Source organism: Fusibacter sp. 3D3, from assembly GCF_001748365.1.
Lineage (GTDB): Bacteria > Bacillota > Clostridia > Peptostreptococcales > Acidaminobacteraceae > Fusibacter_A.
Genome location: NZ_BDHH01000014.1, coordinates 1 through 115,343, shown reverse-complemented (window position 1 = coordinate 115,343; position 115,343 = coordinate 1). Strand labels below are relative to the sequence as shown.

General features: G+C 37.0%; 95 protein-coding genes, 1 tRNA gene, 4 pseudogenes, 1 CRISPR repeat array, 5 riboswitches and 1 other annotated feature (1 of these 107 running past the window's edge). Of the genes and pseudogenes, 14 read left to right on the top strand and 86 right to left on the bottom strand.

The window, feature by feature from the left end; genetic code table 11:
- Positions 1-811: a CRISPR direct-repeat array (repeat unit 37 nt; unit sequence GTAGAAATGATTGCCTCGACTTAAAGAGGATTGTTAC) (it extends 753 nt beyond the left edge of the window).
- A 363-nt stretch (positions 812-1,174) separates the two neighbouring features.
- The 4 genes from F3D3_RS15855 (at position 1,175) to F3D3_RS15840 (ending at position 6,515) form a co-directional block, all read left to right on the top strand.
- Positions 1,175-2,545, top strand: coding sequence for an APC family permease (locus tag F3D3_RS15855; protein ID WP_069875431.1), 1,371 nt, complete (start codon positions 1,175-1,177; stop codon positions 2,543-2,545).
- A 103-nt stretch (positions 2,546-2,648) separates the two neighbouring features.
- Positions 2,649-3,359 (top strand): Crp/Fnr family transcriptional regulator, encoded by a 711-nt coding sequence (locus F3D3_RS15850; protein WP_069875430.1) that lies wholly within the window; start codon positions 2,649-2,651, stop codon positions 3,357-3,359.
- 127 nt (positions 3,360-3,486) lie between these two features.
- Positions 3,487-5,328, top strand: a complete 1,842-nt coding sequence (locus F3D3_RS15845; RefSeq protein ID WP_069875429.1) for a CocE/NonD family hydrolase — start codon at positions 3,487-3,489, stop codon at positions 5,326-5,328.
- A gap of 44 nt (positions 5,329-5,372) precedes the next feature.
- A complete protein-coding gene (locus F3D3_RS15840; protein WP_207645391.1) occupies positions 5,373-6,515 on the top strand; it encodes a hypothetical protein in 1,143 nt (380 codons plus the stop codon).
- A 244-nt stretch (positions 6,516-6,759) separates the two neighbouring features.
- Here F3D3_RS15840 and F3D3_RS15835 read toward each other — a convergent pair.
- Together F3D3_RS15835 and glnA are read right to left on the bottom strand one after the other, a co-directional pair.
- Positions 6,760-6,833, bottom strand: a tRNA-Gly gene (locus F3D3_RS15835).
- A 123-nt stretch (positions 6,834-6,956) separates the two neighbouring features.
- Complete coding sequence (gene glnA, locus F3D3_RS15830; RefSeq protein ID WP_069875427.1) at positions 6,957-8,381, bottom strand: type I glutamate--ammonia ligase; 1,425 nt, start codon at positions 8,379-8,381, stop codon at positions 6,957-6,959.
- A gap of 262 nt (positions 8,382-8,643) precedes the next feature.
- Between glnA and F3D3_RS15825 the strand changes: the two genes are divergently transcribed.
- Complete coding sequence (locus tag F3D3_RS15825) at positions 8,644-10,623, top strand: sigma-54-dependent Fis family transcriptional regulator (protein WP_069875426.1); 1,980 nt, start codon at positions 8,644-8,646, stop codon at positions 10,621-10,623.
- 37 nt (positions 10,624-10,660) lie between these two features.
- Here the strand turns inward: F3D3_RS15825 and F3D3_RS15820 are convergent, their stop codons facing one another.
- From F3D3_RS15820 to F3D3_RS15800, 5 genes are all read right to left on the bottom strand, one after another.
- On the bottom strand, positions 10,661-12,316 hold the full coding sequence (locus F3D3_RS15820) for a transposase (protein WP_069875425.1): 1,656 nt from the start codon (positions 12,314-12,316) through the stop codon (positions 10,661-10,663).
- 886 nt (positions 12,317-13,202) lie between these two features.
- Positions 13,203-14,075 (bottom strand): Rossmann-like domain-containing protein, encoded by an 873-nt coding sequence (locus F3D3_RS15815; protein WP_069875424.1) that lies wholly within the window; start codon positions 14,073-14,075, stop codon positions 13,203-13,205.
- Between the two features lie 24 nt (positions 14,076-14,099).
- Positions 14,100-14,873 (bottom strand): ABC transporter ATP-binding protein, encoded by a 774-nt coding sequence (locus tag F3D3_RS15810; protein WP_069875423.1) that lies wholly within the window; start codon positions 14,871-14,873, stop codon positions 14,100-14,102.
- Between the two features lies 1 nt (position 14,874).
- Positions 14,875-15,879, bottom strand: coding sequence for an iron ABC transporter permease (locus F3D3_RS15805; protein ID WP_069875422.1), 1,005 nt, complete (start codon positions 15,877-15,879; stop codon positions 14,875-14,877).
- A complete protein-coding gene (locus F3D3_RS15800; RefSeq protein WP_084389099.1) occupies positions 15,876-16,961 on the bottom strand; it encodes an ABC transporter substrate-binding protein in 1,086 nt (361 codons plus the stop codon). Before F3D3_RS15800 ends, F3D3_RS15805 begins: the two co-directional genes overlap by 4 nt.
- 194 nt (positions 16,962-17,155) lie before the next feature.
- Between F3D3_RS15800 and F3D3_RS15795 the strand changes: the two genes are divergently transcribed.
- Positions 17,156-18,541 (top strand): transposase, encoded by a 1,386-nt coding sequence (locus F3D3_RS15795; RefSeq protein WP_374700082.1) that lies wholly within the window; start codon positions 17,156-17,158, stop codon positions 18,539-18,541.
- 397 nt (positions 18,542-18,938) lie between these two features.
- A riboswitch (cobalamin riboswitch) is annotated at positions 18,939-19,117 on the bottom strand.
- Positions 19,118-19,847: 730 nt separating this feature from the next.
- Here the strand turns inward: F3D3_RS15795 and F3D3_RS15790 are convergent.
- The 7 genes from F3D3_RS15790 to F3D3_RS15760 all read right to left on the bottom strand — a co-directional run bounded on the left by F3D3_RS15790 (position 19,848) and on the right by F3D3_RS15760 (position 24,788).
- Positions 19,848-20,075, bottom strand: a complete 228-nt coding sequence (locus tag F3D3_RS15790) for a thioredoxin family protein (RefSeq protein ID WP_069875419.1) — start codon at positions 20,073-20,075, stop codon at positions 19,848-19,850.
- A 15-nt stretch (positions 20,076-20,090) separates the two neighbouring features.
- Positions 20,091-21,125, bottom strand: a complete 1,035-nt coding sequence (locus tag F3D3_RS15785; RefSeq protein WP_069875418.1) for a permease — start codon at positions 21,123-21,125, stop codon at positions 20,091-20,093.
- Positions 21,126-21,249: 124 nt separating this feature from the next.
- Complete coding sequence (locus tag F3D3_RS15780; protein WP_069875417.1) at positions 21,250-21,489, bottom strand: ATP-binding protein; 240 nt, start codon at positions 21,487-21,489, stop codon at positions 21,250-21,252.
- 19 nt (positions 21,490-21,508) lie between these two features.
- The gene (locus F3D3_RS15775; protein ID WP_242877153.1) at positions 21,509-21,781 is read right to left on the bottom strand and encodes a helix-turn-helix transcriptional regulator; all 273 of its coding nucleotides are present in this window, start codon (positions 21,779-21,781) and stop codon (positions 21,509-21,511) included.
- A 349-nt stretch (positions 21,782-22,130) separates the two neighbouring features.
- Positions 22,131-22,490 carry a hypothetical protein gene (locus F3D3_RS24700; protein ID WP_069875416.1) on the bottom strand — a complete coding sequence of 120 codons (360 nt, stop codon included), beginning with the start codon at positions 22,488-22,490 and terminating at the stop codon, positions 22,131-22,133.
- A 211-nt stretch (positions 22,491-22,701) separates the two neighbouring features.
- On the bottom strand, positions 22,702-23,217 hold the full coding sequence (locus F3D3_RS15765) for a nitroreductase family protein (protein WP_069875415.1): 516 nt from the start codon (positions 23,215-23,217) through the stop codon (positions 22,702-22,704).
- Between the two features lie 32 nt (positions 23,218-23,249).
- A complete protein-coding gene (locus F3D3_RS15760; RefSeq protein ID WP_242877152.1) occupies positions 23,250-24,788 on the bottom strand; it encodes a YjjI family glycine radical enzyme in 1,539 nt (512 codons plus the stop codon).
- A 167-nt stretch (positions 24,789-24,955) separates the two neighbouring features.
- Here F3D3_RS15760 and F3D3_RS15755 point away from each other — a divergent pair, with 167 nt between their 5' ends.
- Positions 24,956-26,416 (top strand): DUF3887 domain-containing protein, encoded by a 1,461-nt coding sequence (locus F3D3_RS15755; protein ID WP_069875414.1) that lies wholly within the window; start codon positions 24,956-24,958, stop codon positions 26,414-26,416.
- A 116-nt stretch (positions 26,417-26,532) separates the two neighbouring features.
- On the opposite strand, the gene F3D3_RS15750 is transcribed toward F3D3_RS15755, so the two are convergent.
- The 37 genes and pseudogenes from F3D3_RS15750 to F3D3_RS15565 all read right to left on the bottom strand — a co-directional run bounded on the left by F3D3_RS15750 (position 26,533) and on the right by F3D3_RS15565 (position 73,635).
- Positions 26,533-29,478, bottom strand: coding sequence for a stalk domain-containing protein (locus F3D3_RS15750; RefSeq protein ID WP_069875413.1), 2,946 nt, complete (start codon positions 29,476-29,478; stop codon positions 26,533-26,535).
- Between the two features lie 121 nt (positions 29,479-29,599).
- The gene (locus F3D3_RS15745; RefSeq protein WP_069875412.1) at positions 29,600-29,848 is read right to left on the bottom strand and encodes a PspC domain-containing protein; all 249 of its coding nucleotides are present in this window, start codon (positions 29,846-29,848) and stop codon (positions 29,600-29,602) included.
- A 109-nt stretch (positions 29,849-29,957) separates the two neighbouring features.
- Positions 29,958-32,387, bottom strand: coding sequence for a homocysteine S-methyltransferase family protein (locus F3D3_RS15740; protein WP_069875411.1), 2,430 nt, complete (start codon positions 32,385-32,387; stop codon positions 29,958-29,960).
- Positions 32,371-33,120, bottom strand: a complete 750-nt coding sequence (locus F3D3_RS15735; protein ID WP_069875410.1) for a vitamin B12 dependent-methionine synthase activation domain-containing protein — start codon at positions 33,118-33,120, stop codon at positions 32,371-32,373. The genes F3D3_RS15740 and F3D3_RS15735 overlap by 17 nt, the downstream gene beginning before the upstream one ends.
- Positions 33,121-33,152: 32 nt before the next feature.
- The gene (gene metF / locus F3D3_RS15730) at positions 33,153-34,040 is read right to left on the bottom strand and encodes a methylenetetrahydrofolate reductase [NAD(P)H] (protein ID WP_069875409.1); all 888 of its coding nucleotides are present in this window, start codon (positions 34,038-34,040) and stop codon (positions 33,153-33,155) included.
- A gap of 19 nt (positions 34,041-34,059) precedes the next feature.
- The gene (locus F3D3_RS15725; protein WP_069875408.1) at positions 34,060-34,779 is read right to left on the bottom strand and encodes a UPF0280 family protein; all 720 of its coding nucleotides are present in this window, start codon (positions 34,777-34,779) and stop codon (positions 34,060-34,062) included.
- A 47-nt stretch (positions 34,780-34,826) separates the two neighbouring features.
- A complete protein-coding gene (locus F3D3_RS23785) occupies positions 34,827-34,997 on the bottom strand; it encodes a 4Fe-4S binding protein (protein ID WP_139132120.1) in 171 nt (56 codons plus the stop codon).
- 39 nt (positions 34,998-35,036) lie between these two features.
- Entirely contained in the window at positions 35,037-36,188 is a 1,152-nt protein-coding gene (locus tag F3D3_RS15720; protein ID WP_069875407.1) for a homocysteine biosynthesis protein, read from the bottom strand.
- A 97-nt stretch (positions 36,189-36,285) separates the two neighbouring features.
- A riboswitch (SAM riboswitch) is annotated at positions 36,286-36,393 on the bottom strand.
- 125 nt (positions 36,394-36,518) lie between these two features.
- Entirely contained in the window at positions 36,519-37,727 is a 1,209-nt protein-coding gene (locus tag F3D3_RS15715; protein ID WP_069875406.1) for an aspartate kinase, read from the bottom strand.
- A 121-nt stretch (positions 37,728-37,848) separates the two neighbouring features.
- Positions 37,849-37,958, bottom strand: a riboswitch (SAM riboswitch).
- Between the two features lie 385 nt (positions 37,959-38,343).
- A complete protein-coding gene (locus tag F3D3_RS15705; protein ID WP_069875404.1) occupies positions 38,344-40,221 on the bottom strand; it encodes an ABC transporter ATP-binding protein in 1,878 nt (625 codons plus the stop codon).
- Positions 40,222-40,238: 17 nt separating this feature from the next.
- On the bottom strand, positions 40,239-41,981 hold the full coding sequence (locus tag F3D3_RS15700) for an ABC transporter ATP-binding protein (protein ID WP_069875403.1): 1,743 nt from the start codon (positions 41,979-41,981) through the stop codon (positions 40,239-40,241).
- Positions 41,982-42,626: 645 nt separating this feature from the next.
- Positions 42,627-43,280, bottom strand: coding sequence for a class II aldolase/adducin family protein (locus F3D3_RS15695; RefSeq protein ID WP_084389097.1), 654 nt, complete (start codon positions 43,278-43,280; stop codon positions 42,627-42,629).
- Positions 43,281-43,411: 131 nt separating this feature from the next.
- Positions 43,412-44,434, bottom strand: a complete 1,023-nt coding sequence (locus F3D3_RS15690; RefSeq protein ID WP_069875402.1) for a chemotaxis response regulator protein-glutamate methylesterase — start codon at positions 44,432-44,434, stop codon at positions 43,412-43,414.
- A gap of 3 nt (positions 44,435-44,437) precedes the next feature.
- Positions 44,438-45,250 carry a protein-glutamate O-methyltransferase CheR gene (locus F3D3_RS15685; RefSeq protein ID WP_069875401.1) on the bottom strand — a complete coding sequence of 271 codons (813 nt, stop codon included), beginning with the start codon at positions 45,248-45,250 and terminating at the stop codon, positions 44,438-44,440.
- 109 nt (positions 45,251-45,359) lie between these two features.
- The gene (locus tag F3D3_RS15680) at positions 45,360-48,182 is read right to left on the bottom strand and encodes a methyl-accepting chemotaxis protein (RefSeq protein ID WP_069875400.1); all 2,823 of its coding nucleotides are present in this window, start codon (positions 48,180-48,182) and stop codon (positions 45,360-45,362) included.
- Positions 48,183-48,196: 14 nt separating this feature from the next.
- The gene (locus F3D3_RS15675; protein WP_069875399.1) at positions 48,197-48,661 is read right to left on the bottom strand and encodes a chemotaxis protein CheW; all 465 of its coding nucleotides are present in this window, start codon (positions 48,659-48,661) and stop codon (positions 48,197-48,199) included.
- Positions 48,662-48,677: 16 nt separating this feature from the next.
- Positions 48,678-50,852, bottom strand: coding sequence for a chemotaxis protein CheA (locus F3D3_RS15670; protein WP_069875398.1), 2,175 nt, complete (start codon positions 50,850-50,852; stop codon positions 48,678-48,680).
- A gap of 171 nt (positions 50,853-51,023) precedes the next feature.
- Complete coding sequence (locus F3D3_RS15665) at positions 51,024-51,692, bottom strand: M48 family metallopeptidase (protein ID WP_069875397.1); 669 nt, start codon at positions 51,690-51,692, stop codon at positions 51,024-51,026.
- Positions 51,693-51,726: 34 nt separating this feature from the next.
- Positions 51,727-52,428, bottom strand: coding sequence for a 1-acyl-sn-glycerol-3-phosphate acyltransferase (locus tag F3D3_RS15660; RefSeq protein ID WP_069875396.1), 702 nt, complete (start codon positions 52,426-52,428; stop codon positions 51,727-51,729).
- A gap of 54 nt (positions 52,429-52,482) precedes the next feature.
- Positions 52,483-53,352 carry an aldose 1-epimerase family protein gene (locus tag F3D3_RS15655; RefSeq protein ID WP_069875395.1) on the bottom strand — a complete coding sequence of 290 codons (870 nt, stop codon included), beginning with the start codon at positions 53,350-53,352 and terminating at the stop codon, positions 52,483-52,485.
- Between the two features lie 42 nt (positions 53,353-53,394).
- Positions 53,395-53,580: riboswitch (cyclic di-GMP riboswitch) on the top strand.
- Between the two features lie 9 nt (positions 53,581-53,589).
- Positions 53,590-53,729: riboswitch (cyclic di-GMP riboswitch) on the top strand.
- Positions 53,730-53,780: 51 nt separating this feature from the next.
- A complete protein-coding gene (locus F3D3_RS15650; RefSeq protein WP_069875394.1) occupies positions 53,781-55,070 on the bottom strand; it encodes a response regulator in 1,290 nt (429 codons plus the stop codon).
- A gap of 117 nt (positions 55,071-55,187) precedes the next feature.
- Positions 55,188-56,279, bottom strand: coding sequence for an ABC transporter permease (locus F3D3_RS15645; protein WP_069875393.1), 1,092 nt, complete (start codon positions 56,277-56,279; stop codon positions 55,188-55,190).
- On the bottom strand, positions 56,266-57,069 hold the full coding sequence (locus F3D3_RS15640) for an ABC transporter ATP-binding protein (RefSeq protein ID WP_069875392.1): 804 nt from the start codon (positions 57,067-57,069) through the stop codon (positions 56,266-56,268). The genes F3D3_RS15645 and F3D3_RS15640 overlap by 14 nt, the downstream gene beginning before the upstream one ends.
- A complete protein-coding gene (locus tag F3D3_RS15635) occupies positions 57,066-58,085 on the bottom strand; it encodes an HlyD family secretion protein (protein ID WP_069875391.1) in 1,020 nt (339 codons plus the stop codon). Before F3D3_RS15635 ends, F3D3_RS15640 begins: the two co-directional genes overlap by 4 nt.
- 36 nt (positions 58,086-58,121) lie before the next feature.
- On the bottom strand, positions 58,122-58,745 hold the full coding sequence (locus tag F3D3_RS15630) for a TetR/AcrR family transcriptional regulator (RefSeq protein ID WP_069875390.1): 624 nt from the start codon (positions 58,743-58,745) through the stop codon (positions 58,122-58,124).
- 173 nt (positions 58,746-58,918) lie between these two features.
- Complete coding sequence (locus F3D3_RS15625; protein WP_069875389.1) at positions 58,919-59,404, bottom strand: PTS glucose transporter subunit IIA; 486 nt, start codon at positions 59,402-59,404, stop codon at positions 58,919-58,921.
- Positions 59,405-59,510: 106 nt separating this feature from the next.
- Positions 59,511-60,881, bottom strand: a complete 1,371-nt coding sequence (nagE, locus tag F3D3_RS15620; RefSeq protein ID WP_069875388.1) for an N-acetylglucosamine-specific PTS transporter subunit IIBC — start codon at positions 60,879-60,881, stop codon at positions 59,511-59,513.
- Positions 60,882-61,033: 152 nt separating this feature from the next.
- Positions 61,034-61,867 carry a PRD domain-containing protein gene (locus F3D3_RS15615; protein WP_139132119.1) on the bottom strand — a complete coding sequence of 278 codons (834 nt, stop codon included), beginning with the start codon at positions 61,865-61,867 and terminating at the stop codon, positions 61,034-61,036.
- A gap of 266 nt (positions 61,868-62,133) precedes the next feature.
- Entirely contained in the window at positions 62,134-62,349 is a 216-nt protein-coding gene (locus F3D3_RS15610) for a hypothetical protein (RefSeq protein WP_069875387.1), read from the bottom strand.
- Between the two features lie 60 nt (positions 62,350-62,409).
- The gene (locus F3D3_RS15605) at positions 62,410-63,168 is read right to left on the bottom strand and encodes a TSUP family transporter (RefSeq protein WP_242877151.1); all 759 of its coding nucleotides are present in this window, start codon (positions 63,166-63,168) and stop codon (positions 62,410-62,412) included.
- 49 nt (positions 63,169-63,217) lie between these two features.
- Entirely contained in the window at positions 63,218-64,396 is a 1,179-nt protein-coding gene (gene fliB / locus F3D3_RS15600; protein ID WP_069875386.1) for a flagellin lysine-N-methylase, read from the bottom strand.
- Positions 64,396-65,535: a metallophosphoesterase gene (locus tag F3D3_RS15595; RefSeq protein ID WP_175438404.1), complete on the bottom strand. Its 1,140-nt coding sequence runs from the start codon at positions 65,533-65,535 to the stop codon at positions 64,396-64,398. The genes fliB and F3D3_RS15595 overlap by 1 nt, the downstream gene beginning before the upstream one ends.
- Positions 65,536-65,617: 82 nt before the next feature.
- Positions 65,618-67,270, bottom strand: a complete 1,653-nt coding sequence (locus F3D3_RS15590) for a glutamine--tRNA ligase/YqeY domain fusion protein (RefSeq protein ID WP_069875384.1) — start codon at positions 67,268-67,270, stop codon at positions 65,618-65,620.
- Positions 67,271-67,398: 128 nt separating this feature from the next.
- Positions 67,399-67,673, bottom strand: a binding site (T-box leader).
- A gap of 274 nt (positions 67,674-67,947) precedes the next feature.
- Positions 67,948-69,072, bottom strand: a pseudogene (locus F3D3_RS24695) (ISAs1 family transposase).
- Positions 69,073-69,389: 317 nt separating this feature from the next.
- A complete protein-coding gene (locus F3D3_RS15575; protein WP_069875381.1) occupies positions 69,390-70,880 on the bottom strand; it encodes a sodium:alanine symporter family protein in 1,491 nt (496 codons plus the stop codon).
- 30 nt (positions 70,881-70,910) lie between these two features.
- Positions 70,911-71,681: a dimethylarginine dimethylaminohydrolase family protein gene (locus tag F3D3_RS15570; protein ID WP_084389093.1), complete on the bottom strand. Its 771-nt coding sequence runs from the start codon at positions 71,679-71,681 to the stop codon at positions 70,911-70,913.
- A 277-nt stretch (positions 71,682-71,958) separates the two neighbouring features.
- Positions 71,959-73,635, bottom strand: a complete 1,677-nt coding sequence (locus tag F3D3_RS15565) for a hypothetical protein (RefSeq protein ID WP_175438403.1) — start codon at positions 73,633-73,635, stop codon at positions 71,959-71,961.
- 270 nt (positions 73,636-73,905) lie between these two features.
- Between F3D3_RS15565 and F3D3_RS15560 the strand changes: the two genes are divergently transcribed.
- On the top strand, positions 73,906-75,027 hold the full coding sequence (locus tag F3D3_RS15560) for a DEAD/DEAH box helicase (RefSeq protein ID WP_069875378.1): 1,122 nt from the start codon (positions 73,906-73,908) through the stop codon (positions 75,025-75,027).
- A 37-nt stretch (positions 75,028-75,064) separates the two neighbouring features.
- Here the strand turns inward: F3D3_RS15560 and F3D3_RS15555 are convergent, their stop codons facing one another.
- From F3D3_RS15555 to F3D3_RS15480, 16 genes are all read right to left on the bottom strand, one after another.
- Positions 75,065-76,018: a phosphotransferase family protein gene (locus F3D3_RS15555; RefSeq protein ID WP_139132117.1), complete on the bottom strand. Its 954-nt coding sequence runs from the start codon at positions 76,016-76,018 to the stop codon at positions 75,065-75,067.
- A gap of 18 nt (positions 76,019-76,036) precedes the next feature.
- Entirely contained in the window at positions 76,037-76,759 is a 723-nt protein-coding gene (locus tag F3D3_RS15550; RefSeq protein ID WP_069875376.1) for a YHYH domain-containing protein, read from the bottom strand.
- Positions 76,760-76,966: 207 nt separating this feature from the next.
- Positions 76,967-77,947, bottom strand: coding sequence for a phosphotransferase enzyme family protein (locus F3D3_RS15545; protein ID WP_069875375.1), 981 nt, complete (start codon positions 77,945-77,947; stop codon positions 76,967-76,969).
- 156 nt (positions 77,948-78,103) lie between these two features.
- Positions 78,104-78,871, bottom strand: a complete 768-nt coding sequence (locus F3D3_RS15540; protein ID WP_069875374.1) for an FRG domain-containing protein — start codon at positions 78,869-78,871, stop codon at positions 78,104-78,106.
- A 442-nt stretch (positions 78,872-79,313) separates the two neighbouring features.
- Entirely contained in the window at positions 79,314-80,027 is a 714-nt protein-coding gene (locus tag F3D3_RS15535; RefSeq protein WP_069875373.1) for a YkvA family protein, read from the bottom strand.
- Positions 80,028-80,355: 328 nt separating this feature from the next.
- The gene (yajC, locus tag F3D3_RS15530) at positions 80,356-80,661 is read right to left on the bottom strand and encodes a preprotein translocase subunit YajC (protein WP_069875372.1); all 306 of its coding nucleotides are present in this window, start codon (positions 80,659-80,661) and stop codon (positions 80,356-80,358) included.
- Between the two features lie 74 nt (positions 80,662-80,735).
- Positions 80,736-81,866, bottom strand: a complete 1,131-nt coding sequence (gene tgt, locus F3D3_RS15525) for a tRNA guanosine(34) transglycosylase Tgt (protein ID WP_069875371.1) — start codon at positions 81,864-81,866, stop codon at positions 80,736-80,738.
- 111 nt (positions 81,867-81,977) lie between these two features.
- Positions 81,978-83,000: a tRNA preQ1(34) S-adenosylmethionine ribosyltransferase-isomerase QueA gene (queA, locus tag F3D3_RS15520; protein WP_069875370.1), complete on the bottom strand. Its 1,023-nt coding sequence runs from the start codon at positions 82,998-83,000 to the stop codon at positions 81,978-81,980.
- 143 nt (positions 83,001-83,143) lie between these two features.
- Positions 83,144-84,958 carry a SpoIID/LytB domain-containing protein gene (locus tag F3D3_RS15515; RefSeq protein ID WP_069875369.1) on the bottom strand — a complete coding sequence of 605 codons (1,815 nt, stop codon included), beginning with the start codon at positions 84,956-84,958 and terminating at the stop codon, positions 83,144-83,146.
- A 24-nt stretch (positions 84,959-84,982) separates the two neighbouring features.
- Entirely contained in the window at positions 84,983-86,014 is a 1,032-nt protein-coding gene (gene ruvB / locus F3D3_RS15510; protein WP_374700081.1) for a Holliday junction branch migration DNA helicase RuvB, read from the bottom strand.
- 19 nt (positions 86,015-86,033) lie between these two features.
- On the bottom strand, positions 86,034-86,633 hold the full coding sequence (gene ruvA, locus F3D3_RS15505; RefSeq protein ID WP_069875368.1) for a Holliday junction branch migration protein RuvA: 600 nt from the start codon (positions 86,631-86,633) through the stop codon (positions 86,034-86,036).
- 173 nt (positions 86,634-86,806) lie between these two features.
- Positions 86,807-87,523, bottom strand: a complete 717-nt coding sequence (locus F3D3_RS15500; RefSeq protein WP_069875367.1) for a radical SAM protein — start codon at positions 87,521-87,523, stop codon at positions 86,807-86,809.
- Positions 87,524-87,683: 160 nt separating this feature from the next.
- Positions 87,684-88,610 carry an MBL fold metallo-hydrolase gene (locus F3D3_RS15495; protein ID WP_069875366.1) on the bottom strand — a complete coding sequence of 309 codons (927 nt, stop codon included), beginning with the start codon at positions 88,608-88,610 and terminating at the stop codon, positions 87,684-87,686.
- A gap of 368 nt (positions 88,611-88,978) precedes the next feature.
- Entirely contained in the window at positions 88,979-89,290 is a 312-nt protein-coding gene (locus tag F3D3_RS15490; RefSeq protein ID WP_175438401.1) for an S-layer homology domain-containing protein, read from the bottom strand.
- Positions 89,259-89,705, bottom strand: coding sequence for a hypothetical protein (locus F3D3_RS15485; RefSeq protein WP_069875364.1), 447 nt, complete (start codon positions 89,703-89,705; stop codon positions 89,259-89,261). The genes F3D3_RS15490 and F3D3_RS15485 overlap by 32 nt, the downstream gene beginning before the upstream one ends.
- Positions 89,706-89,729: 24 nt before the next feature.
- Positions 89,730-89,984, bottom strand: coding sequence for a DUF2442 domain-containing protein (locus tag F3D3_RS15480; RefSeq protein ID WP_069875363.1), 255 nt, complete (start codon positions 89,982-89,984; stop codon positions 89,730-89,732).
- A 321-nt stretch (positions 89,985-90,305) separates the two neighbouring features.
- Here F3D3_RS15480 and F3D3_RS15475 point away from each other — a divergent pair, with 321 nt between their 5' ends.
- Positions 90,306-92,777 carry a LuxR C-terminal-related transcriptional regulator gene (locus F3D3_RS15475; RefSeq protein ID WP_069875362.1) on the top strand — a complete coding sequence of 824 codons (2,472 nt, stop codon included), beginning with the start codon at positions 90,306-90,308 and terminating at the stop codon, positions 92,775-92,777.
- Between the two features lie 397 nt (positions 92,778-93,174).
- On the opposite strand, the gene F3D3_RS15470 is transcribed toward F3D3_RS15475, so the two are convergent.
- From F3D3_RS15470 to F3D3_RS24915, 7 genes and pseudogenes are all read right to left on the bottom strand, one after another.
- On the bottom strand, positions 93,175-94,203 hold the full coding sequence (locus F3D3_RS15470) for a glycoside hydrolase family 5 protein (RefSeq protein WP_069875361.1): 1,029 nt from the start codon (positions 94,201-94,203) through the stop codon (positions 93,175-93,177).
- Positions 94,204-94,329: 126 nt separating this feature from the next.
- Positions 94,330-95,424 carry a VanZ family protein gene (locus F3D3_RS15465; RefSeq protein ID WP_069875360.1) on the bottom strand — a complete coding sequence of 365 codons (1,095 nt, stop codon included), beginning with the start codon at positions 95,422-95,424 and terminating at the stop codon, positions 94,330-94,332.
- Complete coding sequence (locus tag F3D3_RS15460; protein WP_069875359.1) at positions 95,385-95,996, bottom strand: helicase-related protein; 612 nt, start codon at positions 95,994-95,996, stop codon at positions 95,385-95,387. Before F3D3_RS15460 ends, F3D3_RS15465 begins: the two co-directional genes overlap by 40 nt.
- A gap of 31 nt (positions 95,997-96,027) precedes the next feature.
- A pseudogene (gene rhuM, locus F3D3_RS15455) lies at positions 96,028-96,621 on the bottom strand (RhuM family protein); the annotation flags it as partial.
- A 436-nt stretch (positions 96,622-97,057) separates the two neighbouring features.
- Complete coding sequence (locus F3D3_RS15450) at positions 97,058-98,089, bottom strand: hypothetical protein (protein WP_069875358.1); 1,032 nt, start codon at positions 98,087-98,089, stop codon at positions 97,058-97,060.
- 344 nt (positions 98,090-98,433) lie between these two features.
- Positions 98,434-100,059, bottom strand: a complete 1,626-nt coding sequence (locus F3D3_RS15445) for a transposase (RefSeq protein ID WP_069875357.1) — start codon at positions 100,057-100,059, stop codon at positions 98,434-98,436.
- Between the two features lie 139 nt (positions 100,060-100,198).
- Positions 100,199-100,657 carry a transposase gene (locus tag F3D3_RS24915; RefSeq protein WP_084389090.1) on the bottom strand — a complete coding sequence of 153 codons (459 nt, stop codon included), beginning with the start codon at positions 100,655-100,657 and terminating at the stop codon, positions 100,199-100,201.
- Between the two features lie 87 nt (positions 100,658-100,744).
- Here F3D3_RS24915 and F3D3_RS23430 point away from each other — a divergent pair.
- Positions 100,745-101,793 (top strand): annotated as a pseudogene (locus tag F3D3_RS23430) (IS630 family transposase).
- 503 nt (positions 101,794-102,296) lie between these two features.
- Here F3D3_RS23430 and F3D3_RS15425 read toward each other — a convergent pair.
- On the bottom strand, positions 102,297-102,566 hold the full coding sequence (locus F3D3_RS15425; RefSeq protein WP_069875354.1) for a hypothetical protein: 270 nt from the start codon (positions 102,564-102,566) through the stop codon (positions 102,297-102,299).
- Positions 102,567-102,856: 290 nt separating this feature from the next.
- Here F3D3_RS15425 and F3D3_RS15420 point away from each other — a divergent pair, with 290 nt between their 5' ends.
- Together F3D3_RS15420 and F3D3_RS15415 are read left to right on the top strand one after the other, a co-directional pair.
- Entirely contained in the window at positions 102,857-103,222 is a 366-nt protein-coding gene (locus tag F3D3_RS15420; RefSeq protein ID WP_069875353.1) for a type II toxin-antitoxin system RelE/ParE family toxin, read from the top strand.
- Complete coding sequence (locus F3D3_RS15415) at positions 103,219-103,488, top strand: helix-turn-helix domain-containing protein (protein WP_069875352.1); 270 nt, start codon at positions 103,219-103,221, stop codon at positions 103,486-103,488. The genes F3D3_RS15420 and F3D3_RS15415 overlap by 4 nt, the downstream gene beginning before the upstream one ends.
- A gap of 203 nt (positions 103,489-103,691) precedes the next feature.
- Here the strand turns inward: F3D3_RS15415 and F3D3_RS15410 are convergent, their stop codons facing one another.
- The 5 genes and pseudogenes from F3D3_RS15410 to F3D3_RS15390 all read right to left on the bottom strand — a co-directional run bounded on the left by F3D3_RS15410 (position 103,692) and on the right by F3D3_RS15390 (position 107,545).
- Positions 103,692-103,991: a helix-turn-helix domain-containing protein gene (locus F3D3_RS15410; RefSeq protein ID WP_069875351.1), complete on the bottom strand. Its 300-nt coding sequence runs from the start codon at positions 103,989-103,991 to the stop codon at positions 103,692-103,694.
- A 12-nt stretch (positions 103,992-104,003) separates the two neighbouring features.
- Positions 104,004-104,327 (bottom strand): type II toxin-antitoxin system RelE/ParE family toxin, encoded by a 324-nt coding sequence (locus tag F3D3_RS15405; RefSeq protein WP_069875350.1) that lies wholly within the window; start codon positions 104,325-104,327, stop codon positions 104,004-104,006.
- A gap of 639 nt (positions 104,328-104,966) precedes the next feature.
- Positions 104,967-105,476 (bottom strand): annotated as a pseudogene (locus F3D3_RS25235) (radical SAM protein); the annotation flags it as partial.
- Positions 105,469-105,822: a MazG nucleotide pyrophosphohydrolase domain-containing protein gene (locus tag F3D3_RS15395; protein ID WP_069875348.1), complete on the bottom strand. Its 354-nt coding sequence runs from the start codon at positions 105,820-105,822 to the stop codon at positions 105,469-105,471. The pseudogene F3D3_RS25235 and the gene F3D3_RS15395, both read right to left, overlap by 8 nt.
- A gap of 1 nt (position 105,823) precedes the next feature.
- Positions 105,824-107,545 carry a metallophosphoesterase gene (locus F3D3_RS15390; RefSeq protein WP_069875347.1) on the bottom strand — a complete coding sequence of 574 codons (1,722 nt, stop codon included), beginning with the start codon at positions 107,543-107,545 and terminating at the stop codon, positions 105,824-105,826.
- A 253-nt stretch (positions 107,546-107,798) separates the two neighbouring features.
- On the opposite strand from F3D3_RS15390, the gene F3D3_RS15385 reads away from it, so the two are divergent.
- Together F3D3_RS15385 and F3D3_RS15380 are read left to right on the top strand one after the other, a co-directional pair.
- Positions 107,799-108,644 (top strand): site-specific integrase, encoded by an 846-nt coding sequence (locus F3D3_RS15385; protein WP_069875346.1) that lies wholly within the window; start codon positions 107,799-107,801, stop codon positions 108,642-108,644.
- Positions 108,637-109,428 carry a transposase gene (locus F3D3_RS15380; protein WP_069875345.1) on the top strand — a complete coding sequence of 264 codons (792 nt, stop codon included), beginning with the start codon at positions 108,637-108,639 and terminating at the stop codon, positions 109,426-109,428. Before F3D3_RS15385 ends, F3D3_RS15380 begins: the two co-directional genes overlap by 8 nt.
- 319 nt (positions 109,429-109,747) lie before the next feature.
- On the opposite strand, the gene F3D3_RS15375 is transcribed toward F3D3_RS15380, so the two are convergent.
- The 6 genes from F3D3_RS15375 to F3D3_RS24220 all read right to left on the bottom strand — a co-directional run.
- A complete protein-coding gene (locus F3D3_RS15375) occupies positions 109,748-110,488 on the bottom strand; it encodes a hypothetical protein (RefSeq protein WP_069875344.1) in 741 nt (246 codons plus the stop codon).
- Positions 110,489-112,685: 2,197 nt separating this feature from the next.
- On the bottom strand, positions 112,686-112,904 hold the full coding sequence (locus F3D3_RS23425; protein ID WP_255364396.1) for a potassium channel family protein: 219 nt from the start codon (positions 112,902-112,904) through the stop codon (positions 112,686-112,688).
- A gap of 132 nt (positions 112,905-113,036) precedes the next feature.
- A complete protein-coding gene (locus tag F3D3_RS23420; protein WP_084389087.1) occupies positions 113,037-113,510 on the bottom strand; it encodes an ion transporter in 474 nt (157 codons plus the stop codon).
- Positions 113,511-114,478: 968 nt separating this feature from the next.
- Positions 114,479-114,616 carry a rubredoxin-like protein gene (locus F3D3_RS15365; protein WP_069875343.1) on the bottom strand — a complete coding sequence of 46 codons (138 nt, stop codon included), beginning with the start codon at positions 114,614-114,616 and terminating at the stop codon, positions 114,479-114,481.
- Positions 114,617-114,627: 11 nt separating this feature from the next.
- Positions 114,628-114,918 (bottom strand): hypothetical protein, encoded by a 291-nt coding sequence (locus F3D3_RS15360; protein ID WP_069875342.1) that lies wholly within the window; start codon positions 114,916-114,918, stop codon positions 114,628-114,630.
- 173 nt (positions 114,919-115,091) lie between these two features.
- Positions 115,092-115,343 (bottom strand): hypothetical protein (locus F3D3_RS24220; protein WP_374700079.1); only part of this gene is annotated, 252 nt, incomplete at its 5' end.

The window sequence follows — 115,343 nt, the reverse complement described above, 5'->3', positions numbered from 1 at the left end:
ATTGTTACGATTCAGCCTTAGCCCAAGGTACAAGTATATCCAAGTAGAAATGATTGCCTCGACTTAAAGAGGATTGTTACTTTCACTCTCCTTTAAATCTATTCATTTTAATATCGTAGAAATGATTGCCTCGACTTAAAGAGGATTGTTACGAAGCTCAGATTCCCGTAAGAAAGCAGTTATGTGGTAGAAATGATTGCCTTGACTTAAAGAGGATTGTTACATCTTTACGATTGAGTTCAACTCAATAACAGGTACAAAGTAGAAATGATTGCCTCGACTTAAAGAGGATTGTTACAGAACCAGATGTTCAATTCTATCTTTTCTTACTTCGTAGAAATGATTGCCTCGACTTAAAGAGGATTGTTACGCCACTGTGTCCTGAATCTCTTTAACTGTTGTTTCTGTAGAAATGATTGCCTCGACTTAAAGAGGATTGTTACAATAGCAGATCAGAGCCGTTTGATATTCCGTTATTTGTAGAAATGATTGCCTCGACTTAAAGAGGATTGTTACCCAAGTATTAGTGCTCTCTTTATGAAAGCTTTTTTATGTAGAAATGATTGCCTCGACTTAAAGAGGATTGTTACGCTTTCGATTCTTTGAGTATATTTAATGTTACTAATGTAGAAATGATTGCCTCGACTTAAAGAGGATTGTTACTCCATTGTTAATGCAGCTACTTCATTTTCTAGTTTAGTAGAAATGATTGCCTCGACTTAAAGAGGATTGTTACTGCTCCGGTTATTTCATTTTGCATATACTTGTAATAAGGTAGAAATGATTGCCTTAACTCTATGAGAAATGTGAGGAAATTGATGTAAATAGAATATTTTAGAAAGGCAATATTTCTGTGGGTTGTTTTTTACAAAGGATAATTCTAAACTATTATACATATTTAATATCCCCCCTCACCCTACACACACCAGAAGGGCTATCCGCAGCGCAAGCGAGGACTCTAGCCCGAAGGGTGTGTGTAGGGTGAGGGGGGATTTTTTTTTATAAATTGGGGTAGGATTTTAAACAACTCAAATAATTTAAATATTCTTAATATTCTTTTTCTTGTGTCAACTTTATGACAGAATAATCATGTCGAGGTTGCTATAATAGACACTATGAAACCTATAAGTTTGATAGGTTATTGTGGGGAATCTAGAGAAAGAGGTGTTTGGAAATGAAGAAGATGTCATTTTGGATGAGCCTTTTCATGGCGATTGGAAGCATCATTGGGGCGGGGATTTTCGCAAGAACCCCTTTGGTGATTCGACTTGTTGGAAATGGTTTGGTGTGGGGCTTTTTTTTAGCAGCGATTTTTGTTGTGATTAAAACAATTCCGGAAGTTGTTTTAAGTTCAGCATTGCCTGCAAATGGTGCAAGTTATATGCATTTAACACGGCTTTTGCATCCGAGTTTTGGTGCCGTATTTGCATTTAATCAATTGGTTCTTGGCACTATGAATGTGGCGATCATGTCGTTGGTGTTTGCTGAGTATTTTAAAATTTTGGTACCTTCCATACCTGTTCAACTGGTGGCTGTATCTGTGGCGATATTATTTACGATTATTTCCACATTTGGCGTTAAAGTGAGTGGGTGGGTACAAAATGTGTGTGTTGTGATTTTACTCAGTGCATTGGGCATTTATATTTTCGGGGGATTGCCACATGTTCAAATATCTGTGATGGATGTTTTAGCACCTGCTATTCAGGTTACAAGACTTTGGGCGGCAATGGGCCTTTTACATGGAAGTTTAATTGGTGCAAATGTATTGATGTTTGCAGCGGATGAAATCGATAAGCCAGAAAGAACCATACCCATTGTATTTTTAATCAGTACATTGATCTGTTCGGTATTATTTGCATTGGTGGGTTTCGTAGCACTTGGCGGTATTCCGCTTGAGCAGTGGGCAGATAGAGCGGTTAATTTAGCAACTGTTGCAAGTCAATTTTTAAGCCCGACAATGCTGACGTTTTTTATAGTAGCAGGTCCTTTACTTGCAGTTGCAACAAGTTTAAACGCCATGATACTCATGTTTTCAAGATCACATTTTGCAGCTGCAAGAGATGGTTTGTTCCCGATTGGAATCAGTAAAGTCAATCGCTTTGGAGCACCAGCGGTTTCGATTTGGTTTAATTCGATTATTGGTATTGGCGCGATTATAGCGGGATTTAACTTAGATGATGTGGTTTTAATGGTATCTGTGCCGGGACTTTTAATTTCGCCGATTGTTTATTTAGGGGTGTTTTGGTTGCCAAAGAAGTTTCCGAATTCTTATAAGCATTCATTTCTAAAGATTCCACATCGAGTGAATCAAGCCATCGTTATTGTAGCAGCAGCACTTTGTTATCTGCTGGGTGCTTCGGTTATATCGAGAATGCAACCTAAAAACTGGATTGCAATGATTGGGTTCTATGTGATCGCATTAATTTATACGATAATACGTTGGCAATACCTTAAGCGATCTCAAAATATTGATATTTTCCAAACCATGAGAATCCCATATGCGCCGTGGACTGAACGTGAAAAGGCACTATCGGAAACGGTATAATGGGCTTATAATGAATTTAATAGCATTAAAATCAAAGACTTATTGCATGGCAATAGGTTTTTTGATGATTGTAAATGGGTTATAGAATATGTGGAGGTGCAAGGTGAGCAAATTACTAAAAGAGGATAGATCTGGTGAACTCAGATCCTTTTATAAGCAAATTCCGATGTTCTCACATCTTGATGACACTCAACTGAATTATTTGGTTGATAATTCTAAAGAATATGTCTATGAAAAAGGCGATATGATTTGTAAGAAAAATCGTTTCGCACAGGCAATCTATATTGTTAGAAGTGGCACTGTATCTGAATTTGCAATGGATTGGAATGATTTCAACATCATTGTTAAGACGGGGAGTAAAACGGATTGTTTTGGAGACTTGGGCGTTTTACTTGGAGAGAACTACTTTACAACGGTGGTCGCTGAGACGCAATCCAAAATCATAAGGATTCCAGATCGTGTTTTTTCAAAGGTGATCTGGGAGAACCAAAGTGCGATCAAAGAGATATTGGCGATGCTTTTAATAAGATTGCAGAAATCTGCTCAGAAATCCATATCCTATACCATGTTTAATTCGGAAGGGCGTCTCGCTTATATTTTAGCCATTATGCATAATGAAAAGGAACATGCTAAATATATTGAAGTCACTCAAGAAGCACTTTCTCAAAAATGTGGTATAGCGAGGCAGACTGTATCTACAACTTTGAGTTATTGGAAAAAAAGAGGCATTGTTGAGCTTACAAGGGGGAAAATCGCTGTAATAGACATGGATGCTTTAATGGATATTGCGATTAACTGTGCAAAAACATTTTGAAGATCTTACATTGAATGTAGGCTCTTTTTTTATAGTTTGATTAAAAGTTAGGCTATGTCTTATATGTGACAGACATCACCTCTGATAACCTTTAAAATTAAGGTATAGAAATCAAGGAGGTCATATTATGAATAGTGAAGATTTTAAGGCATTAACGGGGCTTGACAAAATTCCAGTATACTGGGATCGTCGATACACTAAAAATTTAGAACAATTGTCAAAACCCATATATACCATGACTTTAGAAGAAAATGTAGAAATCGTCATGAGAGATGGGGTTCGTATTTATGCAGATATTTATAGACCCAAAGAGCTTGACCGTGCACCTGCATTGTTGGCTTGGTCAGCATATGGTAAAACCATGCAGGCTTTAAAGAGAGGCTCTCTCCCAGGGTCGTCAAATTATTTTGATCATAGTCTGGAAGCGGGAGATATCGAGTTTTTTGTTCAGAGAGGGTACTGTTTTGTTATTCCAGATCCTAGAGGCATAGGAATATCTGAGGGGGAATTCCTTGGCATCTATAATCCACAAGAGCAGTTAGACTGCTATGATACAATTGAATGGCTTGGAACGGCGTATGAACATTGTAATTGCAAAGTATCGATGATTGGCTATTCTTACTTTGGCATTATTCAAATGCTCGTTGCGGCACTCCAACCACCACATTTGACTTGTATTATGCCGCTTTCATTTACGGATGATTATTATCAACATGGTTATTATGGCGGTGTGGGCAATACTTACATGAGTATGTATTGGGAACTCTGTCCTTCAAATAACCCATTGCCGTGGTCATCCAAAATGTATTCAGAAGCAGAATTGAAACAACGCATGGTTGATGTACAAAAAGATCCTGATATTGCGATTATTTCTTATTTCAATAAGATATTCAACACATGGCCACCTCGATATCACACTTTTTTATTAGACTATTTGATTCATCCAGAAGATGGTCTGTTTTGGGATCAACGTTCGGCTAAAACCATTTACGATCAAGTTAAAGTGCCCACTTATCTCAAATGTGGATGGGCGCCTACAGGGCGATGGAGTGCACCCGTGTTTAATGCAATGAATTCGAAAGCGTTAACGGCTTTTAAACGCTGTGGTGTTATGGAGTCCTATGGTGGGATGGAATTGCCTTATCGTTTTATGAACGAAGAATGTCTCAGGTGGTATGATCAGCACATGAAAGGTGTTGACACGGGTATTCTTGAAGAGCCACTCTTTAAGTTGAACATCATCGGTAGAGGGTATCGCTATGAAAATGAGTATCCACTTGCGCGTACAAACTGGAAAAAATTATATTTAAGAACTTTTAACCAATTGAGATGGGAAGAAGATCCAGAAGGCAATCTACCACCAGATAGCTTTACACACAGACCGCCAAACATTACAAATGAAGTGGAAACTTTGGTCTATAGGACAGATCGATTCAGTAAACCCACAGAATTTACAGGACCGATTGAACTGCATTTATTTGCTTCAATTGACGCAGAAGATGCTAATATTATCGTAAAGCTTTGGCAGATAACTCAAGGTGGAACACGTATGCCACTTTGTAGAACGGGTTCTTTAAAAGCATCTCACAAACATTTACCTGATGAAAGTCAAATGGGAAGACCTGTTCACGATCATACGCAAAGGGTCGCTATAAAGCCGCATGAAATCAATGAGTATGTCATAGAAATTAATCCTATTGGCATGGCGTTTGATCCGGGGACCAGTCTTGAGCTTGAAATCAAGGCAATGGATAATTTTGAACATCAAGATAAAGCATGGCAGGGCAAATTGGGACATTTAGGCCCAATACCAAGTGCGACGACAATTAACTATAAAATCTATAGAGATCACGATTATCCCTCTTATATTTTATTGCCAATGATTCCGGCTTCTCCAAGTGAGCTGTGGCTCCAATCTTTTAGCGATGAAGGACAGTTTGGCGGTAGTGGAAAAGGCAGTACACACTGATGCCTTGGGGATTTGAAACGAGTTTAACCTGCTTATTAGTGATAATGGCGATTTCTGGTGTTGTCAGTCTGAAATCAAGGCAAGTGCTCTCGTTACAGCTGGTGATGGGTTTGATACTCATCATCGGCTTCACAATGAAGTGGTTGCCAACTGAAATGGTGCCAATGTCCAAGCTTGTTGGCATTGGCGTCATTGCCTTTAATGTCCTTTTAATTCATACGGGGACCATGATCGATCTAAAACTGTTTATCAATCAAAAAACACTGATCACTTTTATAGGACTATCGCTACTCATAAAGGGGATAATCAATTTATGTGTCATGTCCCTTCTTGGGCTCAAATCATTTGCACTCATTGGGATGGGACCACTCATGGGAGGTGGCGCTACTGCAGCGATTGCCTCTAATATGTTGATAAAGGTTAATCCGGAATGGAGCTTATTTCCTTGGCTGGTTTTTATGGTTCAAAGCCTTATAAGTGTGCCTTTTTTTATCTGGTCCTTGAAAAGGGATGTGAGGCAAAAAAAAGATAGTGAATCCCTAAATCAACTCTTAAATCAACCCTTAAATCAGTCCTTAGGTTCAAAGTCTTTTATTCAAGCAGATAGGGGATTGCTAAATTCTGAATACAGGTCAACAGCCTACTATTTGGGCTTGTTGATGATGCTTTCCCTTGCCAATCAATTTGTATTTGGAGGCTTAACCGGTAAACTGGGCATTCACATTGGCGTAACGGCACTACTGGTAGGATTTATAGCTCAAAAAATAGGGGTGATAGAAAAGAACCCCTTATTAAAATCAGATGCCATGGGGCTTTTGATGATCGGACTCATGTCCCTCATGGCGATGACAATCTCGATGACAAATTTATCGGGTCTAATGGCTTTGATGTATCCATTGGTAATACTCAGTGTAACTAGTGTTGGTGGCACTTTCCTAGTTGTAAGATTATTGCACTCAAAATTTAACTATTCATTTGAATACAGTCTTATGGTTCTAACGAGTTGCTATATAGGGATGCCCATCGTCAACCAAATTATGATGAAAACGTTAGATCAGATGGCTCTTAAAGAACTGGATAAAGAACAGTACAAGGGGACGCAGCGCATGTTGTTCATTAGAACGAATCTGTTAGTGTATAGTGTGGGTTCGATCCTAGTTATGAATATTTTGATGTTTTTTCTTTAAGTTTAGCATTGCTCCCCAACTTCATACACACACCCTTCGGGCTAGAGTCCTCGCTGACGCTGCGGATAGCCCGAAGGGTGTGTGTAATAAGGATACGGGGAAAGTTTGCAATTTCCTACCTCTAAGCTGGATGAAAACTAATGATCTTAATAAAAAAATCCGCTTATAGGCAATTTAATAAGCGGTTTTTTGGGTTTTTAGATAATGAATGATGATTATAATATGTAATAGACTGATAATATTTTGGAGCGGGTGAAGGGAATCGAACCCTCGTAGCCAGCTTGGGAAGCTGGAGCTCTGCCATTGAGCTACACCCGCAGAAACTACCTTTTTATTATACTAGAAAAAGGTACACTTGAACAGTCATACATTGATTTTGGGCTAAAAAAAAGCACCGCCTATAAGGTTTTGAGATATAACCTATAGATGGTGCTTTGCTTTTTATAAATTGTAATACATTTTAAATTCTTCAGGATGTGGTAATTGTGCTACTTTCATATGGTCTGCTTTTATCTTTTTAATTTGATTTTTTATTATATTTTCTGTAAATACACCTGATTTGAGCAAGAATTCATGATCGTTTTCAAGTGCCTCAGCGGCTTCTAAAAGGTCAGTCGGGAGGCCTTTGACAAGCGTTTGTTCTGGGTCAAGAGTATAAAGATTGATATCATAAGGGCCATAGCCTTCTGCTGTTGGGTCTATTTTATTTTCAATGCCATCGATTACGGCCATCAGTATCGCAGAGTATGCAAAGTACGGATTACAGGTCGCATCTGGTGATCTGATTTCAAATCTTTTTTCACTAGGCTCTGTTGCATAGCCCGGAATTCTTATGACTGCACTTCTGTTCGAAGTACCAAAGCAAATACTTACAGGTGCTTCAAAACCTGGAATAAGTCTTTTGTATGAATTGGTACTTGGATTGGTAAAAGGCATTATGGCCGGTGCGTGTTTTAGAAGGCCACCAATTGCATATAGTGCCGTTTGGCTAAGTCCTGAGTATCCGTTTACATCATAAAAAAGAGGTTGCCCTTCTTTAAATAAATGGATATGGACATGTAATCCACTGCCACATTCACCGCTAAAGGGTTTTGGCATGAAGGTTACCGTTTTGCCATAATGATGTGCATAGGCTCTTAGGATGGATTTTAATTTTAAGGATCTATCTGCCATATCTACAATATCGCCGTGGCTTACTTCGATTTCAACTTGACCTGGGCCACCGTTTTCGCCGTGATGGTACTTTACAGGGATGCCGTTTTCTTCAAGGCACAGGGTGACAAGGTCTCTGAAATCTGAATTGATATCAAAAGGTTTATCAAGGTGATAGCCGTTGTGGTCGCGAATGGATAGCCCTTTGTTATCTGCTTTACTGGATGAATTCCATACGCCTTGTGTGGAGTCGATCTTAACTTCCATATGATTGACTTCGCTTGTTACGGAGACCTCATCTAAAATATAAAATTCAAATTCAGGTCCAAGAAGGGCAGTATCTGCAATGCCTGAATCGATTAAAAGTTTTTTTGCTTTTTCGACGACATATCTCGGATCATCTTCAAAGCGCACTCTACCCTTGTGTAGAGCATAAATATCACCGATCATCGTCAATGTCGGCACCACTTGAAACGGGGCAACAAAGGCACTTGTTATGTCTGGAATAAATACCATATCCGATTTTTCAACGGTCAAAAATCCATAACTGGAACCGTCGAAACCGATGCCGTTTTTTAATAGGGTCTCATCAAATCGAGATGCAGGAATGGATAAATGATGCCATCTTCCAAACATATCTGTGATTTTAAAATCAAGAATTTTGATTTCGTTTTCTTCAATATAATGTTTGACCTCTGAATAATTTTTGAACATATGTGCCTCCAATTTTTATTGTTTTTTGGCCCCGTTATCGTTTAATGGCTCAGAGATTACTTCATGTGCCTACTCTAAGCGAGACGAAAACGAATGATATATAATACTATAAACGCAAATGCCGTGCCAAAGATTACCTTGCTCTTTTTCAACGTTTGTGTTACTTTAAAAATGAAAACAATGGGAAGAAATAATGTTTAAATGGGAAACTTCCCAATTGTGCGTTTGCCTATTGATATTTGAGCGGGAGGCCCTTTTAATAATGAAAAAGAAAATTGCAGTTTTAGCGATTGATGATCCCATTGGAAATTACTTTTTAGAAGAACTGAGAAATATATTTGAAAATACAATTGATGTGGATTATTTCACTCCAGATATGGTAAACAAACCTTATATTTCAAATGTAGATCTTATCCTTTATACAGATCCGAGCATCTTGATAGAAATTATTGACAATATAAAATGCAATGCGCCTATACTTATGATGAAGAGAACGATTTCTAAGGAGGTCATTGATACGCTAAGAGTGATTGAAAGCGGTAAAAGCGCCTATGTGGCCAATATTAACAGCTTTATGGCAAATGAAACATTGGCCACGCTTTATAGACTGGGCATTAAAAATTTAAAGCTTTATCCTTACTATGACGGCATAGTAGACCCTAAAGAAGTCGATTATATTATTACGCCAAACGAATTTGGCTGTATAAAAAACTTAAAAGGTGAAATCATTAATATTGGAAATCGATTATTTGATGCGTCGACAGTGCTTGATATTATTGCTTACCTTAATATTGAGAGAAAGTTTGCGGAAAGGGTGATTAAAAAGTATGCTTCGAGGGTGCCGACTTATTGGCGAGGCCTTAAAAATACCTTGTATGATAAGAAAATGTTACTGGGTCAGCTTGAGATTCTGCTCAATGAATTTGATAGTGGCATCATCCTTTGTGATGAAAAGGGGCTAATACAACTCTCTAATTCTAAGGCTTCTGAAATTTTTGGAATTGAAAAGGAGTATCTTGAAGAAGAAAGGCTCAGTCAATTGATCGTTAGAAATAAAGAACTGTCTATTCTGGAAAGTTCGGATGAAATCAATGGTGAAATGGTCCAATTTAGAAACAAAAATTTAATTATAAGTGTCAAAAAAGTGATCTATGATGAGGTTTATTTTGGGAGACTCATTATTTTAAAATACTACAATGAATTGCTTAGGGAACAAAATCAGTTACACAAGAAGTTGGTTGGAAAAGGGTACTATTCAAAATATAGTTTTGAAGATATTTTGGGGCAACACAGTAAATTAGTGGAAGCGATTAATGTGAGTAAAAAGATTTCAAATTCAGCTTCTTCAGTGCTTTTGATCGGTGAAAGTGGCACGGGTAAAGAACTTTTCGCTGGGGCGATCCACAATTATTCTGAAAGAAAGAACAAACCTTTTATTGCCATTAATTGTGCGACGCTGCCAAGTAATCTCCTTGAATCTGAACTCTTTGGTTACGAAGAGGGGTCTTTTACTGGAGCTTTAAAGGGCGGTAAAATGGGTGTTTTTGAAAAAGCCAGTGGTGGCACTCTTTTTCTCGATGAAATTGGCGAGATCCCCCTTGAACTACAAGCAAGACTTTTAAGAGCTTTAGAAGAAAAAGAGGTGATGAAGGTCGGTGGAGACTCCATTATAAGTGTCAATGTCAGGATCATTGCAGCATCCAATAGGGACCTTGAAGTCATGGTTAATGAAAGAACCTTTAGAGATGATTTGTATTACAGATTAAATGTGTTTCAGATCAATTTGCCACCACTTAGGGCACATAAAAGTGATATTAATGTGCTTATAGAGAATTTTTTTAAAATATTCAACGATCATAGAACGCTTGATGATCCGTTTATGGCATTTTGTCAAAACTATGATTGGCCTGGAAATGTTAGAGAGCTTAGAAATGTGATTGAGTACATGCTGAAAATTGATGAAGGCATGTTTAAAGTTGAAAATCTGCCAGCCTCTCAGAAAAAAAGAGTGGGTTTAAAGTTTCAGTCCAAGGATGATAAAGAAAAATTTGTAATAGAAATTTTAAAGGATTTATTAAAGAAGGGTCTTGGAACAGGTAGAAGATCCATCCATGAAGCCTATTGTAAAAAATATTATAAAATCTCAGAAACTGAAATTAGGGAGATCCTAAAAAAATTAGCCGATGATGGGGTGATTGAAATATACCCTGGCAGGAAGGGGTGTCAGTTGAAAAAAATATGAGCGTAAAATTTGATTAAGGTGCCAATAATCCACTTTTTCAACTCACAAATTCAAAATTAAAAAGGCAATTATAAAAATGGGTTAATTTTAAACGCGTTTTCACGAAAAAGCACGTCAAAATTTGAAGGATAAGTGCTGCTTTTAGCACACTCTTCACATTTATGGCACCTATTTTGAAAGTAAACCACATTTTTGAGCGCAGTAAACCACGAACCGGAATTCGGTCCACATGATATCGACGTCTTAAAATGGATGGAATTCCCTCAACACCATTTCTTTTCTTAGATAATTCGCGATAATCTTCTGCTGAAATTTTTTCCAGATAAGTTGCTCGCTTTATCATTTTTTCAGAAATCATTACAACAGCTGATTTCTTTTGCATTTTAATACCACAATGCTCTTTAAGTGGACAATTTAGACATGCTGCTTTGTTAAACGACACACGGAACTGCTCGGTACTTTCATAATATCTTGTTTTATATGGGGTTTGACCAATGGGACATTTGAGTACTTCTTTGTTTTCAACATCAATTTCAAATTTTGATTGTACAACATCAGGTGCTTTTCCAAGTAAGGCGGTTGTAATGAGTTCTATATTATTTTCTGTGGCAAGCTCTGTGTTCTCAATACTAGTATAAGCGCCATCAGCTAATAAAGTAGTCGGTTCAGCTTGTGGTCCAAGTTTTTCAATGGTTTCTTTACAAAACTGACTGTCGCTGTGGCTGTTGGTTGCATAATCAAAAGCTGTAATAATGGACCCTTTTTTATCAAATGTCTCAACTACATTTCCAACATAGCCCTTATGACTTTTTCCTGCTTTGGTACGATAAGTTGCATCTGGATCAGATGGATTTTGTAAACTTGAGGGTGTGATCTTTGTTTTATGTTTGGGGATACATGAACCTTTTTCATCTAAAGTGCTCTGTTCTTCAAGCACACGTTTTAAAAGTTGATACGCTTTAAATTCCGAATAAGCCTGTGGTAGAATCGCAATTAAGTGATTCGCATCATCAATAACTTGTTGCAACCGACTTGATTGTTCTTCACTTTTTCTGTGATAAATCATGGTGTTGCGATCTTCAGCATCCAAATAATGCTCAAGAGATTTTATATATTGAATCTCTCCTGTTTGATGAATCAGTTTAACCATGTTGAAAACACAAGTATAAACAATTTCTAGACGAGACATTTTCTTAGCACTTGATGATATCATAAGGCTATCCATACGCTTAAGTGTCGTCTCCATACCTAAATATTTTACGAAATAATCGGCAAGAGAGATCATTTCTTCTTGAAGCAAGTCTATGCCTGTCTCCATTTCATAGTCATATAACCTTTCTCTAAAGCGGCTGAAAGTGCGATCACTAAAGGGTTGTTCTTCAAAACTTGTGGTATGCAGTGCAAACTGAAAGCGCACATCACAAAGGATACTGGCTAATAGATCATCATCTGTCAAACCAAAAAGTTCTTTTAGAATAAGCGATCCAATAACAGCATTTACAGGTGTATTGGGTCGTCCTGAGGGTGTATCACTATATAAAATTGCAAAGCGATCTTCATTAATTGCCGGAAATACAATCTCTGAAAATCCCTTAGCCCATGAATTAAGAACAAACTTCTGTGTACGTGAACTTGATGCTAAAAAATGATCTTCTAAAGTTAACTGTTGTGTTTGATTTGATTTAAATGACATTTCGATCTACCTTTCCAATGTGTGAAGTATCATACGATTATAACCTTATTGCCACTATAAATCCATTTTTGAAAATGACTTAGATTGATTTTATGATAATGACTAAGAAATATTGAAAAAGTCGGTTTTTATATGAGTATCTAATTTTGACACCTTAATCATAAATATTATTATATTAATTCTACTTTCTGCGCAATCTTTTTTATAGATATTTTTCCGTCGCCCTCTCCAAATTCCACATTTACGTTGATATTTGTGTCTGCATTTTTGTGGGAAAGAAGTACAACCGTCTCAACGTAGCTCGAGTTGATGGTATTGATGTCATAGGAACCGTTCGTTCGTGGGAACATATCTACGGCGTTTTTTACTTTTTTTGAGAAACCGTCGTATTGGGAAACATATCAATCGCTTCTATTGAAAATATTTCTACAACCAAATGCATATGTGGTAAATCAATTGGGGCACAAAGAGTTTACTATAAGTGATTATCTTAGTAGTACTTTTCAAGCTGCCGATACGCGCTTAAATATTATAATTCTGTTTGTTGTAAGATAACGGATAAAAGTAATTCGTAATTTGCAAAACATCTCTAGTTTTTTAGAACTTCAGATTTTTCAAACTTAATATGATATGATGAAAACTACAATCCTCGAGATCCATAACCGTCTTAATTATCAAGCAACCTTATCTAGATGTCTGAAAGTATTTCATTCTACACAATATAGCCAAGGTTTTAATTAGATTGACCTGATAAAGTCCTTATGTCTCTGAATTGCTCCGATTTTCAAAAACGAAATTAGCTATATTACTGTTTTTTAGTGATTTCAATTTTCAAAAATGAACATGATTTATTCCTAAAACCGAGTTTATCAGGTCAATCTAATTATTAAACTAATTTCTTGTTTGAAATATAATAAGGTTTCGAGTTGTTCTTTAAAAAATATCTTATTTCATCTGGATTCATGGGAGCTTCAGCCATTTTAAAATCAAATAGTTTTATTGAAGAAATATAATTAAATCCTTGTTGAAAGAGGAACTCTGGCATAATTTGGGCACTGGGTCCATAACACCCTATAACTCTTGCATTTCTTGATTTTTTAATAATGTCCAAGTATGTCTGATTAACAATAGTAGCTCCGGTAATTAAGACAACATCTGCTTTTTCATATGGTTTACTACTTTGTTCTGAGTAAATATTAATACTTTCATTTCCATAATTAATACTATCTTTATTAATCGTAACTCCTGACAATGCCCATTTGGGTCTTAGGTCAGTCACGTTAATCTCTTTACATTTACCCATTATTTTATCAATAATTCCACCATAACCAACGACGGTAACAACATCTTCCTTATTTAAAAAATCAAATTCATTTTCCTCTATAAAAAAACCTTTTTTAGGAATGTTCTCTGAGTCTAATAAGCAGTTTGAAAGTGCATTTAAAGATGCTAACAAAAATGATCTTAACATTACTGAGTCGCTATTGCTGAGTATTAGTTTATTAAAAAAATGTAAGATCGACAGACCAATACATTCTTGAATGATTTTATATAATTCTTCCATGCTTTCTTCATCTAAATGACAAGACATTTCGGGAAAATTATAAGCCATTCCTTTTTTATTATTATCTAGGCAAATATAATTAAAATGGTTTCCAATAAGAAATTTTTCTAAGTTTGGAATAGTTATCTTCTGTTCTACATATCTATCTTTTATAAGATCTAAAGCACCTATTAGATCCGAATAATCTTTGCTCATCGTATACCTCCTTTTTATGAAAATCTATTCTCCAACAACAGCAAAAGAATGGATAAGTTTACCTGGTAAATGATGGGGATATATTTTTACTGATACATCAAAAAAATCTTTCATGTTTTCTTCTGTAATTACTTTCTGGCTGTCACCAAAAATATAATTTTCATTTCCTAAAATCAGTGTTTTATCTGATATATTTAAAGCATTATCGGGATAATGAGTATTAATAATACATGAAATACCACGCTGATCTCTAAATTCTTTTATTTTATTTAATACCATATGTTGATTCGAGAAGTCTAAATGAGATTCTGGCTCATCTAAAATTAAAATTTTAGGGTCATTTACTAAAGCCCTTGCAATATATACTAACTGTAATTGCCCGCCACTAATTTCCGAGCATAGCTTATGCTTTAAATGCGAAATACCAATACTATCTAAGGCTTCCTTAACTTTATCTTTATCAAATTTTGAAGGGAGTCCAAAAAGAGAAACATGACGCGCTCTACCCATCGTAACCATTTCTTCTACTGTAAAAGCAAAAACTGTGTTATGAGCTTGTGGAACATACCCTACTTTGTCAAAATCCATTAAAGAAGTAAATACTTGAGAATCTATTAACGTTTTCCCCTTTTTCCATTTTAATAACCCGATCATACACTTTAATAACGTTGTTTTTCCTACTCCATTTTTGCCTAAAATGGTCATTATTGTTTGTTCTTTAAGTTCAAAATTGATATTCCTTAGAACGAGCTGTTCTGGATGATAAAAAAAAGATCCTTCTATTACTTCTATTCTCATATTATATTCCTTTTGTTTTAGAATACACAATTGCAAAAAAAGGCGCTCCTATCAATGCAGACAAAACACCTATAGGTATTTCAGCAGGAGTAATCACTCTAGCAATAATATCAATCGACATCATAAATAAGGCTCCTAAAATACACGCTAAAGGCATTAAATATTTGTAATCAGATCCGATAATCATTCTGCATAAGTTGGGTATGATCAGTCCAACCCAACCAATAATTCCCGTCATCATGACAGCAGATGCCGTAATCATTGTTGATGCTAAAATAATAATAATTCTAATCTTTTCCGGCTTTACACCTAAAGTTTTGGCTTCTTCATCCCCTAACGTCAATATATTAATATGCCAACGTAGAGAAAATAAAATAAAAATTCCTACTGAAATAGGTAGGACAGCAAAAATTACATTGTCCCATGAAGTATTAGCAAAACTACCCATTAACCAATAGGTAATTGCGGGCAATTGAGAATCTGTGTCAGCAACAAATTTTATTAAAGATATTAAAGAATGAAATACTGAAGATATAATAATTCCGGATAAAATTAAAGACAGTATTGTTGAGTTTTTCTTTATTCGGGATAATAACCAACTGGCACTCACAGCCAAAACACCAAAACCAAAAGATAACAAAGGTGTAATCCCAAAGACATCAGAGGTGTATAAAATTCCTAATGCTGCTCCAAAACCTGCTCCTGCACTAACACCCAGTAAATCAGGACTCACAAGTGGGTTATGAAAACATCCTTGAAAAGCAGCCCCTGCTACCGATAATCCCGCCCCTACCATCATGGTCAAAAAAATTCTTGGTAACCTGATATCCCATACAATCGTGTTTTGTACCGTATCCAGAGCATTCCCAGTCATATTACTGTAGAGTATCTGAACGACTTTAAACGGATTAATCATATATCTTCCCAGAAACATTGAAATGAAGCCAACGAGGATTATCATAGTAATCCCGCTGGCTATTGCTATTATAAATCGATTTTGTTTCATTTTTTATTTGGATATAATATCGAATCCATTAGTTCTTGAGTCAATTCAATATTATAGTTCTCCTTATAGTATCTTTTCATGTTTTTTTGAAACTCATCTTCCGGAAATTGATCTGGGAAATTCTTAGTTAACATCCAATGCAAGGCTAAAGGTGTATCTGGGTTTGGAGATCCCCAATGCATCATCCCCTTTGGAGTATCATAGATTCTCTTACTTTCAAAAGCCTGAACTTTTGACCAGTCTTGGTTTTCTATTTGATTAGAAAGATATTTTCCAGCTGGAATTCCTTTAAAAAGATAAATAATTTCTGGATTCCAAGCATAAATTTGTTCCATGCTCGCATTTGCAACCGGAACACCTAATTCTTCGCTAACATCACTTAACAAAGTCAGTTTGAGCAACTCATGTGCAAAAGCACCTGGTCCTCTGATTGAAATATCTTTACCAGAGTTCACACCAATAATTAAAGCCTTTTGGCCATTTACATTTTCCTGAGTGCCTTTTGCTTCAGTTATCATTTTATTGATAGCATCTAACTCTTTTTCTATAAAACCTTCTTCACTAATTTCAAAAATATCACGAATTAATTTATCTTGTTTTTTTAGCCAAGTTTGCCCATCTAATTTACTATTAAAATCAACTATAGGCACATTAATATTACTTAATGCTTCCTTATGACCTTGTCCATAAACAAAAATAATATCTGGATTTAGTTTTAAAATCTCTTCAATATTTGGTTCTTTTTCCTCTAAAAATGTAGAATTCATGTTTTTCCACTCTGGGAAGATAATATCCAACAATAAAGGATTGGCTTCTTTAAAAGAATTTGGGTGCACTCCAACAAGTTTGCTAGTATCTTTAACGATATTTATGTAACTAGCAAACAAAGGAGGGCCCATCAATAGTACGCGATTTATTTCACTTGCTGGAGGAATAATAACAGTATTGCCTGCTAAATCCTCTATGCTTCTTTCGATATTTGTTTCCACATTACTTTGTTCTTCATTACTGTTGCTTTGACACCCAACCACTAGACTTGCAAAAAGACTGACTACTAAAAGAAACACAACTATTTTTTTCAATTTTCTCTCTCCTTTTATGCTATTTTTTTTAGTTTCTTGCGAAACTCTGCAAGCATTGAAAATGCTTGATTTTATTTATAGAAATAGCATATTACCCTCCATTTTGGGTATAAATAAGGTGTGTTCCTATTGATAACTCATACTCAAAAGAAAGGAAGGTAATAATGCTAATTTCTGCTTCTAATTAGGTTTCCCTGTTTGATCTGGATGCTGAGTTTGATGAACTCACTTCACACAAATCAGATCAACTTTTTTCTCTTTTTAACCAGTTTATTGACACAGATGATGTTACTCCAAAATCTTTCTACAGTGCTTACTACTCTAATGTTGGTAAAAACAGAGATTTTCCACTTGAAGGTATGCTCAAAGCATTTATCTTTTACAACTTGCTCGGTCTACCTACCATTTCCACTCTCATTTTTATCATCAACATTTCAAGTGATTTTAGAAATTTTCCAGGCTTTTCCAGAGCACCTCATCCCTCTCAGTTTTCTAGGTTCAAGACTCTCTTTTATGACCAAATCCTCGAAATGTTTCATCATCTTGTTGATTTTACCTCTGATTTTGCAATAGATGCAGATGATCGCCTCGCCAAAATACTCATTACCGATACAACYGGTTTCGAGTTATACGTTAAGGAAAATAACCCYAAATTCTATCAATCTATTCTTAAAACCGTTAAAACTTACGCTAAATCTCATAAGTACGACAAGACCTTTGATGTAGAAAAATATGCCCAATCAAAGATGCCAAAACAAAGTTCTTCTAACCCTGAAGCTAAACTGACTTATCTTAATGGGCATTTCGGATAYTATCAAAAGGTCATCCTCGCTACCAACGGGTTTGGATTAATTCGAGATATTAATTTTTATAATGCCGACAATACGCTACAGCTTAACCTTACGCCTCAAGAAATCAAAGATGAATATGATGCTAAATCTCTTATTCCTTCACTTGAAACGTTTTTCGATTTACACCCAGATTCTAAATTCAACTACTTTCTTGGGGATTCAGGCTTTGATGCAGTTGATAATTATGCGTATCTTTACAAAAGAGGCATCATACCCATCATCAACCTTAATCCTCGAAATAATTCTACACTGCCTCAACCCCTGTTTAATGAAGACGGTATCCCTACTTGTCCCAATGATCCTGAGTTACCAATGACCTATGCCGGGGTGATTAAAGGAGCCAATAGAGCAGATCGTATTCAGTTTATTTGCCCTAAAAGATCTCTTACAATGTCTGATTCAGTAAAATCCGTTATTCTTGATTGTGATAATCCTTGTACCAATTCACCATATGGAAGAATTAAAAACATCACTGTTCACCATAATTTCAGATTCAATGCTGCTATGCCTCGAAATCGTAATGAATGGATAAATCTTTACAAAATAAGAACGGTTTGTGAAAGAACACTTAAATCCTTTATGCAAATCAATATTTCCAAAGTCAATAAAACCTTAACCCTGAAATCAAACATCTTTTTAGCTGGCATCACACAATTGATTGCTTTCATTATCATTCATAAAAGTAAATTAACCACTGGTCATTTGTCTATAAAAACTATGGTTGCATAGAATAACTTACTGCGAAATTAAGTAAGTCTTTATTCTGTTGCGCTTTTTTTTGAACTTTTTTAGATATTTCAATTTTGCTTGTGGATAACTTTGGTTTTTATTTCGCAACGATCTATGTTATTTTTTTAAACAACTTTCGCCTTCACTTATCTCAGTCGAACCGCCCTCCTTTACGAATTTGCGCATTGAACCATCGCAGAAATTTTCTTTTGAGGAAGGCTAGTTGTCCCAATCAGAAGGAGGTGCTTTTTTTGACTCAAAGCTAAAGCTCTTTAGAACCACCAGTAGAACCGGTGGTTTTCTTTTTACAAAAAAATCCTTTAGCAAAATAGCTAAAGGACTTCCCATTCTAAGTCATTTAATAGTACCCATTAAAAAAACAATTATTTCCCTTGTTTTTATAATATTCTTCTAAGGCAGGTCTCCTGGCTCGCGCATCATCCTCTTCCCAGCCTTCCTAGATTTCTCCAGTGGCACATAGGGATTTGTCTTCGCTTACAGTGGTGGGTCCGCGCCGGACTATAACCGGTCTTTCCTATTCTCCTCGTTTGAGGCACCATTAGAAATTTGTTTTTATTTAATTGTAAATAATAAAATAATCAGATGTCCATTAATATGCATCCCATTTGAATTGTAATTCATTATGCTTTAAAACACAAGTTTTTATTTTGTGATTCAGCTTTATGAATAATTCCGTATGGCTTAACTCTTAAATCAATCAAATCTGATTTGAAAAAGCATTTTTTATATTGTTATACCTCCATTCGGAGATAGTACCCGCCCGTTCATATAATCACGGCCGATGGATGCAAGATACAATGCACATTCTGCTATATTCTGAACCTGACCTAATTGCTTCTCTGTTATAGTGAAGACCTCTAAAACGAATTTTTTTGCCCATTCGCCCTATGTCACCTACATTCCATCCTTTTTAAGGGGTCAAAAAACGTCATTTTTTTGCTGTTTTTCGACCCCTAAATCGGCTCCAAACTACTCTATGTTGTGGTCAACCTCTACTTTTTTATCGTCTGAGCCACTACGCGTCATCAGAAATATCGCTTCGTCGGTTCTACTCTTCGAAAACCTATCCCCACAAATTATCATCATGAAATCTTATTAAAGTAGATGCTAGTTTTATAAAAAAGTTGCCTACTCTATTTGGAGCAAGCAACTTTTTATTGGCATGTTCAGTTAATTATATTACTTCAAAATATGTGCCTTTAATTAAAAATACCACAAATCTTGATAGCCTTACAGTTCTAACCTGAGTATTATTTTTTATTAAATTGTGGTAAAAAGATTAATTTTACAGATATTTCTTTATATCCTCTGCAGAAGGAACTCTGCCCATTACCTTCACTTGCTCATCTACAACCAATGCAGGAGTTTTCATCACTCCGTATTCCATGATGTTCTCAATTTCTTTAACCTTCTCAATTGTTGCTTCAATACCTAATTCTTTGACTGCCTGCTGTGCATTAGCCTCTAACTGCTTACACTTAGCACAACCTGAACCTAAAATTTTAATTACCATTTTTATCATCCTCCATTAAATATAAATTATATAACCTGCCAGCATTCCAATAAATGCAGACAATACAACCACCAAGCCAACATAAGTAAGAGTCTTTTTAACGCCCATTACTTTAGAAATAACAATCATGTTTGGCAAACTAAGTGACGGACCTGCAAGAAGCAAAGCTGTTGCCGGACCTTTCATCATTCCAAGAGACATAAAGCTGTTTACAATCGGAACTTCTGTTAAAGTTGCAAAATACATAAAGGCACCAAAAACTGCTGCTATTGCATTGGCTCCAAAAGAATTATTTCCAACAAATTTAACCATAAATTCAGGCGGTATGATTGCTTCAATAACGCCTGCTAGAAAAACACCAACTATGAAAAGTGGAGCAATTTTCTTTGCTAAATCAAAAGTCACCTTGCACCAGTCAAGTAACTCATCTTTTTTGAAGTATAAAACCAATTCTACAACTAGACCAATTGCAAATATTCCAGTAATAAAAGGATGTTTTACACCAGACACCAAAATAGCTATAAGCGTTACAAAAAACAATATGTTTTGCCAAGCCTTCCTGCTGTGATCATCTTCAATGTTAAACATTGCCGCATTTGCATCAACCACCTCGCTCTTGTTGAATAGTAGATACATAATGAAGCCTATAACAACAGATAAAATAACAGCACCAAACACTCTAACAAATCCAATATCTACACCAATCAAGCTAAAAGTAAATGTGATTGCCAGTATATTAATTGCAGGACCTGCAAAAAGAAAGGTTACTGCCGGACCAATTCCAGCCCCTTTTTTTCTGATACTTGCAAACATCGGAAGCACCGAACAGGAGCACACTGCTAAAATTGCACCGGAAACAGATGCTATTAAATAAGACACCCCTTTTTTTGCATTTGGGCCAAAGTACTTCATCACGGCCCCTTGAGACATAAATTGTGAAATTGCTCCTGACAGGAAGAATGCGATTATAAGCATAATTATTCGGCTTATGGTCAAATAATCAACTAAAGCTTGCCATCCCGCCAATAAAACATTTAGTACAACTTCCATATAATATTCCCTCCATTTCAATAATATTTACTCAATGAAAATGAAGTATTAAGAACCGCCCCATCTACAGAAACAAAAATTCTTCAGATTTTTCATATTACCTCCAATTTTATGTGTTAATTTACTAATTACACAAACAACCACACTGAACAGTTTTTTGCTCTCCATTGTCACCAACATAGTCAATTGCTTCTGCAGGACATAGGTTTTGACATCCTCTGCATCCGTCAATGCAACCATCTGGATTAATTACATTTGGCTTTGTGGTATTTTGCTCATAAACACCATTTTTACATTTTCCAACACATTTACCACATTCAATGCAGTTTTCATAATTAATAACCGGATACCATTTCTTTGACATGACTATCTACTCTCCTTTTTTATTCTGGAAGTTTTGTTTTACATTGACTAAGATAAATCTGTTTATCTGCCAAATTCTTTCTATCTTCATCAAGAACCGAATACCGTTCTATATTTTCAGTAATATTTTGAACTAACTTTTTAATAACATCATCCTTCAAATTTAGCGAATACAGAATGTACTTTTCCTTTCTTTCGTCAACAACATAATTCAAATCCCTGAGCTTTGAAAACTGTTTTGATACCTTAGGCTGAGAAAGATTTAAAATCCCGCTGATTTGACATACATACAAATCTCCCTAAGCAAGTAAAATAACAATCCTCAATCGTGTCTCATCGGATACAAGCTTAAAAAATTCCGTTAAATATGACATTAAATCCTCCTTCTCTATACATATATACACATACCCATTCGTGCATATGCATATATTATGCTTATTAAGGGCATATGTCAACAACTTTCCATAAACTTAAATTTTGATCTTTTTTCTAAATGCAAAAGCTGCAATTCTTTATTTCAAATAATTGCAGCTTTTGCTATTTTACTTATTTACTCCAAAATATTTCAATGCCTCTTTAATTGCCTCTACCTTTTCTAGCGTTTAGAAACAATAGGAGGTATTCTACTACTACGGCACTTTTTTATATTTTGTAGGTCACTGTCTCGTTTGGTCTATAATTCTCAGCTTTTTCAGCAATCTTGCCCACAGGTATTTTTCCGGCACCCTCGCCAAACTCCACATTTACGTTGATATGTGTGTCAGCATTTTTGTGGGAAAGAAGTACAACCGTCTCCACATGCCTTGAGGAGACAAAAATAATGTCAGGTTGATCCAGTTTGTACTCACCATTCTGCATAATATAATACACAATGCCATCCCCATCAACATTACTTTCAGTGGGGAATGATTTGCCCTTATAATCAAATGCCGATAGAGATTTATCCCAAGCATCTAACATACCCACATTGACATATGGATCTGATTCACCGTCATATATCAAAGCGTATACTCAGTCCGCTTCACTACCTTCGTAACACTTGCACAATCCTATCGGATTGCATTCAGTGGGCGTTTGGACTCCCACTGAATTAGGAATATGAACCCCCACTTAGAGAAGTGGGGGACATCTCCTCAAGGGTTATATAGGACTTTAAACTTGAATTAAAAGCCCTCAAAGCCCTATTGAGATGATTTTCTTAAGTAATGCCTCTCTATCGCTTCCCAAACCCATTCCGATGAATCTTCTCCGGATTGTATCGTTCACTTGGTCCCTTTTGCTCATCTGGATGTCCCACTGCGATGAAGCCCATGGGTTTAATATGCTCTGGCAACGCTAAAGCTTTCTCAAGCATTGCCATGCGCTCTTCATTTGGATAAACACCGATCCAACATGCCCCGAGCTTTAGTTCTTCAATGTGAATGAGCATATTCTGAATCGCCGCCGCACAGTCTCCTATCCAGTACCCATCGTGGTCTTCTTTACTTGTATCGCCACAGACCAAAATACCTAACCCCGCATTGATCAGTGGTATTGAAAACCGATGCACTTCTTTAAATGCGTTTAGGATCTTCATATCATCCACGATGATGAATTCCCAAAGTTGCGTATTTTTAGCGGTCGGCGCAGCAAATCCCGCTTTTAAGATTTCTGTGAGCAATGCATCCGATAATTTTACATCTTTGAATTTTCGAATACTTCTCCTTGTTAAAGTTGCATTATGCGTCATTTTAGCCTCTCTTTCAGCATCATATGAACCCTTTAGTTAGACTCATTTCTAACTTTGCGTTCATAGATTTTAGCATTATCCACAGCCCCTTTTCCAAGGACCACGGTATCTCTTAACACCATCTCACCACGACTCAATTTTTCGATTTCAGATTTCTTAACGAGATAGCCCGTAATTCTGATGACATCCGCATCATCGCCATAGAAGGAAATATACCGCATACCATTTTTAAAAGCACCCTTTATAAGATTGAGTACATACTCTGGATTTTTCGCAACCGTCTGATCAAAAGTGAAAATATCCCCTACACCAGACGGAAAATATTTATGAAATTTTTGAGCATTGAAAATATGCTCGTAAATCGGAGGTTCCTCACCAATCGGAATCCTAACGCCTGGTGAAATGCCTATATCTGTATCTATGCCCACTTGAGCGTGTAGCAAATAATGACCCTTTGTCGCCTTAAGATGTGGATTATCATATTTATTAACCTCAGCCTGTAGCACTTCCATGATTTTAACCCCTAGAGCTTCTGCTTTTTCAGAGTGACCAAATCTTTCAACTTCAGGCATAAAATGATTCACCGCTTCTGCAAGTCCGACCATGCCGAACATTGCCGTGAAATTTTCATAATCTAAAAGCCCTTCTTTCGACAAGAAGTGATGGCCAAAGAAGCCCACTTCTTCCACGATAAAACGAATGCGTTCATCCATATACTGAACCATTTGAGCAACCACATCTGGTAAAGATTCATTTAAAAACGTCTCTAAGTTGGTGGTCTTTTCAGCAAGCCTTGAAAGCACTAATCTTGCAAGCGTATACGAACCACCCCCTATTGGCAACCCATTATAACAGCTCACAATCGCGTAATGCTCACCAAATTCAGATGCGAACATATCGTGATTCGCAAAACTTGGTTTTGCTGTGATCATCCCTGTTTTAATGGCGTCAATTGCAAACTCTTGGGACGTTTCAGCACTGTATTTTAAAGTGATGTTCGGAATAGAATCTTGGAGTTCGCGTTCGGCCTTTAAAATCATATAACCCGTTTGAGTCGCCTTTGGTCCTATGTTCGCATGACAGAATGAGTCTGTGATGGTTCGATCAATATAGATCAGAAATCTTTTGATGGCTTCATACGCCGCTTCATCTGAAACATAATTCGGATCATTTTTCTCAAGACCTATATAGGGTTCAAGCAACAAATCGATATTCCCAATGTAAACTGGAAAAGTCGTAATGGAAGGGACATGTCTATACAATATTTGCAAATTGTTGATGGCATCATAAAGTGACTTTGCGGGTTCTATTTTAAGAAAAGCACTGCCTTGTTTCATAAATTTTTCATAATCAGGCACAATATATCTCGGTCTGTATGGTGCACTGCCTTCATATAAATCACAGATAATCCCCGCAGCTCTATAGGTTTTCACAGCATCAGACATTTCTAAAATATCCAGTGCATTTTCAGCATGCTTGGCAAGCGTATTCACTTTCATTTCATATGTGAGAATATCACTTGTAATCGTTTCATATATTTCACTCTGCATAGGTGTTCTATTTTTTAACATTTTTTCACCTCTTAATCCTTTAAAAATCAATTTTACCTGTTGCCATACACCACTTTCACGATGATTTCAGTTTATGGATGGCAAACCAGCCTCATTTATATTATACTTCTAATGAAGGGTTTTAACCACCTTTTATCCATGAAAAAATTCATCCGATGGAGGATATTATGAAGCAAACAATCCTACTGCTCTTGTTCGTAGCACTCATTTTTGGTGGATGTGCATCACAAACCCCAAATGCCGAAGCTATAGAAACTACAACGAAACCCGTAATTGCTGAACCCAAACCGCCCCTCACTGACACCACAGCTGAAGAGGCAAAAGAAGCTTTTGAAAGTGAAATTCAGAAGGCTTATCAGTACCGCCCCACGGCTGAAACAGAGTATGAAACCACCTCTGTGGCTTTCGTTCAAAAGTTGTTTTCAGAAGAGTACACCGAGATTCTCAGCACTTTCACTTACACCGAAGAAATGAAAAAGGCGCTTACGCTGGAACAATTAGAGTCGTTTAAAACCACTTTAGACACTCAAATGGGGGCCTTTAAATCTGTTTTTGACATCAACACTTCTCAACAATCTGGATATAATGTTGTCAGGTTAAATACTCAGTTTGACATGAATAAGCTTACACTTACCTTTTCATTCGATGAAAAGGGTCACATAGCAGGCTTTGTAACTGAGGCTTTCGCTGAAAAATCTGTCGTTCAAAAAAATGATTTTGCAATTGAAAAACAAGTCAAATTTGGAGAGCCTGGTTGGCAACTGAATGGCGTTATTACAGTGCCAGCTTTCGCAGAGCCTAAAGCGGTTGTCATTCTCGTTCACGGCTCTGGTCCAAATGATCGCAACGAAACCATTGGACCAAATGTCCCTTTTGAAGACATTGCCGTGGCACTTGCAAAAAACGGGATCGCCACTTTTAGATATGATAAAAGAACTTTTACTTATGGTCAAAAATTAAAAAATGATCTTACACTTACGCCTGATGAAGAGGTTGTTCAAGATGTGATTTATGCCTCTCAATACTTACGTCTAGAAACGGGCCTAGACACAACGCATTTGTTCGTCCTCGGTCACAGTTTGGGTGGTTATTTGCTCCCTCAGATCCATGATCAAATTAAGGGCGTCGATGGTTATATTTTTATGAATGCAAATGCCAGACCCCTTGAGGCGCTCGTCACCGAACAATATCAATATATTTTTAATCTCGATGGTATCCTTTCCGAAACCGAGTCAGACAGTCTTTCAAAACTCAATACTGAAATCGATAAGTTAGCTAAAACAAACTTAGAAGCGCAATCTGATGATACCCTGATTCTAGGTGCATATAAAAACTATTGGTTGTATTTAGACAATTACAACCCCCTTGAGAAGCTCACTCAAATAAGTATACCTATGCTATTTACCCAAGGTCTACGGGATTATCAAGTGGGTTTAAAGGACCTTGAGGCTTGGAAAGCTCATGTTTCTATAGATCAAGATGCGACATTTTTAACTTTTGATTCATTGAATCATTTGATGATGTCTGGAACTGAAGCGAGTTCACCAGAAGAGTATTATTTAAAAAAAGAAGTTGCACCTGAGTTTATTGATGCCGTTTCAAATTGGATTTTTGAAAAAAGTCATTGAAGCAACACTTAACTCATAAACTGCTTTCAACATTAAAATGAACCCTTAGCAAATTCGCTTAACGAATTCGCTAGGGGTTCTTCTTTGTATAAAGCTTAATTTATGTCACTAAAAACTTAAATTGGTGGTTCTGGTCCATCTGGGGGCTCATAGCCCTCTGGGGGTTCAAAACCTTCTGGGGGCTCATGGCCTTCTGGTGGTTCAAAGCCCTCAGGGGGTTCAAAACCTTCTGGTGGTTCAAAGCCCTCAGGGGGTTCAAAACCTTCTGGTGGTTCAAAGCCCTCAGGGGGTTCAAAACCTTCTGGTGGTTCAAAGCCCTCAGGGGGTTCAAAACCTTCTGGTGGTTCAAAGCCCTCAGGGGGTTCAAAACCTTCTGGAGGTTCATGGCCTTCTGGTGGTTTATAGCCTTCGGGTGGTTCGAAACCTTCTGGTGGTTCAAAGCCTTCAGGTGGTTTATAGCCTTCGGGTGGTTCGAAACCCTCAGGTGGTTTATAGCCTTCAGGTGGTTTGAATCCTTCTGGTGGTTTGAAGCCCTCAGGTGGTTTGAAGCCCTCAGGTGGATTTAAAGTTCCGCCTTCATTAGGTGTCCATTCCGATGGCTTAGGTGCATAACCAGCAGGAGGTACCCAATCATTTGGCATTTTCCATTGTTCTGGAGGTTGCCATCCAGTTGGCGGTTGCCAGTCCTCAGGCGGCTTCCAACCTTCATTAGGTTTAAAATCTTCTGGAGGTAAAGTACCCTGTGGGATCTTAAACCCCTCTGGTTTTACCAGTTCATTATTAAACAGTTGTTTAACACCTTCATTGTATTGCGCTTGGAAATTAGTATTGGCTTCAAACATATTTGCGTTCATTAAAGTCCAATCTGGTGGTAACTCTTTTCCATTCAACGGCTTCCAATTTTCAGGAGCGCTCCAACCAACAGGGGGGATAAATCCCTCAGGCGGTATATAGCCCGGAGGTAATTTAATGCCTCCATTTGCTACTTTAGGATCAATAACATATTCACCCGTATTTATAGGTTTATAACTTTCTACAGAGACCCAACCTGGTGGAATTTCGCCATTTTTTGGTTTCCAATTCGCGGGTGGAATCCATGAATCTGGAGGGACGTAGCCTAATGGCGGCACATAAAATTCGCCATTTATATCTTTTACAGTTTGAAAATCCACTTCATATGGCCCTTTAGAAAAAACAACATTGTCAGGTAAAATATAGTTTGCAGCTATTTGAGTCCCTTGCGGTAACTCAATCTTGCCCTTAAATTTCATATCACTTGTCACCTTAAAGCCAACAGGGAGATTTGCATCTTGAGGTATCACAAAATTATCTGGGAATTTAAAGCCCTGTTCAAAATAGACGCCTTCTGGTAATTCACTTGTACCAGAAAACACATAATTCTTTGGTAACATAGCACCTGTAGGCAATTTGGCGCCATTTGGAATAAAAGCGCCAGAACCTACTTCTGTAAACTCTGGAAGTTGCATATCATTTGGGATAGTAATATTTTTTGAAACTTTCACACCTTTAGGCAATTTCGCCCCTTGCTCAAACTGAATTCCTGGCGGTAACACAATACCCTCTGGCAATACTGTACCCTGATTTAGTTTGAAATTAGGCGGGAGCGCTTCTTTACCATAATTTAAATCAGGTTCCAAATCACTTAATAAATAAAGTGTATTCGGGATTTGGGATTGTGCATTTTCAGTAAGGGCTATCAATTGTTCAAAATCGATATTGCCTTCAATCTGAACATTCTTCATAACTTGAAATGTGCTTCTCATTTCTTCTAAAATCCCCTGTTGATACGAAAGCATCAAATCTAGATTTTGAGCACTTGTCGGAATTTTGCCTTTATTGATTTCTGCAATAACCCGTGCCTGACTATTCGCAAATATTTCATTTGCATCCGTCTTGCTATAGGACCCTGTAATCGGCATAGACTGTCTGTACTCAAATTGATTCCACAATCCTTTTTCTTGAACAGTTTTAAAGCCCGTCTGCACATTTTCAAAGAATGCTGAGTCTACCGGTGTATTGCCTAATGTTTCGACAAAAGCAATTTGTGCATTTGCAATTCTAATTTGATTTTCATCTAGAATCTCTTGACTCCATTTTTCAACATCACTATTTTGGACAACTTCTGTCGGATTATAAGAAACACTTCCATCGCTTTTATAAATAGCACCCACGGGAATTAAAACCTTTTCATCTCCTAATGCGCTTACTACACTACCACTTAGAACAGAAATTTCATCTCCAACCTTAAATATAGTACCTTGAGCTGTAACCGTTTGATCGCCTTTTGAAATTACGAATGTAGAACCTTCACTTTGTTTAATTACATTTGCCCACGCTTCACCTTCAATAACATCAAAAATGAGTGTTCTTGTTCCTGTCGTTTTATTGTACTCTAGTGTTTTTGCAACTACTGTAGATTCTGATTCAACAAATACACTTGAACCATCTGCCGTTTTTAAAGTTACATTACTTGAACGTCCTGTTCTGAAAATCGTCTTTTCCGGATATTTGAGTGCTGTTGAAACGGGTTCCCACTCATAACTTTTTTTATTTGGTAACAAATACTCTGCTGTATTTTTAAAATCTTTAACCGTCACCAAATTGTTGCCTGGTACAATATTTACTGTTCTTGTCTCATTATTCCATGTCACTTCTGATCCAAAAGCTTCCCCAATGAATTTCAGTGGGACCATCGTGCGACCATTAATGACTTGCGCCGGCACATCTAAACTGAGTTTAGTCGTATTCTTTTGTGCCTCTTTTTCATCTACAATTAATGAAACGATAACATCATCCAGTTGTATAAGTACCTTCCGCTCCGAAGCTACCCACGCAACTTTAGCACCTAAAGCTTCCGCTACAGCTTTTACAGGTACCAGCGTTCGACCCTCTACAATGGTCGGTTGAACATCAGCAAAATCAATCTTATTGCCATTTACAACAATTGAAATTGGTGCCACTTCCCCAAACCCAAAAGGAAGTAATGTTGTAAAAAGCATAATAATTAAAATCCAGCTGATTTTTTTGTTTAAATGCTTCATAAACACCTCCAACTTGTACTACCCCACCTAATTTATACCCCCATTTAGCTAAATAAATCTTAAAAAAAACGCCTACAAAAGCTGACCTGCTTTTAATAGACGTTTTTTTATCGGTTTGAATTTAGTATCTTTCATGATCATCATAATCATCATCGTATTCTTCAAAATGAACGCGATCAGGATCATACTCAGGCAAAATGATGGCCATGATAATATATATGATGATCGGCGAGCCCACACCAAAGATGATCGCTAATACCCAGATTAATCTGATAATAGAGACATCCATTCCAAAGTATTCGGATAACCCTGCACAAACACCCGAAACATGACCCTCACTTTTAATTTTACACAATTGTCTTCCAGCCATATTGATTCACTCCTAACCCTCTTGGGATTTATTTCTTAAGTAAATCATAATCCAAATTGGGCATCAAATCAAGCAATCTAGCGTATTCTAACGCCTTTCTAACGCAACACTAACCTTTTTTATCAAAGAAAGCATTTGCAATTAAAGCTGTTTCTCTGGCATCTTTTGCATAAAAATCGGCATGAATCATTTTAGCATACTCGGGATTTAAAACCGCCCCGCCAACACAGACTATGATTTCACGATCGTGACCTTTGAGAACTTGAATCGTCTTGGCCATACTTTCAACCGTAGAAGTCATCAACGCGCTGAGGCCTACGAACTTTACATTATGGTCAATACATGCTTTTAGAACCCTCTCAGGAGGCACATCCTTGCCCAAATCCACCACATCGTATCCATAGTTTTGAAGAATAACTTTCACGATATTTTTACCGATGTCATGAACGTCATGTTGAACTGTCGCCAAGACAATTTTCCCTTTACTCAGAGAAGGTCCTCCTTCATTTCTAAGTTCTAACTTTAAGCGTTCAAATGCCTTCTGCACAGTCTCAGCAGATTGAATGAGTTGAGGCAAAAATGTCTTACCACTCTCAAAGGATTGTCCTACTTCATTTAAAGTTGGAATGATGATTTGGTCCACGATTTCCATTGGCTTTAGCGTTTCCAAAAGCAATTCTGTATTCGAAACCGCCAAGTCCTTTAAACCATTTAAAATCACTTGCTTTAAGTCCATTTGAGTCACTTTTGCCTTTGACTCGCTTGAGGGTTCACTATTTGAATGTCTTGCAATATAACGTTCAGACCTGACATCGTTATTCACGAGCACATTATAGGCATCTATAGCAGCCATCATCTCTTCATTGCCCGGATTTAAAATAGGGGCATCCAAACCACTGTATAAAGCCATCGTTAAAAAAGTTTTATTAATAAGCGCTCTTTTAGGCAAACCAAAAGAAACATTGCTGACGCCAAGTACTGTTTTGACCCCCAGCTTAGTTTTCACAAGTTGAATGGCCTTTAAGGTTTCTATGACATCTTCTTGCTGAGCTGATGCCGTCAATGCCAAGCAGTCAATCAGGACATTCTCCCTTGGAATACCCAAGGATTCCGCGCGATTGACGATTTTTTCAGCAATCGCAAACCGCTCTTCTGCCTTGCTTGGAATGCCATCATCATCTAAAGTTAAGCCTAAAATACAAGCGCCATAGCGTTTTACAATGGGCAATATCGCCTTTAAGCTCTCTTCTTTCCCACTGACGGAATTGATCAGCGGCTTGCCGTTATAACGTCTTGCAGATGCCTCAATGCAATGAACACTCGACGAATCAATTTGGATGGGCACATCCAAAATAGACTGAATCTCCTTGATAAATTCAGGCATGAGCTTGGCTTCATCCAGTTCAGGCAAACCAATATTTAAATCTAAAATGGAAGCCCCTTGCTCTACTTGGCTGATCGCTTCCCTTAAAATATAATCGGTTTCTCCATTTCTAAGCGCTTCTTTAAGTCTTTTCTTCCCAGTCGGATTTAGGCGTTCACCTATGATTATGGGTTGATCTGCTAAAGTCACTGTCTTCGCAAAGGAGGAGACGCGCGTTATGGCTTTATGAGCTCTTTTTAAAGCAGGCGCTGCATGTGCCACGACTTCAGTAAGATTGGCGATATAAGATTCATCTGTGCCGCAGCATCCCCCAATGATCGTCACGCCTTTATCCACAATCTCTTTCATGACGCTTGCGAATACATTGGCATTTGTATCATACACAGTGATGTTATCGATGCGCTTAGGTAGACCCGCATTGGGCTGAACCACAATAGGTTTATGAGTCAGTGAAAGTGCTTGGCGGATTAAGGGCAACATCTCCTTTGGACCAAAAGAACAGTTAAACCCAAAAGCATCCACCTCTAAAGCTTCTAAAAGCGTCACCATGGCCTCCACGTCCGTACCCGTAAAGGTTCGCCCTGACGGTTCAAATGACATCGTCGCAATAATCGGCAAATCCGAATTTTCTTTACACGCTAAAACACCACATTTAAGCTCTAATAGATCGGTTTGTGTTTCAAGAAGAAACAGATCACAACCTGCATTAACCCCTGCAATCACCTGTTCTTTATAGATATCATAAGCTTCATCGAAGGACAATGTGCCCATGGGTTCAAGTAATTGTCCAATAGGTCCAAGGTCAAGTGCCACATATTTATGATTTTTAGAATGTCTCGACTCTCCATAGCTATGATGCTTACTGTGAAAAGTGTCAATCGCTTTATGCGCAAGTGAAACCGATTGATGAATGACTTCCTCTACTGTTTTACCACTGCCATTTAACTTCGTACGATTTGCACCTAAAGTATTCGTCGTGATGATATCAGAACCCGCTTCTAAATACTTCAAATGAATGTCCTCTATCAGTTCTGCTTTTGTAAAGTTTAAGAGTTCTGGTAATTCTCCTAATTTTAGTCCACTTTTTTGAAGATAGGTTCCCATGGCACCATCAAAAATTAAGTACTCATTTTCAATTTTACTTTTTAAACTCATTTGTTAACCCCTCTCGATATTGACAAGATTTTAATTGACACTGTAAACACTTATGTTCACAAATTAAGGTTGCCTCCTTAAGCGGTATCTTGGAAACGCCCATGATGAAGATAACGGATTTCTGCGGTTGCATTAAAAAATGTTCGCTCACATGAATCCCCGTCTTCTTGGTCATCTGAATTAAACCAGAAAGTGGTTTAATCGTATCAAGCCCCAAATCGCCATATCCTGGGCTATATCTATTGGTGTGATATAAATTTACATTTTGATTAAGGTCACGTTCAGTGAGTCTATCTTGTATATAATCGCAACAAGCCTCTATAACCACGGATGCACAAGCATCCAAAATCACACCTTTTGTTGCATCAGAGCGCATATAATAGTGAATCTTTCGATCTAAGAAAAGGCCAAGCGTCACCCCGACAACATGAATTTGATCGGATTTATCAAGAAGACCTGTAAGATCATAGGATTTAAAGCTTAGATTGGGATGCATTGCTATTTTTAATGCGCCCTTTCCAGCATCATTCTCAATTTCAAACGTTTCACTGGTATATGTGGGTTTTGCATACTGAAGGCATTCTTTTAAGATCTCATCAACCATTTTTGTCCAGTACTCTGATTGAGTGGATTCGGATGAACGCGCATTGAGATATCTATAAATATCGTCTTTATTCACATACGACTCTATACTTTCTACTGTAATAAACCCTTCTAAATTGTTTCGATTCACACATACCACCTCCTCACAAATCTCAATTTCATTTATTGACCACTTGAACGCAAAACAGATACAATACTTTCAATATTGCTCACAAGTCTCTTCGCAACTTCTGGCTTATTCATAACATAGAGATGAACGCCATCCACACCCGTAGACAGCAAATCGATGAGTTGTTCTGAAGCATAGGCAAGTCCAGCATCTTGAAGCGCCTCAGGATTATGCTCATATCGCATCAAGATCTTTTTAAATTTATCCGGTAATGTTGCACCACTTAATTCTACCATTCTTTCGATCTGTTTTCTATTTAAAACAGGCATGATGCCCACTGTTATTGGAATCTCAATATCTAAGCTTCTCGCTTCATTTCTAAAATCATAAAATTTCTCATTGTCAAAAAAGAGCTGAGTCACCAAAAAATCAGTGCCTTTAGAAACTTTATGCTTCAAATTAATCAAATCTACCGTTCTACTTCTTGCTTCCACGTGACCTTCTGGGTAACAGGCAGCACCAATACAGAACTGCCTTGTATCGTGGATATATTCAATTAAATCCGATGCGTATTTAAATGCTCTCGAGTTCGCTTCATGGCTCGCATTCAAGTCGCCTCTGAGTGCCAAAATATTCTCAATACCATACTGTTCATATTTGTCAAAGATCGCATCTAATTCGCTTCTTGATGACGAAACACACGTCAGATGTGCCAATGACTCTATACCATATTTCTTTTTGATCATGGATGCCATCAACAAAGTATCGTCACTTCTTTCAGTTCCAGCAGCACCATAAGTGACGCTGATATAATCCGGATTTAATTTAGCGAGCTCATCGATGGTCTTATAGACCGTATTCACATCACCATCACGTTTTGGTGGAAAAATTTCAAATGAGATTACAGGTTTCTTTTGTTCAAATATCTGATCAATTTTCATGGATACCCCCAAAGTTAATTTATTTACACAATTCAATTTCGCCCCAAAGACCTATTTGGTCCTCTACGATGATTACAATCCCTTTGACGCCCTCAATGGATTTGGCAAAGTCAATGCCTTCATTTATATAGTCTTTAGTCTTAATTTTATTGCCCGTTGCCGTTGCCACAGCATCTGCAAGCAATACGTCTTCAGAAACAATGACCACAGCATCTGCATTTCCAAAACTCAATGAATGTCCAATCTTGCCTGCAGAAGTGCAAATGCCGATCCCCCTCGGACTGGGTGGTAATTTCAGAGCAACCTTATTCGAAAAGGGAGAATCCCCCGCAAAAATTCTGATTTTTTTTTCGGTATCGCTTTTGAGAAAAATATCGCCTCCGTTTTCAATCATCACTTCGTTACAGGACTGTAGTAATTTTTGCCCAACGTAGTATGAAATACCTCCAGCTACTGCTGCCATCGGGCCAACACCTGCTTTTTTAGAAGCTTGATGCATATGTTTGATCAAAGGCGGTGCTGATTTTAAACACATTTGTGGCGCTAACGCCCCTATAAATCCAGGTCTTAAATGTGCATAAGTTTCGATCTCATGTCTGTAATATTCAGTCCATTTATGCGCTTCTTCTGAAAGCATTTTATCCGTATAAATCATAAGATCTGACTCAAAGATTGCCACCGTATAGGCAAACAATCCACTTGCATTCATTTCTCTCCTATAGACGCGTTCTTGGTACATTTCAAGCCTCTTTTTCTATTGTTTTGATTGTTTTGATTTCAGTAAATTTAACGGAGCGCTCTCGCCGGACAACCCGAAACGCAAGCCTTGCAGTTAACACATAATGCTTCCGATAAATTCAAAGTCCACGCCCCGGTTAGAGTCAGTGCATCGTGCTCACAAAGCCCCGTACAGACACCACAGCTGATACATTTTTCTTCTATTAAATGAATACACATAAAGACCTCCCATATTTTCTAATCAGTGCTTTTCTATCACTACTTCGTTTTTAACCCTTTAACCGATCCTACAACCGGGAACATTTCAACAGGTTTTTGAAGATAGAACTCACCCTGTTGAATTTGTAATTTTAACAGCGCTGCAATTTCTCTGGATTTTTTTAAAGAAGTTATCGGTGCCGTTTTAACCTTCTTACCCTTAATTTCGATTGCGCCACTTCTGAGCTCTTCGTAGTTTACGCTTCTAACAACTGTCCTGTTTCCATCTTCCCGTCCATAGTCCACAACATTTGTTGTAATCTCCTTATTGGTAATCCCTACAGCCTTCATCATATCTTCATCTAGAATTGGTATGGGAATGCCTATCCCGAGGAATAGAGAAACACCATAACCTTCAAAAACGCCAGGACTGATGAATCTTGTATCCATGTCCTTCAAATCTCCAATCACAGCAAGAGTCCCCGCGGGTTTTTTCGGGACGCCGTTTTCATCGCGCTCAGCGCTGGCATTAAACTGTGTCCCTCTCCATGAAACATAACCCTGTGCACCTGCTAAAAAGATTCTGGTTCCAATACCAATCGTTCTATAGGTAGGATCATTTAAAAGTGGACTGAGTTCTCCTGAAGTACAGTAAGTGACATTGCCATGCTCTGGCTTCAGAATGCCCATATAGGTTTTTACAGCTTTATCTGCTGAATTTGTTGCCGCATTATAATTTTGATAAGCATTTCTTGGATTAAACAGATAGGCCTCATTTAAGTCATCCAACGTGATCTCGGTTTTAATCTCTTTTCTCGGGTAACAATCAGAAGCGTTTGCAGTGGCTTCTAAAGTGATGCTCTTCCCTGCTATTAAATCGCAAATCACATGTGCTCCACCATATTCATAGCCTCTGTCTTTAGACCACTCCGTAGCGCCAATATACGTATCCACTGCAGCAATTCCAGAATAGGCTTCTACTTGATTTAAAAAAGTTTTCTGCATTCTTATTGGGGGTGAAGCATGCCCAAAGTTTAAAAAGGCACCACTTGAACACATCGGCCCAAAAGTTGCAGTGGTAACCACATCTACATACTCCGAAGCCGCTTTGGTTCCTTTCTCGCGTATAATATCAATTACTTCTTCAGCGGTCACCACAACGGCCTCGCCATTTTTAATTTTCGCGTTAATTTCCTCATATGTTTTTGCCATAATTTGATCCATCCTTTGCTTGTCTTTCGGCCTAAGTTTATTTGAAAAAAAATGTCATTCATTAGAAATGAACGACATTTAGGTACGACAAGTACTGCTTTTATCTTTCATTTCTTCCGAAATGCAGGAATTAGCACCACACATCAAATGGGATGTAGGTTGCCGGGCGTCATTGAGCCAGTCTCTCAGCCACTCTTGATAAATTCAAGGATATTCAGTTTTATATAAGGCATACATTTATGATATTTCTGCCTTCTGTATTTAGTTTTTATGATTTTAGCACATTTAATTCGCTGTTACAACAACTTTATCTAAATTAAATATATCACTCTAAAGTTCAAAGGCATTATGAATTGCAATTACAGCCTTTTGATAGTCACTTTCTCTGATAATACAAGAGATATTGATGTCCGATGTGGATACCATATCAATTTCTACATTTTCATCTGCAAGGCATCTAAAAACTTTAGAAGCAACACCCGCTGCCGACTTCATCCCAACACCGATGATACAAACCTTCGCGATATCTTTAGACCCAAAAACGGACTGCGCCTTAACTTCTGCTCCAATTTGATTTGCAAGTTCTAATGCCGAATCAAAATCCTCCTCCGCCACGGTATATGAAATTGTCAAATTGTCTTTATCCACATAGTTTTGCGTGATGACATCGACATTGATATTATGATTTGCAATTTCTTCAAAAATATAGGCAATATTCTGAGATGTATGAGGCACATTTGCCAACGTTATTTTAGCATTATTAGTGGTGTGGGCTACGCCTCTAACCAGTACATCTTCCATGTCTTCATCCTCCTCTGTTACATAAGTTCCAATTGTATCTGTAAATGATGATCTCAAATGGATTGGCAAGTGATTTTTAGCAGCGAGTTCAACACTTCTAAGATGCAACACCTTAGCGCCAGAGCCTGCCATTTCTAGCATTTCTTCAAACGATATTTTCGCAATCTTATGGGCATTGGGTACGATTCTCGGGTCTGCAGTGTAGACGCCATCTACATCTGTATAAATCTCAATCTCAGAGGCATGGAGTGCAACGCCTACTGCCACTGCAGATGTATCTGAGCCACCTCTTCCCAAAGTTGTGATCTCAAAATCTCTTGTTACACCTTGAAATCCTGCGATAATAACGACTTTATCTCGATCGAGCGCTTCCATAATTTTATGCGTTTCAATCGTCTCGATTTTTGCTTTATTATGATTGTCATCTGTGATGATCCCCACTTGCGTACTCGTAAATGAAATGGCTTCTTCACCCAAATCTTTAATCGCCATTGCCAACAATGAGATGGAAATTTGCTCACCCGTAGCAAGGATCATATCCAGTTCTCTACCTGAAGGTTTTTCAGTCACTTCTTTAGCTCTTTTCACAAGATCATCGGTCATGCCAGCGGGTGCTGAAACAACCACGACGACCTTGTTACCTTTCTTTTTTGTTTCGACCACCTTATTTGCAACATTTTTTACACATTTGGCATCTGCCATAGAAGTCCCACCATATTTTTGAACAATAATATTCATGAAAAACCTCCTTTCTCAAATTCTAATTTACACAATACAAGGGCTTGAATGCTTATTGCACTCTTAATTTTATACAAAAAAAATCGCATTCAAATGGAAGGCGATAAAGATCATAAGTCTCTTCTTATCTCTCACTTCGTAAAGAAATGCAGGAATTGGCACCACGCATCGAATGGGATGCAGGTTGCTGGGCGTCATTGAGCCTGTTCTCTCAGCCACTCTGGATAAGGTATTTAATTGTGAGTTCAAAACATAATTGTTTTTGACTTAATTGCAATGTTAACACAATTTGATTGTCCTTTCAAGTGTAATTGTCAATTAAACTATGTATTTTTTTACATACATTTAAATAACGATCTAACCCAAAGGAGATCTGAACATTTTAATGCAAGATCTCCTTTGGATGATTATAAATCGTTTGTTTTTGTCCCGCAATGCGCAGGAATGTCTATTCTATTTACTATTTCGAAATTCACTTTTAAGGTATAATTTCCATTCAAGACTCTGTTTTGAATTTTCAACTTTAGGCAATACATAATCATTTGCTAAATAAAATATTTGTAACATACAAACACTTCCTTTCTTCTTAGAGGCTTTCTCCCGATAATATTCAAGATTAAGCACTTCTAAGCGTATTCTTTTTATCATTATTTTGACGCACCTCTTTTGAGGTCTTTTCATTTAAAATTTCCATTTCGCCTTCTTCAAGAAACTGATTTGTATAGAGGTTATAGTAATGTCCCTTTTGTTTCATCAGTTCTTGATGACTGCCTTGTTCTATAACGACACCCTTATCCAGTACCAAAATGCGATCCGCATTTCTAATGGTTGATAATCTATGGGCAACGATAAAACTCGTTCTATTTTCCAGTACACGGTCAATCGCATACTGAATTTTGACTTCTGTCTCTGTATCAATAGAGGAGGTGGCTTCATCCAGAAAGAATAATCTTGGTGCTGCTAAAATGGCTCTTGCAAAAGATATAAGCTGTTTCTCCCCTGTGGAGAGCAACGCGCCACCTTCGCCGACTTCTGATTCATAACCTTTTTCAAGTTTGCTTATGAAATCATGCGCATTTACAATTTTCGCCGCATTTTCGATTTCTTTATCTGTGGCATCTAATTTTCCATAGCGAATATTCTCTTTTACCGTCCCGCTAAACAAGTGCGGCGTCTGTAGTACATATCCAATATTCGAATGCAGCCAGTTTTGAGATCTTGACTTATAGTCAACGCCATCTATTAAAATTTGACCCCCTGTTGGCTCGTAAAACCGACAGGCTAAATTAACGATTGTACTTTTTCCGGACCCTGTTTCTCCAACCAACGCCACAGTTTCGCCCTGATTGACCTTCAAGTTAAAATCTTTGAGAATGTACTCATCTTCTTTGTAAAAAAAATCCACATTTTTAAACTCAACATTGCCTTTTAAGGGTTCCCAGTTTTCTGTTTTTTGATGATAATGATCGCCATACTTAGCACGCACTACCTCTGATTCAAGGATGTCCTCTTCTTCATGGATTAAGCTCATCACGCGTTCTGCCGCAGCTTGTGCACTGATCATCTCCGTATAAATTCTAGCCAGTTCAAGTACTGGATCAAAGAATTGACGTGCATACGTGATAAAGAGAACCAATGTCCCATAAGTGATTACAGAATTCATCACGAATATACTGCCAAAGTATAGCGTTAACACCATACCGATTGCCGAGATAAAAAGCGCCACAGGTAAATAACCCGCGGAGAAGGTCGCTGCCCTGATGGACGTGCGCTTCATCTCATTTGTTACAGCTCCAAATTCCTCCCTATTGAGTTCTTCTCTGACAAGCGTTTTGGTCGTTTTGGCACCGACTATCCCATCGTTGAAAAGTCCTGTAATTTTAGAGTTTATCTTTCTTACATTTCTATATGCCACAAGCATCTTTTTTTCAAATAAGACACTGATGAATGCCAATAGAGGTACGGTTACCAAAGTAACAAGTGCCAACTTTACATTGACGATGAGCATGACGACGGATATGCCCGTCATCATAGCGAGGCCCCAAATCATGTCCACGAGGCCCCATGCGATGGTTTCTGCAATTTTACTTGCATCTGAAGTCGTCCTCGCAATCATCCAGCCAATCGCGTTTCTATCATAGTAGCTAAAAGACAGTTTCTGCAATTTTTCAAAGCAGTCCTTTCTCATTTTGTAAACCAAATTCATCTCGATTTTACCCGCGTGTCTGATAAACGTAAATACAATTACGGATAAAACAATTGCCAAACCTAGATACAACAGCCCCACTTTACCAAGGCCCTGAGCATTCCCTGGGATCACGTAATGATCAATCGCATATTGTGTTAAAAGTGGAAATGATATGTCCACACAAGCAAGTGATATCATAAAGACACAAAGAATTAAGATGTCTTTTTTAAATTCTGAAAAATAGTGTATTAGCGCTTTCCATATTGTTTTATCATATTTCAATTTCATTTCTTTATTGTGCTCCATTAGGATGCCCCCTTTGATTAGCTTACCATTTTTTGCAAATCCCAAATTCTCTTATATGGCCCCTCTTCTTCAACAAGTTGATGATGAGCCCCTTTTTGAATGATTTTCCCATCGTCTAAGACAATGATGATATCTGCTTCTGATAAGGTTGTAATCCTGTGACTGATAATTATCGTCGTCACCGCTTTGTTTCGTTCGTTAAGCGCGCGTCTAATGCGCATATCGGTTTCCGTATCCACTGCACTCAACGAATCATCGAAAATGAGTATGCGTTTATCTGGATCAATTATGGTTCTTGAAATAGCCACCCTTTGTTTTTGACCACCTGATAAAGAAACCCCTTTCTCACCAATAACAGTTTCATAGCCTTCTTTAAAGGTAATGATATTTTCATGAATGGAAGCTGTTTGAGCTGCCATATATATCTCTTGATCTTCAAAGTTTTTTCTCGTAATGCCAATATTTTCTTTTATGGTTTTCGCATAGAGATAGGGTTCTTGTAAAATAAGACCTATTTTTCGGCGAATCCATTGTTTTTTTATGGTGTTAAGCTCAACCCCATCTATTTGTATACTGCCTTCATATTCATATAACCGTTGTATGAGATGTACTAAGGTTGATTTGCCCGAGCCTGTTGACCCTAAAATACCCAGCGTTTTACCTTTCGGTAAATCAAATGAAATATTTTTAAGGGCGATCTTCCCATCTGGATAAGTGAAGGTAACAGCATCAAATTTAATATGCCCCAACACTTCAGATTCAACTTCGTGCGGCTGATCTGCCTCAATTTTCTCATTTAGAATTTCTTCAACACGCGTTATTGAAACCGTTGTTTTTCCAAGTTCGCTCAATATTCTTCCCGATTGCTTCACAGGCCACAGCAACATGGACTCATAGGTGATAAAAGCCACCAAGGTACCAATACTAATTTCGCCTGAAATAACCATAGTAGAACCGACCACTAATACGATGCCACTTTGAGTAAGCGTCAATAAATCTGACGATGACCAGAATACAGCAAGAACTTCTAACAAGCGATAAGTCACCTTGCGATAAGCCGTATTCACTTTTTCAAATTTATCAATTTCATATTTTTCTCTGCCAAAAGCGCGTACAACTCTGACGCCCGATAAGTTTTCTTGAAGAACCGTTGTAAGCGCACCCTCCGCTTCATCTGATTTTTTAAAATTCTTCTGAACTTTTGTAAAAAAGAGATATGAGAATGCAAATAAAATAGGAATCAATGCAATGGCGTAGATCGTTAATTTAAAGTTTAGATTCATCATAATCACAACGGATAATAGGATCATGAAGATAATTCTAGCAAGATCCACGATTTGAACGCCTAAGAATTTTCTTATGGTTTCCACGTCTGACGTGCATCTTTGAATCATATCTCCAGTTTCTTTTTTAGTGTGATATTCATACGTCATATACTGTATTTGCTTGTAGAGATTATTTTTCATATTTTCAGCGATGCGTTCTGCGGCATAACTTGATAAGTACCCTTTGAGGAATAAAAATACCCCTCTGATTAAGCCAATGCCTACCACTAACCACACCACACTCATTAAATCCTTACCATACAAATCCATTAAAAATTGCAAATTGCCTGCGGGTTCATCCCCTACAATTGAATCAATTGCATATTTTATTAAAATAGGTGTCGCCAATTGCATGATGGTTGCTATGACGATTGAAAGCACTGCAATTGAGAAGACGCCCCTGTAGCCTTTCAAATACTTGAATATATTTTTCATTTTCTCGACCCCCTAACGTTGTTTTTTAAAATCAATAATTTCCTATAAAGTCCGATAATTTCCTTATGTGACAGAGAAAAAGACCATGCAAGCATGGTCTTTCAAGGGTGAATCCTCATTCCCCCGTATATTTATAATCACCGAATACCTCTTTTGGGAAAGTAAACGTGTTTATAGACATAAAAAAACCACAGACATTTTGGCCTGTGGTTAATCATTCTAAAATGATAAATCTCTTAAAATACTTTATAAGCGATTCCCGCAGGCTACAGAATTATTAAATTGAAATGAAGGCGCACTGGTAGCGTTGTTACTGCCATTACATGCTGATCTTCTTCTAACTGATGTTGTGTAAACTACATTAATCATTTTGTAACCTCCTTTTTTTATTTTTGTTATTTTACACTGTGACGGCATCACCCGACCACACAGCAATCATATAATATTTTTTATATGCTCGCAATACTTTTTTCACACCTGTAATACTTTTGTAATGTCATTACAGAACCTTATACTTTTAATTTTATTCCCCAGTGAGCTCTATCTATTCTAATTACAGATTTTTTGTTTAATAACATCTATACTTTTTTTAAGACTCATTAAAGATTTGTAATAATAGATATCGCTTAAACCACACACTGGACTTTACCTTTGTCCATATTGGTTCACATAAAAATCCCGCAAGTAATGACAATCTTCATCCGACAACTCAATTGGGCCTCCAATTAGTTGGGATAAAAGCATTGTATGCGCGGATTTTTCACATACATGCGTGATTTTTATGGCTTCCTTTAAATCTTTTGCAACCGCGATCAATCCATGATTTGCTAAAATAACGGCATTTCTATCCTTTAAAGCTTTAACGGCCTCTATGCCAAGTTCTAAAGTCCCCGGTAACCTATATTCTGAAACGCGGACATTTCCACCGACAATTTGGATCAAATCATCACTAGAAGCTGGAATCGGTTTCCTCGCAATAGCCATAGCCGTACAATATGTAGAATGTGTATGGATTATTGCAAGGACATCTGGTCTATTATTATATATTTCTAGATGTAGAGGCAACTCAATTGAAGGCACCATATCACCATCAATTAAATTCCCTTCTAAATCAATGATGGGTATATTCTCGGATTTGATCTTTTCATAATCTACACCACTTGGTGTGATCGCCACTAAATCTTCATTGGGGATACGAACACTGATGTTCCCCCACGAACCAATGACCAGAGATAAATGCGAAATGAGTAACCCTGTATCAATGATTTCTTTTCTTGCCATCTGATGTTTAAGCGACATGTTTCCCCCTATATAATGTTTAGCCATTAGAATTATATAGATTATACCACAATGATCACTTTATTTAATCATTACTTTAGACATTTTTCAAAAACAAATCGCAGTTCACTTCTACTCCCATGATGCTATAACTAAATAAGCATGAGTATCTTTTTGTGAATTTCAGTAATTGGAAGTTGAAAGTCCACAGCCCCAATATCGTAAGCCACTTTTGGCATGCCGTATACGATACAAGTCTTTTCATCTTGACCTATGGTTCGAGCGCCATTTTGTTTCATATTGAGAAGCCCTTTAGCGCCATCTTGTCCCATACCTGTGAGTATAATGCCAAGCGCCTGATTGCCATAAAATTGAGCAACCGAATCAAAGAGTACATCTACAGATGGGATATGCCCATTTCGCTTATCTCCTTCGAAGAGCTTCACAGTCATTCGATGCCCCGACTTATGCAGTTTCATTTGAAAACCACCTGGCGCAAGTAACGCAACACCCTCTTGGATTTCGTCTCCGTCTTCTGCCTCCTTCACAATCATTCTGCAAGCTGCATTTAATCTTTGTGCATACATTTTGGTAAAAACAGCTGGCATATGTTGAACCATCACGACACCTGGAATATCTGCAGGTAACTTGTGCAGTATTTCATAAAGCGCTTCTGTTCCGCCAGTTGAAGCCCCTATGGCAATAATCTTATTTTTATGACTTCTTTGCGCCATATTGCCCTCGCTTGAATGTCTAATAATGCGTTTTAAACCACTCACATTAGCAATAGAAGCAATCTTTACTTTTATGACGAGTTCATTGATAAATGAATCCAATGCATTCTCAGTATTGGCATTGGGTTTGTTCACAAACTCCACGGCGCCGTATTTGAGTGCATCAAACACCATATTATCAAGTGAGGACATAACCACTACTGGGAGTGGATATTGTGGCATAAGACGTTTTAAAAACTCTATACCATCCATCTTTGGCATCTGAACATCTAGAATCATAACATCTGGTTCATAAATCAAAATTTTATCCCGTGCATCGTAAGGATCCATGGCAGTTGCTACAACTTCAATACCGTCATCTCTCTCAAGTTTATTTTTAAGTGTTTCCCGAAACAAGAGGGAATCATCCACAATGAGCACACGAATTTTCTTTCTCGGCATACGCTACTCCTTTTTATAAATCGCTGGTTGTAAATATTTAAAGCCCTGAGAGCGATCTTCAATCGTCTCAGAATGCCCTATGAACAAATAGCCTCCTGGGACTAAAGCGTTATAAAATTTATCAATGAGTTCTTTTTTAGAATCCTTATCAAAATAGATCATCACATTTCGACAAAATATAATGTGAAATTTTTTTTTGAATGGAAAATTGTTGACCAAATTAAATTTTCTAAAGATGACCTCATTTTTGATGTTATCCTTCACTAAAAATTTTTCATCATTGAGTTTTAAAAAATACCGTTCACGAATATCTTTATTGAGTTTTTCAACTTGAATGCGCTCATATTCACCTCTATTAGCTGATTCTAAGACTTTTAAAGAAATATCCGTTGCAAGCACTTTTGCATCCCATAGCAATTTATTTTTGCCCAAATAAGCTTCAAGCGTCATTGCAATTGAATAAGGTTCTTCGCCACTTGAACAACCCGCAGACCAAATTCGGATATCTTTGGACTGCTGTTCATGATATGTAATTTCTGGCAATGCAACCTCTTTTAAAAAAGCAAAGTGCTTTTCCTCTCGAAAAAAATAGGTGTGATTGGTTGTAATTTTATTGATAAATTCTGCTATTTCTTTACCTGTTTTATCAGCCTCTATGGTATCAAAATAATCAGTAAAACTTGTAAACCCTCTTACTTCAAGTATATGGGTAAATCGACTTTCTACAAGTGTTTTTTTCTTTTCAGTCAGTAAAATACCGTAGTTTTTATAAACATAAGACTGAATGCGATTAAATTCACTTTCTTTTATCTTCATAGTCACCTCTTTAGTTTTTAAAAGAGGTGCTTATCAAGCCACCTCTTTTAAAAAATGATATACGGTTTAGAGAACCTCAAATTAGTTTTGCACAAATTCTCTACCGCTATTAATACTTGCCAAATTCGCCATCATCTAAATTAATGACTCTCTCTTTAGGCGATTTGGGTGATATTTCATGATGAACTGTTTTCACCATTTTCTTTTGTGTTTTGTGTCCCGTTAAAATAAACTTTGAAATCATGTCCCGAAGCATTTCTGCTTGTGCTGACATTTCTTCACTTGCTGCCGCACTTTCTTCAGCTGTGGCTGTATTATTTTGAGTAACATCAGAGACTTGATTGACCCCCTCATTGATCTGAGCAATCGCTGTCGCTTGTTCATTGGATGCGTTTGCAATATCAGAGACAAGCTCAGCTACTTTACTGACGCCTTCGACGATTTCATTCAAGGCCACTGCAGTGGTATTTGCAATTTCTGTGCCGCTTGTCACCTTGCCGATTGAATTCTCAATTAAATCTGTGGTTTCTTTCGCTGCATTGGCACTTCTAGCGGCCAAATTTCTCACCTCTTCAGCGACGACTGCAAATCCTTTACCATGCTCTCCAGCGCGAGCTGCCTCTACTGCGGCATTAAGTGCAAGTATATTCGTTTGGAAAGCAATTTCATCAATAACTTTAATGATCTTAGAAATATTGTTGGAAGAAGCATTGATATCTTTCATCGCAGAGATCATTTCATTCATTCTAGAGTTGCCAACGATTGCCCCCTCTTTTGCTCTTACAGAGAGGTCATTCGCTTTATTTGCAGAAATTGCATTTTCTTTTGTTTGCTCAGCCACTTGTGTGATCGCTGCCGTTATTTCTTCTATAGCACTCGCTTGTTCAGTTGAGCCTTGTGATAAACTTTGAGAGGATGCACTGACTTGATTTGCACCCGTATTGACTTGCTCTGCCGCTATGCCGATTTCTCCAAGGACTGCATTAAACGATTCCAGTATGGCTTCTAGTGCCATTTTAATCTTAACGAAGTCACCTTTGAAGTCAATTCTCACATTTGCAGTAAAATCACCATCACTCATCTTTGCAAGTACATAGGCGATCTCATTGATATAGCTTACCAAAGCTTCAATCGTGGTATTCAAAGCATTTTTAATCGATGCATGATCCCCTTTATAGTTCCCCTTAACTCTTATATTCAAGTTGCCCTCAGAAACCTCAGCCAGCACTGTTGCTGCTTCATTGACTGGCTCAATTATGGCATCTAACGTCTCATTTACGCCCATTATGATTCTCTTATAATCGCCTAAATGACGGGTCTCATCTGCACGATAACTTAAATCGCCTTGCTTCGCCGCCTCTATGAGCGTATTTGTATCCTCAACAAGACCACTTATGCCATCTAGACATTTATTAATGCTCATTTTAATATTATTAAAATCACCATAATAAGTCTCTGTTATTTTTTCTGGAATAATGCCGTTTCCAATGTTGGTAATATAGTCATTTGTAATGTTGATCGGGTTGACAAATGCATCGATGAGCTGATTGATCCCTACAATTAGGTCTTCCCAAACCCCTGTCAAAACCCCTTCTTTACCTCTTTTACTAAGTTCTCCTTTTAAAACTGACTGCGTGAGCATATCCGTTTCACTAAGCAGTAAATTCAAACTTTCCACGGCACGCTTTAGATTTTGATTGAGCACATCCTTATCTGATTTGATTACGACTTCAATATTGCGATCGCCATCTGCTATGAGTTTCGCTATTTCAGCTTGTGCTTTGATGTTATCCACCATTTTAACAAACGCTGCAGTCATAACGCCAATCTCATCTCTGCTGTCAGATACTAGATCGACTTCAACATCACCCGTTGAAAGGATCTGCGCTGCATTTGTCACTTGATTGATCCCTTTCACTAACCCTTTGACGATGTAGATGTTAAATAAAATGCCAATAATGAGCGCAAAAGCGAATCCATACAGAAGCACTTGAGTTGTTGCATTTACTGCTTTAATGGTTTCTATTGCACCGTTATTTGTATCGGTCATGCTACCTTGCGCTATATCATCTGTTATTTTTGTGAGAATATTGCCCTTTTCTAACCGCTGCTCTCCTATTGCTTGAAGTTCATCAAAGAGATCCGCGATGATATTCATATTGGCTTTATAAGCCTCATTTGCTTTTCTCACATGATCAAGCTGCTGTAAGTTACTTTCTTGCGTCGTTGTTTTTCCAATTTCATCTAATATTACTGTGATTTCATCAAAGCTTTTAAGAATGGCTCTAATTTCATTTGCATCTCTTGAAGCGATTCCTTTTTGATTTTCAATTCTGATCGCATTGCCTAAGTTAAGTATATCTGTGATCATTTTGATTTTATTATTTCTGTCAATCAACTTTTCTTCAGCATCCTTAAGCTTAATATGACTCATCAATTTTTCTGTTTGATCCTCGTAGTATTTAGTAGATTCTTCAACAAAGGTACTTGCAGAACTGTTCAACAAATTTTTGGCATCCTCCATTTTAATATAGGCATCATACGTTTGCTGAATAAGGGACTCGTATTCTTTGTAAGCCTGTGTGCTTTGTTCGTGCATAGCGACCAGCGCTTCAGCATCGTGCTCTTTTGTAAAATTAGCCAGTTCTTCTAAATTCACATTTGCCGCTTCCATCCCCAAAATTGCCACGTTGTAATACGCTGTTTCCCCAGATAGACCGAAAGCTCTGCTGTTTAACATTACCGTATTGATATTGTGATTGAAATCTGTTGCGATACTCAGTGCATGAAGATAATTATCCTGCATCAATTCAGCTTGTTTTTTTTGCGTACTTAAATTATAGATGGTATATCCAATCACTAAAGAAATAATTAAAACCATCGTCCCAATTCCAATCGCAATTTTAGACCCAATTTTTCTATTTTTCAACATCCCCATCATCCTTTCTATTCAAATAATAGCTTCTCAATATCCATTAACGTAATCATATAATCATTGCTCTTTGTAATGCCTTGAACAAACCGACTCTTCTTATCAAAGTTCTTCTGTGATGTGATTTGATCTTTTTCAACAGATACCACTTCGAGTACAGTATCTACTATAACGCCGACCGTGTATTCCTCAAAATTCATAACGATAATACAAGTACGATCATCATACGCTCTGACGCTCTTGCCAAATCTTGCTCTGATCTCAATCACTGGAATGATTTGTCCCCTTAAATTAATAACCCCTTTGACATAAGCATCTTGTTGCGGCACCAGCGTTATTTCTTGAATTCGATTGATGTCCACTATAAAGTTGATATCAAATCCATAAACCTCTTTGTCCACTTGAAATGTCAAATATTTGATGATCTCTTTCGGCATATTTTTTATTTCGCCAACATCATCAACATGCCTATTTCTCATTTTTAGTCACCCCCCCTTAATTCACGAGACTATCTGGGTCCAATATTAGGCTAATCCGGCCATCTCCTAATAATGCAAAACCCGTCATGCCATCGATTGATCTTAAATATTTGGGAGCACTTTTAACAACAAGTTGCTGTTCTCCTAAAATAGCATCTGCAAAAAACACTTTCTCCTTACCATTCTCTTCAATCATAATGAGAATCCCTGCATTAAAATCGGTAATTTCAGTTTCAATACCATATTTCTCATGCAATCTCAAAATTGGAAACACTTGTCCTCTGACCATGACGAGTTCATTACCATCAGGATCTTGAGTGATATCACTTTCTTTGGCGATAAAAGACTCCCTAATAGAAATAATAGGAATCGAAAATATGGTCTTGCCCACTTGCATCATCATGCCATTGATAATGGCTAATGTGAGCGGAATTTTTATAGCAAATTCAGTGCCAATGCCCAGTTCAGAGTTTACGATAACCGTGCCACCGAGTTTCTTTATATTTCTTGCGACAACATCGAGCCCTACCCCACGTCCAGAAAATTCAGTAACTTCCTCTTTGGTTGAAAAACCTGGTTCAAAGAGCATTTCATAAACTTCACGATCTTGGTACTCTGATCTAGGCCTCGTTAAAAGGTTTCTGTCTTCACATTTATCCAGAATTTTTTCTCGATCTAAACCTTTGCCATCATCTTTTACAATGATCCAAACATCGCCACCAGAGTGCTTCGCCTCTAAAATAATGGCGCCTGTCTCTGGCTTTCCCATTTCAATGCGCTCTTCTGTAGATTCTAACCCATGGTCCATGGAATTCCTTATGATATGCATCAAAGGATCTGTAATATTTTCAATTACATTTTTATCAACTTCTGTATTTTCGCCTATAATGATCAAATCGACTTCTTTATCAACTTTCTTCTTCATATCCCTGACAATTCGAGTCATCTTTTGAAATGTCAAAGTCAAAGGGACCATCCGCATGCTCATAACCGTATCTTGTAGTTCATTCATGATAATTCTAAATTGTCTTGCCGCTTTTTCAAAGTTCTCAAGATGCAAATTTAAAATTTCTGGATTCCGAGTAACCATGGACTCTGAAACGACCAGTTCACCGACTAAATCCATCAATTTATCAACTCTGTTCACATCAACACTGATAAAACTTTGTTTAGCCACTTTTTTACCTTCTGATTCAGGTTTAACTTCATTTGATTTTTGAGCTTCAACAGCTTTCTTTTCACGATTGATTTCATGATTTAACTGACTAATTTCAGGATTGCTCATATCGGTTTTTAAATCTGCAATGATTTCTGTTTCCAATTCAACTTCATTTTCTAAAATTTGCTCTTCCAAGATGCCAAGTTCAATATTCTTGCATGTTTCTTGGAAAGTGCGCTCGTCAATCTCTAAGAGAACATAAGTTTTAAGAAAACTAACCCCTCTCATGATATCCTGCATTTCTTCCATGCGCATTCCAGTTTTTATATAACTTCTGAATCCATTTTCCACAATATAATCTGCTGCACTTGGATCACCTGTGATATCCGTAGGGATATGTAATAAACCCTCTACTTTATCTTTTATGCCATGAACAAATGTAAATGCGCGGATATTCTCCATGCCACAGCCATCTTCATATTCAATTTTTAATCTAAAGTAATTAAAATGACTCAAATCTGTCGAATTTTCTTTGTGCTCTGTCATTTCAACTTTTTTAGGAGATATATAATATTGTGGTTTTACCACACTCTCTTCTGAAGTGCTATATTGTTCTTTGTCATTCATGAATTTTAGAGATTCTAAATACGTCACGATTTCATCTCTGAGTTCACCTGCCTCGCCATTGGGTTGCGAATCCCGCTCTACCTTCTTGATTTCTTCTTTTACAAAATCAATCATAGCAAGTGTCAAATCCGTTATGCGTGAAGGATTATACTTCAATGTCTTATTATTTCTTAAAAAGTCAAACAAATCCTCAAGTCGATGTGCAATCACTGCTATGCCTTCATACATCATCATCATGGAATTGCCTTTAATGGTATGCATGATTCTGAAAATTTCATCAATTGCAAAATCAAGACTTTCCTCTTTTTCAGCTGCCATCATCAACTGCTCAAGTCGGTCAATAAGTTGCGTGGTCTCATATACATACATTTCTATCATCGGCTCATTTTGATTATACTCACTCATTCACATACCTCCTTCTGATGATATCGTCCCACTTGTGATCCGCCAATATCACCTTGCATTACTTTCGTTGTATATAATACCTACTTTAGGATATTTTTAAACGCTACTTTTCTGTTTTAATATTTTTTTAAAAAAAATAAGCCCTATTACAGGCCTATTTTTATAGTAAATTCAGTTCAAATTCAGATTGAAAGTATTCATTTTTAGCCATTTTCTGTCTTCAACATACCTCGGGTGATATTTTTCAACAATTCTCCAAAATCGACTCGAATGATTCAATTCGTTTAAATGCGCCAATTCGTGGATAATGATGTAATCCACAATCTCTTTGGGTAGTAAAACAAGATTGAGTGAAAAATTCAGATTGCCTCTTGAACTGCAACTGCCCCATCGTGATTTCATCAACTTAACTCTGATTTCATTAGGTTGTACATTCAGTTCTTCAGATAATACTTTGACACGTGCCACCAGATGATTCCTTAAAACAACTCTTAATAACTTTATGACTTCCCTTTTAATCGCTTCTCGCTCAGGCTTCACCTTAGGATTAATCATAATGCGTTTATGCGCATGATCTAAATAAGTATCTATACGATCAGAAAATTCAATGGTGAACGCTTCATACCAAACAGGGAGCGTTGAACCCAACTCAAAACACAAAGGTGGTTCCGATTCGGACATCCATTTGAGTTTCTGATCAATCCAGTCTGCTTTAGTCTCTATAATGGATTTTATCATAGGGTTGGTATAGTGATTTGGGGCTTTAATGGTTACAGACCCATCCGCGTTGACTTTAATCTCACAAGTTTTTCGCTTTGATTTGATAACATTAATATTCATATAACCTCATTAATTTTCTGCTATTTACACGTGATTACACATGACTTTCTATGATTGCTTTAACGGTTTCAGTGAGGGCTACGGTTTCTTTGTTCATCTCTTTATTGATCCAAATGGGTTCAGATATAATAATCTCCACATTTGCGGGTTTAATGAGCAGGGAACCCTTTTTCATAATGTCTTTTGAACCTTTTATGGTTACGGGCACAATGGGAACACCTGATTTAGTCGCAAGTTTTAAACCGCCTGGCTTAAATGCTTTCACCTTGCCATCAGGGCTTCTCGTCCCCTCAGGAAAAATCACCATAGATTGACCTTCTTTTAAAGACTGGACGCCTTGGCTGATCCCTTTTACTTGCTGTCTAATATCGCTTCGATCCATAAAGATACACTTCATGTGTTTCATCCAGTCGCGTACAAATGGCATTTTTAAAAGCTCAACCTTTGCGATAAACCCTTTTGTCTTAGGCAAATGTAAAATCGTAAGCGGAATATCAAAATTGCTCTGATGATTACACACATAGAGCACTGCGCTATCCTTAGGAATATTTTCAAGTCCAACGATCTCAACTTTACATCCCGCAAGCTTGAGTAGCTTCGATGACCACTGTCTTGCTTTTTGGTCTGCAAACTCTAATTTTTCATTTGCCGTCATTTTATTCACTTTGAATAAAGCAGGCATTAATCCCACTAAACTTATCCAAAAATAGGCAAACCATATAATTGTTCTTATCATCCATTTTCTCCATTTAATGATTTTATTGATCTAAATATAGGCTAGAGTGTCCACTCATATCGCAAGTATTATACTATAATCGCATTCAAACTTTGCTTTGCCTTCAAGCCTTAAAATACCATGCTTTTCTTTTAACTGCTGCGAGGCATTTTTAAAATCTGCTATACCATGCCAAGGTTCAATACAGACAAAAGGTGCCTTTGGTGACCATATGCCAATATAGGGATAGTTGCTACACTCAAATTTTAGTATAGCGTTTTCTTTGTCATCATTCAATATGAAGCCCTCAATATTTTCACCTTTAAAGATCAACGCATCTTCATCGAACAATTGAGGCGTAAGATATAAGCGCCCTTCCTCGAGTTCAATTGACTTGTAACCCTCCGAAATCAAGCCCTCACTTAACGCGATATTCAGGCTTTTAAGCACATTCGTTTTTGCTTTCATTTCTACTTGCAAAAAACTCTTTTCTGATTTGAGATCGCAATTAAAAGCAGGATGCGCCCCTATGGAAAAGAACAATTCGCTTGACATGACATTTTCCACACAGTAGTAGACCTTGAGTCTATTATCCTCCAGTCTATAAGTAACTGACAATTTGAATTGGAAGGGATACAGCGCTCTCAAATGCGCATTGTCCTTTAACATCAATGTGACTTGATCATCAGAATGCGATTCCAAAGTAAATGCTTGATCTCTTGCAAATCCATGCCGAGGCAAATCATATTTAACATCATCATAAATATACTGGCCCTCTTTTAGGCTGCCCACAATGGGAAATAAAATAGGCGCATGTTTGGCCCAGTACTGTTTATCTGCTTGCCAAAGTAACTCTCTATTGTTTTTAAGATCCAATAAACTTGTGAGTTCAGCACCCTTTATGGCCACTTTAGCTTTTATAAATTTATTATTTAATTCAATCAAATTTTGACCTCTTTTCGTTTAAAATCATATTTTCTGGGTATATTAATAGTATAGCAAAATCAATGAAAATTGATGACGCAAAGCTGAAGGATCTAAATTTTTAAAACTGCAAACGCATTCCTTATAGGATTAAAATTCAAAATCTATATAGGGTATTTTGAATCATAATACTTGTAAACTGAGAAGGCGTTCCTACAGTCTAAAAAAACAAGATAGCCAGCTACCTAAAAAACTTTTCGGTTACAAAGGCAAAATCAGTGAAAGCTGATGACGCAAAACTATAGGACCTAAATTATAAATCATTAAATATTTGTGGGGATCCATAAAACCATCACTATTTGATAGTTCGATTTATAACAGGGTAGCCAGCGACCGGGAAAAGTTTTTTTGTTTTTGAATTATAGGCTCTATACCCCATCTAAAAAAACTTATTTTTCAATCACTAAATGGAGTGGTATCTTCACAGTGAAGGTTGACCCTTCATTTTTTTTGCTCTCAACTTGAATTTCACCTTTATGCTTATTGACAATAATATCATGTGAGATGCTCAGCCCTAGACCCGTCCCTTGCCCAACAGGTTTTGTTGTAAAGAAGGGATTAAAAATCTTGTTGATGAATTCTGAATCAATACCGTCACCATTATCTTTTATAATCATATAACCATACTTGCCATCGCACAACGTGGATAAATCAACAACGCCTAGATTTTCTTGATTTTTACTCTTTATCGCATGCGCAGCATTCACAAGCATGTTGACTAATACTTGTTCAATCTGACCTTTATTACAATAAAGCAGTTTACACTCTGAGTAATGCTTCACAATCGTTGCAGAATATTTAATTTCATTATTGACAATAAGCAAAGCTTCATCAAGTAAAACATTCATATCCACATACTCAAAAACATCCTCATCTGATATACGTGCAAAATTTCGCATGGTCATGACGATTTTAGCGACACGTTTTAATCCTGTTTCTGAATCTATTAATACTTCTAAAAAATCCTCAAATATAAAATCCAAATCCTTCTCTTTCCAAAGTGCATCCATTTTAGTTATAGATTCCATAAAATGATCTGCATGCTCTATCGTTATAATTTCTCTACCAATCTCTATAAAATCTGAAATCACAGATACATAATTCTTGGCAGTTTCGAGGTTGCTCATGACAAAAGCTAAAGGATTATTGATTTCATGTGCAATTCCTGCTGCAAGTTCACCAATTGCGACCATCTTCTCTTTTTGGACAAGATAATATTGAGCTTCTTTTAAGGCTTTATTGGTTTCTACAAGTTCAGCATTCTGCCGTTCTAATTGAATTGCAGTGTGCTTAATTTGGTGATCATTTTGAATCTCCCTTATAACCGACTTGACTCTGGAAATAAATTCAAGTTCATTAAAGGGCTTTCTTATATAGTCCGTAGCACCATAATCAAAACACTGTTTAAGGGTCTGAGTGTCCTCAATTGTTGTGAGCATAATGACCTTTGGATGCTTTATCTCATCATTCATCATTATTTTTTCTAGAACTTCAACGCCCGAATACTTTGGCATAATAATGTCGAGAAGCACTAAATCGCATCCTGATACCGCTATAAATTCTAAGGCTTCTTCACCATTGGAGGCCAAAAAAATCTCACTTTCTATGCGGTTCGCTATAAGCGTATCCCTTGCCACTACTTGATTAATTTTGCTGTCGTCTACTATGAGTATTCTCATTTTACACCTACTTATCTCCAACATGTCTTGTGAAAACTGAATCTCTTATTACCGTTTGATTCCACATCTATAGTATACCAAATTTATGGCTGACAAATCAAAGAACAAAAAAAATTGCTATTCTAAATGTTGTTTAAACTTGAAGGAAGCTAGCGACAGCAAAGCGACTGAAAATCCAAGCAAAAAAAGGGCTTGTTGATATAGGATTTGAATCCCAACGCCTTTTACAATAATGCCTCTCAATATTTCTAAAAAATAAGTTAAAGGCATTAAGTAGCCTGCGTAGAAGATCGGAAGCGGCATGGCTTCTCTAGGAAACACAAATCCACTGAGTAATACACTTGGCAATATGATAAGAAGTGTCATTTGCATTGCTTGAAGCTGATTTTTTGAAATCGTTGAGATCATCATTCCAATCGCCAAAGAACAAAAGATAAAGGCATTTCCCAGCAGCATTAGAAGTCCAAAGCTTCCCATAAGTGGTATTTTAAAATAAAGAATGCCAATCCCCAGTGTGATTAAAAAATCTATATTGCCAACGACAATATAGGGTATCATTTTACCCAAGATAAGTTCATAGGATCTAATAGGAGATACCATCAATTGTTCGATTGTGCTTTTTTCTTTCTCTCTGACCAGAGAAAACGAAGTCAGCATCACGGTGATGTTTTGCATAATCAATCCGATGAGACCGGGAATCGTAAATATAGTACTCTCCATAGCTGGATTATACCAAACATTCGTTGAGAGTGTGATCCCTTGATTCATATTTTGTTTCATCGTAAAAGCCTTGCTGAGCAAATTCGCACTTTGAAGTGCTGTTCTTGCAACAGTTGGATCTGAACCATCTACGATTAACTCTACCTCACAATTACCCGTTGATGCTAATTTTTTTGAAAATCCTGTAGGGATAATCAAAGCCGTTTTTATGGTGCCTTTTTCCACTAAAAGCTGCAATTCTGAAGTATCATTTACAGTTGTATAGAGTTTGAAATAGTCACTTGTGATGAATGATCTGACAAATTCTCTACTTTCAAACGTTTGATCACCATCTAATACGCCAATATATATTTGATCCACTTCAGTATTTACGGCATAACCAAATATGAGCATAAAGAATAATGGCATCATGATGAGCATCCCCACACTTGCAGGGTCACGCCGAATATGGATAAATTCTTTGATGATAATATGTCTAAATCGATTCATCTTGTGCCCTCTCTTCCTTGATGAATTTCAAGTTATCAAAAGAATGCTTTATACTGGTATGGGTTTCTCTTTCAACCCATTCAATAAAAACGTCCTCCAGAGTGTTGGCATTATGTGCTTTAATGAGTTCTTTTGGAACCCCTTCTATCAATTTACGGCCGCTGAAGACAAACCCCACGCGATCGCAACTCTGAGCTTCATCCATATAATGTGTCGTTACAAGTATTGTGATGCCTTGCTTAGACAGTTCAAAAAGCATTTCCCAGAAAAGTCTTCTCGATACAGGATCAACACCTGCTGTGGGCTCGTCTAAAACAAGCAATTTGGGTTTGTGAATAATAGCACAACCAAGTGCCAATCGCTGTTTCCAGCCCCCTGACAAATGCCCTGTGAGTTGCTTTTCTCGACCATTAAGTCCAGCCATTTCTACAATTTGGACAATTCTATCTTTTATTTCTGCTTTACTTAACCCGTATAGGTTTGCAAAAAAAGTAATGTTCTCTATAACCGTCAAATCTTCATATAGACTAAATTTTTGTGACATATAACCAATTCCGTTTTTTATTTGATTGCTGTGCTTATAGACGTCATAGCCAAGAACGTTACCAGTGCCCCCACTTGGTTTAATAACACCACATATCATCTTGATGGTTGTTGACTTGCCAGCACCATTGGGGCCTAACAAGCCATATATTTCACCTTTGTTAATCGAAAGCGAAACATCTTGAACGGCTTTCAACTCACCATAATGCTTTTGAATCTTATCCAGAATAATAATAGATTCATTCATTCCGCTGCACCTGCCTCAAGTTCTATGTCCACCATCATCCCACTGTGAAACTCAGCACTTTCTTCAAGATCTGCTTTCACTTTAAAGACAAGACTTTGACGATCTGCTTTTGTAGAAATATTTTTAGGTGTAAACTGTGCATAATCTGATATTTTTGTGATTTTAGCCGTAAAAGTCTCTCCAGAACCGTCAAGTATCAGCTTTATATTGCCACCCAGTTCGATTTTAGAAAAATTGGCTTCATCCACATAAAATTGAACATAAAGGCTTTCTTGTTCGAGTAAATCCGCAAGAATGGCCCCTGTGGATACCATTTCATTTTCATTAAAATAGACATGGCGTATTCGACCCTCAGACGGCGCAAAGATATGTGTTTCTTCAATCTTGCGTTCAATACTCTGGCGTGCTATTTCGGAGAGCTTTAGTTCTTCTTCCGCAATTGCAAGTGTATGTGGGTTCACTCCCTCTAGCAAATCTTCATAAGCAAGTGTTGTTTTCTCATATTCCTTATTTAAAACACTTAAGTCCGTTTGAGCTTGTTGATAAGCAAGTTCAACGTTTTCTAGTTGCTCTGCACTAATGGCATTACTTTCTAGTAACGCTCTGGCATCTTCTAACTGATTGCTTTTGATTTTTAACTGATCCGTTGCGAGCGCAATTTTTAACTTTAACCCCTCTTGTTGCAACGTAATTTGCTTAAAATCATTAGCATCTGCACCTTCAATTAGATCCTCTAATTTATTCTCCTTTATGGCGATTTCAGCAATTATTTTATCTTTTTGAAATAACAGGTCGCTTGAGTCTATTATGGCGATCAAATCACCTTTTGAAACCTGCTGTCCCTCTTCTACATTGATTTCTATTATTTTGCCACTGGATTGAGACATCGCTTTGGTAATATTGCACTCTATAAATCCCGTATACACAGGTGTTGAAACGGCTTCACCTATGCTGAAGCAATATCCGATACTGCCCAAAACAATCGCTAAAATACCTATAAAAATACTTTTTTTCATGATAAACTCCTCATTTAATTTCTTGTTTTGAGATTTTTAGGATTCAGATTTTCGGGTAATCCCTCTCAATAAAATCGTTTTAACCTGTAGCATTTCCCTTTTCATCTCACTTGCATCAAATGTTTGTTCCATGATTACCCTTTTGATAACACCACTGAATAAACCTGCTGCTATCATTCTTAAAATCACTTCATCATCAAGTTCAGGATCAATGATGCCGCGTTCTCTGTGAATTTTCATAAAATTTCTAAACTCTAAGAAAATAGGACTGACCACTTGATCTATAATATGATCTCTTAAATCTGAATGATACTGCATTTCTGTTAACAAGACCTTTAAAATGGCGTGATTTTTTAAAATCAGCGTAATTCGATCTTCAATAATCATATCAAAGACCTCATCGAGCGATTTACTTGTATTGTCAATCAAGATTTTTTGTATCGGTTTATAGGCGAGTTCTCTTCCTAATAATTCAACACCTTTGTTGACAATCGCCGTTAAAAGCCCCTTCTTCGTTTTAAAATATTTAAAAATAATGGCCTCACTTGTATTGGCGAGCATTGCGATTTCGTTTGTCTTAGTCGCATCATAGCCCTTTTCAGAAATCATTTGAACCGCCGCATTTAAAATTTGTTTTTCAGTATCTTCACGTTTTCCCATGAACAACCTCCTCGTCACAACGATAGTGAGTGAGTACTCACTATTAAAGTATACGTCATTTCTCTTTGTTGTCAATAAAAAAAATGCGACAATTCAAATACACTCTGCGTTAGAATGTTTTTGAATTGTCGCGCTTTAAAATTGACGCTTCCTTTTTCTATCCATAAGGCGCCTTATTCTAAGGTGATTTCACAAACGACATCCCCTGTTTTCAAAGCACCATAATGAACAGAAATCGTCTTAATAAGTTTCATTTCAGTAAAGACAACTGGGGTGATAGAAGCTTTATTGAGCGCCTTTATTGCAGCCTCATCAAATTTTAAAATAGCTTGACCTGCCTTTAAGGGACATGGTGGTTCTAATAATCTTTCAAAGCCTTCACCTTTCAGCTCAACAGTATCAATCCCAATATGAATGAGCATTTCAATCCCTTCATCTGACTTAATGCCAATTGCGTGATTGGTTGGGAATATTTGAATCAATTGACCATCACAAGGACTACACACCGTATGGATACCTGCTTTGGGCAAAATTGCGAATCCATCTCCAATCATTTTTTGTGAAAATACTTGATCCGGAACTGTTTTTAAATCGACAACATCACCTTCAAAAGGCATCTTAATGAGAATCGATTTTGATTTTTTTAAAAAGTTAAACATCTGACACCGCCTTCGTTTTGTGATCAAATCCTATCATATCATAAAATCCTTCAAAGCGTCTTTACACTTTGAAGGATTTTTGCCTATACTGTTAAACACAACGTTTTTATCTTAAAATTTGTTTCATCTCTTCAGCAATAAGCTCTGCTTTTGTGCCTACTATGACTTGGATGTTCGTGCTGCTTGGTCTTATTGAACCAGATGCCCCCATTTTTTTTAGTGCCTCTTCATCTACCAGCTCATTTGTCTTAAGGGTCATTCTAAGACGCGTTATGCATGCATCCACTTCTACGATATTTTCTCTACCGCCCAGTGCATTGACATAACCATAGGCAACATTGGAAATCCCAAGTTCTTCAATAAGCGTTTCATTGCCACTCTCATTATCTGCTCTACCAGGTGTTTGTAAGTTAAACTTCTTGATCACAAACACAAATATCACATAATAAACGACGCCAAAGGCCAAGCCCACTGGAATCAAGAGCAGTGGATTCGTTGCCAGTCCATAGTTTAGGACAAAGTCAATTGCGCCTGCTGAGAATCCAAAACCATGTAAAATACCCATACTTGAAACGACTGCCATCGCCACACCTGTCAATACCGCGTGTAAAAAGTATAAAACGGGTGCAAGGAACATAAACATAAATTCAAGAGGTTCCGTAATACCTGTCAAAAATGAAGTGAATGCCACTGAAAATAACATGCCGCCTACCGCTGCTCTGTTTTCTTTTTTAGCGGTTGTGTACATAGCAAGTGCAACAGCTGGGAGACCAAACATCATCACTGGATAGAATCCTGCCATAAAGGTACCTGCTGTTGGATCTCCAGCGAAGAATCTGCTGAGGTCACCTGTGGCACCACCATATTCGCCGAATACAAACCATAAGAACGAGTTGAGGACATGATGTAACCCCACTGGAATCAATAAACGATTGAGGAACCCAAACACACCTGCTCCAAGTGCACCTGCGCCTATGATCCATGTGCCCAGTGAATCAATCCCTAATTGAATGGGTGGCCAAACATACCCGAATACAACCCCGAGCACCAAAGCACACAGCGACGTGATAATCGGCACAAACCGCTTTCCACCGAAGAAACCTAACCAATCCGGCAACTTGATATCATGGAATTTGTTGTAGAGTACACCCGCCATAATACCCGCAATCATACCTGCTAATACCCCCATGTTAATATCTGGATTCATTGCAAGTGTCACTTCTTTAATAACAAGATACCCAATAGCACCTGCAAGTCCAGCAGCACCCTGATTATTTTTGGCAAGTCCAAATCCAACGCCAATGGCAAATAAAAGTGCCAAATTTCCAAACAATGCAGACCCCGCAGCCGATATGATTGGAATGTTAAAGACATCTGGTTGACCAAGTCTTAATAAGAGTGCTGCGACCGGTAACGCCGCAACTGGCGTCATTAAAGCTTTCCCGACTTTTTGGATGTTTCCAAAACTTTTACTCATAAAAATGCCTCCTTTTAAAATATAAGATAAGTGCCCTGTATATCATTGCCTCTCCACAAAGTATAAAGGCTATAATAACCAACAAAAAAGGCATGAGCCCAAAAGCAATACTCTGATTGCTTTTGACTCATGCCTGAATAAACAGTAACACGTCAGCTTCTTCTAATCCGATCAATATGAATGGTCATGTACACCTTCTCATTTTCATAGACTTTCTTATTTAGAGATTTCTCAATATAGTCCACCATTTTTTCAGAAACGGCATAGGCTTCAGGAAATTGTATCTTCACTGTATCTCCCAAGGGATTCTCAACAGCCTCCCCCTTTTCAATTCGATCAAGGCAATACCATAGATGACTCACGAGTCGATCATAGATCAAAGTCCCTTTTTGTAATTTCTTATCCAGTCTCTTTTCAATAATTTCAACCAACGCCTTAATAATTCTGGTGTTCTTAACCGTATCTTTTACATCTTTTTTATGCCTCGCTGCATGTATATGAAGTGCTATAAACCCGACTTCGCTTTCTGGAATTTCAACATGAATCGATTGATTAATCATCCACTGAGCTCTTAATCCCATTTTATATTCTTCTGAGTATAGCATTTTTATTTCATAGAGGAAGGGATTGCTGATGTCAAGTCCATTTCTAATGCGTTCAAGTGCAAAACTGATGTGATCTGATAAGACTAAAAAGAGCTTTTGGCTTATTTGTCCAAACTCTTTTTCTGCCTCGGATACAATTTCAGCACAAACACCCAAAACCGCACTGTCAATCCCTTTTAAGAGATTAAAATAGTGTTCTTTGTACTTTTCATCATAAGTTCTAAAGATTCTATCAATCTCATGCTCCGATAAAAAGACATCCTGACCTATTTTTCGATTAAAACCAACTCCTTTTCCGATTAAAATGACTTCTTCCTTGGAATTTTGTTCACTGGCTAATACAACATTATGATTCATCGGTTTTATAATCTTATAGTTCACAAAATCCCCCCAAAACACCCTAATACATAATCATTGTCCTCCAAACCTTCGTTTTGTCGGGCCCGTCCTCATCTAACCGCTTAGAGCAGGTTAAACACTCCTGCCTCTAAGCTGGACGAAAACTAATGATTTATAACAAAAAAGCACGAACGCTAATGAATATTCTCATTAAGGTTCATGCCTGATTTAACAGTAACATACCATCTTGGACAGTTAATTTAAAAAAAGCATATCATCATTGAGCATCTGTGTCAACGCTTTTTTGATCACAAACCCCAATGATTTTGAGTTTCACGATCTTCTTCTGCTTCTACAAAGTACACAATCGTCTCTTTTTCAAAATCAAATGCACGACCTATGATAATATAGAGTTTTCCATCTACAAGCAGATGATCTTCCTCCATAATTTGGTATGGATCCAATGTAAATTGATCCTTTGTAAAAGTTTTCAAAACCTCTTTCGCGACAATTTTTACAATCATAAAGACCTCCACTCCATTAATACGACATCGTCCAATGCATTTATACCCATAATAATGCGTTTATATCACACCACTCAACATTTCAAATGCCATTTTGGCAACCAGTGTAAAGGAAACAACGACAAATATAGGTTTGATAAATTTTGAGCCTTTTGTTACGGCTAAATGCGTCCCAACTCTTGCACCAATCATCATGGAAATCGCCATTGGGACTGCATAATACAAGACCACTTTCCCATTGATTAAAAATAAAAAAAGTGCAGCCAGATTACTGGCTAAATTTAAAACCTTTCCATTTGCAGCAGCCTTTTTAAAATCAAATCCAAAGAGTTTTATCAGAGAAAATATTAAAAAGGAGCCTGTGCCTGGCCCAAAAAAACCATCATAAAAACCAATTGCAATGGCCATAATTCGCCCCTGCATATAGCTTAAAGCAGTGGGCTCCTTATAGTGATCTTCAAGACCTAAATTTTTATTCATCAGTGTATAAATACCGATTATTGCCACTAAAAAAATAATCATCGCTTTCAAGAAATCTGGGTTGAGCCCTAAAACCACATTAACGCCTATTAACGAGCCTATTAGAGAAAAAGGCACCAGTCTTGTAAGCACTTTTTTATTGAGATTGCCTGATTTAAAATAATGATATGAACTGCTTACAGCACCTGTACTGGACGCAAATTTATTGGTACCAAGTGCAAGGTGTGTCGGCAGACCTGCCGCAAGTAATGCTGGTAGACTTATCAGACCCCCACCGCCTACCATTGAGTCTACTAATGCTGCAAAAAAGCCCGCAAAACAAATGATCACTAATGACACTTTATCCTCCTATTTTTACACAAATGACTTTTGACACGATAACCTTACTTCACAATAAAAATTTCTTAACCGATTTCATATCGTTAATTTTCAAGTATCCAAACCACTCCGTTAAGTCTAGCATAAATGATTTATGGTGTTCAATTGCCTTAGAAAAGACTTGAAAATAGTCTAGTATCAACGCGTCTGTTAAACCTTTATTTGCAATTGCAATGCCTAAAAGTTGCCGCTTCATCAAGTGGTATCTACATAACATCAGAAGATAGGCATCAAATATCCATTCTGCCTCAGTAAAAGGGAAAAGTGCTTTAAACATATGGTTCACAAAGTAATTTTCAAATATATAGTGACGATCTTCAAAGTATGGATCATAATATTGATTTTTCAAAGCTTTCAAATTCAACGCTTTATCTTTTAATATTTTTTCTGATTCATGATAATGGTGCAAGAATCGCTCTGAAACAATGGTTGATTTAGGATCCAATAGATCTAAAATTTGCTTCGATCTTTTGAGCATATTGCTACTGAGATCGTCTATTTCATAGGTTGAAACTTGCTGCTTCCGATATCGATTCATCCAATTTGTGATTTCTTCTTTATTACGGGTTTGAGTTAAACCGAATACAAAGTGTCCAATGATCTCAAAACGCTCTTCTAATTTTAACGTCGCATTCTGCATAATATCCAGACAAATCCATCTGATTTTTTGCAGTTTTTCTGCAGGTGTGCCCTTAAATGCGGGTAATTTTGTATCCACATCATAGCTGATCATCACATCACGTTCATTTAAAAAATCTTCAGTTCCAAACTGTACCCCATTGGGTTCGAATAGAACTGACTTTGCAATTTCAGGGCAGGATATGGATGCCGATACTTCTAATTTGCCATCTATCCGATTGTATATCCTTGGGTATTGGGCACAAACATTGGATAGATACGGCTCACCATACTTGCTTTGAATTTTACAGAGTTTTGTCAAATCCAGAAAGGGGCATCTTTTATTGGCCGTTAAAGACACGACTGCAAAGTTGACTGAACTATCGTGCTCTGCCGCATTGATGTGTATAAAATCTTTAATGAGCGTTTCCAGTGGATCCCCTTTGACCTCTTGATATTTCTCAAAGGTTAGTTTATCAATATCAACATCCCAACCAATACAACAATTATCAATACACGGAGAACCTATGCATTTAAAGGATTCCATATAATCAGGTCTTAAAATTTTCATTAATGTGCCCCCAATTCTTGATCCTCTTCTAAAAAGACAGAAGGAATCCAACCGTATTCATGGTTGTATTTTACAAATGCATATTCCCCATAATTTTCAATAAATCTCACATAATCCCCCGCTTCGAGGTGATGCAATTTGAATATATAATCTTCAGTACAATAGGTCTGATCGCCTATTGTCTGTATAAATTCATTTTTAACAAGTCCGACTTCATTTGTGGATTTTTTTAAACACAGTGAAAATTCAGGTAAAGTTTCAATGACTTCTATTTGATTGTCATTCCACATGATCTTAAACGGCTTACCCGCCATAAGATGTGGTTCAATGCTGGACACACTATAAGCTTTCACTTTGCGTTCTTTAAGATCATCTGAAAAATAGGATTTGTATTCGTATTGATCCCCATTTTTTTCAATGACAAGCGCATTGACCTGTCCATGCCATTTCACACTATATCCCCCGTCAATATTGAGAATTTGTTTATCAAAATCAAGAATTGGATTTGCAAGTAGACAATGATCCAAGTAATTTAACACTGGCCAATGACCCACGACGACAATTTTATCTAAGTTATGCTCTGCTTCATAAAATGCAGGGTATGACAAAAGTGTCTTTTTATCGATGTCATGTTCAGATTTTATGCCTGCATGGACAAAAATAAAAGGTGGTGCACTCAGCCCCCATGGCAGATGTTCTAAAAAGGCCAGTTCACTGGGATAAGCTTCTTGAAGTACTCTTTGGACCTCTTCTGGATCAAAGGGTTCCGTTTTAATGTCAATATAACAAGCTCTATCATATAAATCACTGATGAGCGAGGGATACTGAACTTTATCGAGGTATGTTTTAATCATCCCTTGTCTTTCAGCATTTGTAATCATTTGATAAACAAAGGATTCACAATTTCCAGAGAGTACAAAAGTATTAGGTCTTTTTTCAAGCAACATTGCGCGATACAGCATTTCAATATTTTGAGGCCCTTTTTCAATAAAATCGCCCAATATAATTAAAAGATCTTCTGCTTTGAGCTCGATCTGATCCAGTAAAGCGTCAAGATGCGTTAAGCCTCCATGGATGTCACTGATCACTACAATGCGCTCTTTTTCATTTAATGTTATATTGATTAGTCTTTCACTCATATCGCCCTCACATTTCAAGTAATCCAAGTTGATTATAGCATAATTATAAAGGGGATAACATAACATCATCAAATAATCACCTCTAAAAGGAACTCTTTAAGGGTACAATTCTATTGATCTTATAGAAATCATATCCTTCACTTTTAGTGACTTCATCCACATTAAAATAACCGTGTCTCATAAACTGAAATTTATCCTCTGCTTTAACATCTGCCATGGCTTTTTCCAACAAACAATGCTCTAAGACAATATGAGAATTCGGATTGATCTTCTCATCCCATGAAAGCGATTTATCTCGTGCAATATCATCATCTTCAAATAGTCGATCAAAGAGGTGAATCTCCGCTTTTACGTGCTCAGTCGCATGTACCCAGTGAATTGTACTTTTTACTTTACGACCCGTGAAACCACTGCCACTTTTAGTCTCTATGTCATAGGTGCAAAGTAGCTCTACAGGATCTCCTGCTTCATCCACACGCACATCATCACACTTGATAAAGTAAGCCCCTTTAAGTCTCACTTCTCCACCTAATGACAATCTTTTAAACCCTTTGATGGGCGATAACATAAAATCATCTGCTTCAATAAAAAGATGTTTTCCAAAAGGCACTTCACGGCTTCCTAGACTCTCGTTTGCAGCGTTATTTTCAATTTCAAGAAATTCAATTTTATCATTAGGATAATTCGTAATCGTTACTTTTAGTGGATTTAATACACACATAACACTTGGCACTTTTTCTTTTAAATCATTTCTGAGACAATGGTCTAGCATGGAGATATCCACGGTGCTTTGATCCTTTGAAACCCCTAGACTGTGTATGAAATCGTTAATGGCTTCTCTCGTATACCCCCTTCGCCTTAACCCCTTAATCGTCGGCATTCTTGGGTCGTCCCAACCACTGACGTAGTTGCCATACACCAGCTCTTTAAGATACCGTTTACTGGTCACCACACCGGTCATATTCATTCTGCCAAACTCTCTTTGTCTCGGCGGTTCTTTAAACTCAAGCGTCTCAAGCACCCAGTCATAAAGGGGCCTATGATTTCTAAACTCTATTGAGCAAAGTGAATGCGTCACGCCTTCATAAGCATCTTGTAAGGGATGTGCATAATCATACATGGGGTAGATACACCATTGATCACCCGTTCTATAATGTGGTTCGTGAAGAATTCTATAAATAACGGGATCGCGCATATTTATATTTGGGGATGTCATATCAATCTTAGCTCTCAACGTCTTACTGCCATCTGGATGCAGCCCCGCTTTCATTTCCTCTAATAGCATCCAATTTTCCTCAAAGGTTCTTGCTCTATAAGGACTATCTGTTCCAGGTTCAGTGAGTGTGCCTCGGGTTTCTTTAAGTTCATCTTGTGACAAATCACACACATATGCCTTCCCCAGTTTAATCAATTTAACGGCACAGTCATAGAAGAAGTCTGAATAGTCTGAGCCAAAGAAAATGCGCTCTTCATCAATCCACCCCATCCATTTCATGTCTTCTATAATGGCATTTACGAATTCCATATCTTCTTTAAGCGGATTTGTGTCATCAAATCTCAGGTTAAACTTGCCATCAAATTTTTTTGCCGCAAAATAGCTGAAATGGATCGCGTATAAACTCCCGATGTGCAAGTACCCATTGGGTTCAGGTGGAAATCTTGTACAGATCGGCCTAGAGTACTCCCCTCTTAAAATATCTTCTTCCATCATTTTATGAATATAATTCTCCGTCATTTTACTGCCTCCTTGTTTTGTCTGACACGTCCTCGTCTTACTGCTTAGAGCAGGTTGAAAACGCCTGCCTCTACGCGGTTAGACGAGGACTAATGATTAAAAAAAAACATCCCTCCTCAAGTCATAAACTTGAGGACGAATGTTATATCGCGTTGCCACCTCTTTTTGTTGATTTCTCACAAAATCAACCTTATCAAGTACCACCCATCAGGGATACTTTAGCCCTATAACAGGAGCGCCTGTCGCAGCATCACTAAGAATACATTCCGCTCTCGAAATGATTGTTTAGATCCGTACGCAGCTCTGAGGCTTGTTTCTTTAATTGCATCAATATCCACTTTCAGCATACATGGACTCTCTTGGATTGATTCAATAACTTACTTGCCCTCTTCATCGCTTTTATTGCTTTGGTTTTAAATTGTTTTCATAATAGCATAGGGTTATTCAAACGTCAACTGCTTATGTCAATATTACACGGCTATCGCATGAAAATCTACCATAATCAAGGCTTTTATTCAAAGTCTTAAAAAAATAGCATTGCGCTATTGGATTATGTGGCATGACTTATGTTTTAATGCAGAGCTCAATCCTTTTTACAGTTTTGAGGGCACAACTAATAAACCGTTTGTATCACTACAGCCGACTTACCCTACGAATGGTATAACTCAGCCTTTTTTCTACAGCTCAGATACTACTTTCGTTAGAAAAGACTCATCTATTGATGCTTTATAACGCTTCAACTTTAAACTGGTCTTCTTTTTCGTGATGGTCTCTTGTTTTAAAATATTCATGGCTATCTTCTTCAACATGGATTGATTTGCAGCACCGTTATTCATTCTTACTCGGCTATGATCTTCTCTAAAAACAACATCAAGTATCCAATGACAACTTTCTACACCCCAATGTGATCTCACGGCCTTTGCAAACACTTCACATGGTCCTTCTTCTGGTGTTTTTAAACTGGATATGAAATAGCTCACTTCTACGCTTTCTTTTCCTTTTGTGGTCACTGTGCGCCTTACCATACCTATGCTTGATAAGTTTTTCCATTTGTCTTTTTCTACATACCATTCTATATCGTTTGTCTGATAATACTCTCTTTTTTCAATTCTTCCATGACCTTTTTCTAGAGTTGTTTTTCTACTTACTGGGTAATCTCTAAAATTGGATTCAATTGCATCTTCAAAATAACTTTTTACTTCTTCATTAAAATTACCTTGMTTMYMTTKTMATGAGMSTAMATMATCTGMTTCTTTWMMKMTTATKKTTTMRACTATSTTWYYTYGTSTAMCCAKAGCKWMWAKTGTGAKTATGMTATCMTKTACTRAATAGCTAAAATGSSWACAGCTTAMKRRGCATCYGCTTGTAATAYTCTATAWAGSYCKTGATTCYTCTGTTTARYTRTSMTRGTGAACCTTCCGTGTCTAATGGGATCATGTCCCAACTTCCTTCCTATCTTCTGTATGTGATCCCCTTGATGTTTTTCCATCTACAGCGATTATTCTGCCAGCGGATTCATTCGATAGCTTGCTTGTCCAGCTTATAAAGGCTCTATTAAAAGAATCACTATCCAAATTTTCAAATACGCGTTTATACGTATCATGAGAAGGTACGCCATTCTCTAAATCCACATATTTTTTAAACCATTCTTTTTTTGCCTCTACAAAGGATTCTACTTCTATCCAGGTATTCGCATTTGCAATCGTTGCAATCACTGTTGTAAAGATTATTTCTATCAGCTTATGTTTTACTTTCCACTCTTGTCTAAAATCGCTTACATTTTCAAATGCACTTTTAAACATTGTTTTGTCCATATGAATTCTCCTCCAGAGTTTTTTTCCTCTAGTATTGAATTCGACATTACTTCTTTAATTCCTTTTTGTAATTATTACCATTTATTCCTTCTGCATTTTCGCATTCACTTTTCCTAAAATACTCTACATTTTTTTCATGCGATAGCCGTGTTGGTGAAGACACATTATAGCCTTAAAAACATTTTAAGTGCCACAACACAAAACAATCCCTACACCTTTACAAGCCGCCTTGAAATCGGCTTGTTTTTAAGCCAAAGTGCGGCATTAATAGGGTAAGGATTGTCATAGACATGCGAATAAAGGTTTTACTCAATACTAAAGTCTTCTTGACCATCGATTAAATCTAAATCCTCAGGGCTTGAATCTTCATAAAACAACTGTGTTTTAGGATCAATTTCACCAATCCCCAAATATCTCGCCTTATAATCTTTTAAGAGTTCAAGTACTTTAGGACTGAGAATTGCAAGTGCGACGACATTTGCAAAGATGGGCAAAGCTGTTGACATATCTGAAAATAACCATACCGTTGTACCTGGAAATGCATAATAAACGGCTACGATTACTAGGCCTAGCCCTGGAAGTGGATAGAGCCACTTATAGATGTTTAAACAAAGCGCTTTACGCTTGGATTCTCCTAGTAGATACCTTAATACAACTTCCATTTGAGCATAAATGCCGCTTGCCGTTGTAATGCCAAATAAAAATGTGCCCAGTGCCAAAATGATTCTTCCTGTAGTCCCAATACCTGTTTCAAAAGCGCTAAGTGTCAATGCCGCACCCGATAATCCTGAAGACCACTGACCGGTCACCATAATGACAAGCGCTGTTACCGAACAAATAAACAAGGTATCTACCATGACTTCAAAGATGCCTAAAACACCTTGTTTTACAGGATGATCCACCTGAGCAGATGCATGAACCATCGGTGCTGAGCCCCATCCAGCTTCGTTTGAAAAAACGGATCTGGCCATCCCCGTCTTAATCGCATGTGCAAATGCTGCACCGCCAAAGCCACCTACTGCTGCAGTCCCTGTGAAGGCACTGCTGAATATCAGCCCTAGACAGGATGGGATTTGATCTGCAAATTTCACAATGATGAACAAACCGCCTGCCAAATAAAATACCACCATAAAGGGCACCAAAGTCCCCGCTATTTTTCCAAGACCTTTTAAACCACCTGAGATCATGATATAAAGTATAATTGTAAAAACCACCGCCATAGTCATCATGCTCGTATTAAAAGTACTAGATATCGCTTCCGCCACAGTGTAGATTTGAATGTTGATAAAAAAGCTGACCAAAAATCCAAATGCAAAGATTGCACTCAAACTTTTAAAAACTTTGTTTAAGCCAAGTTGTTTGCCAATGCCTTTTTTCATGTAGTAGTTCGGCCCCCCATAAGTAGAACCATCTGCATTTTTAGAGCGGTAATGAACGGCAAGTGTAATTTCAGACAACTTGATAATCATCCCGAGCAAACCTGCAACCCACATCCAGAATATAGCGCCTGGTCCGCCTATGGCTATGGCCGCCGCAACACCCCCTATATTGCCCACACCTACAGTGGTGCCCAGTGCTAAACTCATCGCCTGAAACGAGCTGATAACACCGACGCCTTGGTTCATTTTACTTGGCATGAATTGTTTAAAGGCTTCACCCATAGCGTGTTTTAAAAACCGAAACTGGAAAAAACCTGTTTTAAATGTCAAGTATAATCCGATTGCCAGAATTGTTATGATTAGTGGTGTCCCCCATAGAACCTCCCATACAATGTATTCAACCGTTGCTTGAGTCATTGTTTTACCCCCTTTTTTATCTGTAGTTCATTAAAACCTAAGCGATAAACAACTTAACCCACCATCTAATTTTCGATATTCAGATGTATCTACAATGAGCACCTCATAGCCTTTTTTCTCAATTGCAGCTTGGGTTATTGGATAACCTTCTGGTACGATCACTTTTCCATTCATCCAGATACAGTTACAGGCATAGCTCTCATCCTCCGAAATCTCGATTTTATCGAATTTTTCGAAAACAGGACTTGTAATAAACTCCCCACCAACCAGTAGTTTATTGTTTTCTAAATAAGCCAACGCTGTTTTGAGATGCAATACTTCTGACAACGCCACAGCTTCTCCAGTCATACCATACTTATTTAGATGTGAAATGAGTTGCCCTGCGCCCTCTTTATTGGTTCTTTCTGAGAGTCCAATATAGAAGTGCTTTCCAACCATCATAACATCCCCGCCATCTAAAGTTCCTGGAAATTCAATATGGTGTATGTTTTCTGCTGGATAAAATCCCTCAATTGCGGGTTTAATCCCTGCTATTTCTCCGTTTCTTGACTTCGCACCTGGGTTTGTAATCACAGCACACTCTGAGGTACAAATAGCGACATCTTCCACGAAGCATGAATCTGGATAAGCCTCCATCGCATCAAGTACTTTCACTTTGACACCACATTGCTTCAAGGTCTCAATGTAGGCATCATGCTGTTTTAACGCGAGTTCATAATTGGGTTTGCCAAGTTCTGGTGCTGATGTAATCCCCTCAATCATAGACTTTGATGGTCTTCTTACAATACAATTCTTAAACATAGTCGTCTCCTCCTTAGGTGTTTCATACAATAACACGCTTACTTTCTTCATTTTTTTGTTTTTGGCATTTTGTTTTTTGGATCGCAATGTTTTTTTGTGTATATAATATATTATGTATTATATATTATATTTGAAATAATTGTATGACAATTCTGACAATTTGTCAATATAAGATTTTTTCCATGAAAAAAAAGCCACCTAAGTGACTTTTAACGTATATCTTCCGAGGACTTCTTTATGCATTTTCTAACCATTTGTGATGCTATAAGATAGAAAACTAGTTCTCAATATCCCTCAATGAAACCCTACAAAAATGCTGAGTTCCACTATTCATGTAGTACAAATTACCATTATCAATAGAGATATTTTTAATGTCACTATGATCTGAAGTCTTAAAGACAATTTTCCCGTTTTTATCTAAAACAAGGAGTCTATGAGGTACCTGAGCTTCAGCGCCAAAAGTAATCACTAAATAATCGCGATCGCCTCTAAAAGTTTTTATGGCTTCGCAAGGTGCTGATTGGTCCTGATAAACTCTCCCTGTCGTTATGCTCACTGGTGATTCTACTATTGCCACTTCATATAAAAGACCCATATCATCCGTGAAATACACATTGTTTCCTAAAACATCATATTGAGAAATACCGGAAACAGAAGTTGCCTCGTGAATATCAGACTGTGTCTTCATGTTGTATTTATAAACAGCTGCATGTCCAAAAATATCTTTTGAAATATAATAAATGTAATCTCCATATCGCTTAATATCCTTTGTTTCACGATATATCAACTTTTTACTCACGCCATTTATCGCATTCACTTCGTAAAGACTTGTATAATCAGGATGCATCTTATCAAAGCCTAGAAGATAAATGTAATCCCCGCTTGAATAAACTTGATCAGAAGGTGTACCACCTTCCGAATCCCCCTCTTGGTGCCAATACCAACCATATAGAACAGATTTTGAGCCTAGAGGGACATAATCAGCAACATCATATACAGCCTTTGGCGTTCTAGATATGGTGAGATTGCCTGGATAGGGCATTGGACCTGCCCAATACATGATGTTGAAATCATCAAATTCATGAACACGGTTATAGCTATCACTGATTAATCTTTTCCCACCCTCATTCAATATTTCATAAACCATATCGGAACCCATAAGCGCACCGCCTATATGTACGTTTAAAAATACGTTTCCACCATCAACCTCTAGCGCACTTAAATTCGATTCTTCTGGCAATTGAAACAGCTCAGCCAATTCTCCATCTTCTTCAGATACCATCGCAAGAGTACGATCTGGCGTCATAAAATAAATTTTCTTGTCGATTACGACAACAAGTTCACTGTGTTCGTCGTACTTTACATTGCTGCTTACAGAATCTATATTTTCAACTTTGGGATTTGAATTCTCTATCGAAAGACCACTTTCTACAGAGAATTGAAGTTTAAGATCTAGTGCCTCTGCAACTTCACTTGTCAGTGGTAAATAGATCAAATTATTATAGAGCAACGCCGGATATTTCTTTTTTAAAACAAAAGCTTCTGAATTATAATTCATGCCGTTTATCGTTACTTTAAAACTCGGAAATATGGCTCTGTATTGAAATTTACGCGTTTTATTATTTTGAGTGCTTTTTACAAGATACAATTCACATGAAATGCCAGTGGTTTCTATGGCTACGCCTTCTTTATCGTGCCATGTGGTCTCCACGCCAAGCGTTCTCGATAAATTATAAATCAAAGGTATATAGGTTATGCCGTTATAATTAAGCAGTGGATACTGTGCATTCTCATTGTCAATCGATTCACCCTTTATGGTGATCAGATACTCTGGTAGAACCATTTGAACACTACCAGTGCCATTGACCTCCGCTGATGAAATCATTCCAAAAGCAGACATAACAAACACCAAAAACACAACACACCTAAAAATACTCAAATTCTTTTTACCCATACGTATACCGGTTTCCTTTCCTAAAGCTCGTTTTAGTTTTTCTGGGCAATAAACAACTTGTGACAACATCGCATTTAATCCCTTCAAGTGTCTATATTGTATCTCTTTTTTTTAGATCTATCAATCTTAACCTCCACTACTGCCATTGAGGATAAGACTTTTATTATTTTATAAATCTGAATAAAGCATATAAAATATACGAAACAAATCTAGGCACATTTGGCTTCTAATGATAAAATACTTGTATTGTATCATTAGAAGGAGCGTTTAATGACATTTCAAGACTTAAATATTAATCAAGCCATCATAAAAGCAATAGAAGATAAAAAATATAGCAAGCCAACTGAAGTACAGACAAAAGTAATTCCAGCGGTATTAAACGGAAAGGATCTGCTCGGTTGTGCACATACTGGATCTGGTAAAACGGCAGCGTTTGCTATACCGATGTTGCAATTACTTTCAGAAGCTTCCTCAAGTTGGACAGATCAAGGTAAGATTCGAGCTTTAGTTTTAGCACCTACTCGTGAATTAGCGATCCAAATTGGGGAGAGTTTTTCATCATATGGTAAATATCTGGACCTTAAAATTGGCGTTATTTATGGTGGTATAACACCTAAACAACATATTAAGGTATTAAAGAGAGAGCCCCATATTTTGATTGCAACACCTGGAAGACTTCTCGACTTAATTGAAAAGGGCGTCGCAGATTTAAGTGCTGTCGCATTATTTGTGCTTGATGAAGCGGATCAAATGCTTGATCAGAAGATGATACAAGATGTGAAAGCAGCGATTAGCAAACTCCCTAGTGAAAGACAGAATATGCTTTTCTCAGCTACAATGCCAAATGAAGTGATGAAAATTGTAAATCGACTGTTAAAAAATCCGGTAAAAATAGTGGATAGAAACGAATCCTTGGAAAGTGCTGACATTAAGCAACTGGTTTATTGCGTTGAAGAACCAGATAAAGCCTCTTTGTTGTTAGAACTTCTTAAGGGCAAAGCTTACGAATCTGTTCTGGTATTTACAAGGACAAAAAAGAGAGCAGACAAAGTGAGTAAAGCGCTAAACGTCGCCAATATTAGATCTAAAGCCATTCATGGTGACAAGAATCAATCTGAACGCTTAATGGCTCTTGAACTCTTTAAAAATAAAGAAATTAAGGTTCTCGTTGCTACAGATGTTGCCGCAAGAGGCATTGATATAAAAGACATCTCTTTAGTGGTCAATTTGGATATTCCAAACGTGCCTGAAACATTTATTCATCGAATTGGACGGACTGGGAGAGCTGGAAAAAGTGGATTGGCGATCTCATTTTGCAGTACTGAGGAAAAGGAATCTTTGATGAACATCGAGAAATTACAAGGCAAATCCATAGAGATCGTTGCTCGATGAATTCAAGCCTCTCGTAAGTGGGTAAAGTGTAAATACTCTATAACGGGTTTATTGATATTTGTCGCATTTTTTTCAAAAGATTCTTTTCCAAAATCATGATTTGATCTTCTAGTCCAAAAAGATCTTGCTTTTCTTCAATCGCAGTCCAAATTTTATCAAAAATAAGTCTATAGATAAAATGACTATCCACGTTTATACTCGCCATTTGAGTATAGCCATCTAAAACAGTATCCAGCACCTCCACTGGAACCCTGTAAAAATCTATCGCTGGGTCTGCCCAACCTGCATCACCCCAATCGATTATGGATAACAATTGATCGTTTGGGGTGCACAAAAAATTAAATATGTTCGTATCTCCATGTACAAAACATTTTTCATAGAAAAACGTTTCGTCTGTAAATTTACATTCTATTAATTTAAGCAAGTATGCCGATTGGTTGCGGTGTTTGTCAACATAGTTGTCACGAGCAAGCACACCCTCAATCAACATCTCTTTTGTGTATTCTCGATCGGGACTATCGAGCCAGCCTTTTGGATCATCGCATTTTTTAATACTGACATGTAATTTTCCAAGTTCACAACCGATTTCATACCATGTATGATAAAAATTCAAGTAATTATCCAGTTCACCAAGAGTACTGCCATGAATCCGCTCCCAAATGGAATAGGTTCTATCAAGTACTGTATAAGAATCATCAAAACAGATCATTTTGGGTGTTTTGATCCCAATAGACTTAGCCAGAGGCGCTGCCACCGATTCTGTATAAGCGTCAGCATTTGCCTCTGGATGTTCTGTAGGAATTCTCAATATAAAATTTGGGGTAGCATAGATCTCATTTGCGATACCATGAGTCTCTAATTTGATAAAAGCTTCATTGATTTCATTTTTTTTTAGTATTTCCCGAATAACAGCATCCATGTATTTGCCTCCAGTTTCATATCCCTTAAATGAAAAATCTGCTTCTTCGATTTCCACCTCTATCCATTCCAAATAACCTGTTAGACAGACTTACTTGTTTAACTTGTTTATCTTTAGAGTTATTGAATCTTCAATCTCAATATTCAACCTTAAAATATTGCTGCAGTTATTCCAAGTTAAAGGTATATAGGCTATGTCTTTATAATATAAATTTTGATAGGCTTCATCCGTTACAGATTTCCCGTCAAAATACACATTTTTTTCAAAATACGCTACATTGAATTCACTTGCATTTAATGCATCAATGGTATCTTTAAATGCTACTGCTTCGCCATTTTCTGCAATCGTTATATTGCCCTCAGAGTCAATGGATAAATCAAATCCAACGCTTTTTAAAAGATCCCATGTTAATGGCATATAAGCGATATTTTTATAGAAAATAATGGGGTATTTCGAATTATTATTATCGATTATGGTATCGTTTAATTGAATGTTAAACTCAGGTAAATTTGCGATGTAATACTGCGTTTCATTATTTACCGTAACTGAAGAAACGCTTGAAGTGGACTTATCTGAATTGGATACATTCACGCTAGGCTTTGTTACTGCATAAGGGCATACGCCATCGGGATGTAAATGTGGCCCATATCCATGATGATAATGGTAATACCCTAATCCACTCTTGTTTTGATTATCTTTATGTCCACCATTTCCGTCAGTCCTCCCCGAATGCGCATCTGAAATCACTGTAAATGTCAAAATAAAGCACAGTGTTAAAACAAAAATCTTGTTCACCTTAAACCATTTTTTCATATCATCTTCCCCCTAATAATGAGTTCATAATCAAGACCTGTTTCCAATTTTACCCCCTTTTGATTTTATTAATCATTAACCGACAAAACTTTGCTTTGTCGGCACATGTCTTGTATATCAGTGGATATGACAGCCGCGCGATTTTTGATAAATGACGCGCTAGGTTAGGCGCTCGTGCAATGTAAGTTCGAAGTTAAGCAAAGTCTTTTAAGATTCCACTTTTGCTATATACATTCTCATTCTTTCACTAAGTCTACTCCTTAAATTATCCATCCACACAGGCTCGTTATCCCATTTTTCTTCTAATGAGGCCTTCATTCTGAAATATGAGTACATGTCAGCAAATGCCTTAAATAAAGCTCTGTTCTTGTAATATGTCTCCAAATTGCCGTCTGCATCCCTATAACCCTTTATAAAACTTTCCTTTATAGATTCTTGCAATTGATCTTCAATTTCAGATTCTATGCTATTGATTGCCCTTTCGACATCCTGACCATAAAAGCCATACATACAATCATCAAAGTCTATTGCGAAAAGCTTTTGAGTTTTAATATCGTATATGATATTATCCAATTCATAATCATAATGAATTAGACCAAAAGAATGATCCATTCTTTCCATTTTTTCAAACTCGGCCCGTAATTGCTTTACATGATTTAAAAATGCAGAAGAGTGGGTAGCATCATTAGCGATTCTTGCTTCAACCAAATCAAAAATATCATAGATACTTTCTCGTTTAATATTTGACTGAATTTTCTTTTGTGAAATCTGATGTAGATCAGCCAGTGATTTACCATATTGATATGCAATTTCTTCAGTTATTTGTACACTTTCAAGTGTTTCATCTCCAGCACTTTCGAACACCACCGCATGATATGTGCCCCATGGGGTATTTTTTGTTTCAATAAAGTTTCCCAACTTACTTTCAACAACTTTAGGTACATTGAATCCATTTTCAGACGATATCTCAATAAATTTTAGTTCTTGGCTAATACTCTCAACATTTTTTTCAGACTCCGGAACAAATCTTAGAAAATAGACTTTCCCTTGACTTTTAAAAGGATAAATCGCATTTGAAGATATTCTAAAATATTTAAATAACCCCAAAGATTCATCATCATAATTCCAATTTTTTAATAGCATTAAAGCCAATTCACTGTTGTCAAATAAGTATTTCAATTTTAGCATCTTGCATCTCCCTATTCGTTTGATTTACGGAAAACGTTCCCGCAATTACCGAAGTCGTTCCGTTTGACCCTTAGGGCAAAAGTAGCGCTGACCTTGCCTTGCAAGGGCTGTGACATCAGAACGATTTTTGTAAGTGACGTGTTAGCTGATTTAAAATTATTTTCCTAATATGTTCCAAGGTAAAGCGCTACAATATCCTGTAAATCCTGGGTATAGTGTCGTAGATGTTATATTCATTTTTTTCAATAATACAAAAAATTCTTTTCTTAATTCTTTACCAAAAATGTACTTAATAAATTCTGAATCATTATTTTCATTTACTGGAATTGCTTTATTTATTAACCTTTCAACAGGCGTTTTAAGTGTATTTGCAACTAAGAAAAGTCCTTGCTGCGCTAATAACCTTTCATTTGATTTTATAGGTTCATAAATCATAATTTCATGGTTACTTTTTAAATCTTCTAATTCTGAGTCAACTTCAATTTCCCAAAAATTATCAGATCTTATTGCAAAAATTGCAAAATCACTTTTTGCATTGTCTAAAGCAAAAAATAATGCGACAAAAGGAGAATAAGTAAAATCTAATAGCCTTGTCGGAACACCAAAATGTTGCATAATTGATAACCATTCAAATTGATAATTCTCATTCGGTAAATTAGAAATATAGATATGAGCTGATTTCTTAAATTCATCTAGGAGCTCTTTTTCATATTTTCTTTTATAGTTTATGGGAAAATTTTTATTTGGTTCAATTTTAACACCAATTTCTGATGCATATTGGAACAGCCTTTCAAGTGATGTAGATAAACCATATTTCGAATTATTCTGTCCTCTATAAATCCATCGTTTATATCTATGATTTTTTATCTCTTCCTCAAAGTGATTCCAATCTGTGATTACTATTTTTTTGTATAAAGCCCCCATATATACTCCCTAATAATTTTATTTCAGCTAACTTAGTAATTTAATTCAACCCTAGCAGTACATTTACCCTAGCAATAACCCACTATAGGCTAGCAGAATTTTCACATTGTCTCTACAGCTTAGAACTTCGCCGTTGCCAGCAATGCACCTGTAGATAAGCATTTATCAAAGCGTATACTCAGTCCGCTTCGCTACCTTCGTAACCCCTGCACAATCCTATCGGATTGCATTCAGTGGGAGTTTGGACTCCCACTGAATTAGGAATATGAACCCCCACTTTGAAAAGTGGGGGACATCTCCTCAAGGGTTATATCACTTTTGTTCACATCATAAGACTGCATTATTTTACCTATTATCCTCTTCTGATATTTTTGTTCGTCGAGTAAATCAGAGAGCTTACACCCTCTTCCGCCTCTAAGAACCGTTTTTATCATTTCATTCTTCAGTCTATATTTTCATCCACATTTTTATCTTTCATGAAATTATGAAATGGATTCTTGATGTAGTCGATAAAATATTTTCTAATGTTATCAATTTCTCTAAGAATAGTTTGGATTATTTCCAATAAATTATTATCACCAAGCCAATACTTTTCCAAAAATATAGGGTCTACTTCATTTAGAATTGAGTTTAATGCATAACATACAACTATTACATCATCTACGACTCCTATTCCAAGTATAAAATCCGGTACAATATCAAATGGCGCAACAAAATAAAGTAATGCATATGCCATTTTTCTTTTATGTTTTCCCTTAATTTCAGGATCAAAAGTCAATTTCCACACTAAGTAGAATAAATCTGGAGCGCTTAGGATAATCATCTTAATAATCGGTGGTACTTTTATATTGTCTAATGTTGAGTCTACCTTTTTTCGCAATTTTTCATAATGTGTTTTCATTTTTTCATTTTTCTGGTCATAATTTTCATCATTTAACAAACCCTCTACTGCTAAATTTATGACTTCATTTTCCATCAAATCTTTTTCATTAATCATTTCAGGCTTGGATAATTGCCCTGCATCCAGACCTGTTTCTTTTGTTACGCTTATAATTTCTTCTGTAATCGGTGTAATTTCTTCTTGTGTTGGAATCCGCTCATTGGGATCAACACCGAGGATCTTATCGACATCTTCTCTTGTCAAAAATTGCTTCACAGATGGCCTCCTTAAAGTGATTTTATTTTTTAAACCCGTCTCCCTTACATTATATCATTCCATTTCCAATTTTCAGAATACTTTTTCATATTTTCCATGAGAACTTCAGCATATTAATTTCAGCATATTAGCCAATACTTTCTTCCATGTTCATATAAAAATCCGCAAACCCAACGGGTCGAGGCGCTTACACTGAAGGGTCGAGGACGCTTGCACCAAAGCGTGTATAGGCGGTGGGAGGCGATCATCCCCAGTCAAAAAGTAAATTCAAAAAATAGAAAAGGCCCCTCATTTCCTATAATCAGAAAATGAAAAAGCCTTACAATTTCTATTCTTCAGTAAAAGTAGTTTCTTCAATTTCAGCAGTAGGAACAGAGTGCTCCACTGTTGAAATTGCCCATTTTTTAAAAGTTAATTTCGTCTTTGCAGCACCTATTTCTAGAACCACATCATCTTCTTTAACATTTAGAATTTTACCAGCAATGCCACCGATCGTCACAACATCGTCACCTTGTTTTAAACTACTTCTCAATTCTTGCAATTGCTTGTTTTTCTTGTTTTGTGGTCTGATCATTAAGAAATACATCAAACCAAAGAAAAACGCAATATAAGCTACTAAACCTAAAGTTCCCATTATGCCACTCCTTTAAAACAATTTTTTATCTAACTATTATTATAACAGAATTCTAAAGATTTAAAAGGGTAATCCTAGTCTTCTTTTGATGTCTCACCATAATACTTTGCAAAAAATGCGTTTCTAAAGTCTCCTAAGCGGTCTTCCATAATCGCTTCTCTCACTTGCTTCATGAGATTGATCAAAAAATGCAAATTGTGTGTAGACAATAACCTTGAAGATAAAATTTCATCGGCTTTATAAAGATGTCTGATATAAGCTCTTGTATAATGCTTGCAAGCATAACAGTCACACTCTGGATCGAGTGGCGTAAAATCTCTTGTATACTTGGCATTTTTAATAATGACCTTACCTTGCGACGTCATGGCTGTCCCATTGCGTGCTATTCGCGTAGGCAGTACACAGTCGAACATATCGATACCTCTGATACTGCCCTCAATAAGCGCATCTGGGCTACCAACACCCATAAGATATCTCGGTTTATTCTTAGGCAAGAGCGGCGTCGTATAATCTAAGACTTCATACATGAGTTCCTTGGGTTCCCCAACGCTTAATCCGCCGATTGAGTAGCCAGGGAAATCAAGTGCCACAAGTTCTTTTGCACTCTGTTCTCTCAAATCTCTATACATACCGCCTTGAACGATACCAAACAACGCTTGATTATCAGTGTTGGTATGTGCCGCTTTACAACGCACAGCCCATCTCGTGGTACGTTCAAGTGAATCTTTGACATATTGCCATTCTGCAGGAAAAGGTGCACACTCATCGAAAGCCATGATAATATCAGCGCCTAGTGCGGTTTCAATCTCCATCACCTTCTCTGGCGTCAAGAAATGCTTGCTGCCATCTATATGTGATTGAAACTCAACCCCTTCTTCAGTAATTTTTCTGAGGTCCCCTAAACTGAATACTTGAAAACCACCACTGTCCGTTAAAATAGGCCTGTCCCAGTTCATGAACTTATGAAGGCCACCTGCTGCTCTGACGAGATCATGACCTGGCCTTAGATACAAATGATAAGTGTTAGACAAAATAATTTGAGCATTCATTTCTTTAAGTTCTTCAGGCGTCATTGCCTTTACAGTCGCTTGAGTCCCCACTGGCATAAAAATAGGGGTTTCAATAACACCATGAGGGGTATGCAAACGCCCAAGTCTTGCACCAGTTTGCTTACACTCTTTGATCAATTCATATCTAATTGCCATTTTTCACGCTTCCTTTATTCAATCATATTTTATTCAAAACAACAGGTTCAATTGACACGCACATTAATTATCATTTATTTTCTAACTATTATTATAATGTTAACATTTTCACTATAAGATCAGCATCGCATCGCCAAAGCTGAAAAAGCGATATTGCTCTGCCACAGCGATCTCATAAGCCTTTAAGACATGCTCTTTGCTAGAAAGGGCACTGACCAGCATGATGAGCGTCGATTCAGGTAAATGAAAATTGGTTATCAACCCATCAATCACCTTGAATTCATACCCCGGATAGATAAAGATTTCGGTCCATCCGCTGGCTTCCACCAATTTGCCGTATTCGTTTGCAATGGTTTCAATCGTTCTTGTGGAAGTGGTGCCAACAGAAATCACCCTGCCACCTTCTGCCTTTGTCCGGTTTATGAGTTCCGCATTTTCAGCGTCTAACATGTAAAATTCTGAATGCATTTTATGATTTAAGACATCATCCACTTTGACTGGTCTAAACGTCCCCAATCCAACATGAAGTGTCACATATGCAATTTTAACGCCTTGTGCCTTTAACGACGTCATGAGCGCCTCTGTAAAATGAAGGCCTGCTGTGGGCGCCGCTGCTGACCCATCATGCTTCGCATAAACGGTATTATAGCGCTTTGGATCATCGAGTTTTGCCGTGATATAAGGTGGCAGTGGCATGTTGCCAAGCTCATCGAGTATCGTTTCAAAAATGCCCTCATACATGAACTCTATAATTCTAGAACCTTCATCGCCTATAGCCACAACTTCACACGTTAATTGACCTGCTCCGAAAGTAAACGTCGCCCCTATTTTCGCTTTTCGCCCTGGTTTGACCAACGTCTCCCAGCGTCTTTCACTGATGCGTTTCAAAAGTAGAAATTCAATCACCGCACCCGTGTCTTTTGTGCCAAATAGCCGCGCTGGAATTACTTTTGTATTGTTTAGAACCAAGCAATCCCCAGACTTTAAGTACGCTTGAATCTCTTTAAAAATTTTATGGGTTACATCACCTGTTTGACGATCCAATACCATTAACCTTGATTCCGATCGATCTTCAAGTGGTACTTGAGCAATCAATGCTTCTGGTAAATCAAAATAAAAATCTTTTGTTCTCATATTAGCCTCAGTTTATCCTATCTTTTTATTAAATACAGCATAGGTTAGAGCGTTCGTTCGAAACTGGCTCTTGACACTCTAACCATAGACGATTGTATCTAAAATTAACCTAAGTTGCAATAGTAAAAATCTCCAAAATCAACTTATTGAATTGCTCTGACATGGGTCCCAGGATAGTAATGCGTTAAAATCTGATCAAAAGTAAAACCCATCTCTGCCATTTTTTTAGCGCCCCACTGGCTCATGCCCAGTCCGTGACCGTAACCTCTACCATAGAAAGTCACGGTTCCAGAAGACACATTCACATTGCTTTCCTTGATAAATTGAGAACCCGTAGGTAATATGGACGCTTGAGTTTGTGTTACCGCCGTTTGCGTCGCCACAGCCTGAGTCGATTCTGGAACAGTACTGGTGACATTGGTGACAATACTGCTCACTTTGGTGCCATCATGTGCCGCACTGCCTTCCACAAGGCTTATGCCTTGACCGGTTATGGCATATAGGTTATCCAGTGCCACTTCTGACTTGCCATTTGAAGTGGATACCACAATCGTTTGCCTTTGAGTTGTTGTCCCACCTCTTGATGTCGCCACAGGTGAAGTTACCTTAGAGGCATCCACATATTGATAATCCGTGAAGGTTGGGTTAAAGCTAAAGCTCATACTCTTTAAAACGGTATAGCCGAGTACGCTCCTTGCTTTTTCTTTTAAGAGCGTTGCAGTACCCGATGTCCCGACAAAATCAAGCTTTGTCACACGACCATGATCGGTTCTTTCCTGTATACGTATATCGGTTAAAGTGCCGATCTGATATCCCGCCGCTTCTAATTTTTGTTGTATTTCTGAGGTACTCAATTCAAGTTTCCAAGTCGCATTTGGCGCATTCAAAGAATAACCATCCACAACGCCTTTAACATAAGGCAGATCGCCTGACCATATTTGGCTGATATCATCAGTTTCGCCACCACTATTTGAATGATAATAGCAGGATGCCAAAGCATCTTGATAGTATAAGCCTATGCCCACAGTTAAATCTACGGCTTGATTGCTGGTTGGTTTTTCCACAGAGTACCCGCCATAAACTTGACAATCCGTCGTCGTACACACATCAAAGCCAAGTGCTGCATGCTTTGCACCAGAGGTGTAAACAAAATTACTGGCGGTTATAGCCTGAGCTTTAAGGGCTTCAAGTGGCCAATCTCCACTCATTTCCTTAGGCAAAACGCCATAGAGATATTCTGACATGGTCACACGATTGATCACTGTAAAATCACTGCCCGACTGTCTGAGTACTCTTATAGAATTGCGGTATTTAACTTCTTTGAGTTCAAAAACAGAAGTCTTTAATGCATAAGCGCCCTCCGAAGTATCATAAGCCATAAGCGGCATGTCGCCACCATAGATCATCACCCTGTTTTTGTTGGGTTCCATAATGGTAAGACTCACATTTGGAAACTGCGCTTGATACCCTGCTAAACTCGCATTGGCAGATGCCCTATCCACAAAACTGCCCACAGCCAATTGCCAACCCTTTTCACAGTTGATGTACACTTGTGGATTTGCAGCCTTATAGGTCATATAGTCATTGAGTATAGCTTCATAACTTGAAGCGCTCTGTCCAATCCCGATGTGATAACCACCCTTTACTGAACCGTTTTGATAATAGGCTGAGCTCGTTTCATCTAAAATACCTTGTTCGCTATAAAACCCGTCTTTATAAAGCGTTAATGCATTATAGTTCGATAAATCCACGAGTTTATTAAAATATTGATCTTGATAAAGGCCAAAAGCAAATCCATCTGCGGCTGACAAACCCACAGGATACGTATTATTAGCACCATAAATAAGCCCCACATCAACCATATTCTTTACGGATGTTAAACTCATGCCAATAGAACTATTTAGACATAGACCTACTATTATAATTGTAAGGATCATACTTTTATACTTTTTCGCCATTACTGCCTCCATCGTGATTTCTTATTAATCAAAGGTCACTTCCATTTGTTCCACATTGAGCACCATTTGATAGCCCAAATGCGTCCTTGCTTTATTGGTCACAACACGCCCTCTTGGGGTTCTGTTGATAAATCCGATTTGCATCAAATAAGGTTCATACACATCTTCGATCGTATTGGCTTCTTCACCCGTGGCTGCCGCAAGTGTTTCCACACCAACGGGACCTCCGTCGAAATTTTCGATCATGCTGACGATGATCTTGCGATCCACTGCATCAAGCCCCAGTGCATCTACCTCTAAAAGGTCCAGAGCCGACTTTGCAATCGCTTTGGTCACAACGCCTGTCCCCTTAACTTGTGCATAATCCCTGACCCTTTTTAAGAGTCTGTTGACAATACGCGGTGTACCTCGACTTCTCATGGCCATTTCTTCACACGCGTTTTCGTCGATGTCTATGTTGAGCACTCGTGCTGAGCGCTTTATAATTTGGCTCAATTCCTCTACATTATAAAGATCCAGTTTACAAATAACGCCAAAACGATCTCGTAGTGGTGAAGTCAATTGTCCTGCACGCGTGGTGGCACCCACTAAGGTAAATCTAGGGAGGTCCAGTCTTACAGAACGTGCCCCTGGGCCCTTGCCTATAATGATATCTATAGCAAAATCCTCCATCGCTGGATAAAGCACTTCTTCAACATGCCTTGGTAGTCTGTGAATTTCATCTATAAAGAGCACATCATTTTCTTTCATATTGGTGAGTATTGCTGCAAGATCGCCCGGTCTTTCGATGGCTGGACCCGAAGTGATTTTAACATCAACCCCCATCTCATGTGCGATGATACAGGATAAAGTTGTCTTCCCCAGTCCAGGGGGGCCATATAAAAGGACATGATCTAAAGATTCATCTCTCATTTTAGCCGCTTGAATAAATATATTCAATTTTTCCTTTGTCTTCTCTTGTCCCACATACTCAAGCATTTGCTTAGGTCTTATATGATTTTCACCTAAAACATCTTCTTCTACGAGTTTAGGGGTGATAAAGCGTTCCATGTCCATGTCCACTTGTGGCTCCCTTCTATTGCGTCATCAGCTTTTTAAGTGCAGCTTTGAGGATTTGTTCCACTGTCATACCGTTGACATCCATAAGTTTTAATACGGATTGTGCTTCATTTCGAGTATATCCAAGTGTCATTAACGCCTCTAAAGCATCTGACTCAACACCACCTGTGATCACATGGCTTTCAATATTCGTATCTGAACTGATCATCATAGATTTACCAACTTTGTCTTTTAACTCTAATATGATTCTTTCAGCTGTTTTCTTCCCTACGCCATGTGCTGTCATCATGGATTTCACATCATTTGAAGCGATAATAGCAGCCACTGAAATATAATTAAGTGAGGATAATATACCGATACCCACTTTGGTTCCCACGCCACTCACCGAAGTTAAGAGCCTAAACATATGAAGTTCCTCTTTAGTGCTAAACCCCACAAGTGAAATGGCATCTTCCCTGACGATCATCTCTGTATGAATGATGATTTCTTCACCTACAACATCAAAATCTGAAACGGAATTTGCCGATGTGAAAACGCGATATCCCATTCCGTTATTTTCTACAACAATGTAATCTACATCGATGTGATAAAGCTTCCCCTTAATAAAATCTATCATTTTTACACTCCTGTGCTGTGGTGAATATCAAACAAGGGCATCAACGCGTATACTCAGTCCGCTATGCTACCTTCGTAACCCTTGCGCAATCCGTTAGGATTGCATTCAGTGGGCGTTTCTGAATTAGGCATATGAACCCCCACTTTGAAAAGTGGGGGACATCTCCCCAAAGGTTATATCAACACTATATTTTTAAAGCCTTTTTGAATTGCATATTTTTCAATAGAGCGCATGTAAGCCGTATCTGGGGGAGTGAGTTTTGTACCTTCGCCCTTTACCCCGTGGTTTCTAAAAGCGATGAGTTTATACCTCAGGTGACAGCCATCATGTGCACTGACCCAATCTATTAAAGCTTTATCATCCACTAACTCTGGAATAATAACCGTTCTAATTTCATAGAGTTTGTGTGCTTCATTTAAAACTATAAAGTTTTCAAGCACTTGCGCATTATCAAGACCTGTTAAGGCCTTATGATTTTTTGAATCCAGCGCTTTCAAATCCAACATAAACCCATCTACATGTTCACATAGTCTTTTTAAACGCTCCAATGGGATGTGCCCATTTGTATCGATCAAGATGTGAATACCTTCTGCTTTGAGCAAAGCACAAACCGCCATTAGAAATGGCAATTGCAATGTACATTCTCCACCCGAAAAAGTCACCCCTGAAATATAATCCTTATAGGGCAAAATGGTATCTACAAGTGCCTTTGGTGAATACTCACGCACCTCTAGAACTTCTTTTGCCGTCAAAAGCGTAATCGATTTAATCGTTTCTGGATTATGGCAGTATAAGCAGTTGAACTGGCAGCCCTGTAAAAAGACCACAAAACGGTTTCCAGGACCATCAACTGCTGAATTTTTTATCATATTTCTTATATAACCGATCATATATACCTCACTCCTATTATATAAGTGTCTCGGCGTTAATTCAAGCTATAGCGGCATTAAGCTTTTGTGTCAATTTATGCATCCGCGGAAGCCTTATTATGTTTCTTCGTAAGATTAATCAAAAACACACAGGACGTGTCTATCTTTCTATTATTGAAAGCTATAGAGGACTTTGGAAGATAGAAGAATCGTTTGAGGTTTGACGATACTTTATGAATCCATTGTCTATTTCAGCGGTTAATTGTTCAATTTCTATGAGATAGTCCACAAATGAACACATCATTCGATTAACGACACGTTGTTTATGGATACTTTTAACATTAATATCAAATTCATGTACGACAGCACGTAAAATTTCTTCAAGCGTCATTGGCTTGTCAATCACATCGTACACTCTCTGAGCTCTATGCTTATAAAAAGCAATATTGTCATTCACGAGATTTTCTATGTTTGAATAAATACCTTTATGTGCAACAATAAAGTGTTCACTGTTAAGAGTAGTGAGTTTTTTCTTACTCAGAAAGTCCACGCTGAGTATAAAAGCATAAGGCATTTTAGCCCCCTGCATAACCTCGTAACTGATAAGCGTATCTCCCACATATACAACATTATCTGGCGTGACGATGCTGATATGTGCGGGACTATGTCCTGGTGTTGGGATAATTTTAAAAATGGCGCCGCCCATTTCTATGCATTCATCTTTAGGGTCAATTAGAATATCCGTTTCAGAGATCATGGTCTCAAAATGGCTTCTTATGGATTTTAGAGTATGACCTCCAAAATAAGCCTTAACACTCTCCTCTGAGCTACACAAAGCAGCTTCGAGCCTTGTCATCGCTATTAAAGCTTTATCCTTTGCCTTAAAAAACATATTATTGCCCACATGATCTATATGTGCATGTGAATTTATAATCCCATATACCTTGTAGCCATTAGCATCCATAAGAGCATTTATCTCTTCTCGCTCACCAATACCATACCCAGAATCTAATAATACAATTTCTTTTTCATTGAGCCTGTAAAAAGGCACATACGTCATGCCAGTATCAATACAATAGGTGTTACCAAGAACCTTTATAATCTCCATATTTCATCTCCAAAATCATGTGTATTATCTATCATTTTTTTATCCTATCATACACTCGCATGCTGATTTTAAATTCCTAAAAGTTGCTAAATCTTGGTTCCGTATCAAAGCGTCTACTCAGTCCGCTTCGCTACCTTCGTAACACTTGCACAATCCTATCGGATTGCATTCAAGGGTTATATAACATTAATAGATTATATCAGATTTTAGGACAATAAAGTATCTAAAAAAGTATGCGATAAGATAGAAAGGACACCGCCAAATCGCAGTGTCCTTTCTATTTTTAGGTTACTCTCCCTACTCAAAGAGCGATATACGAAATGTAGGCTCTATTGTTAGAGTGTCAAATCCAGTTTTGCATTGACCTCCTATTGAATCAATAAATTATAGAGAACTACCGCCATCTGTTCTCTATTCACCGTCTCAGTAGGCTTGAGTTGATGCGCTTCACTTTGAATAATACCGCTTTCTACTAACTGCGTCATTGCCTCCTCTGCCCATGATGCCATATCATTTACATCTGTATATTTTGTCAATCCAGAGCTATTATCTTTTACATTTTGAGGTGCCTTTTTGAGTTGAATTAATGTTTTGTAGAGCATACAAGCCATTTCTTGTTTGGTAATTGAATTTTCAGGGGCATATAAATTATGGCCAATCCCATCTACTAAGTCCTTCACTGAACACATTAACCTTACCGAGAACACTCAGTCCAATCATCTCCATATAAGCAGGCTTAGTCATCACAAGATTTTGTCCTTTTAAAGTTATATCTTTTAAAATAAGGGTTCCTTCTCCTGATAAACGTAACGCACATGAAAAGTCAGGGTTCGTACCGCCATAAATGGTATGACCTTGTCCATCAATCCTTAAATTTTTATTGGGTAGTACCGTATAAACGACAATTTCTGTTACATCCTGTAAGAGTACAATCGTATCCCCATCCACAGCTGCTGCAAGCGCTGCATTGAGCGTTGGATAATAAGTACTTCCAATCTTTATTGGCCCACTACTATCAGCAAAAGTTAATACCATATTGAAAATCATACTCAAAATTATTAATGTCATTAAAAGACTCCATTTTTTTTTACGCACGTCTTCCCACCTCCTATTTTTTCTTTAATCTCTAATCATGAACAACACATTATCCACTGTTAAAAATTCCTTTTTAGGTCTTTCAGTCACGTCATCTTCCATCCAAAACATAACTTTGTCATCAAATGCGACCCCTTTAAACACTTGAATCTCCTGTAGTCTAGAATAGGGAATGGTTTTAACCATTTTCTGCATGTTAAAAATGATCTTATGCCCCTGTTCAAATTCTATAAATAAAGTATAATCATCATTAGCTTGGACATTAAGGATTTTGCTCATAAGTTTACCTCCTTGATTTTTATAAAGCTCTAAAAATATCTTTCTATTCATCATATGACATTTCATTTATTTCGTGTATCTGCCGTATGGCGTATTTTTTAGATTTTATTGTTGGTTAAAGTGTCAAAAGTCAGTTTCACATTAACCCCTTACCCTATGCACTATCGCGTACCTCTCGTAAACGACATCATAGGGCAGAGGGTTGCTCCACTTTTGGATTTTACACCCTAACCATTGTTCTATCTTATTGCTTGATATATACTTATGATATAACTAGAACTTGATTATGCGCATCTTAACACATTTTTATGGAGGATTACTTTGAACATAACCCGTTATTTAAAAAGAGAGCGTATCAACAGGCTCCTATCTTCACTCTATAATTATCCACTTACCATTGTTGAGGCGCCTATGGGATTTGGAAAAACAACAGCTGTAAAGCGTTTTTTGGAAACTGAAAAATGCAACACGCTTTGGCTTTCTATTCCAAGTTCAAATGAATCAACGTCATCCATTTGGAATAAATTTGCCACTGAGTTAACATCCATTGATAAGGGTGCTGCTGAAAAATTAAAAGAACTTGGGTATCCCATAGATTTTCCACAAGTGGACAAGGTGCTCTCTGTGTTAAATGACATTGTTTTTAAGAAAAAAACGGTCTTTGTCATTGACGATTTACACCTTATGCAAGATTTGAGTCTCAATACGCTTCTACTGCAAATTGTCGCTGAAAATATAGAGCATTTGCATATGCTCCTCATTACCCGGGACACAACTCATATTGATTTTACCGAATTGCTTTCTAAAGGCATGTGTTATATCATCTCACAGCAAAGACTAAGATTTACGGATAGCGAAGTACGTGATTATTGTCACTTGTTATATGGCGCCTTATCAGAATCCGATTTAGAAAAAATCAACCATTATACAGATGGTTGGATTTCACTCATCTACCTTATCCTCCTTGGACTTGAAAGCAATATTCCTGTAGGCATGAACAGTTCCATCAACGATCTCGTTGAAAAGGTTTTATTTAATCCTTACGATGAGTCCATTCAACTTTTTTTATTAAAACTTTCCATTATGGATGAATTTACAATGAAACAAGCTGGGTTTGTTACTCATGAAGAAAAAACAAGTGATTTGCTCAAAAAACTTCACAAAGAAAATGCATTTGTCTATTATGATGACATTCATAAAATTTATAAGATTCACAATGTTCTTCTTGATTTTTTAAGGCTGAAACAAAACTTTTCAGTTAAAGAAAACAATGAATTGTACTCTAGATTGGGCGAATGGTATCTCCAAAAAAAACAATTTGCAACTGCTTATCGATATCTAAATCGTGCTGGAGCCTTTGAACAAATTCTCTCACATCTGAATAAACCTGAAAATATTCGAAATGAACTCACTCACTTTGAGGGCTCCTTAGAGCTGTTTACTTCTGTATCAAAGGATTTGCTCTACAAATATCCCCTCGCTTATTTACAACATATTCTATATTCTGTAGTAAATGGCGTAATCCCTATTCAAAACTGTGACCACGACTTAGATCAACTCATAACCGTGTACGATCAATTGGAAGACATTGATCTCAACTATAAAAATCGTATTATAGCTGAAGCCATGATCATAAAAAAGTTTACAACGTTTAACAATATCAATTTGTCCTCTAATATGAACGATGAGATCATCAGACGCTTAAATGGTCGTCAATCTTATATAATGCTTAGAGAAAATGAATCTACCTTTGGCTCGCCACATCTGCTTTATATTTATTTTAAAACGCCTGGTACATTCAAAGATATCATGCACACTGTTTCAGAAAAATATGTCGCTTATGCTTCTTTTGCCAATGGTTGTGGCACTGGATCTGACTACCTTGCTCTTGCTGAATATGCGCTTGAAACAGGTAATTTGGAAACTGCTGAGCTGAACAGTTTCAAGAGTATATACAAAGCCAGAACAAAAGAGCAGATTTGCATCCTCATTTGTGCGAACTTTACACTTGTGAGATTGTATATCCTCCAAGGTAAAATTTCAGAAGCACTTGAGATGTTTACACAGTTTGAAGAAGAAGTCTCTGAACTCAATAATCCTATTTACAATACCACTCTCGACATGTGCAAAGGCTACATTTACGCTTGCCTTGATCATGCTGAAAAAATACCTTACTGGTTACAAAAAGGAGAAATGACAAAAGCGGATTTCTTTTACCAAGGCATTGCTTTTAACTATATTATTTATGGCAAAGCGGTATTGCTTACAAAAAATTATGTACAACTCAATATGCTTACTGAATACTTTCAAGAGCATTTCGCTATTTTTAACAATCAACTTGGATTCATCCACAACAGTATTTTTGAAACCGTTTCAAAATACAAGCTCTACGGTCAAAAAGAAGGTATTATTGCACTAAAAAAAGCACTTTCACTAGGACAAACCGATCATATCGTTATGCCCTTTGTTGAAAATGCCCTTCATCTCATTGAAATTCTAAAAATAATTGCCTTACAGAATTTGGATAATAACTACATCCAAAAAGTGCTTGCATTAAGTGAAAAATACCTCGAAAGTTTAAAAAACGATCAAATCATTCAATACAAGCTTACACGAAGAGAAATCGAAGTTTTAAAATTGAGCGCAGAGGGGTTAAATCGAGAAGCAATTGCCAATCACCTTTTTATATCTCAAGGGACTGTAAAAACGCATTTTAGGAATATTTATCAAAAACTTGAGGTCAATGGCAAAGTCTCTGCTATCAAAGCTGCACAAATTCAAGGTATTATTTGAAAACTTACTTGACTTCAATTACAGAAGTGACCGCAGACGTATTTTTTTTAGTTTCTGTTGATTCTTGGCTGGTTTATGTCAACAGATCGGACTAGACAAAACTTTTGATGCATTTTTAACACCACATACAGGGCGAATATAAAACTTCGGAAGGGGCAGTTGGAACGATTGATATAACCCTTGGGGAGATGTCCTCCACTTCTCAAAGTGGGGGTTCATATTCCTAATTCAGTGGGAGTCCAAACTCCCACTGAATGCAATCCTAACGGATTGCGTAAGGGTTACGAAGGTAGCGTAGCGGACTGAGTATACGCTTTGATCTATATACAAGCATTTGATAGAATCTGCACATATTTCGAAAAAAACGAACTGGAAATTGCCCCCTTTGCTGCATCCTCTATTTTTCTCTAATCCGATTTACGAACCACAGCCCCCATGGCGTTAAATCTGAGTCGTTCCAGCCCGAAACATAGTTAACATCCGAACTGATCAAAGCTGATGTCTCTTTTTTATTGGATAAATTCCATGCAACATATCCAATGCCATGTGATTCTAAGAAATCCAGCCAAATTGTACCCTGTTCATAGTCGATCTCACCACTGCCCGAAGCGTCACTAATACCAAATTCACTTACGATAATCGGCAGTCCCAATTTCAATGCTTTGGAAAGTTTTTCTCTCAAGTCATCTTTATGGGTTGCCGCATAAAAATGCAGTGCATATAAAATGTTTTCTTGATGCTCAATGGGGTCATTTGCAACAAAATCTACATCTTGAGACCACGTAGGTGTACCCACTATGATGAGCGCATTTTTGTCATTTTGGCGTATTACATTAATAATGGACTCCGCATAAGGCTTAATATCGCTTGCCCATGTGACATCACCATTTGGTTCATTGCAGATTTCATAAAGCACATTTGGATTGTCCTTATACTGCCTAGACATTGCCTCAAAAAACTTAATGGCTCTGTCTTTTGAAAGATTTGGGTCGCCATCAGATAGTATGTGCCAGTCAATTATTACATATAAATCGAGTTCAATCGCATATGCCACACCCTTCTCAACAAGTGCATGCAGTTTCTCATCATAGCCTGCGTTAGGATCGGTGTACAGAGCAAGCCTAACGACATTAATATGCCAATCATCTCTCATGGTTCTAAACGTATCCAGTGAAACATATTCAGGAAACCATTGAATGCCATGCGTACTCACGCCCCTAAGTTGAAGCGGTGCATTCGACTGATCGACGATTTGTAGCCCATCTAGTTTAAGTCGCCCATGTTTTAAAACAGGCTTATTACCCTCTATAATTATTTCTTCTACAGGAGCCTGAACCAAAACTGGATCTGAAATCGTTTCAGATGACAACGCTTCAGTTGTGGCAGTTTCTATATCTGTTGATTTTTCTAATACTTCCGTGGACATTACATCTACTCGTTTACAGCCTGAATTCACGAGCATCAATAGCATCAATAGCACTAAAAATCTGCTGCGGTTTAGCCTTAATGGAATCACAAAATTCACCCACTTTCATCAGAAAATATGCCATGATCACTTAGACACAGCTAAATGTGTATGACTCATTTTTTCGTAAAAAAACCGATCTTTCTTCATACTATTGAATATGAGATGTACTAAAAACATGATGTTAATAACTGCTAAAATCGCCACTGCAAAAACAGTCATCCAAATACTGTATGGATCTTGCAATTCGACTAAAACATCGATTGCTCTTCCTAGTACACGTGTGAGCCCAAAAAATCCAAAATACAAAAGACCATATCGAATAAAGGCTTCTTTAAAGGTCAGTTTTTCCCCAGCACCTTTTACTTTAGTTGAAGTGAGCCATTTGCCCAGTGTTCTCCCATTTGACGCTGTAACTATAAGTATAAAATACGTAAAATACACAGCGGCTTCTATTAGTAAGTTATCATACAGACGTGCAAATAGACCTAATGCAAACCAATCAATACCAAGTGCAAGTGTACGCCTAAATAGCGACACACGCATGGCCTCTAAATTCACATCATCATCAAGTGTTGCAGGCTTTGGTAGAAAAAATGTAAAGAGTGGCGCAAACATGTAACCAAATGCCCCACCTAATGTATTCAAAAATAAGTCATCCGCGTCAAATAGGCGATAGGGTGCGTTGTATAGTCCATATAAACCCGTGAGCTGCGTAACTTCGAAAAAAAGTGAAAGTAAGAGGGTCAATAAAATGGTTTTCTTAAAATTACATTTGAAATAGTAACGCAAAAAAATACCAAATGGTATTAGCATCAACAAGTTAAACGCCGCCTGTAAAAAAGACCTTTCTGACAAAAGGTTTTGATACGTCGCAGGTACGCGAATATCAAAATCAGCTTCACGCATAAGATCTAATACAAAAGTAAAAGGTACCAAATTATAATACGGTGCATCTGTTTTCATCGTACTTTTGATGTCTCTAGAAGCAGGTAGCGGTAAAATCACGAGATAAAAAGCAATGATTAAAAAAAGTAAAAAAGAAAATAGAATAAAAATTCTAAACTTATTGATATAACCATACTTTTTATACTGAAATATAGCAAAAGGCAACGTAAAAACAAAAGCAAACAGGGGAAACGTTATAATCGCGATTTTGATGGGAAATAAGTAAGTATCCATGAGGTCTCCTCGTTAAAATTAACAACATAGTTCCTCCATTGTGGCGTAAAACTAGTGGGCTGTCTAGACGACGAAAGTGGGGATACACCATGCCAAGTTACTTCAGCCTTTTCTTTTAGAAAATTTAAGTTTCGCTTCTTTCTTTGAAGCTTTGCCAGGATCATATCAATTTGATTATCAATCTGCTTTTCAGTGGGTAGTTCTTTAAGGCCATTGATCAAATCCTCGAAACTGGTGCTCGGATTTGCAACTACTGGCTTCATGGTGTTCACAGGCTCTAACGATTCATATACACCAATAGGATCATAAATTTCAAAATGAGACTTGCCGATTTTTGGACAAAGTCTTGTGGCGCGACCAATCATCTGTTCAAATAGAATTCTGGATTTTACCCTTCTTAAGAAGACTAATGTGGTAATTTCCGGCACATCTATCCCTGTTGTAAGCAAATCCACAGTGACAACTATGTTAGGATACTTTTCATTTTTAAACTTCTTAATGGCTTCAAGTCCCTTTTTTTTATTGCCACCACCTACGCTGCCAGTGATTTTCATAATGGCTTCGTTGTCCACGCCTTGAGTCTCATAGCCCTATGTGTACATTATAGATCTTTTCTGCAGCAGTTTGTCCATGTGCAGCCCAATGCATTTTGTTTTGCACTGTTTTAAAAAACAACATTGAAGATTTCATTCTTGGATCATAATCAACACTTGTTGCGTAAATATCAAGAACTTTCCTCCAAAATACTTTTTCTGATGAACGAATATCACGAATTCGCTCTAATAGTTCATCAAAATAAATTCCTCCGCCATTATTTTTTAGAAGGTCATCATTCATGGCGAACCCTTTTTTTATATATTCTTTTAAAACATTACTAGCCCAAATTCTAAACTGTGTACCTCGTAAAGATTTCACACGATATCCCACAGAAATAATTACATCTAAATTATAATGGTCAACTTGATAATCTTTTCCGTCAGAAGCAGTGTAGGCAAATTTTGCCCACACTGAACTTTTTTCAAGTTCACCTTCTTTAAAAATATTTCTTATATGTTTACCAATCACACTTCTATCTCGCTGAAATAATTCAGCCATTTGGTCAATGGACAGCCAAACTGAATCATTTTCAAAAGTAGTTTCTATTTTTGTTAAACAATCTTCAGTCTGATACATTATGATTTCAGAGTTCATATTCATACGCCTTATAAACTTTTCTTATATTATATACGTTTCACCGAGCGATTCCCAGTATTATAGTAAAAAAAGACTAAATTTATGAGCACTGTAATTTACTCATTCTTAGCCTCTTTTACTATACGATTTTATTAGAAACTCCTATAAATATTAATCAATCTAAAAATATCAAAGCGTATACTCAGTCCGCTTCACTACCTTCGTAACACTTGCACAATCCTATCGGATTGCATTCAGTGGTCGTTTGGACTCCCACTGAATTAGGAATATGAACCCCCACTTAGAGAAGTGGGGGACATCTCCTCAAGGGTTATATCGTATACTGCAAATTGATTTTGTGATAAATCACTATCTTCAGTCCAATCACAGGCCTCACCTTCTGGAAAATATGATCCTAAAAAATATCCTATAGAATTGATTTGTAGGTATTCTTCATTGCTTATATTTTATTAGCCGAACGCTCTGGAAAACACTCATTTTCCTTTACATATTCATATACACTGCTTAAATATGTTCTGGGTTTTATACCACTTTTCTGTGCTTTATCATATTCCCTCAGCCATAAAGCTTTTAATTCATATGCCTCAAGCCATTTCAATAAGATATACAAAGTGATTTCAGCATCTAATTCGCTGTAATATTTGTTATAAAATTGGATTGCCTCATCGTATTCACTCAATTCAATATTAAGTCTGAACACGATCTCAACTAACCTATTTATTTTTTCTTTGCGTTCATAAGCAGAATATCGCGTCGAAGGTTTCATTTTCAACACAGTCTGATTAGTGTTCATAAATCCTTTCATGAGCAACTTACTTTGTCCAATTGCCATTTCTTTTGATTCTGATGATTTTAAATTCTGAATTAAAACGGATATCAGTGAAGAAGATACCGTTTCCCTGTCAACGTTGCTGTTGATCACCAACTCAAGAACTGCTTTTACTTTTTCTTGATTTATTCCGCTACCAAACCGCCTTGCAATTACTGTATACAGTAATTCTGTTTGATCCATTCCAATGGATCGAAAAGGATTTTCTGTATTAAAAAGATAGTAGCCACAAGCATAACTTAACATCTCATACAATTTAAAAAGCAACTCAGTTGAAACATCACCCTCATCCCCATAAATAGAAATCCTTTGCAAATCCTTTATATACCCCTTTACTACAAATCTCCATTTAGGGCGATCTTTCTTATGAACCATGCTATTGGGCGCAAAATAGTATTGCTTATACGCATACTCCACAAACTGTTCAATTTGTGGTTTTAAAGCATAAACATCTACTTTTTCATTTTTAGAGTCCTTTATTTTACTACTTTTCGTATATTTTTCTGAATTTTGAAGCAGTGTATCAATCGCCTTCTCTTCGCGCAACTTTTTAGGCATCGACTTGTACATTTCTGCAATAATGAGTCTCAATTCCGCTTCATTATACGCTTTTATCATTTCTTTCAGTTCTGATATCAACATATGCTTTCTTCCCATTCTTTTTTTTTATTATACACGATTAGAATATCAAAAGTCAAAAGGTTAAGCACCTGTCTACTACATGATGCTTTTATGGATTTACCTTATTTTGATTCCAATGTCACTCTAAAATAGAGCAAGCGATGACAATATTGATTAAGGTGCCAATAATCCACTTTTTCAACTCACAAATTCAAAATTAAAAAGACAAATCAAAGCGTATACTCAGTCCGCTTCACTACCTTCGTAACACTTGCACAATCCTATCGGATTGCATTCAGTGGCCGTTTGGACTCCCACTGAATTAGGAATATGAACCCCCACTTAGAGAAGTGGGGGACATCTCCTCAAGGGTTATAAAAATGGGTTAATTTTAAACGCGTTTTCACGAAAAAGCACGTCAAAATTTGAAAGATAAGTGCTGCTTTTAGAACACTCTTCACATTTATGGCACCTATTTTGAAAGTAAACCACATTTTTGAGCGCAGTAAACCACGAACCGGAATCCGGTCCACATTATATCGACGTCTTAAAATGGATGGAATTCCCTCAACACCATTTCTTTTCTTAGATAATTCGCGATAATCTTCTGCTGAAATTTTTTCCAGATAAGTTGCTCGCTTTATCATTTTTTCAGAAATCATTACAACMGCTGATTTCTTTTGCATTTTAATACCACAATGCTCTTTAAGTGGACAATTTAGACATGCTGCTTTGTTAAACGRCACACGGAACTGCTCGGTACTTTCATAATATCTTGTTTTATATGGGGTTTGACCAATGGGACATTTGAGTACTTCTTTGTTTTCAACATCAATTTCAAATTTTGATTGTACAACATCAGGTGCTTTTCCAAGTAAGGCGGTTGTAATRAGTTCTATATTATTTTCTGTGGCAAGCTCTGTGTTCTCAATACTAGCATAAGCGCCATCAGCTAATAAAGTAATCGGTTCAGCTTGTGGTCCAAGTTTTTCAATGGTTTCCTTACAAAACTGACTGTGGCTGTTGGTTGCATAATCAAAAGCTGTAATAATGGACCCTTTTTTATCAAATGTCTCAACTACATTTCCAACATAGCCCTTATGACTTTTTCCTGCTTTGGTACGATAAGTTGCATCTGGATCAGATGGATTTTGTAAACTTGAGGGTGTGATCTTTGTTTTATGTTTGGGGATACATGAACCTTTTTCATCTAAAGTGCTCTGTTCTTCAAGCACACGTTTTAAAAGTTGATACGCTTTAAATTCYGAATAAGCYTGTGGTAGAATCGCWATTAAGTGATTCGCATCATCAATAACTTGTTGCAACCGACTTGATTGTTCTTCACTTTTTCTGTGATAAATCATGGTGTTGCKATCTTCAGCATCCAAATAATGCTCAAGAGATTTTATATATTGAATYTCTCCTGTTTGATGAATCAGTTTAACCATGTTGAAAACACAAGTATAAACAATTTCCAGACGAGACATTTTCTTARCACTTGATGATATCATGAGGCTATCCATACGCTTAAGTGTCGTCTCCATACCTAAATATTTTACGAAATRATCGGCAAGAGAGATCATTTCTTCTTGAAGCAAGTCTATGCCTGTCTCCATTTCATAGTCATATAACCTTTCTCTAAAGCGGCTGAAAGTGCGATCACTAAAGGGTTGTTCTTCAAAACTTGTGGTATGCAGTGCAAACTGAAAGCGCACATCACAAAGGATACTGGCTAATAGATCATCATCTGTCAAACCAAAAAGTTCTTTTAGAATAAGCGATCCAATAACAGCATTTACAGGTGTATTGGGTCGTCCTGAGGGTGTATCACTATATAAAATTGCAAAGCGATCTTCATTAATTGCCGGAAATACAATCTCTGAAAATCCTTTAGCCCATGAATTAAGAACAAACTTCTGTGTACGTGAACTTGATGCTAAAAAATGATCTTCTAAAGTTAACTGTTGTGTTTGATTTGATTTAAATGACATTTCGATCTACCTTTCCAATGTGTGAAGTATCATATGATTATAACCTTATTGCCACTGCAAATGAAAAAAAATAGCAGCTAAGCTAAAATAGTTCTTGCTCAAATTTTTTCATAAAGTGACATTTTACTATTGGATTAAATTAGTGTATATCGTTTTCCAGTTCAATTTTTTCGAAATATTCGCAGATTCTATCAAATTCTTGTATATAGTTATTTTTTCGCCTGCCCTTTGAAGTCTTTGATGGCCGTTTTCTTAATTCAGCTAAGAAGTCTCCAAACGGATTGAAAATACAGGCTTTCAGTATTCTTACAAACGTCAGTAATGAGCCATTATAGCCTTCTTTAAGTTTCGCCAGAATCAAAAGACAGTAGGTAATAAGTGCAATAAATATTTGGTTTTCCACAGCGTTGGCACTTTTCCCATAGAACACTTTTATTCGACAATGCTGTTTTATCCATTTGAAAAACAATTCGATTTTCCAGCGCAACCTATAAATATCAGCTATTTCTTCTGCTTTCTTATCAAAATTATTGGTGAGGATCACAAGAAGATTTCCCTTTAAGTCCAATGTTTTTATAAGTCTCACATGATTTTTCATTTTGGTTGATATATAAATCGAATTAAAATTTTATAAAAATCATCCGATATATATCATAACCAAAACTACTATGTGAGGATGAACCCCATGAATAAACGCAAGCCACTAACTCAAGAACAAATAAAAGAACTTTTAGAAGCAATGAGGTCATCAAAAATCAAACGTGAATATCGTCGAATTTAAGCTATCTATTTATACGGAACAGGAAAAGAGGTCGGAGAAATCGCTGAAATAACACAGTTGACTCCTGTTACGATTTCAAGATTATATACAAAGTATCGTAGCATAGGGCTTAGTTCAATCCCAGATGCTYCACGCAAAGGGAGACCAAGTCGGTTAACCGAAGAGCAAGAGGCTACAATAAAAGACCTCATTYTAAACAAAACCCCCGCCGATGTTGGTTTTGTAGCTAATTTCAATTGGACAGCTGGAATTGTAGCAGAATATATTTTGAGAGAATTCAAAGTTCAATACAGCATCAAAGGTATCACGTTGATATTGTCTAGACTGAATTTATCATTCACACGTCCTACGTACACGTTAGCTAAAGCTGATCCCCTAAAGCAAGAGCAATTTCGCAAGGCATTTATTGATGTTAAAAAAAATTGATAAACGGTGAAATCCAACACATACTATTCGAGGATGAATCTATGATTCGAGATTACCAAGCGATCGGAGCTACATGGTTTGAACGCGGCAAACAAAAAATCATCAAGACGTATGGAAAGCATCGTGGCGTAAAACTAGTGGGCTGTTTAGATTATGAGGGTGGAGATATCTATTGTGAAGAGCACGAAACATACGATGCACAAATATTTCTTGGTTTTCTGAACAATGTACTTGAACGGTATTCTGGTAAAATTGTTATGGTTCTTGATAATGCAAGGATACACCACGCCAAGTTACTTCAGCCTTTTCTTTTAGAAAATTTCCATCGACTTGAGTTAATGTATCTACCTCCATATAGTCCAAATCTAAACTTGATAGAAGGTCTCTGGGGTTGGCTTAAAGAAAAAGTCATCAACAATGTTTTTTATAACAAGACATATGAGATTAGAAAGAATGTCTCTGCTTTTCTAACAGAAATTGCAAAACATCCACATATTATTATAGATCGGTTATGTGTCCAATTGTAAATTATTAAAATTTAATTCAACTTATATAGTCAAATTTATGCGCCTTGATTTTTCTAGGTGTTCAAAATGCCCTTTAGAACCTTCTAATTGTGATACTGTCATGCAAGAGGCTACACCACATATTGGTGCAGGTTAAGCTTTTGAAACTTAATAGATTCTTACACGTCCAAATGATTGAATGTACTTTCATGGGGAGGGGGAATCTATGTCATTGTATCAATTTTTCCATCGATTCACAATCTCATTTTTACCTTTTGTAAGGCGTTTATTCAAAATCTGTTCTAAAAAACCTAAAGAGCAGATCATTGGATACCCAAAGATAATGGTGACGCGGCTGCGCTAGGCACAATGTTCCTAAATCACATTTTATGCCTCCTTGAGGCTTATTTTTTTGTGTGATTTAGAAACATTACTTTATGTTATACGCTGTAACTCACGATTCGCTTATAGAAACAAACAGGACGTTTGTTGAACGATCTAATTTTTTACTTTTACAATCTGTATTAATAATATATAACTGTCGCCACAATCCCAGTCACTAAAATAAACCAAATGACAATTCCTGAAAGTAAAAATATACCGCCATGAACTATTATTTTCCCCCATTTTTTTTCTTTCATCCAGGATGATATAATTCCCAATAATGACGCAAGACAAAGTATTTCAAAAAAATAAATATAATAATCTCCCGTAATAGCAACTACAATTGCTAAGATTAGAGATAATCCATAACATATTTTACTTCCTTTTGTAATTACAATATCACTTTTCATGTCATTATTTTCTCCATACCGTTATCCGAGGTTGTTTATAAAATTGTTCCTCTGATTTTTTTTATTTCGGCACAGGACGTGCCGAAACTATTAGAGTTATTGCGTATAACGTTTCCGCAATTACCGATGTTCATCCTTTTCACCCTTAGGGGAAAAGTGGCGCTGGCCTTGCCTCGCAAGGACGGTGACATCAGATGAATATCCGGTAATTGACGTGTTAGATGTTGTTTTCATGTTCACTTTGTAAGTAATAAATTCCTTTTTAATATCATTTATGATATAATATAACTATGAAATGGAATATTGAATTATATCAAGATGCTTCTGGTAAAACGCCTGTTTTAAAATTTATTCAGTCCTTACCAGAAAAACATCAATCAAAAGTATATCGTGAAATTGACTTACTTGAATCATTCGGAACTAATCTTAGTTTTCCACATACGTCAAAGCTTGAAGGAGACAAGTATAAGAAACTATGGGAATTACGGATTAAATCAGGTTCTGATATTTCAAGAATCTTCTACTTCGCATATATTGATAATACTTTTGTCCTCTTACATGGTTTTGTTAAAAAATCTAACAAGACACCTTCCCGTGATCTTGATAAAGCGATCTCCAATATGAATGACTATCTCGAAAGGAGTGGAAAATTATGAAATGGAATGATGCAAAACAAGAATTATTGAAAAATCCAAAACTTGTCGAAGAACTTGAAAAAAATGAATTGGAATATCAGCTGATTTCTGAATTTATTCAAGCTCGATTAGATTTAAAAATGACTCAAAATGATTTAGCTAAATTGACTGGAACTAAGCAATCTAATATTTCAAGATTTGAAAGTGGGAACTATAATCCTTCGTTAGAATTTCTTGAAAAAGTTGCCTCTGCTCTTGGTAAAAAAATTAAAATTGACTTAATTTGAAACTTTGCTTATGCTGAGTTTCTTTTTTTCGTAGAATTATGTCCATGTCATGAAAATTGCATCTAACGTTCCCGCACTTACCGAAGTTCATCCTTTTGACCCTTAGGGCAAAAGTGGCTGAGTCCTTGCTTCGCAAGGGCTGTGTCATCAGAGTGATTTTGGTAACTGACGTGTTATAGGTTGGTTCGATTACTTATTGCTGATTATTGAGATATTCTATCTTTCTTTTCAATCTTCATTTCTAAACCTAGCGCATCTAAAATCCTTATAAAATTAGAAAGTTTCGGAATATGTTTTTCTCTCTCAAATCTTGATATTTCTTGCTGGGAAATACCTACTTTATCAGCTAAATTCTTTTGAGTCATTCCAATCTGCTTTCTTGTATCTACTACTTGTCGAATTAATTCATATTCTTTTTCTATTTCCAAATATATTTCATTGAACTCATTATCTTTTCTCAATTCATTCACTGTGCTTTTTACATCAATTTTTTTGAATGGCATTTTTTGTACCTCCTATTCAATTTCTCTCATCCTATTTTTAGCTTTTTCCAGTTCAAACTTTTCAGCTTTRCCCTTTTGTTTTTTACAAGCATGTAAAAAATATATATTGGCATCATCCACTAATAYATAAAAAATACGATTATGTCTTGGATACTTTATTTCCCATAATTTTCTTTCCAATTGTCTTGTGTTCAGATTTTCTAAAAAAGAGAGCCCTTCTGCTTCTAATGATTCTATTATGAAATAGCCTTCAACGCTTTCTCTCTTTGGTAGATTATCTAAATATTCTCTTATTAAGTCTTTTCCACCATTTGTATGGTATGTATGTACTTTCATAATATCTGCCTTTTATTTGTCTTATTTACATTATACATCATATTTGATGTGTTTGAAATGATAATGTTCAATATCGAACTTGCCTATAACGTTCAGAGCATGTCTGAAGTGAGCGTGTCTGCGTCAGCAGATTGGCACGATCCCTTGCAGCTCTTTCGCAAGGGGCGTGACAACAGCTCATTTTGGGAGTGCTGTGTTAGGCGCTGTTCATTGTATTTTTCAAATATTATCGACTACAATAGGATTCATGCATTTTTCTATATATAAAGGATGTTCATTATTATCAATATAGGTTTTAATGTCATTAATGTTGGACAGTGTTCCAATCATGAAATGTTTCAAGGGTTTTGTGCAAGCACATGGGTACACTTCACCGCTGTAAGTTAAGTAAAGAATTTTGATTCCTGCTTGGCAACCAATAGCGCTCTTGTGGGGTCGGCACGGATAATGCTCTGGAAAACCTGATATTGTAATGTTAGGTTTGCTCAAATGCATTTTATCAATGATATTTAGCAAAACTTCATTTTGCTTTTTATATGGAACTCCAATTTCGTTCCAATTTTCGCTTGCGTTCCCCGTTCTAACCATTCTCAACAGTCGAATTTCCTCTACTCCAAGTTTTTCAATTTCTTCGATGGTACTCAATAGGTTATCAATGTTGTATCGATTGATAACAAGGTGGATTCGTACAGAAATTCCTGCCAACAGAAAATTCTGTATAGTATTAATCGTGGCTGCATGTGAACCAGGTGCATTCGTAATATAATCGTGTAGAACTGGATTCTCATGGTATATGGAAATATATGCATCTGAAATCCCGTGAACTCTTATTTCATGTGCTCGTTCAATTCCCACAGGGCCAAACCCACCTTCATTGCTGACAACGCCTGAAGAAAATATTCCAATTGTGATATTCTGGTTCACACTTTTTATGCGGTCTATAAACTGGATGAAATCAGGCCTTAACAACGGCTCTCCTCCTGTGAGATATGCATGAGCACCGTTGGGGAAAATTTTCAGAAAATCGAGAAGGCTACTATCAGAAAATCCTATTTGCCCTGACTCTCTCATTGAGGCGGATGAGCAATGCTTGCAATTCAGTATGCATCTGTGCTCACTTTCTACTTGCAATTCATAGTATTTATTCATTATCTAGCCCCATTTCATATTTTTTAAATCGTTCTGTATTTTTTCTATGTTTAGCCAGAAATTCATTTTCAATATCAATATTTAATTGATATGCAAGTTTAATGACGTAGATGAATATGTCAATAATTTCTTCTGATAACTGGCTTTTTACTTCACTTAGTTTAAAGTCTCCACGGATTACTTTTTTTATGATATTTGCAGTTTCTCCGAATTCTCCGGCTAAGCAAACCACCAAAAACTGTAGCATTTCAGGGTTTTCATCTGTGATTATTTCGTTCCAACTGAAATTTGATTTATGCATTCTGTCGAAATTCTTCTGTATTGAAACTATATCTTTTATACCCATATCATTGACCTCTCTCTTTTTCGAACTCATTTATTAGATTTCTTATCGCTGTGGTTACATCATGTTCGATTTTTTCGATGGCATTATAATCCGATGTTTTTTCTCTTTCAACTTTTAACTCGCCCAGCTTTTTTAATATTATTTCTGTTTTACTGTAAAGTTCTCGTGAGCACTTCCCCTTATTTGAAACTGCTAATAAAGCTTTATTCAAATTCTCAAGACCATGATCTTGAATTACGGTTTCTGACAAATCGATTTTTTCTTCTAGCATATCAATAACAGCCTTAAAATCCTTTTCAATAATACTCATAGTTAAATCCGATTCAGTGACAGAATCAATTTGGGCTTTTCTGAAACAGCCATAATTTTCTTTGTATTGAGCCTTGTACGCCACAATTGTCAAATTGATTCTTTGAATTGATCTAATTTTATCTTTTAACTGTTGAGCCATTATATAAGCTTCACAGATATTAATTTTCAAAAAATGTTTTACTTCCAATGCTCTCAAATACAAAGTAAGGAATAATTCGCTTCTTTGATCATCAGCAAATCCGAACTGAATGATATCAAGCGAGGGCAAAAATCGATCTTTGCTATTGGCAACCATGTTGAAATCTATTAGTGGTATGATTGCTCTACTGCTAGTTGATTTATTCATCAGCTCCTGAATAATATAGTCCATGCCCCAGATTGATTCACTTTGCATATACTTTCCGTGGTTATAATAAAGACTTTCCGGAACTGATTGACTTTGCCAATCACAAGCGACAGGGATTATATCAGAAAAGTATGTTTGTATTTCTTTTTCAAAACTATTAAATTCGGAACTTAGGGTAACCTTGAGATTGTAAATTGACTTATAGTGCTTGGTTTCTCGGACTATAGTATCATACAAATCCTTTACCGACGAACTCGTAAAAGTATTGCATCTCTCTCCGATAAATACATCATGCCTGGTAAACATATCAAGGTCAGCGCTGTAACGATAGTTGGTCACTTTATCTATACGGCCCTCCGAGGTTTCAATGAAATTGAATTGCTTGTTGATATCAGGAACTTCTTTTAGAAATGGTCCTACTCCAATGACTCTGCAGGTTTCACCAATAAGGATGTTCTTATATCCATGGGTATGACCATGCATAATTGCAATAATGTTATTATTTTCAGCCCATTCCATCAGCTTATATGCATTTCTTATTGCTGAAGTATCACCATCATTCTCGCTAAGTAATGTATGATGGACGACAAGAATTGTTGGATTTTCACTTGGCAGCTTTCTAAGTCCCTGAATATCAAGCATTCCGATTTTAGTGTTTTTATGGAACGTTGAGTTTGAAAGAAGGACATCTATACCATTAAAGGCTCTTAAATGGCTGTTTACTTTGTCATTGTACTCATATTGAACTTCGGTGTATCTTTTTGTGAAATTGTCAAAATCAGCGAACTCATTATTGCATAAATCGTGATTCCCTGGAACAAATTCAAATTTGACGGCTATGGTTGAGAATAGATCGTTTTTCATATAATCAAATATTATGCATGCCGTTTCGAATAGTGTAGAATCGCCTTTATCTATGATATCGCCGCAGATACAGATTAGTAGCTCCTCACCAGGCACCAGTCTACTTAATATGGATTCCTTCATTTTTGTCAATTTCGTTTTTACGGTTTCAATATCTGTAGTTGAATCAATGTGGATATCTGAGAGTTGAAGTATCTTCATATTTGCTCCTTTTCTTGTTTTGTGAATGGCGCCTAACGTTCCCGCAATTACCGAAGTTCATCCTTTTCACCCTTAGGGGAAAAGTGGCGCAGACCTTGCCTCGCAAGGGCTGTGACATCAGATGAATTTCCGGTAATTGACGTGTTGGACGAAACCGCTACCGCGGTGACTTTTTAAATCTTTTTGCCCTAGACATATAGTGCTTTCTTTAGATATTCTTATTCTGAATCTAAAAGAAAAGGAGCTATTTTTTATGTCTAAATTATTATCTAAAATGCAAATGGATATGGAACTCAGAGGTTTCAGTCCAAAGACTGTCACTGTCTATCTCAAAGGGGTTAAGAAGATTTCGAAATTTCACAACTTGCCACCTGAGAATCTCACCTATGATCATGTTCGCGAATTTTTACATGATGCAATTACCAGTAGAAAGCTCAGTCGATCTTATGTAAATTCAAACTACAGTGCCATTAAATTCTTCTTCGAAACTACTCTTGGTCGTGAATGGAATATGGTCGATATTCCTAGGGTAAAACAACCGTCTAAGCTTCCAATTGCTTTAACACCCACACAGATTCACGCACTTTTTGACTCTGTCACAAATCTTAAGCATAAAACCATGCTTGTAGTCTGTTACTCTTCGGGTTTGCGCGTTGGGGAACTTATGAACCTTAAAGTCTCTGATATTCATTCAGATACGATGCGCATTCGCGTCAGAGATGGCAAAGGACTCAAAGAACGCTACACGCTTCTTTCGAAAAGTGCTCTTGATCTTTTAAGAATTTACTACAAGCAATATCACCCTAAAGATTACCTTTTTCAAAGCTTCTCAAAAGGCAAACCATTGACGACGCGGACCATTCAAATGGTGTTTAGGACCAAGTGTGATCTCTTAGGATTTCCTAAAGAAGCCACGATTCACAGTTTAAGACACAGCTTTGCGACACATCTGCTTCTTGCCGGAACCAATGTTGTCGTTATTCAAAAACTGCTTGGTCATTCTAAGCTTTCAACGACCACTGTCTACCTTCATTTAACTACCGCTGACGTGACTAAAGCCATTAGTCCGTTTGATAGTTTGGAGGTTTTTAATGCCTAATCTCCAAGATATTTTTGTGCGTTTCTTTGAGGACTATTGTCAAACCCACAATCCCTCATATGATCAATATAAAGTCATGAATGCTCTCATGGCTTGTCGTACTTCTAAACTGGGGGGACATCATAATGTTTGCACAAATTGTGGTGAAACTTCTATTGCTTATAATTCTTGTCGTAATCGTCATTGCCCACTTTGTCAGTCTTTCAAAAGAGAAAAATGGCGTGTTGATCGCAACTCTGAACTTTTAAATGTCCACTACTTCCATGTGGTTTTTACTGTCCCTGAAGAACTCAATCCAATTTTCTTTGCCAATCAAGCTTTTGTAGTTTACACCAAAGAAAACTTTGACTCACCTACTCACGTGGTTAACTACTTATGGCAGTATACTCATCGTGTGGCCATTTCCAATCACCGCATCCTCAAAGTCACTGATGATCACGTCACTTTTAGATATAAAGACAATAAAGACTCCGGAAAAACCAAACAAATGACACTTACTGGCACAGAATTCATACGCCGGTTTTTAATGCATGTACTGCCTTCTGGCTTTGTGAAAATTAGACATTATGGCATTCTCGCTGCTAGAAACAGGCCCACAAAGCTTGCTCACTGCCAGCGCATTATGAAGATTATTCCTTCTAAAAAATCCAGTGATTATACTGCACTTGAGTTTCTAGTCAAATTTATGCGCCTTGATTTTTCTAGGTGTTCAAAATGCCCTTTAGAACCTTCTAATTGTGATACTGTCATGCAAGAGGCTACACCACATATTGGTGCAGGTTAAGCTTTTGAAACTTAATAGATTCTTACACGTCCAAATGATTGAATGTACTTTCATGGGGAGGGGGAATCTATGTCATTGTATCAATTTTTCTATGGATTCACAATCTCATTTTTACCTTTTGTAAGGCGTTTATTCAAAATCTGTTCTAAAAAACCTAAAGAGCAGATCATTGGATACCCAAAGATAATGGTGACGCGGCTTCGCCCAACACAATGTTCCTAAATCACATTTTATGCCTCCTTGAGGCTTATTTTTTTGTGTGATTTAGAAACATTACTTTATGTTATCGGATAGTTGGATTTTTGTGACTAGATATTGTCTATTTTAACACTCTATCAATTTCAATAGGATAATCACATTCTATTGATAGTTTCTCTTTTTGGTTTTTAATATTGAATGTGAAATTCTGAATATACTCAGTCATAAAACAATCGAAATATTGCAATTGAAAATTTTTTATTTCATTAAAATCATTAAAATTGACTTTAATATATACTGTTCTATCAAGTTTCATACCCGAATTTATAACATGATTAAATGCAAAACCACCAATATTATTGCCATTATGATAAACTAAAGTTCTTGCAAAATTCTTACCTATATTCTCAATTTCAATCAATACATCTACAGAATGTTTACCTATTCCCAATTCACACAAATAATCATTTTTTAATAGATTATTATCGTTTGAATTTAAAACCGAAACAACTTTCAAATTCAAAAACGGTTGGTTTTCTAGAATTTTATTTATAACATCATTGCTTCTATAATATCTAATTGTAATCAATATTCCAAAAAAGGATATTATACCAGATACGAGTCCTCCTAGAATTCCACCCCAATATGAACTCAATGAGCTTATCCATGTAGAAATATTCTCGGAACTATAACTTTTTATTTGTAAAATCTCTCTAATATAATTATCAAATCCTTTGTAGCTATCAAAAATTAACACAATTAGTAACATTAGCAGTATTAATTCGAGTATGTAGTTTTTATTTCGGTTTTTAGTTTTATACTGGTGACCAAGTCTTGTCATTGTGAATTTATTTTTAGACACTATAATTCTCCTTCTTTCTTCATTTTTTAAATCCAATTTTCGATAACGTTTCGGCTGTTCCCGCTGTCTCTGTTCGCATTGATCGCTTGGCGATATTCTTGCCCTAAAAAAATAAGTCTCTTTTGCAAGAATAGTGACAAGCGATCAATGCGAATTGGCGCTGAGTTTGCCTCAGGTTCGCAACCTCCGTGACAATAAGAGATGGCGGGAATAGTCTGTTATCTGTTGCCCTGTAGGCGAGCTGGAGCACAGGACGTGCGGGAAGCTCTTGTACAATTCTAGTTTCTTTATAATCTTGGCTTCTTCTGATGCTCCCATTATGTAAATCAATTTTATAACTTCTTTTATTATATCTTTTTTCAACTGAATTCGTTTGTAAATTTGATCTTATTAACCCGATTTTTTATCTTTTATCTGCTTTTCTTTATTTATTACGGCGCAGTGGCAATGGTTATTAATTGATTGTAGGCATTCCTAGTATATATTTAAGCCTCTCTATTTTGAATGCCTTTTGACGCCTCAAGAGCATAATGCAAATCTTTTCTTACTTTCTGTACAATGGCAAAGTTTAAAAATTCTCACGGTTTTTCTATCGGAATATAATGACCACAATTCACCAACATCGTCTTCCATTAAACACTACAAAAATCGCTTCAATTCTCGTTTTGGACAATCGTCATGCTTCATTTTGCGTTATTCTAATTTTGGTCCCTACTGAAGATTTACTCATATTTATTCGTTATCCAATTTATATCACAAACACCTATTTGAAGGTTTCAATCCTCATGAACAATTATTTTCGTTTGTCAAATACCAAGATCATCATCTGACAATGCCTTATCTTTTAATCTTCGTGACCGTCATGGACGACGGTCATAAAGCCTACAGGGTTTCAGAATAACGTCTCGGGGATTCTCGAAGTGCCTTGGTCTCGGCGTTCGCTTGGCGACGTTTTTGATCCAAGTTCACAAAAACGGTGACAAGCGATTAGCTGAGAATTGGCGTGACTCTTGCCTCAGGCTTGCATGAGGCATGCCAATAAAGGCATTTTGAGAATCCTCTGTTATACGATGCCGCATGCACTTAGTCTTTAAAATACATCGTGCTTTAAYGGCGGGGCACCTTAGGGTCTCGCCRTTATCTTTCCTCTGATCACATTTACCCAATACTTCTTTTTTCTTTTATAATCGTGATGATTTTTAGACAATTATACGGTATGTCTTAGTATCATCTATTTGATCATATTAAATTTTCAACTTTCTTTGTGCGGTTTCGTGATAACGTTCCCGCTATTTCCGAAGTCACCGTTCTCGCTGGGCGCTTGGCGACATTCTTGCCCTAAAAAAATAAGTCACTTTTGCAAGAATGATGACAAGCGCACAGTGAGAATTGGCGCAATCGTTGCTTCCCTTTCGCAACGATTGTGACGATAGGTGATTTTGGAAATAGGCGTGTTAGACGTTGTCGCATGCTCTTAGTCTCAATTTGGTATCGTGCATTAATGGTGGGGCGCCTTAGAGTCACACCATTATCTTTCCTTTAATCACAATGGACCAAACCGTCTTTTCTGATCTTTTCAATATTAGTTTTAACAGCTTGAATATGGCACGCCATTATAAATATATTCATTTGTTTTGATTATACTTCCTAATGTGTTCGTGCGATTGCGTCTAACGTTTCCGCTATTTCCGAAGTCACCGTTCTCGCTGGGCGCTTGGCGACATTCTTGCCCTAAAAAAAATAAGTCTCTTTTGCAAGAATGATGACAAGCGCACAGTGAGAATTGGCGCGATCGTTGCTTCCTTTCGCAACGATTGTGACGATAGGTGATTTTGGAAATAGACGTGTTAGACGCTGTCGCATGCTCTTAGTCTCAATTTGGTATCGTGCATTAATGGTGGGGCGCCTTAGAGTCACACCATTATCTTGCCCTTRATCACAATGGACCAAACCGTCTTTTCTGATCTTTTCAAAATGAGTTATAACAGTTTGAATATGGCATACTTTGATCAAATATATTCGTCTGTTTTGATTATACTTCCTAATGTGTTCGTGCGATGGCGGCTAACGTTCCCGCGATTACCGAAGTTCATCCTTTTCACCCTTAGGGGAAAAGTGGCGTAGTCCTTGCCTCGCAAGGGCTATGACATCAGATGAATTTCCGGTAATCGACGTGTTAGCTGTTGAAGCAGTCGTTTTACAGATCATGCTCAATTGATTCTCCACAATGTGGACAAATAATAGTTGTCTTTTCAATGTCTTTTTTAGTAATCAATTCTATAAACCCAGAGCTAATAATTCCCGTAGGTAATGCTACTAGTCCAATACCTAATATTGCAATTATACTTGCAAATAATTTGCCCATTGCTGTTATTGGATAAATATCACCATATCCTACCGTAGTAAGCGTTGCAATTCACCACCAAAATGATGCAACTTTCTTCGGAAATGAATCTGGTTGAACCTCTGATTCAAAATAATACATCATTGTTGATGAAATCATTATCATAAAACCCATAACAAATACGGTGGCTAATAGCTCATCTTTCTATTCATTTACTGCCCCAGGTATTAAGCCCAATGCTATTGTATATCTATTGATTTTTAAGATTCTTAGTAATCTAGAAATTCTAAACATTCTTAAAAATCTTAAATCCACTTTTATTAACATTGGTAAATAGAATGGTAATATCTCAAATAGATCGATCATGGCCATCGTTGAATGCATGTATTTGAATATTGCTCCAAMTTTAGTTTTTGAAGAAGGATATCGCAAATCTGCTGTCCAAATTCTTAAAGCATATTCGATTGTAAATATAACTACCGAGATTATTTCAAAAGTACGAAATTGATAATAGTACAAGGAATAAATTGAGTTAAATGATTCTAGAACTATTGAAATTGTGTTTGAAATAATTAGAAGTAAAGTTATAGAATCAAAGTATTTGATCGCTTTGTCACCTTTTTGTGCTTTTTCAATTATTTCGTAAGTTCTACTTTTAACCGATGAATACTTCTCCATAATTTTCTCCTGATTTTTTGACTGCTTTTTCAGCTAACGTCTCGGGGATTCTCGAAGTGCCTTGGTCTCGGCGTTCGCTTGGCGACGTTCTTGATCCAAGTTCACAAGAACGGTGACAAGCGATTAGCTGAGAATTGGCGTGACTCTTGCCTCAGGCTTGCATGAGGCATGCCAATAAAGGCATTTTGAGAATCCTCTGTTATACGATGCCGCATGCACTTAGTCTTTAAAATACATCGCGCTTTAACGGCGGGGCACCTTAGGGTCTCGCCGTTATCTTTCCTCTGATCACATTTACCCAATACTTCTTTTTTCTTTTATAATCGTGATGATTTTTAGACAGTTATACAGTATGTCTTAGTATCATCTATTTGCTCATATTAAATTTTCAACTTTCTTTGTGCGGTTTCGTGATAACGTCTCGGGGATTCTCGAAGTGCCTTGGTCTCGGCGTTCGCTTGGCGACGTTYTTGATCCAAGTTCACAARAACGGTGACAAGCGATTAGCTGAGAATTGGCGTGACTCTTGCCTCAGGCTTGCATGAGGCATGCCAATAAAGGCATTTTGAGAATCCTCTGTTATACGATGCCGCATGCACTTAGTCTTTAAAATACATCGTGCTTTAATGGCGGGGCGCCTTAGGGTCTCGCCGTTATCTTTCCTCTGATCACATTTACCCAATACTTCTTTTTTCTTTTATAATCGTGATGATTTTTAGACAATTATACGGTATGTCTTAGTATCATCTATTTGCTCATATTAAATTTTCAACTTTCTTTGTGCGGTTTCGTGATAACGTTCCCGCAGTTACCGAAGTCAGTCCTTTTGACCCTTAGGGCAAAAGTGGCGCTGTCCTTGCTTCGCAAGGGCTGTGTCATCAGAGTGATTTCCGGTAACTGACGTGTTAGCAGATGTCCAATAAATTACTTTATAGTGCCTAGATTATATTTATCTAGACACTATAAAATTATTTTGTGTACTCAACTCCATTACACTTAGGACATGGTGGCAATCTATCAGAATCATCATCAAGATTAACTATTGTAGAACAATTAGTACAAGTGTAGCTTCCTTTACCAGGTTTTTCACCAGTTTTATACTTCATAACGTCCTCCTTTATTTGTCTAAATATACATTAATAACATTATCGTTTGCTGATACACTAATATATTGCAGCTTGTATTCTTCATCATATACTTCGATTTTATCAGCCATCTTTAGATGCTCAATTTTACTTATATCATCATGATATAATGGTGTGTTTAAAGTCTTTCCATTATAAATGTACGCTATAAGTATATCATTAGGATTCTCTTTTTCTTTAATTGGTTCATAACAGTTATGGCAATATTCTGTTTCATCTGATATTTCTTTTTTACAAGTTGGACATTTAATTAAATTCCCCAAGTTTCTCACCTCCTTTCTTAATTGTCTTGGTTGGATTTCTGCTAACGTTCCCGCGATTACCGAAGTCACTCCTTTTGACCCTTAGGGCAAAAGTGGCGCTGTCCTTGCCTCGCAAGGGCTGTGTCATCAGAGTGATTTAGGTAATCGGCGTGTTAGCAGATCGTTCAAAACGTTTATACGCTTTGAATAAGTTTCAATAGCTTTTTATTGATAAAAATCTTCTCTTTTCCTCTTTGCTCAACTGATAGTATGCCTATGTTTACCAACTCATTCAAATAATTAGATGCTGTTTTTCTTGTAACACCTAATTCAGATTCTATGCTTCCAATCCTTGTATAAAATTCTGTGAAGATTATATTTACCAATTCTTTTGAATATATTTTTGGATTAACATTTTTGATATGATCTCCAGTTTCGTCAACAAG

What these genes read in the sequence shown, in the direction of transcription:
- F3D3_RS15855 (WP_069875431.1), top strand. Translation starts at nt 1,175, where the DNA reads ATGAAGAAGATGTCATTTTGGATGAGCCTTTTCATGGCGATTGGAAGC.
- F3D3_RS15845 (WP_069875429.1), top strand. Translation starts at nt 3,487, where the DNA reads ATGAATAGTGAAGATTTTAAGGCATTAACGGGGCTTGACAAAATTCCA.
- F3D3_RS15840 (WP_207645391.1), top strand. Translation starts at nt 5,373, where the DNA reads ATGGCGATTTCTGGTGTTGTCAGTCTGAAATCAAGGCAAGTGCTCTCG.
- glnA (WP_069875427.1), bottom strand. Translation starts at nt 8,381, where the DNA reads ATGTTCAAAAATTATTCAGAGGTCAAACATTATATTGAAGAAAACGAA.
- F3D3_RS15825 (WP_069875426.1), top strand. Translation starts at nt 8,644, where the DNA reads ATGAAAAAGAAAATTGCAGTTTTAGCGATTGATGATCCCATTGGAAAT.
- F3D3_RS15820 (WP_069875425.1), bottom strand. Translation starts at nt 12,316, where the DNA reads ATGTCATTTAAATCAAATCAAACACAACAGTTAACTTTAGAAGATCAT.
- F3D3_RS15815 (WP_069875424.1), bottom strand. Translation starts at nt 14,075, where the DNA reads ATGAGCAAAGATTATTCGGATCTAATAGGTGCTTTAGATCTTATAAAA.
- F3D3_RS15810 (WP_069875423.1), bottom strand. Translation starts at nt 14,873, where the DNA reads ATGAGAATAGAAGTAATAGAAGGATCTTTTTTTTATCATCCAGAACAG.
- F3D3_RS15805 (WP_069875422.1), bottom strand. Translation starts at nt 15,879, where the DNA reads ATGAAACAAAATCGATTTATAATAGCAATAGCCAGCGGGATTACTATG.
- F3D3_RS15790 (WP_069875419.1), bottom strand. Translation starts at nt 20,075, where the DNA reads ATGGTAATTAAAATTTTAGGTTCAGGTTGTGCTAAGTGTAAGCAGTTA.
- F3D3_RS15785 (WP_069875418.1), bottom strand. Translation starts at nt 21,125, where the DNA reads ATGGAAGTTGTACTAAATGTTTTATTGGCGGGATGGCAAGCTTTAGTT.
- F3D3_RS15780 (WP_069875417.1), bottom strand. Translation starts at nt 21,489, where the DNA reads ATGTCAAAGAAATGGTATCCGGTTATTAATTATGAAAACTGCATTGAA.
- F3D3_RS15765 (WP_069875415.1), bottom strand. Translation starts at nt 23,217, where the DNA reads ATGACGCATAATGCAACTTTAACAAGGAGAAGTATTCGAAAATTCAAA.
- F3D3_RS15760 (WP_242877152.1), bottom strand. Translation starts at nt 24,788, where the DNA reads ATGTTAAAAAATAGAACACCTATGCAGAGTGAAATATATGAAACGATT.
- F3D3_RS15755 (WP_069875414.1), top strand. Translation starts at nt 24,956, where the DNA reads ATGAAGCAAACAATCCTACTGCTCTTGTTCGTAGCACTCATTTTTGGT.
- F3D3_RS15750 (WP_069875413.1), bottom strand. Translation starts at nt 29,478, where the DNA reads ATGAAGCATTTAAACAAAAAAATCAGCTGGATTTTAATTATTATGCTT.
- F3D3_RS15745 (WP_069875412.1), bottom strand. Translation starts at nt 29,848, where the DNA reads ATGGCTGGAAGACAATTGTGTAAAATTAAAAGTGAGGGTCATGTTTCG.
- F3D3_RS15740 (WP_069875411.1), bottom strand. Translation starts at nt 32,387, where the DNA reads ATGAGTTTAAAAAGTAAAATTGAAAATGAGTACTTAATTTTTGATGGT.
- metF (WP_069875409.1), bottom strand. Translation starts at nt 34,040, where the DNA reads ATGAAAATTGATCAGATATTTGAACAAAAGAAACCTGTAATCTCATTT.
- F3D3_RS15725 (WP_069875408.1), bottom strand. Translation starts at nt 34,779, where the DNA reads ATGTACCAAGAACGCGTCTATAGGAGAGAAATGAATGCAAGTGGATTG.
- F3D3_RS23785 (WP_139132120.1), bottom strand. Translation starts at nt 34,997, where the DNA reads ATGTGTATTCATTTAATAGAAGAAAAATGTATCAGCTGTGGTGTCTGT.
- F3D3_RS15720 (WP_069875407.1), bottom strand. Translation starts at nt 36,188, where the DNA reads ATGGCAAAAACATATGAGGAAATTAACGCGAAAATTAAAAATGGCGAG.
- F3D3_RS15715 (WP_069875406.1), bottom strand. Translation starts at nt 37,727, where the DNA reads ATGAATATTATTGTTCAAAAATATGGTGGGACTTCTATGGCAGATGCC.
- F3D3_RS15705 (WP_069875404.1), bottom strand. Translation starts at nt 40,221, where the DNA reads ATGGAGCACAATAAAGAAATGAAATTGAAATATGATAAAACAATATGG.
- F3D3_RS15700 (WP_069875403.1), bottom strand. Translation starts at nt 41,981, where the DNA reads ATGAAAAATATATTCAAGTATTTGAAAGGCTACAGGGGCGTCTTCTCA.
- F3D3_RS15695 (WP_084389097.1), bottom strand. Translation starts at nt 43,280, where the DNA reads ATGTCGCTTAAACATCAGATGGCAAGAAAAGAAATCATTGATACAGGG.
- F3D3_RS15690 (WP_069875402.1), bottom strand. Translation starts at nt 44,434, where the DNA reads ATGCCGAGAAAGAAAATTCGTGTGCTCATTGTGGATGATTCCCTCTTG.
- F3D3_RS15685 (WP_069875401.1), bottom strand. Translation starts at nt 45,250, where the DNA reads ATGAAGATAAAAGAAAGTGAATTTAATCGCATTCAGTCTTATGTTTAT.
- F3D3_RS15680 (WP_069875400.1), bottom strand. Translation starts at nt 48,182, where the DNA reads ATGTTGAAAAATAGAAAAATTGGGTCTAAAATTGCGATTGGAATTGGG.
- F3D3_RS15675 (WP_069875399.1), bottom strand. Translation starts at nt 48,661, where the DNA reads ATGAGAAATAGGCATGTTGATGATGTTGGCGAAATAAAAAATATGCCG.
- F3D3_RS15670 (WP_069875398.1), bottom strand. Translation starts at nt 50,852, where the DNA reads ATGAGTGAGTATAATCAAAATGAGCCGATGATAGAAATGTATGTATAT.
- F3D3_RS15665 (WP_069875397.1), bottom strand. Translation starts at nt 51,692, where the DNA reads ATGAATATTAATGTTATCAAATCAAAGCGAAAAACTTGTGAGATTAAA.
- F3D3_RS15660 (WP_069875396.1), bottom strand. Translation starts at nt 52,428, where the DNA reads ATGATAAGAACAATTATATGGTTTGCCTATTTTTGGATAAGTTTAGTG.
- F3D3_RS15650 (WP_069875394.1), bottom strand. Translation starts at nt 55,070, where the DNA reads ATGAGAATACTCATAGTAGACGACAGCAAAATTAATCAAGTAGTGGCA.
- F3D3_RS15645 (WP_069875393.1), bottom strand. Translation starts at nt 56,279, where the DNA reads ATGAATCGATTTAGACATATTATCATCAAAGAATTTATCCATATTCGG.
- F3D3_RS15640 (WP_069875392.1), bottom strand. Translation starts at nt 57,069, where the DNA reads ATGAATGAATCTATTATTATTCTGGATAAGATTCAAAAGCATTATGGT.
- F3D3_RS15635 (WP_069875391.1), bottom strand. Translation starts at nt 58,085, where the DNA reads ATGAAAAAAAGTATTTTTATAGGTATTTTAGCGATTGTTTTGGGCAGT.
- F3D3_RS15630 (WP_069875390.1), bottom strand. Translation starts at nt 58,745, where the DNA reads ATGGGAAAACGTGAAGATACTGAAAAACAAATTTTAAATGCGGCGGTT.
- F3D3_RS15625 (WP_069875389.1), bottom strand. Translation starts at nt 59,404, where the DNA reads ATGTTTAACTTTTTAAAAAAATCAAAATCGATTCTCATTAAGATGCCT.
- nagE (WP_069875388.1), bottom strand. Translation starts at nt 60,881, where the DNA reads ATGAGTAAAAGTTTTGGAAACATCCAAAAAGTCGGGAAAGCTTTAATG.
- F3D3_RS15610 (WP_069875387.1), bottom strand. Translation starts at nt 62,349, where the DNA reads ATGATTGTAAAAATTGTCGCGAAAGAGGTTTTGAAAACTTTTACAAAG.
- fliB (WP_069875386.1), bottom strand. Translation starts at nt 64,396, where the DNA reads ATGAAAATTTTAAGACCTGATTATATGGAATCCTTTAAATGCATAGGT.
- F3D3_RS15595 (WP_175438404.1), bottom strand. Translation starts at nt 65,535, where the DNA reads ATGAGTGAAAGACTAATCAATATAACATTAAATGAAAAAGAGCGCATT.
- F3D3_RS15590 (WP_069875384.1), bottom strand. Translation starts at nt 67,270, where the DNA reads ATGACGGAGAATTATATTCATAAAATGATGGAAGAAGATATTTTAAGA.
- F3D3_RS15575 (WP_069875381.1), bottom strand. Translation starts at nt 70,880, where the DNA reads ATGACTCAAGCAACGGTTGAATACATTGTATGGGAGGTTCTATGGGGG.
- F3D3_RS15570 (WP_084389093.1), bottom strand. Translation starts at nt 71,681, where the DNA reads ATGTTTAAGAATTGTATTGTAAGAAGACCATCAAAGTCTATGATTGAG.
- F3D3_RS15565 (WP_175438403.1), bottom strand. Translation starts at nt 73,635, where the DNA reads ATGGGTAAAAAGAATTTGAGTATTTTTAGGTGTGTTGTGTTTTTGGTG.
- F3D3_RS15560 (WP_069875378.1), top strand. Translation starts at nt 73,906, where the DNA reads ATGACATTTCAAGACTTAAATATTAATCAAGCCATCATAAAAGCAATA.
- F3D3_RS15550 (WP_069875376.1), bottom strand. Translation starts at nt 76,759, where the DNA reads ATGAAAAAATGGTTTAAGGTGAACAAGATTTTTGTTTTAACACTGTGC.
- F3D3_RS15545 (WP_069875375.1), bottom strand. Translation starts at nt 77,947, where the DNA reads ATGCTAAAATTGAAATACTTATTTGACAACAGTGAATTGGCTTTAATG.
- F3D3_RS15540 (WP_069875374.1), bottom strand. Translation starts at nt 78,871, where the DNA reads ATGGGGGCTTTATACAAAAAAATAGTAATCACAGATTGGAATCACTTT.
- yajC (WP_069875372.1), bottom strand. Translation starts at nt 80,661, where the DNA reads ATGGGAACTTTAGGTTTAGTAGCTTATATTGCGTTTTTCTTTGGTTTG.
- tgt (WP_069875371.1), bottom strand. Translation starts at nt 81,866, where the DNA reads ATGGCAATTAGATATGAATTGATCAAAGAGTGTAAGCAAACTGGTGCA.
- queA (WP_069875370.1), bottom strand. Translation starts at nt 83,000, where the DNA reads ATGAGAACAAAAGATTTTTATTTTGATTTACCAGAAGCATTGATTGCT.
- F3D3_RS15515 (WP_069875369.1), bottom strand. Translation starts at nt 84,958, where the DNA reads ATGGCGAAAAAGTATAAAAGTATGATCCTTACAATTATAATAGTAGGT.
- ruvB (WP_374700081.1), bottom strand. Translation starts at nt 86,014, where the DNA reads ATGGACATGGAACGCTTTATCACCCCTAAACTCGTAGAAGAAGATGTT.
- ruvA (WP_069875368.1), bottom strand. Translation starts at nt 86,633, where the DNA reads ATGATAGATTTTATTAAGGGGAAGCTTTATCACATCGATGTAGATTAC.
- F3D3_RS15500 (WP_069875367.1), bottom strand. Translation starts at nt 87,523, where the DNA reads ATGATCGGTTATATAAGAAATATGATAAAAAATTCAGCAGTTGATGGT.
- F3D3_RS15495 (WP_069875366.1), bottom strand. Translation starts at nt 88,610, where the DNA reads ATGGAGATTATAAAGGTTCTTGGTAACACCTATTGTATTGATACTGGC.
- F3D3_RS15480 (WP_069875363.1), bottom strand. Translation starts at nt 89,984, where the DNA reads ATGAGCAAAATCCTTAATGTCCAAGCTAATGATGATTATACTTTATTT.
- F3D3_RS15470 (WP_069875361.1), bottom strand. Translation starts at nt 94,203, where the DNA reads ATGTCCACGGAAGTATTAGAAAAATCAACAGATATAGAAACTGCCACA.
- F3D3_RS15465 (WP_069875360.1), bottom strand. Translation starts at nt 95,424, where the DNA reads ATGGATACTTACTTATTTCCCATCAAAATCGCGATTATAACGTTTCCC.
- F3D3_RS15450 (WP_069875358.1), bottom strand. Translation starts at nt 98,089, where the DNA reads ATGTTGATATCAGAACTGAAAGAAATGATAAAAGCGTATAATGAAGCG.
- F3D3_RS24915 (WP_084389090.1), bottom strand. Translation starts at nt 100,657, where the DNA reads ATGAAAAATCATGTGAGACTTATAAAAACATTGGACTTAAAGGGAAAT.
- F3D3_RS15425 (WP_069875354.1), bottom strand. Translation starts at nt 102,566, where the DNA reads ATGAAAAGTGATATTGTAATTACAAAAGGAAGTAAAATATGTTATGGA.
- F3D3_RS15420 (WP_069875353.1), top strand. Translation starts at nt 102,857, where the DNA reads ATGAAATGGAATATTGAATTATATCAAGATGCTTCTGGTAAAACGCCT.
- F3D3_RS15415 (WP_069875352.1), top strand. Translation starts at nt 103,219, where the DNA reads ATGAAATGGAATGATGCAAAACAAGAATTATTGAAAAATCCAAAACTT.
- F3D3_RS15410 (WP_069875351.1), bottom strand. Translation starts at nt 103,991, where the DNA reads ATGCCATTCAAAAAAATTGATGTAAAAAGCACAGTGAATGAATTGAGA.
- F3D3_RS15395 (WP_069875348.1), bottom strand. Translation starts at nt 105,822, where the DNA reads ATGGGTATAAAAGATATAGTTTCAATACAGAAGAATTTCGACAGAATG.
- F3D3_RS15390 (WP_069875347.1), bottom strand. Translation starts at nt 107,545, where the DNA reads ATGAAGATACTTCAACTCTCAGATATCCACATTGATTCAACTACAGAT.
- F3D3_RS15385 (WP_069875346.1), top strand. Translation starts at nt 107,799, where the DNA reads ATGTCTAAATTATTATCTAAAATGCAAATGGATATGGAACTCAGAGGT.
- F3D3_RS15380 (WP_069875345.1), top strand. Translation starts at nt 108,637, where the DNA reads ATGCCTAATCTCCAAGATATTTTTGTGCGTTTCTTTGAGGACTATTGT.
- F3D3_RS15365 (WP_069875343.1), bottom strand. Translation starts at nt 114,616, where the DNA reads ATGAAGTATAAAACTGGTGAAAAACCTGGTAAAGGAAGCTACACTTGT.